This window comes from Micromonospora sp. NPDC050417, assembly GCF_044458865.1.
In the GTDB taxonomy this organism is placed as follows: Bacteria; Actinomycetota; Actinomycetes; order Mycobacteriales; family Micromonosporaceae; genus Micromonospora_G.
The window spans coordinates 1-114062 of the sequence record NZ_JBITIH010000024.1 but is presented as its reverse complement, the minus strand read 5'-3'; the positions used below and the strand labels follow the sequence as shown (position 1 = coordinate 114062).

The 114062-nt window shown below is 69.7% G+C and carries 103 protein-coding genes, 1 pseudogene and 1 riboswitch (1 of these 105 running past the window's edge); of the genes and pseudogenes, 42 read left to right on the top strand and 62 right to left on the bottom strand.

The genetic code is table 11. The annotated features are described in order from the left end of the window. A protein-coding gene (locus ACIBF5_RS27105; RefSeq protein ID WP_396815704.1) for a hypothetical protein crosses the window boundary here: on the bottom strand, positions 1-359 show its 5' portion. Its footprint begins 151 nt before the window's first position; 359 of the gene's 510 nt are visible here — the first part of the coding sequence; its start codon is at positions 357-359; its stop codon lies off the left edge, out of view. Continuing rightward, entirely contained in the window at positions 356-1105 is a 750-nt protein-coding gene (locus ACIBF5_RS27100) for a hypothetical protein (protein ID WP_396815703.1), read from the bottom strand. Before ACIBF5_RS27100 ends, ACIBF5_RS27105 begins: the two co-directional genes overlap by 4 nt. A gap of 1631 nt (positions 1106-2736) precedes the next feature. On the opposite strand from ACIBF5_RS27100, the gene ACIBF5_RS27095 reads away from it, so the two are divergent. The 5 genes from ACIBF5_RS27095 to ACIBF5_RS27075 all read left to right on the top strand — a co-directional run bounded on the left by ACIBF5_RS27095 (position 2737) and on the right by ACIBF5_RS27075 (position 8306). Next, positions 2737-4080, top strand: coding sequence for a hypothetical protein (locus ACIBF5_RS27095; RefSeq protein WP_396815702.1), 1344 nt, complete (start codon positions 2737-2739; stop codon positions 4078-4080). Continuing rightward, the gene (locus tag ACIBF5_RS27090; RefSeq protein WP_396815701.1) at positions 4067-6673 is read left to right on the top strand and encodes a nitrate- and nitrite sensing domain-containing protein; all 2607 of its coding nucleotides are present in this window, start codon (positions 4067-4069) and stop codon (positions 6671-6673) included. Before ACIBF5_RS27095 ends, ACIBF5_RS27090 begins: the two co-directional genes overlap by 14 nt. Then, positions 6670-7140, top strand: a complete 471-nt coding sequence (locus ACIBF5_RS27085; protein WP_396815700.1) for a roadblock/LC7 domain-containing protein — start codon at positions 6670-6672, stop codon at positions 7138-7140. The genes ACIBF5_RS27090 and ACIBF5_RS27085 overlap by 4 nt, the downstream gene beginning before the upstream one ends. Positions 7141-7165: 25 nt before the next feature. Further along, positions 7166-7651 carry a DUF742 domain-containing protein gene (locus ACIBF5_RS27080; RefSeq protein WP_396815699.1) on the top strand — a complete coding sequence of 162 codons (486 nt, stop codon included), beginning with the start codon at positions 7166-7168 and terminating at the stop codon, positions 7649-7651. Positions 7652-7718: 67 nt separating this feature from the next. Next, positions 7719-8306 (top strand): GTP-binding protein, encoded by a 588-nt coding sequence (locus tag ACIBF5_RS27075; RefSeq protein WP_396815698.1) that lies wholly within the window; start codon positions 7719-7721, stop codon positions 8304-8306. A gap of 147 nt (positions 8307-8453) precedes the next feature. Here the strand turns inward: ACIBF5_RS27075 and ACIBF5_RS27070 are convergent, their stop codons facing one another. Beyond that, a complete protein-coding gene (locus ACIBF5_RS27070) occupies positions 8454-9236 on the bottom strand; it encodes a GNAT family N-acetyltransferase (RefSeq protein WP_396815697.1) in 783 nt (260 codons plus the stop codon). A 560-nt stretch (positions 9237-9796) separates the two neighbouring features. Continuing rightward, the gene (locus ACIBF5_RS27065; RefSeq protein WP_396815696.1) at positions 9797-11617 is read right to left on the bottom strand and encodes an adenylyl cyclase; all 1821 of its coding nucleotides are present in this window, start codon (positions 11615-11617) and stop codon (positions 9797-9799) included. Between the two features lie 798 nt (positions 11618-12415). Here ACIBF5_RS27065 and ACIBF5_RS27060 point away from each other — a divergent pair. The 4 genes from ACIBF5_RS27060 to ACIBF5_RS27045 are packed head-to-tail and all read left to right on the top strand — an operon-like array spanning position 12416 to position 17666. Continuing rightward, on the top strand, positions 12416-13417 hold the full coding sequence (locus tag ACIBF5_RS27060; RefSeq protein WP_396815695.1) for a glycosyltransferase family 2 protein: 1002 nt from the start codon (positions 12416-12418) through the stop codon (positions 13415-13417). A 60-nt stretch (positions 13418-13477) separates the two neighbouring features. Next, positions 13478-14614 (top strand): glycosyltransferase, encoded by a 1137-nt coding sequence (locus ACIBF5_RS27055; RefSeq protein WP_396815694.1) that lies wholly within the window; start codon positions 13478-13480, stop codon positions 14612-14614. A gap of 26 nt (positions 14615-14640) precedes the next feature. Continuing rightward, positions 14641-16020 (top strand): hypothetical protein, encoded by a 1380-nt coding sequence (locus ACIBF5_RS27050; RefSeq protein ID WP_396815693.1) that lies wholly within the window; start codon positions 14641-14643, stop codon positions 16018-16020. 23 nt (positions 16021-16043) lie between these two features. After that, complete coding sequence (locus ACIBF5_RS27045; protein ID WP_396815692.1) at positions 16044-17666, top strand: oligosaccharide flippase family protein; 1623 nt, start codon at positions 16044-16046, stop codon at positions 17664-17666. A gap of 271 nt (positions 17667-17937) precedes the next feature. Here the strand turns inward: ACIBF5_RS27045 and ACIBF5_RS27040 are convergent, their stop codons facing one another. Beyond that, positions 17938-19017: an LCP family protein gene (locus ACIBF5_RS27040; protein WP_396815691.1), complete on the bottom strand. Its 1080-nt coding sequence runs from the start codon at positions 19015-19017 to the stop codon at positions 17938-17940. 501 nt (positions 19018-19518) lie between these two features. On the opposite strand from ACIBF5_RS27040, the gene ACIBF5_RS27035 reads away from it, so the two are divergent. After that, positions 19519-20658, top strand: coding sequence for a glycosyltransferase (locus ACIBF5_RS27035; RefSeq protein WP_396815690.1), 1140 nt, complete (start codon positions 19519-19521; stop codon positions 20656-20658). A 186-nt stretch (positions 20659-20844) separates the two neighbouring features. Here ACIBF5_RS27035 and ACIBF5_RS27030 read toward each other — a convergent pair whose 3' ends face one another. Then, positions 20845-21504 (bottom strand): hypothetical protein, encoded by a 660-nt coding sequence (locus ACIBF5_RS27030; protein WP_396815689.1) that lies wholly within the window; start codon positions 21502-21504, stop codon positions 20845-20847. Positions 21505-21516: 12 nt separating this feature from the next. Next, positions 21517-22662 (bottom strand): DUF371 domain-containing protein, encoded by a 1146-nt coding sequence (locus ACIBF5_RS27025; protein WP_396815688.1) that lies wholly within the window; start codon positions 22660-22662, stop codon positions 21517-21519. A gap of 197 nt (positions 22663-22859) precedes the next feature. Between ACIBF5_RS27025 and ACIBF5_RS27020 the strand changes: the two genes are divergently transcribed. Both ACIBF5_RS27020 and ACIBF5_RS27015 read left to right on the top strand, forming a co-directional pair. Further along, the gene (locus ACIBF5_RS27020; RefSeq protein ID WP_396815687.1) at positions 22860-24554 is read left to right on the top strand and encodes an ATP-binding cassette domain-containing protein; all 1695 of its coding nucleotides are present in this window, start codon (positions 22860-22862) and stop codon (positions 24552-24554) included. Further along, positions 24538-25986 carry an aminotransferase class V-fold PLP-dependent enzyme gene (locus ACIBF5_RS27015; RefSeq protein ID WP_396815686.1) on the top strand — a complete coding sequence of 483 codons (1449 nt, stop codon included), beginning with the start codon at positions 24538-24540 and terminating at the stop codon, positions 25984-25986. The genes ACIBF5_RS27020 and ACIBF5_RS27015 overlap by 17 nt, the downstream gene beginning before the upstream one ends. A 256-nt stretch (positions 25987-26242) precedes the next feature. Here the strand turns inward: ACIBF5_RS27015 and ACIBF5_RS27010 are convergent, their stop codons facing one another. After that, positions 26243-26647 (bottom strand): nucleotide pyrophosphohydrolase, encoded by a 405-nt coding sequence (locus tag ACIBF5_RS27010; protein WP_396815685.1) that lies wholly within the window; start codon positions 26645-26647, stop codon positions 26243-26245. 187 nt (positions 26648-26834) lie between these two features. Between ACIBF5_RS27010 and ACIBF5_RS27005 the strand changes: the two genes are divergently transcribed. Then, the gene (locus ACIBF5_RS27005) at positions 26835-28001 is read left to right on the top strand and encodes an AI-2E family transporter (RefSeq protein WP_396815684.1); all 1167 of its coding nucleotides are present in this window, start codon (positions 26835-26837) and stop codon (positions 27999-28001) included. Positions 28002-28003: 2 nt separating this feature from the next. Here ACIBF5_RS27005 and ACIBF5_RS27000 read toward each other — a convergent pair whose 3' ends face one another. Both ACIBF5_RS27000 and ACIBF5_RS26995 read right to left on the bottom strand, forming a co-directional pair. Then, complete coding sequence (locus ACIBF5_RS27000) at positions 28004-28636, bottom strand: NADPH-dependent F420 reductase (RefSeq protein WP_396815683.1); 633 nt, start codon at positions 28634-28636, stop codon at positions 28004-28006. Between the two features lie 64 nt (positions 28637-28700). Continuing rightward, positions 28701-29360: a dienelactone hydrolase family protein gene (locus ACIBF5_RS26995; protein WP_396815706.1), complete on the bottom strand. Its 660-nt coding sequence runs from the start codon at positions 29358-29360 to the stop codon at positions 28701-28703. 293 nt (positions 29361-29653) lie between these two features. Here ACIBF5_RS26995 and ACIBF5_RS26990 point away from each other — a divergent pair, with 293 nt between their 5' ends. Continuing rightward, complete coding sequence (locus tag ACIBF5_RS26990) at positions 29654-29845, top strand: hypothetical protein (RefSeq protein ID WP_396815682.1); 192 nt, start codon at positions 29654-29656, stop codon at positions 29843-29845. Between the two features lie 199 nt (positions 29846-30044). Continuing rightward, positions 30045-30175: riboswitch (cyclic di-AMP (ydaO/yuaA leader) on the top strand. Positions 30176-30178: 3 nt separating this feature from the next. Continuing rightward, complete coding sequence (locus ACIBF5_RS26985) at positions 30179-31213, top strand: coiled-coil domain-containing protein (protein WP_396815681.1); 1035 nt, start codon at positions 30179-30181, stop codon at positions 31211-31213. Between the two features lie 44 nt (positions 31214-31257). Here ACIBF5_RS26985 and ACIBF5_RS26980 read toward each other — a convergent pair whose 3' ends face one another. The 6 genes from ACIBF5_RS26980 to ACIBF5_RS26955 all read right to left on the bottom strand — a co-directional run bounded on the left by ACIBF5_RS26980 (position 31258) and on the right by ACIBF5_RS26955 (position 39485). Continuing rightward, positions 31258-33684 carry a glycoside hydrolase family 65 protein gene (locus tag ACIBF5_RS26980; RefSeq protein ID WP_396815680.1) on the bottom strand — a complete coding sequence of 809 codons (2427 nt, stop codon included), beginning with the start codon at positions 33682-33684 and terminating at the stop codon, positions 31258-31260. Beyond that, positions 33681-34433 carry an HAD family hydrolase gene (locus tag ACIBF5_RS26975; RefSeq protein WP_396815679.1) on the bottom strand — a complete coding sequence of 251 codons (753 nt, stop codon included), beginning with the start codon at positions 34431-34433 and terminating at the stop codon, positions 33681-33683. The genes ACIBF5_RS26980 and ACIBF5_RS26975 overlap by 4 nt, the downstream gene beginning before the upstream one ends. Before the next feature lie 72 nt (positions 34434-34505). Then, a complete protein-coding gene (locus ACIBF5_RS26970; protein WP_396815678.1) occupies positions 34506-34970 on the bottom strand; it encodes a DUF4442 domain-containing protein in 465 nt (154 codons plus the stop codon). A gap of 41 nt (positions 34971-35011) precedes the next feature. Continuing rightward, the gene (locus ACIBF5_RS26965; RefSeq protein ID WP_396815677.1) at positions 35012-35971 is read right to left on the bottom strand and encodes a hypothetical protein; all 960 of its coding nucleotides are present in this window, start codon (positions 35969-35971) and stop codon (positions 35012-35014) included. 79 nt (positions 35972-36050) lie between these two features. Further along, positions 36051-37367, bottom strand: a complete 1317-nt coding sequence (locus ACIBF5_RS26960) for an ABC transporter ATP-binding protein (RefSeq protein WP_396815676.1) — start codon at positions 37365-37367, stop codon at positions 36051-36053. A gap of 210 nt (positions 37368-37577) precedes the next feature. After that, the gene (locus ACIBF5_RS26955; RefSeq protein WP_396815675.1) at positions 37578-39485 is read right to left on the bottom strand and encodes a glycosyltransferase; all 1908 of its coding nucleotides are present in this window, start codon (positions 39483-39485) and stop codon (positions 37578-37580) included. A 512-nt stretch (positions 39486-39997) separates the two neighbouring features. Here ACIBF5_RS26955 and ACIBF5_RS26950 point away from each other — a divergent pair. After that, positions 39998-41608 (top strand): glycosyltransferase, encoded by a 1611-nt coding sequence (locus ACIBF5_RS26950; RefSeq protein WP_396815674.1) that lies wholly within the window; start codon positions 39998-40000, stop codon positions 41606-41608. A 132-nt stretch (positions 41609-41740) separates the two neighbouring features. Here ACIBF5_RS26950 and ACIBF5_RS26945 read toward each other — a convergent pair whose 3' ends face one another. From ACIBF5_RS26945 to ACIBF5_RS26920, 6 genes are all read right to left on the bottom strand, one after another. Then, positions 41741-44146, bottom strand: a complete 2406-nt coding sequence (locus tag ACIBF5_RS26945; RefSeq protein ID WP_396815673.1) for a glycosyltransferase — start codon at positions 44144-44146, stop codon at positions 41741-41743. A 24-nt stretch (positions 44147-44170) separates the two neighbouring features. Beyond that, positions 44171-46360: a CDP-glycerol glycerophosphotransferase family protein gene (locus ACIBF5_RS26940; RefSeq protein WP_396815672.1), complete on the bottom strand. Its 2190-nt coding sequence runs from the start codon at positions 46358-46360 to the stop codon at positions 44171-44173. Then, on the bottom strand, positions 46351-48369 hold the full coding sequence (locus tag ACIBF5_RS26935) for a DUF5941 domain-containing protein (protein WP_396815671.1): 2019 nt from the start codon (positions 48367-48369) through the stop codon (positions 46351-46353). The genes ACIBF5_RS26940 and ACIBF5_RS26935 overlap by 10 nt, the downstream gene beginning before the upstream one ends. After that, positions 48366-49112 (bottom strand): ABC transporter ATP-binding protein, encoded by a 747-nt coding sequence (locus ACIBF5_RS26930; protein WP_396815670.1) that lies wholly within the window; start codon positions 49110-49112, stop codon positions 48366-48368. Before ACIBF5_RS26930 ends, ACIBF5_RS26935 begins: the two co-directional genes overlap by 4 nt. Then, a complete protein-coding gene (locus ACIBF5_RS26925; protein ID WP_396815669.1) occupies positions 49112-49924 on the bottom strand; it encodes an ABC transporter permease in 813 nt (270 codons plus the stop codon). The genes ACIBF5_RS26930 and ACIBF5_RS26925 overlap by 1 nt, the downstream gene beginning before the upstream one ends. Positions 49925-50212: 288 nt before the next feature. Then, entirely contained in the window at positions 50213-51607 is a 1395-nt protein-coding gene (locus tag ACIBF5_RS26920; RefSeq protein WP_396815668.1) for an L-serine ammonia-lyase, read from the bottom strand. 234 nt (positions 51608-51841) lie between these two features. Between ACIBF5_RS26920 and ACIBF5_RS26915 the strand changes: the two genes are divergently transcribed. Next, positions 51842-52051, top strand: coding sequence for a PspC domain-containing protein (locus ACIBF5_RS26915; protein WP_396815667.1), 210 nt, complete (start codon positions 51842-51844; stop codon positions 52049-52051). 144 nt (positions 52052-52195) lie between these two features. Here the strand turns inward: ACIBF5_RS26915 and ACIBF5_RS26910 are convergent, their stop codons facing one another. The 9 genes from ACIBF5_RS26910 to pdxH all read right to left on the bottom strand — a co-directional run bounded on the left by ACIBF5_RS26910 (position 52196) and on the right by pdxH (position 61940). Further along, complete coding sequence (locus tag ACIBF5_RS26910; RefSeq protein WP_396815666.1) at positions 52196-54190, bottom strand: arabinofuranosyltransferase; 1995 nt, start codon at positions 54188-54190, stop codon at positions 52196-52198. 7 nt (positions 54191-54197) lie between these two features. Beyond that, positions 54198-55442, bottom strand: coding sequence for a glycosyltransferase family 2 protein (locus ACIBF5_RS26905; protein ID WP_396815665.1), 1245 nt, complete (start codon positions 55440-55442; stop codon positions 54198-54200). 213 nt (positions 55443-55655) lie between these two features. After that, entirely contained in the window at positions 55656-56489 is an 834-nt protein-coding gene (locus ACIBF5_RS26900; protein WP_396815664.1) for a DUF4230 domain-containing protein, read from the bottom strand. Between the two features lie 98 nt (positions 56490-56587). After that, positions 56588-57760, bottom strand: coding sequence for an acyl-CoA dehydrogenase family protein (locus ACIBF5_RS26895; RefSeq protein ID WP_396815663.1), 1173 nt, complete (start codon positions 57758-57760; stop codon positions 56588-56590). Continuing rightward, entirely contained in the window at positions 57757-58059 is a 303-nt protein-coding gene (locus ACIBF5_RS26890; protein ID WP_396815662.1) for a type II toxin-antitoxin system VapB family antitoxin, read from the bottom strand. Before ACIBF5_RS26890 ends, ACIBF5_RS26895 begins: the two co-directional genes overlap by 4 nt. A 182-nt stretch (positions 58060-58241) precedes the next feature. Beyond that, the gene (locus ACIBF5_RS26885) at positions 58242-58844 is read right to left on the bottom strand and encodes a nitroreductase family protein (protein WP_396815661.1); all 603 of its coding nucleotides are present in this window, start codon (positions 58842-58844) and stop codon (positions 58242-58244) included. Between the two features lie 17 nt (positions 58845-58861). Further along, entirely contained in the window at positions 58862-59803 is a 942-nt protein-coding gene (locus ACIBF5_RS26880) for an aldose 1-epimerase family protein (RefSeq protein WP_396815660.1), read from the bottom strand. Between the two features lie 89 nt (positions 59804-59892). After that, the gene (locus tag ACIBF5_RS26875; RefSeq protein WP_396815659.1) at positions 59893-61287 is read right to left on the bottom strand and encodes an MFS transporter; all 1395 of its coding nucleotides are present in this window, start codon (positions 61285-61287) and stop codon (positions 59893-59895) included. Then, complete coding sequence (gene pdxH / locus ACIBF5_RS26870; protein ID WP_396815658.1) at positions 61284-61940, bottom strand: pyridoxamine 5'-phosphate oxidase; 657 nt, start codon at positions 61938-61940, stop codon at positions 61284-61286. The genes ACIBF5_RS26875 and pdxH overlap by 4 nt, the downstream gene beginning before the upstream one ends. Positions 61941-62195: 255 nt before the next feature. Here pdxH and ACIBF5_RS26865 point away from each other — a divergent pair, with 255 nt between their 5' ends. From ACIBF5_RS26865 to sepH, 3 genes are all read left to right on the top strand, one after another. Further along, positions 62196-63302, top strand: coding sequence for a citrate synthase 2 (locus ACIBF5_RS26865; protein ID WP_396815657.1), 1107 nt, complete (start codon positions 62196-62198; stop codon positions 63300-63302). Between the two features lie 240 nt (positions 63303-63542). Continuing rightward, positions 63543-64670, top strand: a complete 1128-nt coding sequence (gene serC, locus ACIBF5_RS26860) for a phosphoserine transaminase (protein WP_396815656.1) — start codon at positions 63543-63545, stop codon at positions 64668-64670. 272 nt (positions 64671-64942) lie between these two features. Beyond that, positions 64943-66031 (top strand): septation protein SepH, encoded by a 1089-nt coding sequence (gene sepH / locus ACIBF5_RS26855; protein ID WP_396815655.1) that lies wholly within the window; start codon positions 64943-64945, stop codon positions 66029-66031. A 28-nt stretch (positions 66032-66059) separates the two neighbouring features. Here sepH and thpR read toward each other — a convergent pair whose 3' ends face one another. The 6 genes from thpR to ACIBF5_RS26825 all read right to left on the bottom strand — a co-directional run bounded on the left by thpR (position 66060) and on the right by ACIBF5_RS26825 (position 71603). After that, a complete protein-coding gene (gene thpR / locus ACIBF5_RS26850) occupies positions 66060-66665 on the bottom strand; it encodes an RNA 2',3'-cyclic phosphodiesterase (RefSeq protein ID WP_396815654.1) in 606 nt (201 codons plus the stop codon). A gap of 42 nt (positions 66666-66707) precedes the next feature. Next, positions 66708-67247, bottom strand: coding sequence for a hypothetical protein (locus ACIBF5_RS26845; RefSeq protein WP_396815653.1), 540 nt, complete (start codon positions 67245-67247; stop codon positions 66708-66710). Between the two features lie 45 nt (positions 67248-67292). Next, positions 67293-68042: a maleylpyruvate isomerase family mycothiol-dependent enzyme gene (locus ACIBF5_RS26840; protein WP_396815652.1), complete on the bottom strand. Its 750-nt coding sequence runs from the start codon at positions 68040-68042 to the stop codon at positions 67293-67295. Between the two features lie 122 nt (positions 68043-68164). Further along, positions 68165-69454, bottom strand: coding sequence for an MFS transporter (locus ACIBF5_RS26835; protein ID WP_396815651.1), 1290 nt, complete (start codon positions 69452-69454; stop codon positions 68165-68167). A gap of 72 nt (positions 69455-69526) precedes the next feature. Further along, positions 69527-69976, bottom strand: a complete 450-nt coding sequence (locus tag ACIBF5_RS26830; RefSeq protein ID WP_211349317.1) for a MarR family winged helix-turn-helix transcriptional regulator — start codon at positions 69974-69976, stop codon at positions 69527-69529. Between the two features lie 148 nt (positions 69977-70124). Next, positions 70125-71603 carry an NCS2 family permease gene (locus ACIBF5_RS26825; RefSeq protein WP_396815650.1) on the bottom strand — a complete coding sequence of 493 codons (1479 nt, stop codon included), beginning with the start codon at positions 71601-71603 and terminating at the stop codon, positions 70125-70127. A 118-nt stretch (positions 71604-71721) separates the two neighbouring features. Here ACIBF5_RS26825 and ACIBF5_RS26820 point away from each other — a divergent pair, with 118 nt between their 5' ends. After that, positions 71722-71976 carry a DUF2530 domain-containing protein gene (locus ACIBF5_RS26820; RefSeq protein WP_396815649.1) on the top strand — a complete coding sequence of 85 codons (255 nt, stop codon included), beginning with the start codon at positions 71722-71724 and terminating at the stop codon, positions 71974-71976. A gap of 58 nt (positions 71977-72034) precedes the next feature. Here the strand turns inward: ACIBF5_RS26820 and ACIBF5_RS26815 are convergent, their stop codons facing one another. Beyond that, complete coding sequence (locus ACIBF5_RS26815; RefSeq protein ID WP_396815705.1) at positions 72035-72874, bottom strand: DUF3027 domain-containing protein; 840 nt, start codon at positions 72872-72874, stop codon at positions 72035-72037. A gap of 86 nt (positions 72875-72960) precedes the next feature. Between ACIBF5_RS26815 and ACIBF5_RS26810 the strand changes: the two genes are divergently transcribed. Genes ACIBF5_RS26810 through ACIBF5_RS26800 form a run of 3 tightly spaced genes read left to right on the top strand, consistent with a single transcriptional unit; the run spans position 72961 to position 76193 of the window. Then, entirely contained in the window at positions 72961-74670 is a 1710-nt protein-coding gene (locus ACIBF5_RS26810) for an MFS transporter (RefSeq protein WP_396815648.1), read from the top strand. Continuing rightward, the gene (locus tag ACIBF5_RS26805; RefSeq protein WP_396815647.1) at positions 74667-75302 is read left to right on the top strand and encodes a futalosine hydrolase; all 636 of its coding nucleotides are present in this window, start codon (positions 74667-74669) and stop codon (positions 75300-75302) included. Before ACIBF5_RS26810 ends, ACIBF5_RS26805 begins: the two co-directional genes overlap by 4 nt. Before the next feature lie 51 nt (positions 75303-75353). Then, entirely contained in the window at positions 75354-76193 is an 840-nt protein-coding gene (locus tag ACIBF5_RS26800; RefSeq protein ID WP_396815646.1) for a 1,4-dihydroxy-6-naphthoate synthase, read from the top strand. On the opposite strand, the gene ACIBF5_RS26795 is transcribed toward ACIBF5_RS26800, so the two are convergent. Both ACIBF5_RS26795 and ACIBF5_RS26790 read right to left on the bottom strand, forming a co-directional pair. Then, complete coding sequence (locus ACIBF5_RS26795; RefSeq protein ID WP_396815645.1) at positions 76154-76540, bottom strand: cold-shock protein; 387 nt, start codon at positions 76538-76540, stop codon at positions 76154-76156. The two genes, ACIBF5_RS26800 and ACIBF5_RS26795, sit on opposite strands and share 40 nt — an antisense overlap. A 36-nt stretch (positions 76541-76576) precedes the next feature. Continuing rightward, complete coding sequence (locus tag ACIBF5_RS26790) at positions 76577-77197, bottom strand: HAD family hydrolase (protein WP_396815644.1); 621 nt, start codon at positions 77195-77197, stop codon at positions 76577-76579. A gap of 91 nt (positions 77198-77288) precedes the next feature. Here ACIBF5_RS26790 and ACIBF5_RS26785 point away from each other — a divergent pair, with 91 nt between their 5' ends. Beyond that, positions 77289-79778: a helicase-associated domain-containing protein gene (locus tag ACIBF5_RS26785; protein WP_396815643.1), complete on the top strand. Its 2490-nt coding sequence runs from the start codon at positions 77289-77291 to the stop codon at positions 79776-79778. 29 nt (positions 79779-79807) lie between these two features. Here the strand turns inward: ACIBF5_RS26785 and ACIBF5_RS26780 are convergent, their stop codons facing one another. After that, positions 79808-80011 carry a hypothetical protein gene (locus ACIBF5_RS26780; protein ID WP_396815642.1) on the bottom strand — a complete coding sequence of 68 codons (204 nt, stop codon included), beginning with the start codon at positions 80009-80011 and terminating at the stop codon, positions 79808-79810. A gap of 427 nt (positions 80012-80438) precedes the next feature. On the opposite strand from ACIBF5_RS26780, the gene ACIBF5_RS26775 reads away from it, so the two are divergent. After that, entirely contained in the window at positions 80439-82148 is a 1710-nt protein-coding gene (locus ACIBF5_RS26775) for a DNA repair helicase XPB (protein ID WP_396815641.1), read from the top strand. A gap of 13 nt (positions 82149-82161) precedes the next feature. Here ACIBF5_RS26775 and ACIBF5_RS26770 read toward each other — a convergent pair whose 3' ends face one another. From ACIBF5_RS26770 to ligD (ACIBF5_RS26760), 3 genes are all read right to left on the bottom strand, one after another. After that, positions 82162-82896, bottom strand: coding sequence for a helix-turn-helix domain-containing protein (locus ACIBF5_RS26770; RefSeq protein WP_396815640.1), 735 nt, complete (start codon positions 82894-82896; stop codon positions 82162-82164). Between the two features lie 242 nt (positions 82897-83138). Continuing rightward, on the bottom strand, positions 83139-84068 hold the full coding sequence (gene ligD, locus ACIBF5_RS26765) for a non-homologous end-joining DNA ligase (RefSeq protein WP_396815639.1): 930 nt from the start codon (positions 84066-84068) through the stop codon (positions 83139-83141). After that, positions 84058-84999: a non-homologous end-joining DNA ligase gene (gene ligD / locus ACIBF5_RS26760; RefSeq protein ID WP_396815638.1), complete on the bottom strand. Its 942-nt coding sequence runs from the start codon at positions 84997-84999 to the stop codon at positions 84058-84060. Before ligD (ACIBF5_RS26760) ends, ligD (ACIBF5_RS26765) begins: the two co-directional genes overlap by 11 nt. 86 nt (positions 85000-85085) lie before the next feature. Here ligD (ACIBF5_RS26760) and ACIBF5_RS26755 point away from each other — a divergent pair, with 86 nt between their 5' ends. From ACIBF5_RS26755 to ACIBF5_RS26740, 4 genes are all read left to right on the top strand, one after another. Next, on the top strand, positions 85086-86147 hold the full coding sequence (locus ACIBF5_RS26755; RefSeq protein ID WP_396815637.1) for a Ku protein: 1062 nt from the start codon (positions 85086-85088) through the stop codon (positions 86145-86147). Between the two features lie 240 nt (positions 86148-86387). Next, the gene (locus ACIBF5_RS26750; protein WP_396815636.1) at positions 86388-87089 is read left to right on the top strand and encodes an FKBP-type peptidyl-prolyl cis-trans isomerase; all 702 of its coding nucleotides are present in this window, start codon (positions 86388-86390) and stop codon (positions 87087-87089) included. 221 nt (positions 87090-87310) lie between these two features. After that, the gene (locus ACIBF5_RS26745) at positions 87311-88447 is read left to right on the top strand and encodes a glutathione-independent formaldehyde dehydrogenase (protein WP_396815635.1); all 1137 of its coding nucleotides are present in this window, start codon (positions 87311-87313) and stop codon (positions 88445-88447) included. Between the two features lie 37 nt (positions 88448-88484). Continuing rightward, positions 88485-88886: a heme-binding protein gene (locus ACIBF5_RS26740; protein WP_396815634.1), complete on the top strand. Its 402-nt coding sequence runs from the start codon at positions 88485-88487 to the stop codon at positions 88884-88886. 27 nt (positions 88887-88913) lie between these two features. Here ACIBF5_RS26740 and ACIBF5_RS26735 read toward each other — a convergent pair whose 3' ends face one another. The 3 genes from ACIBF5_RS26735 to ACIBF5_RS26725 all read right to left on the bottom strand — a co-directional run bounded on the left by ACIBF5_RS26735 (position 88914) and on the right by ACIBF5_RS26725 (position 92752). Further along, positions 88914-89828 carry an NADP-dependent oxidoreductase gene (locus tag ACIBF5_RS26735; RefSeq protein WP_396815633.1) on the bottom strand — a complete coding sequence of 305 codons (915 nt, stop codon included), beginning with the start codon at positions 89826-89828 and terminating at the stop codon, positions 88914-88916. Between the two features lie 321 nt (positions 89829-90149). Continuing rightward, positions 90150-90929, bottom strand: coding sequence for an SDR family oxidoreductase (locus tag ACIBF5_RS26730; RefSeq protein ID WP_396815632.1), 780 nt, complete (start codon positions 90927-90929; stop codon positions 90150-90152). Further along, complete coding sequence (locus ACIBF5_RS26725; RefSeq protein ID WP_396815631.1) at positions 90926-92752, bottom strand: glycoside hydrolase family 15 protein; 1827 nt, start codon at positions 92750-92752, stop codon at positions 90926-90928. Before ACIBF5_RS26725 ends, ACIBF5_RS26730 begins: the two co-directional genes overlap by 4 nt. Before the next feature lie 244 nt (positions 92753-92996). Between ACIBF5_RS26725 and ACIBF5_RS26720 the strand changes: the two genes are divergently transcribed. Beyond that, the gene (locus ACIBF5_RS26720) at positions 92997-94022 is read left to right on the top strand and encodes an NADPH:quinone reductase (protein WP_396815630.1); all 1026 of its coding nucleotides are present in this window, start codon (positions 92997-92999) and stop codon (positions 94020-94022) included. 57 nt (positions 94023-94079) lie between these two features. On the opposite strand, the gene ACIBF5_RS26715 is transcribed toward ACIBF5_RS26720, so the two are convergent. Next, positions 94080-94328 carry a hypothetical protein gene (locus ACIBF5_RS26715; RefSeq protein WP_396815629.1) on the bottom strand — a complete coding sequence of 83 codons (249 nt, stop codon included), beginning with the start codon at positions 94326-94328 and terminating at the stop codon, positions 94080-94082. Between the two features lie 275 nt (positions 94329-94603). Here ACIBF5_RS26715 and ACIBF5_RS26710 point away from each other — a divergent pair, with 275 nt between their 5' ends. After that, complete coding sequence (locus ACIBF5_RS26710) at positions 94604-95056, top strand: ribonuclease domain-containing protein (protein WP_396815628.1); 453 nt, start codon at positions 94604-94606, stop codon at positions 95054-95056. Positions 95057-95126: 70 nt separating this feature from the next. Further along, the gene (locus ACIBF5_RS26705) at positions 95127-95528 is read left to right on the top strand and encodes a barstar family protein (protein WP_396815627.1); all 402 of its coding nucleotides are present in this window, start codon (positions 95127-95129) and stop codon (positions 95526-95528) included. Positions 95529-95547: 19 nt separating this feature from the next. Here the strand turns inward: ACIBF5_RS26705 and ACIBF5_RS26700 are convergent, their stop codons facing one another. The 3 genes from ACIBF5_RS26700 to ACIBF5_RS26690 form a co-directional block, all read right to left on the bottom strand. Further along, positions 95548-96015: a hypothetical protein gene (locus tag ACIBF5_RS26700; protein WP_396815626.1), complete on the bottom strand. Its 468-nt coding sequence runs from the start codon at positions 96013-96015 to the stop codon at positions 95548-95550. A 68-nt stretch (positions 96016-96083) separates the two neighbouring features. Then, positions 96084-97037 carry a DUF559 domain-containing protein gene (locus ACIBF5_RS26695; protein WP_396815625.1) on the bottom strand — a complete coding sequence of 318 codons (954 nt, stop codon included), beginning with the start codon at positions 97035-97037 and terminating at the stop codon, positions 96084-96086. A 128-nt stretch (positions 97038-97165) separates the two neighbouring features. Continuing rightward, complete coding sequence (locus ACIBF5_RS26690) at positions 97166-98836, bottom strand: fatty acid--CoA ligase (RefSeq protein WP_396815624.1); 1671 nt, start codon at positions 98834-98836, stop codon at positions 97166-97168. 156 nt (positions 98837-98992) lie between these two features. Between ACIBF5_RS26690 and ACIBF5_RS26685 the strand changes: the two genes are divergently transcribed. Then, positions 98993-99487 (top strand): NUDIX domain-containing protein, encoded by a 495-nt coding sequence (locus ACIBF5_RS26685; protein ID WP_396815623.1) that lies wholly within the window; start codon positions 98993-98995, stop codon positions 99485-99487. A gap of 38 nt (positions 99488-99525) precedes the next feature. Here the strand turns inward: ACIBF5_RS26685 and ACIBF5_RS26680 are convergent, their stop codons facing one another. Next, on the bottom strand, positions 99526-101151 hold the full coding sequence (locus tag ACIBF5_RS26680; protein WP_396815622.1) for an MDR family MFS transporter: 1626 nt from the start codon (positions 101149-101151) through the stop codon (positions 99526-99528). A 92-nt stretch (positions 101152-101243) separates the two neighbouring features. Here ACIBF5_RS26680 and ACIBF5_RS26675 point away from each other — a divergent pair, with 92 nt between their 5' ends. From ACIBF5_RS26675 to ACIBF5_RS26665, 3 genes and pseudogenes are all read left to right on the top strand, one after another. Beyond that, on the top strand, positions 101244-102548 hold the full coding sequence (locus tag ACIBF5_RS26675) for an MFS transporter (RefSeq protein WP_396815621.1): 1305 nt from the start codon (positions 101244-101246) through the stop codon (positions 102546-102548). A gap of 86 nt (positions 102549-102634) precedes the next feature. Continuing rightward, positions 102635-104389 (top strand): D-glycero-beta-D-manno-heptose 1-phosphate adenylyltransferase, encoded by a 1755-nt coding sequence (rfaE2, locus tag ACIBF5_RS26670; protein WP_396815620.1) that lies wholly within the window; start codon positions 102635-102637, stop codon positions 104387-104389. Positions 104390-104403: 14 nt separating this feature from the next. Continuing rightward, positions 104404-105252: pseudogene (locus ACIBF5_RS26665) on the top strand (glycosyltransferase family 2 protein); the annotation flags it as partial. Between the two features lie 211 nt (positions 105253-105463). Here the strand turns inward: ACIBF5_RS26665 and ACIBF5_RS26660 are convergent. From ACIBF5_RS26660 to ACIBF5_RS26640, 5 genes are all read right to left on the bottom strand, one after another. Further along, positions 105464-106564: a glycosyltransferase family 9 protein gene (locus ACIBF5_RS26660; RefSeq protein WP_396815619.1), complete on the bottom strand. Its 1101-nt coding sequence runs from the start codon at positions 106562-106564 to the stop codon at positions 105464-105466. A gap of 15 nt (positions 106565-106579) precedes the next feature. Further along, the gene (locus ACIBF5_RS26655; protein WP_396815618.1) at positions 106580-107323 is read right to left on the bottom strand and encodes an Hsp20/alpha crystallin family protein; all 744 of its coding nucleotides are present in this window, start codon (positions 107321-107323) and stop codon (positions 106580-106582) included. Continuing rightward, complete coding sequence (locus tag ACIBF5_RS26650; protein ID WP_396815617.1) at positions 107320-107832, bottom strand: DUF2231 domain-containing protein; 513 nt, start codon at positions 107830-107832, stop codon at positions 107320-107322. Before ACIBF5_RS26650 ends, ACIBF5_RS26655 begins: the two co-directional genes overlap by 4 nt. 112 nt (positions 107833-107944) lie before the next feature. Continuing rightward, positions 107945-108415, bottom strand: a complete 471-nt coding sequence (locus ACIBF5_RS26645; RefSeq protein WP_396815616.1) for a DUF6924 domain-containing protein — start codon at positions 108413-108415, stop codon at positions 107945-107947. A gap of 967 nt (positions 108416-109382) precedes the next feature. Further along, positions 109383-109607, bottom strand: a complete 225-nt coding sequence (locus ACIBF5_RS26640) for a winged helix-turn-helix domain-containing protein (RefSeq protein ID WP_396815615.1) — start codon at positions 109605-109607, stop codon at positions 109383-109385. A 386-nt stretch (positions 109608-109993) separates the two neighbouring features. Here ACIBF5_RS26640 and ACIBF5_RS26635 point away from each other — a divergent pair, with 386 nt between their 5' ends. The 5 genes from ACIBF5_RS26635 to ACIBF5_RS26615 are packed head-to-tail and all read left to right on the top strand — an operon-like array spanning position 109994 to position 111956. Further along, positions 109994-111223, top strand: a complete 1230-nt coding sequence (locus tag ACIBF5_RS26635; RefSeq protein WP_396815614.1) for a helix-turn-helix domain-containing protein — start codon at positions 109994-109996, stop codon at positions 111221-111223. Beyond that, complete coding sequence (locus ACIBF5_RS26630; protein ID WP_396815613.1) at positions 111220-111435, top strand: hypothetical protein; 216 nt, start codon at positions 111220-111222, stop codon at positions 111433-111435. The genes ACIBF5_RS26635 and ACIBF5_RS26630 overlap by 4 nt, the downstream gene beginning before the upstream one ends. Beyond that, positions 111432-111626 (top strand): hypothetical protein, encoded by a 195-nt coding sequence (locus ACIBF5_RS26625; protein WP_396815612.1) that lies wholly within the window; start codon positions 111432-111434, stop codon positions 111624-111626. Before ACIBF5_RS26630 ends, ACIBF5_RS26625 begins: the two co-directional genes overlap by 4 nt. Next, on the top strand, positions 111623-111757 hold the full coding sequence (locus ACIBF5_RS26620) for a hypothetical protein (RefSeq protein WP_396815611.1): 135 nt from the start codon (positions 111623-111625) through the stop codon (positions 111755-111757). Before ACIBF5_RS26625 ends, ACIBF5_RS26620 begins: the two co-directional genes overlap by 4 nt. Continuing rightward, on the top strand, positions 111750-111956 hold the full coding sequence (locus tag ACIBF5_RS26615) for a hypothetical protein (RefSeq protein ID WP_396815610.1): 207 nt from the start codon (positions 111750-111752) through the stop codon (positions 111954-111956). Before ACIBF5_RS26620 ends, ACIBF5_RS26615 begins: the two co-directional genes overlap by 8 nt. Positions 111957-112059: 103 nt before the next feature. Here the strand turns inward: ACIBF5_RS26615 and ACIBF5_RS26610 are convergent, their stop codons facing one another. The 5 genes from ACIBF5_RS26610 to ACIBF5_RS26590 all read right to left on the bottom strand — a co-directional run. Beyond that, a complete protein-coding gene (locus tag ACIBF5_RS26610) occupies positions 112060-112305 on the bottom strand; it encodes a hypothetical protein (protein ID WP_396815609.1) in 246 nt (81 codons plus the stop codon). A 27-nt stretch (positions 112306-112332) separates the two neighbouring features. Continuing rightward, positions 112333-112716, bottom strand: a complete 384-nt coding sequence (locus ACIBF5_RS26605) for a hypothetical protein (protein WP_396815608.1) — start codon at positions 112714-112716, stop codon at positions 112333-112335. 2 nt (positions 112717-112718) lie between these two features. After that, complete coding sequence (locus tag ACIBF5_RS26600; RefSeq protein ID WP_396815607.1) at positions 112719-112928, bottom strand: hypothetical protein; 210 nt, start codon at positions 112926-112928, stop codon at positions 112719-112721. An 11-nt stretch (positions 112929-112939) separates the two neighbouring features. Then, entirely contained in the window at positions 112940-113554 is a 615-nt protein-coding gene (locus ACIBF5_RS26595) for an N-acetylmuramoyl-L-alanine amidase (RefSeq protein WP_396815606.1), read from the bottom strand. A 19-nt stretch (positions 113555-113573) separates the two neighbouring features. Then, a partial coding sequence (locus ACIBF5_RS26590) for a hypothetical protein (RefSeq protein WP_396815605.1) occupies positions 113574-114062 on the bottom strand: 489 nt, incomplete at its 5' end.

The window sequence follows — 114062 nt, the reverse complement described above, 5'->3', positions numbered from 1 at the left end:
GGCAGGATCAGCACACCGGTCACGCTGAACGCCTCGAACAGCACCAGCGCGTAGAAGGCGACGTCGGGGTGGGCGCGCACGACGTGCTCGTTCACCCACCTGCCGTCAGGATTGGCTAGGTACTTGATCTGGACCCTGGCATGGTCGGGCAGGGTGAGGTCCCAGTGCGCCTGCACGCGGCTGGGGGCGAGTTCGCCGCCGAGCAGGGCTTGGACCAGATGCTCACTGAGCTCGGCGAGCGGGTCGCGGTTCGACGCCGGCAGGCGTAGGGCCGTCAGCAGCGCCCGGCGAGCCTGCCGGTAGTCGTCGAGCGCGCCGAGCAGGGTGGCAAGTCGCTGCGGGTCCGCCGGGAGGGTCATCCGAGGTTTACGATCTGCGCGTCGCCGGCCATCCTGGCCGCAACGAGGGCGGCACTCTCGGCCAGCAACCGGCCCGCCTTGAACATCAGATCCAGGGGCCGCTCCTGCTCGTCGACCACCACGGTGGCGGCCGTCGCCACGGCCAGCGAGACGGTCCCGCCTGCGGTGAGGTGTTCGCGCAGCAGGGCGTTGATCCGCAGGCTCGTCTGCTGGCTGGGCCCGGGGTTGCGATAGTTGTTAGACAGCCGGCGATGCAGGTTCTCGCTCTCGCCGATGTAGATCCGGGTTCCGGGACGGCTGAAGATGAGCCGGTAGAGGCCGTGCGAGGCGGCCGCACGAGGGAAGGCCGGTTTCCCGGTACCGTCGAGCACCACGCTGCCCGCGTCGGTCCATCGCAGTCGGACCCGGACGTCGACCGGTGACCCGACCACGGCCGGCGGCCCCGCCACAGCGGCCGAGCGGGCCTGAGGCGGCGTGATGTCGTGCCGGCTGGCGGCCGACGCTGGTAGCCGGCTGAAGCGGACCCGGCGCCGGTCGAGGTGGACCTGCTGCACCCGGTAGCCCGCGGCACGCCAGGCGCGGGCCTGCGGGTGGTCGGTGTTCGCCCACCACTGCCGCAGGCCGGCCGAGGGTGGCAGGCCTGCGATCAGGTCCGCGATCGCGTCGAAGTCGAGCTCGACGTCCTGCTGGCCCCGTGCGGACGCCGCGCTCAAAGCCGCAGTCAGCGGATGGTACTTCCCTGACATCGTGACCTCCCGGCTCATCAGTGTGAGCGGCGATGGCGGCATCCGGAACCACCGGACGGATGGCCTGCGACTGCTGCCAGCTCAGGCGGCGCGTTGGCATGCGACGCGGATGCGTTCGGCGGCTTCATGGTGCAAGATCTTGGCGACGCGCTCTGGGAGGTTCCGCGGGTCAGAGTAGTGGTGGAATGGCCGCGTTGTTCGGACGACCTTGATGTCGACGCAGGCTTCGAGGGCGTTGATGACGGCACCGTGGCCCAGGCCAGCGCTTCGACGGTGGTGCCGTCGAGGAAGTCGGCGAGCTGGTCGTCGGTTGAGACTATGACCGGGCCGGGGATATCGCCGGGTGGCCTGCCACCGCGCACGCGTTTCATTTCCCAGACGATCAGCCGAGACCTGGTGTCGCCGTCTCGACCATAGCGGCCGGGTTTGGGGTGCCGGAGTCTTTTTCAAAAGGCCCCGGTGGACCATCGATAAATCTCTAGCTTCGTGACGGTGCGCAGCACTCCCTGGGCGTGCCCCAACACCACCGCGTCCGCCGGCAACCCCGCCCGGGCGCGGGCCTGCTCGGCGAACTCGTCGAGGACCGCCTCGATTTCAATGGACGTGGCCCTACGACGCCGACGACGAGTCGGCAATGTGATCCACTAGCACCATCAGGCAGGCTTGATCGACTTCCGAAATTCCAGACCATGGCGTCGAGCGAGTTGGGCACAGCACAGGACATCGTCGACCGGTTGCAATAGAGCACGCAACGACCATCGTTGCCCACGAATATGCGACATGGGCTTCGAAGATGCAGGTTATTCGGCAACAACGATTTATCGGATCGTTGTTAGGAAACCGATGCTCTATCCCCTGAGCTACGAGGGCGCGAGCCATCAGGTACCCGCCTGCGGTCGGTAACCGTCGACAGGGAGCGGTAGGCGTCGTTAGCCCTCGCGGGCCCCGAGCACGAACCCCCCGCGCTCCCCCACAACCCGCCCGACAACCTTGACGCACAGGGTCCGCCAACCAGAGTCGCCACGAATGTACGACATGCCGAGCTTCACCCGATTGGTTGTTGTCGCGTACAAGGCAATGTGAGTAGTACGAACACCGGATGGCTCGCGGCCCCGTTGTCGAACAGTCGTTGGGGCTCGGCCGGGCAGCGAGCACGTTCCGGACGCTCTGTGGCCACCCCCCTCGCCCGCCCGGGTCATCTGAGATAACGGGAACAAAGGGCACACGCGAAGCGATTTCTCCGACAACACCGAAGCCTTATGTCATAACGGCCGAAACCCGAACGGGCCGCTCCAAAATCCTTTGGAGTCAATAACCCCGGCGTATCTCAACTCCGCCCCTTCGGGGGCGGCTCTGACATGGCGGACGCAGCCGGTCAATTGACCTACATCGGGGCCTAACCTGCGGGTCGCAACATGTGAGCCACGCAGGGTTCACCTGTTGGTCATCTAAGAAACATACATACGCCATTATCGGAACGTCTGCCTGGGCGGGAAGCTGCCATGATCGCTAACCGGCCGGGGGGTTGGCCGTTGTAGTGGAGTGCACCGCGGCACCGATTTTGTTGCGACCCAGTACACAGATCCCTTTCAGGATCATCCAGTACGAAGCGGCACGTCACCCTGATGGAGATGATCATGGCGCTCCCCGCGCAGCGCGCCCTTCGCGAACCGAAATCGCACGCGCCCGTCCTGCCCCTACTACTCGCAACGGCGCTGCTCGTACCAGTCGTCGTTCTCTTCATGCAGGTCCACCGGTCTACCGACGCGGACCGTGCCTTCGCGAAGCGCGAACAGCACGGCGTCGAGTACCTCCGGTCGCTCGGGCACGTCACCGTCGCACTGCTGGACGCCGAGGCCGCCGCCGTCGCCGGTCGTCCCACCTCCGCCGAGCCGCTGGACAGGGCGGTGACGGACATGACCGTGGTAGACGTCCGGCTCGGCGACGAGTTGCTGGCGCGGGAACGCTGGGTCGGCCTACGGGCGAAGATCGACGCCCTGCCCAACCCCGGCGACGGCAAGGTGGACAACACCCTGACCACCGCCTACAGCGAGGCAACCGACCTGCTCCTGGCGCTGTACAACAAGGTACGAGACTTCTCCGGACTCGCCCGCGACCCGGATGCCGACTCGTACTACCTGCAGGACAGCGCGGCCGAGGAATTGCCGGAGGCGTTGGTGTACAACAGCCGCCTCGCCAACCTCGCTCTGCTCGCCTCTAGCCGGGGCGCCGCCGAACGGGACCGCGCCATGGTCGAGCTCGGCGCCGCACGCTCTGCGGCGCTCTCGCCGGCCGGCGACCTGATCGACGGCCTGATCGCGGCCGCGGAGCAGGCAGAAAGTCGCAACCTCAGCAGCGAGTTGCTCAGCGCCATCGACGCCTTCCAGGGGGCGACGGAGACATTGACAACCGCTACCGCCGTCAGCAACGTCCCGACGACCAGCAAGCCCGCCCCGAGTGGCGCCGGCGCGAAGCCGGGTAACTCCACCGGTCCCAAGCCGGCGGAATCCGCCGGGACCAACGAAAGACCCGCCGGGACCAACGAAAGACCCGCTGGGGCCAACGGTAGACCCGCTGGGACCAGCGGAAATGCTCAGGATGTCGGCCCTGTCCTGGACGTCGCCGGCATCGGTTCGGCCCGCGATGCCGCACAGACGGCCGCGACCTCGCTCTCCACGATCATCTATGGCGAGTTGGACATGCAACTCGCCGCTCGGGTCGACGATCTGGACCGGCGGCTTCGGCTCTCTTTCGGCATGGCCATCGCCGCGATGCTGCTCACGCTCGGTGCGGTAGTGGCGGTCGGTGTCACCCATACCCGACGCCGTAGGCGAGGCCTGACCGAGCAGGGGGAAGGCTCGCCCGTACCATCGCTCGCCGAGTCGGCGGGCCTGACCATGCGTCCCGGAAAGGCCACGAGCCTTGGCCGGGAGAGGCAGTCCGCGCCCCTGGAAAGATCAAATGTTGCTCAGTAGGCTCCGCATCCGCGGCAAGCTCGCCGTTCTCATCATCATCCCGCTGTTCAGCATGGGGGCGCTCGCCGTACCCGTGGTCGTCGACCGGGTCGACACCGCGAGCCGCGCCGGCCAGACAGCCACTGCGGTACGCACCGCCGGACTGGTCGACACGGTCGCGCAGGACCTCCAGGAGGAGCGTCTGCTGTCGGTCGGCTACCTGCTCGGTGTCGCGGATCGCGTGGCCCTGACCCGGCAGTCGACGACGGTGACCGATCGGATCGGGGACCTGCGCGCGAAACTCGGCGACGATCTTCCCGGTCCGGTCGCCAATGCGCTCGACGGCGTCCGCAAACTCGCCGACACCCGTGCGGCGGTACTCGCCCACCGCGCCACCACCGACGAGATCATGACCGCGTTCGAGGGGGCCATCGAAGGGCTCATCGACTCGTCCGCGCTGTTGTACAACGCGGACACCGCCACCCGTGCCGGCCGGCAGCTGGTCGCGCTCGACGCGGCGCTGCGTACCGACGAGCAGATCAGCACCAGTGGAACGCTGATCGTGGTGGTGGTCGCCTCACAGAGCCCATCGGCGAGCATGCGCTACATCGCCAGCATGTCCGAGCTACAGGTGATGCTCACCCGGTTCCACGCCTTTGCCACACCGGAGCAGAGTCAACTCCACCGGATGATCAACACGGCGGCCATTGCCCGGACAGGGAAGGACTTCCTGACCCTCGGAGCGGTCAACCCGACCACCGCGGTCAACGGGCTCTCGGTCGCCACGGTCTTTCCTGCCGTCACCTCGCTCGGCACGCTGGGCCACCTGGTGAAGAAGAAGATCGTCGCGGACATCCTCACCGACGTCACGGACCAGCAGCAACGGGCACTTACCACGGCGTACGTGGTCGGTTCACTCGTACTGCTCGTCCTGATCGTCGTGGTCGCCCTCAGCATCGTCGTGGCCCGTACCGTGGCCCGCCCGCTGACCCGGCTGACCGGCTCCGCCGAGCGGGTGGCCCGGCTCACCGAGGCGGAACTGGTCCGCATCGTGGACGACGAGACCGAGTCGTCGCGCCCGATCCGGCTCGACCCGGTGGAGGTGGGGGCCCACGATGAGATCGGGGACCTGGCCCGCGCCTTCGACCGGGTGCAACGTATGGCGGCGGAGCTGGTGGAGCGGCAGGCGGCGAGCCGGCGCAACGTAGCGCAGATGTTCGGGCACGTCGGTCGCCGTACCCAGAATCTGGTCGGCCGCCAGATCGCGCTGATCGACCAGCTGGAGCAGCGGGAAACCGACCCGACTCGGCTACAGCACCTGTACCGGCTCGACCACGTCTCCAGCCGGCTGCGCCGCAACGCCAGCAGCCTGGTGGTGCTTTCCGGCTCGGCCGGCTCCGACGGACACGTGGCTCCGCTGCCGCTCAGTGACGTGGCCCGACTCGCACTCGGCGAGATTGAGGACTACACCCGGGTCGACGTCCAGGTCCAGAGCGACCTGTTGCTGGCACCGGCCGCCATCGGCGACCTGGCCCTCACCCTCGCCGAGCTGATGGAGAACGCGACGACCTTCTCACCGCCGCACACCCGCGTCATGATCTCGTCCCAGACAACCCCGGACGGGGTACGGATCACGCTGAGCGACCACGGCATCGGCATGCCGCCCGAGCGGCTGGCCGAGGAGAACGCACGGCTGACCAGACGCGAACGGCTCGACCTCGCCCCAACCGAACTGCTGGGACTCTTCGTCGTCGGCCGGCTTGCCCGGCGGCACGGCTGGCGGGTCGTCCTCTCCGGCACGCCCGGTGGGGGCGTCACCGCCAACCTTGATCTCGACTCGCACCTACTCGTCACCACACCGACCGGCCCACACCCCGCCGCCCCGCGAAGCCTCGGAAGCGGCCCGACGCCGCTGGCCCTCGCGGCCGGCCCCGCCATCTCGTCCCGCTCCATGACGGAGCCGGCTAGTTCCGGCCATGCGGACCGCAGCGGCGCCGACCCGCACAGGCTGCTCCCGGGCAGCCTGGCACTGGACCCGACAGTGCTCAACCGGGCCCGGCACACCATCACCGCCGGGACATCATGGAACGCATTCGCCCCGCCTCTCCGGCCGGTCAGCACAACGGCAGAACCGGTTTCCGACGGACGCCCAACTGAGACGGTGCCGGAAACCGTCCCGGCCGCGCCTGCCCGCTCGATCCGTCAGCGGGTGCCCGGAGCGCAACTGCCGATGACCAGCCCAACCCCTCCCGGCCCGATCGATGGAGACTCGATCGATCCAGGTCGACACGTGGGCGACCCGGCCGCGGCACGCGCGCTGATGGAGGAATTCGAGTTCGGCGTACGGCAGGCCCAAGCCGCGCCGCCGATCGCACCCATCGCCGCCGGACCGGTCACGACACCGCCCGGACCAGCCGTGTCTCAGCTCACCCGACGGGTACCAGGCGCCAACCTGGACATTCCCGACCCAGCTCCACGGTACGACCACATCGGGCGGCCACCCGAGGACCCGGACGAGGTCCGCCGCCAGATGATGCAGTTCGAGGCGGGCGTCGACCGCGCCCTGCGTCAGGTAAGTCCGATTCACCGTCACGAAGAGGGATCATCACGATGAGCAGCCCGTTCCTCCACGACAACATCGCGCAGACCTCGAACGGTGCCGACGTCGACGGCCTCAGCCCCGAGGCCAGAACCTTCAACTGGCTGCTCGATACGTTCACCACCAACACCGCCGGCGTGCTCGAGGCGATCGCCGTCTCCTCGGACGGCCTGCTGATGGCCATGTCCGCGACGAAGGACCGTTCGAACGCGGAACGGCTGGCCGCGGTGGTCGCCGGCATGAGCAGCCTGGCCGGTGGCGCTGCCAACTGGTACTCGTTGGGGGCGATCAACCGGGTCGTCGTCGATCTGACGTACGGGTACCTGCTGATGACCTCGATCAGCAGCGGCTCGATACTCGGCGCCGTGGCCGACCGTTCGGCCAACCTCGGCACGGTCGCGTACGAGATGACACTCTTCGCCACCAGGGCCGGCAGTGCCCTCACGCCCCGCCTCATCGCCGAACTCAAGAACTCGGTTTAGCTGATCGAGCCCACGAGGAGGCAGCATGGCCTGGGAGGCGATGGACGAGGCGGAGTCAGAACCGACCTTCCGAATCCGTCCGTACCTGGGAACGTCAACACCGGTCGAGCAGCTCACCGGCCCAAAGGATCATGCGACCGATGGGACTGCGGCCGGCCCCGCCACCCCGGCACCGCGTCCATTCGTACTGACCTCAGGACGGGTGGCCGGGGTCGACCCGGCGCTCACACTGGAGACGCAGGTGACCGCCCGCGTGCCCGCCCTGGCCTGGGGCGCTCCGGAGTTGTCGCGCCTCGCACCGGAGTTGCGGAACATCGTCCTGCTCTGCCGCGAGCCGATCTCCGTGGCGGAGATCTCCGCCTGGCTCCGGCTACACCTAGACGTGACAAAGATCCTGGTCGGCGACCTGCGGGCCGCCGGTTACCTGGACGTACACACCCGCGACATTCACGACTCCCCAGACCCCGACCTCATCCTGCGAGTGATCAATGGACTTCGTGCAATCTCCTGAGCGGCTGGCTCGCCCGCTGACTGGCCCAACCCCCAACAACGTGCCCGACGGCGAAAGCCCAACCGGCATGCCCGACGGCACCGGCACCGCGGCGGCAGGTCGGCGGCCTGCCCCGATCCCGGCGAAGATCCTCATCGCGGGCGGCTTCGGTGTCGGGAAGACCACCACCGTCGGCGCCATCTCCGAGATCGCACCGCTGACCACCGAGGCCGCGATGACCGACGCCGCGATCGGCATCGACGACCCCGGCCTCGGGTCGGACAAGACCACCACGACCGTGGCGATGGACTTCGGCTGCGTCACCATCGACCAGAGCCTGAAGCTGTATCTGTTCGGTACGCCGGGACAGTCCCGGTTCGGTTTCATGTGGGACGACCTCGCCCGAGGCGCCCTCGGTGCGCTGGTCGTCGTCGACAGCGCCCGACTCGACGACTGCTACCCGGCGATCGACTACTTCGAGCGGGCGAAGTTGCCCTTCGTCGTCGGTGTCAACGCCTTCCACGGACACCTGGCACACGAACTGCCGGAGATCCGGTGGGCACTGGCAATCGGCGAAGACGTACCCCTGGTCCGGTTCGATGCCCGGGATCGGCTCTCCGTACGCGACGCGCTGCTGCTCCTGCTGGAGAACGCCCTGAACCGTGCCACCCGGTAACCGTCTCATCGAACCGTTGCCCGCCGGGAGGCCGGGCCGTCGGTGACGGCGCCGGCTCCCCGGTGGTTCGATCGGGTACGGGCCGAGCCGGAAGGACCGTGCAGGGTCCTCCCGGCTCGTTCTGGCCCGCTGGCGGCACACGGACCTTCAGAAGGCGCTGAGCATCGTCCAGTACTCCTTCGTGCTGAACCCGATGCTCTCGAAGAAGGGCAGAGACGGTTCACTCGCGTGGAGGTATGCGGTACGGGCGCCCGCCGCGTGTCCATCGCGGAGGATCGCCTCGGTGAGGGCACGGCCGTGGCCCTGACGCTGGAATTCGGGGACCGTCGAGATGTTGGCCAACCCGAGGTACTGATCATTGAGGAACGCGACTCCGGCCGACACCGCGTCACCCCGGTCGTTCTCGGCGACGTAGGCGGAGACGATGGGATTATCCAACACGTCAGGCGTGTAGATGGCGGAGATCATCTCGGGCGGCGCCCCGAACCCCGCGCTGAGTACGGCGGCGAAGACGTCGGACTCGTTCCCCGACAAGCGGCGTACCCGCACCTCGCTGGCGAGTTCGGGCCGCGCCGGACCAGACCCCTCGATCGACACGACCATGAACGGTTGCCGCGACGTGGTCGTCAGGCCGTACCGCGTGGCCGTCCGCACGATCTCCGCATCCGGTTCACCGCGGAGCCGGATGCTCCAGGGCGCCTGACCGGATTCCCGATCGGCAACCTCCGCGAGGGCGGCAATCTCCGCGGCATCAGGCTTGGCCGCGGCACTGAGGATGGGATTCAGGGCTGGAACCATGGCGTGCGTCACGGCAAGCAGCGTGCCATGTGCCCCTCTCTCACGGTACGAGCCGGGAATTGCCGCCGCCAACTCGTCAATGCCCGCCTGAAAGGCGAGCGCGGCCTTCGCGGTCGAATCATTCTCCGTCATGGAAACCTCTCACTGTTGGTTACCGGAGGCACGGCCCACTGACCCTGGGCAGGCCCGCCCGGATGCTCACGGGAACCCGTCAAGTGCAACGACGGCACTGTGAACGCGTCCGTGTACAGCAAGGGGCGGGACGCCAGGTGACGATTCGACCCGGTGCCCGGATGGATCATGCTGGCGACTGGGGCGTCGGGCGCGAACCCCGAGGGAAAACCCCGGAACCGACACACAGGCGACGCTGACTCCCAGCCGTCAGGTTCCACTGTCAACGCGTTCACGTCGGCACGATGCACGGGCACATGGGAAGTTCGGAGGTCCGGATGTGGCCACGGTCACCCGTCCGCCAGGCCCTGCGCGGTGACTTCCCTGGCCTCCTGGCGCGGTGACCGCCCTCCTGGCGCGGTGACTGCCGCAAAGGCGTCACCGGCTCGTCGAGAGCTGCGGTGCAATGCGCGGTGGCGGTCGACGGCCCTGGTAACAGCGGGGCGGGACCAGAAAACACGACGACGGCCGACCCTGATGTCAGGTCGAGCCGCCGTCGTGTCCCTGTGGGGCTGCGCTGATCAGCCTTCGGGGTAGTCGACGATCGTGCTGGTGCCGTACGAGCCGACGACCGGGGTGCCGGCGTCGTTGATGGTCCGTTCGATTCCGCCACTGCCGTCGAGGAAGACGGTGACCATGTTGTGGAACTTCACCTTCGGCGTCCGCAGGACCTCGATGCCCCGGTCAGCGCGGATGTCGACCTCCTGGTTGAAGTAGGAGTAGACACCGAGGCCCCAGGCTTCGTGCTCGCGTACGTGCCGATCCACCTTGTACGAGGCGTAGCCCTTGCCGGTGGGGCTGCTCCAGGCGGCCTGGCTCGGCGGGTCGTACGGCAACTCGCTCTGGTAGAAGATCGTCCGGCCGTCCTCGCCGTTCCAGATGGTCTGGTACTTCTGATAGTGCTCGACGAAGAGGCCGTACGCGGTCACGTCGTCGCCGTTGACCACGACGCCGGTGTCGGCGGTGTTCTGCGACCAGCCGATGCCGTGGCCATGGTCACCGCGCCAGGCCCAGATGTTGTCGATGATCGTGTCGTCGCTGTTCACCACCAGGCTGGTCTTCGCCTTGCCGACCCATGGGCCGCCGATCCGGAAGAAGACGTCCTGGAGCGAGATCGGGTTGGCCGAGTGGTTTCGGCGGCTGTGCCGGTCACCGACCTCGACCAGCACGTCGGACTCCCGAGGGCCGGCGTCGACCAGCACGCCGGCGATCCGGACTCCGTCGACGTCGGCAATCCGCAGTGCCGCGTCTCCCCGGTCGGGGGCGAGACTCGGCATTCCCAGCCCGAGTACGACGGTGTTCGGACGCTTGACCTGAAGCGCCCGGTCGAGGTGGTAGACGCCGGGGGTGAGCAGGAGGTGCTTACCCCGAGCCAACGCCTGGTTGATCTTGTGTTCGCTGTCCGACGGCTTCGCCACGAAGAAGTCGCTGATCGGCAACGAGTAGCCCTGCTGACGCTTGCCCTCGCCCCAGCTCGTGCCGGAGGTGTCGTGCCGCAGTGTCGGGACGAAGACCCGGTAGTCGCCCCTGCCGTCGATGTACAGGTACGGCTTCTCCCGCGTGACGGGAGAGGTCGGCAGCGTGGTGTACGGCGGGTTCGGGAAACCCTGCTCCGGAGCCCCGACCACCCCGGAGAAGACCTGGTTCCAGACACCGTTGGTCCAGACATCCCCGAGTTCACTGTCCCGGGTCAGCCACTGCTGCTGGGAACCGTTGATGGTGATCCCGTCGACCTTCGAGTCGGCGATGTAGCCGCCACTGGAGAAGCCCGCGTTGCCCGGCTCAAGCCAGAGGATCCCCTTGATGTGCACCCGACGCATCGGCGACGCCTGCGACACCGCCCACTGGTTGGACCAGTCGGTCGGCGTGACGGAGAGGTTCTCCGCCGAGCGCCAGAAGTTGGTCAGGGCGGAGATCCCGGCGGCCGAGCCGGGGTCGGCCTGCCCGATGACCCTGATCGCGCCGTTGATGTCCACGTCGTCCGGGGACTGACCGAGTCCGGCGACCATGGTGTAGTAGCCGAGCTTGCCGTTGACGTCGTAGCGGCCGGGCTTGAAGAGGATGGCGTACCGGTTCGTACCCATCTCGTTCTCTTCCTGGAGTGCGAAGAGTTCGTCGAACTTGGCCTGGATCTGGGCGACCGGGGTCGAGGGGTCGTAGACGAAGACGTTGGGCCCGAAATCGGGGCGTCCACCGGAGTGCGCGGCGGCAGCGCTGGTTGGCACAACCGTCGCACCGACGGTGAGCAGGGCCGCCGGGACGGCGGCGAGGATTCGGCGGAGCGAGACCCTGGTACGGCGGTGAGCCTGTTCTCTCCTGCCGCGCTCGTAGTTGGTGTTCATCGACCTGCCTATCGGGGACGGGCGGCGAGCAACATCGAACAGCGCACAGAGAGCGCTCTCTCATGCCGGCTGCCCGTTCGCCGCTACAGGAAGGGATCGGTGTTGTTCTACCCCGTTCAGCGCTCCCAGCGCTACGGCAACGCGGGAATTTGCTGGCACCACGCAGGTCGAACCAGCGCCGCCCGCCGCTTGAGCAGTCATTAATGGCGCTATATCCGGCACCTGGCTGTCCGCGGCGACTACACCAAGGACCCGTGCGACTGCACGCCGAGACGGCCTCGCTCGATGGTGACACAGGACACATGGGGCACCTACACTCAACCCCGGAGCGCTAGGGCGAGAGCAGGCCGTCCGCACCCCTTCCGGCCCCTCCCTTTACGGACAAATCATCACTACGGCGGCCAGCAATAAATCACCCAGAAGCGGCTTGCCTGACAAATCCTCTTGGCACCTCACAGTACGGTCCTGCACCAAGCGTCCACCGGACTCCCCACGAGACAACCCCACCGCTAGAGTGGCCCGCGTGGTGCAACTGAGGTCGCCCGGGAGACGACAGGACGGAACGCCGCCCAGGGCCTACGGACACCCAGCCGATGCCCCTCCGCAGCCGGCCGGCTCCCTCGGTCATAGCTTGTACCCGCCTCCGGATCAGACTGCTGGCAACGGCAAGTCGGGGCCGGGCGATCCGACAAACCCGGCGCGTCTACCGGGTTCCTTCGTTGCAGCGTGCTGCTCCCACCCCCCATTCGTCGCACGCAGGTGAGCGACCCAGTCTCGGCACTCGAGGAGCAACAAGAAATGGGCGACTCGCCCCCCGGTATCGGACCGGGCTACGACGTGGTCATCGTCCACTACCGGAACGTTACGCAAGTAACTCAACTGGTCGGCCAAATCCGCGAATGGTCACGACCCCCGCGCCACGTGGTCGTCGTGGACAACAGCGGGGAGTTCGTCGCTCAGCCTGCCGCCATGAATGCAGCCGGAGTACATGTCGTGGACTCTCCGGGTAATCCGGGTTACGCGGCCGCGGTCAACGCCGGTCTACGCTATCTCGCCGGAACGGGTTCGGAATTTGTCCTGCTGGCGACGCAGGATGCCTCGGCTGCTCCCACAGCGGTGGAGAACCTGCTGCGGTGCCTGATGGCCCATCCCGAAGCCGCCGTGGCCGCACCGTTGTTGCTCGTCCGCTCGAATCCCAAGGTCGTATTCTCGGCTGGCGGCATGATCGATGCCAAGGGGCGAACGTATCATGCCGGCTTCCGTGCACCCGCCGAACAGTGGGTCGGCCGTCCGGATACCGACGTGGCCTGGGCGGACGGCGCATTCCTGCTGGTCCGCAAGCGCGCGCTGGACTCGGGTGGCACCTTCCGCGAGGAGTTCTTCCTCTATTTCGAAGAGGTCGAAATTCAGCTCCGTCTCCGGCTACAGGGGTGGTCGGTGCGACTCGTCCCCAATGCCGTTTGTTCGCAGGAACCCGGAAACTTCACCGCATATCTGCGAGTCCGGAATCGAATTCTGTTGCTTGCGATGTTCCCCCACTACTTCGACCTACGGCTCCGCTTCAGCCTGCTCGATTTCGCCCGGACCTGTGCGATGGCGCTTCGCGACCGACGCCCGAGCGGCATCTTGTGGGCCTGGCGAGGGCTGCAGGACGGACGTCGGGGAATCGGTGGCAAGCCGCCCCGGTCTCCGCTCGGCGGGCAGCCGACGCGTTTGGGCACCCAGCACCCCGAGGCGGGCCTAATCGCGTCGGCGAATCGACCGGCAGCGCCCGCGCACGACGAACGCGGGGAGGCTTAGTCCGTGAAGGTCCTACATATCTGCGACGACCTTCCACTGCCCGCCGTACACGGTGGGCGAGTGGCCATGCGCAATGAGGTCACCGCCATGCGCGCCGCCGGCCACGAGGTCTTCGTCCTCGGGTTCCATCTCGGAGAACTCAGCGCCGACGCCCGGGCTGTCAACCAGGACTTCGCCGGCACCTTCGTCGCGACGCAACGAAAGTCGCTGGTACGCGCCACGATGAGCAACCCGCTCCTGCCGTACCAGGTTTCGAGCCGGACCGCAGACGCGATCGGTCTCGCCCAGGCGAAGGCGTGGCGCCCCGATCTGGTCGTCTGCCACCACGAGTGGACCCTGCCGGTCGCGCTTCAGTTACGGGAGGAGTTGGGCGGGGTTCCAGTGATCCTCCGTGCCCACAACGACGAACTGCGCTACTACCGGCACCTGCTCAAGGCCGCGAAGGGTCTGCGCGCTCCCTACCTCCTGGCGGAATACCTGCGCATCCGACGGTTCCTCGGTGCCGTCGCCGACTATCCGATCGCCAACATCTGGTTCATGTCGCCAGACGACGTCACCCCACGGTTCGCACAGGTCCCGCACACGATCATTCCCCCGATCATGTACAACGAGCCCGTATCCGAGGTCGCGAGTAGTTCCGTCGGGCGCTCCCGGACAGTCACCTTCGTCGGCTCCCTCGACATTCCCCACGCCGTCACTGGGATCGAGTGGTTCCTGACCCAGACCTGGCCCAAGGTGCTCCGGCGGGTTCCCGACGCCCACTTCACGCTCGCCGGCCGCCGCCCCGGACCCGAACTCGTCCAGCTCGCCGCCAGCACCCCGAACGTCACGCTCATTCCCAGCCCGGAGGACATCAACGAGGTCCTCGCCGGTAGCCGCGTGTTCGTCAACCCGATCTTCGCTGGGAGTGGGGTGAACCTCAAACTAGGCGATCCAATGCGCTGGGGCATCCCGGTCGTCACAACGACCATCGGCGCACGCGGTCTGAGCGGGCTGTACGGCGCTCTCCAGGTTGGTGACACACCCGAGACGTTCGCCGAGCGCTGTGCCGTACTGCTCGGCGACGACCGGACGTGGCAAGAGTCGAGGAACAGACTGTTGGCACAGCGGGACGCGTACTCGGCGACCTCGGTCGGCGCGCTTCTCAACGCCTCACTCCTCGATCACGCGGTGCGGCCGGGCGGACGGAGATGGTAAGCCGGGCAACCGAGCATTGGGCCCGGATGGTAGTCCGACTGCGCGAATCGTGGCTGATAACGGCCCTGGTTTGCGCGGCCGGCGTACTCGTCGCCTTCGACGATATCGCCCCGCTGCAACAACTCGCCGGCACCTTCGGCGCCAGCCTGGCCTGGGCGCCGCTGCTGCTCTGTGGTCTGCTCCTGCCCCGCGATCGGCTCAGCATCTGGCCGCGGGCCCTGATCGTGCTGGCCGGGCTGGGTTTCGCCACCACCGCCGTGACGCTGGTGCTTCTCCCCCCCGAGGCCCGCGGCACCAACCTCTACGGCAAGGCATTCGCCGTCGGGATCCCCGTCATGGTGTTCTTCTGCATCATGGTGGTCGCCGCCCGGCTGGCCGCGTACCGACCATCGCTGGTCACCATGTTCGGCCTCGTCAGCCTCGGAGTCCTGCTGCTGTTCGGGATGCTGGACATGGTCGGGGCACTTCCCAGGACCGGAGTGTGGTTCCTGCACGGCCTGGACAATCTCAACCAACGTGCCCGAGGCGGACGGTTCGAGGCATCCGCTCTGGGAGGTGGTGTTCTTGTCGCCCTCGGAACGGCCACCCTCCGAGTCCGAAAGAAGGCTTGGGCGCTCGGCATCTGCGCCGCTGCTGGTGTGCTGGCCTTCCTGATGCCGAGCCGGGGCACGCTGGCGGCCGGGGCGGTCTTCTGTGCCGCGATCCTGTGCGCGGTCGTCCTACACCGGTTCATCCCACGCGTAGGTCGGTGGGCCAACCACACGATCGGCTCGATCCTCGTCATCATCACCCTGGTCGGTGGCTTCGCATTGGGCTGGTTGGTCACCGCGCCCCAGTGGGGGGGCATGTCGTACTCCACCTCCGATGCGGTCCGTTCGGTATGGGGCGATGTGGGGTTGGACGTCGCAATCCACAACCCGGCCGGTATGGGGTACTCCGCCCCGATCGCCTGGCTGCCGGCCTACGTGCAGGACGCCATGGATCGGTACGACGGCCGGTTTTCCGCTTCGGACTTCACTGAACTGACCGACCAGATCAACTCTGGCCACGACTACGGCTTCTCTCCCAAGACCATGCCGAGCCTCGTTGGCGTGTACCTCGGTGCGGTGGGTGTGCTGGCCCTCATTGCGATGTGGCTCGCCATTGGTCGGAAGGCGGCAGAGGCATGGCGGTCGGGCTATTTCATGGTCGCCCCGGCGGCGATCGCCGTCGCGATCGTCTCGTCGGCCTACTTCTCCAGCATCTACGCCTGGGAACAGGCGTTCCTCCTCGGCGCCCTGCTCGGCACCCGACAGCTGTACTGGAACGAAGCACCGACACAGTTGCTGACCCCCATTGCCGCACGCTGGTCCCCGGGTCCGGCACCGGCACGACCGAGCGGGATGCTGGGAAGTGAGAGGTCTTGACCGAGACGAGTAGCACCTCCGGCATGAAAGGAACTGTGGCCTGGACCAGTGTCGGACTGGCCAGCTCGCAGCTGTCACGAATCGTGGTCGCCCTCGTACTCGCCCGCATCCTCGGTCCGACCGAATTCGCCCCGGTAGCGGCCGGGGCGGTCTTCATGACCTTCGTGGCGCTCAGTGTCGATCTGGGCCTGGTCTCCGCCATCATTCAGCGCCCGGTGCTGACTCCTCGTCACCTTCGAGTGGCTGCGTTGATGAGTTGGACCTGCGGATCGGTCTTCGGGGTGGGCACGTTGATCGTGTGCCTCGCCGGCGGGGCAGGACCAGTCGGCTCGACCAACATGCTCTTCTTCAGCTCGTTGGCCGCCGCGCCGCTGATCCGGTCGATCGGTCTGGTTTCACAGTCGAGGCTCTACCGCGACCAGCGTCAACACCTGATCGGCAAGGCCGAGACCGGCGTCGCAGTGTTGGTGCTTGTCTGCTGTGGGGGCGCGATCCTCGCAGGGTTGGAGGCTTTCGCCTACGTCGTGCCCGTCCTGGCCGCGGAGCTCGCTCTCGCCGCCCTCTGGATCGGGATGTCCCGCCCCTTCCCGTGGCCCGGATGGGACCGGGAGGGTTTCCGGGAACTCTGGTCCTTCAGCTCCAAGAGCTTCGGCTCGGACGCCGTGTCGGTGACGTCCCGCAACATTGACTCAATCATCGTCGGCTGGATCGCCGGTGCGGGTCAGCTCTCCATCTACTCGGTCGGAGTGCGGTTCCTGGTCACACCGGTCCAGTTCCTGGGCGAAGTCATTGTCCGAATAGCGTTGCCGGAGTTCTCCGAGAAACACCGCATTGGCGAGAGTATCGGGCCTGTGTTGCTGGCCCGGACAAAGTCGCTGAGCATCGCCATCTGGCCGACGATGACCGCGGTCTTCTTCGTCGCACCGTGGATAGTGCCGGTGGTACTCGGGCCTGAATGGACCTCGGCGGTCGCGGTCACCCAGGTCCTCTGCCTCGTCGGCGCCGCGCAGGTCTCTCTCGGCTTCATCCGTCCGGCCATGTGGTCCGTGGGGGCGGTCAAACCGTACCTCCTGCTCACCCTGGTCGTCTTCGTGGTGAGCGTGGGGATCTATCTGGGCTTCGCGTCCTACGGGGCGGTCGGTGTGGCTGCCGGGTACGCGTTTTCGACAGTCGCCCTGGCACCGGCCCTGGCGGTGGTCGGGTCGAAGGCCCTCGGACTACCGCCGCTACGTACGCTCCGAGCCGTCTTCTCGGGGGCCCCGGCCGCGATACTCGTCGCCGCGCCGGTCCTGCTGTTGGGATTCGTCATTCAGGGCTCCGCCCACGCCGAGTTGGTCGAGGCGATCGTCGCGGTGGTGCTCCTGGCGCTCTTCCTTGCGGTCGGATACAAAGCGGGTCTCCTGGTTCCCAAGGTGACCTCGACTGCGTCCACTCCGGAACCTGACGGACACGGGGCAGTGCCGGAACAGTCGTCCATGGGGCAATCCGCCTCGGGAGGTGGGCTGTTGGATGTCACCGCCGAGTTGCCGAGGGTGGCCGGAATCGCCTCCGCCCCCACAGCCCAATACCCGATCTACGGGGCCCCAGCCCAGTCGAAACGTCCTGGGGGGTCGTCCCGTACCGACGGTCGGGGCGGGGTTTTCTAGGTTTACCCGTAACGGCACGCTCCCGCCGTGGACCGCCCCTGGCTGTTACCGAGAAGGGGTGGTTCGCGCGTTCCGGGAGCCGGATTCGCCGCATGCCTCACACGGAACCGGCCTACCCCTGCTGGTGTGACCGGCCCCACGGCACGGGCGTCCCGAGGCAGTCCGAAGCTCCCCCGCTGTACGGCCACAACGACAATCGGCCAGCAGCTCCGCTTGTGCGGGCTGCCGGCCGAGTCGGACACGCGGTGCGACCAGTCGGGGGGCTAGCAGGTCATTTCTTGTCAGCCGCGGCGAGGATTTCGTCGACCGAGTCGCGGCGAATCGCGTCGTAGAGCGTCGACGCTCTCGCAGGGTCCGGTAGCACGACACTCTGGTCGCCGATCATGCCGGTGCCCTTGGTGGGGCTGGTGTAGAAACCGAGCTTGTCGCTGCGCAGGTGACGCAGTTCCATCGCCATGTCGAGGACGTTGAGCGTCTTGTCCACCGATACGGTGCTCGTCGTCGCCCGCACGAAGGAGTTGAGCTTCCCTGGGTTACTCAGTGTCCCGCCGGTGGCCGCCTTGTCGAGGATGGCCTTGATCACTTGCTGCTGATGCCGGATACGGGCGAAGTCGCCATCGGAGAACGCGTACCGCTCGCGCGCGTAGTCCAGCGCCGTCGCACCGTCCATCTTCATCGGACCCTTGGTGTAGGTGCGCGCCTTGTCAAGCGAGTGGGTCGAGGTGAAAGCGACGTCGACATCGACAGTGATTCCGCCCAACGCGTCCACGATCTCCTTGAAGCCGGCAAAGTCGACTATCGCGACGTGGTCGATACGGACCTTGGTGTACTCCTCGATCGTCTGAACCATGAACGGGACGCCGCCCCAGGCGAAGGCTGAGTTGATTTTTGATTCAACACCGCCGTGCCGACCGTCCTTCGACTTGGGCACGGAGACCCACGTGTCCCGGGGGATGGAGATGAGCTGTGCGCTCGACCGATCCTTCGTCAGGTGAGCGAGGATGATCGTGTCCGTACGTGACCCGGAACTGCTGTCCGGGTCGCGGGAGTCGCTGCCGAGCATCAGGATGTTCAGGGCGTCTTTCGCCTCTTCGACCCGCTCGGGACGCACCTCCTCCGGGACGCCCTCGAACACGTCGAACCGCTGAATGCCCGATTCCACGGAACGCAAGTACAGGCCCGAGCCGATGAAGCCGATGCCGGCGAGCAACGCCACGACCAATAGGGCAATAAGGGCATTACGTCGCCCACGACGGCGCCGCTGCGGCTTCTCTTTGTTAGGGGAAAGCTCTGAATCCATGTTGACAACCGCCGTGGCGTCGGTTGTCGCAGATTGAGGGTGGCGCGCCATGGGACCGATGGTACTGACCCAACACGAAGCTCGCGCACCCTCGTCCGCGACGACCCACACAATAGGGTTGGAACCAGCCAATTCGTGACTCAGTGCAAAATATCAATAACGCATTGTTGTCAGCCCGCCCCCGGGCACTCGGGCGTCACCCTCACCCGCCACCAACAGCACCACGCACACTATGCCGCACCGGATCGAGCGAAAAGCCTGATGTGTCCTATATATCAGGGCTCGTCACATCGACACCGACAAGCCGGCGGAGCCACAACGGACGACAACACTTACCGATGCCATCACGCTACCAATTCCGGCTAGCTGCATGAAATGCCAGTAATCGGACTTGACATCACGATGGAGAGACTGTTTATTACTGCTAGTGGACATCGGTGCGATCGCGCGTGCGATCCCACACCTTCTGGGAATTCGCAAAAGATCACGGGGGGCGCTGGTGCACTCGTCGACTATTACAGGTCACCGCAAGGTCGCTGATGGTGACGTCGAATGAGCGCGCCGTACGCAGCCAATCCCCACGGATCGACCGGGGCGCTGCCCAAACTGCTCTCCGATAAGTCCGTCGCCCTGGTTCACGAGTGGTACGGCTCCACCGGCGGCTCTGAGAAGGTGTTTCTCAGCATCGCGGACCTCATTCCTCATGGCGAACGATTCGTGTTGTGGAAGGACGACGACGCGAAGGAGGAGTTGACTCTCCGGCAGTCGTGGATGGCGCGTACACCACTTCGGGGTTCCAAGGCACTCGCCCTACCTCTCATGCCGGTGGCCTGGCGCACCCTCTCCCGGAACAACTACGACGTCGTCATCTCGTCGAGTCACGCCTTCGCCCACACCGTGAAGCTGGGCTCCTCCGAGCAGACGCGCTACCTCAGCTACGTCCACTCCCCCGCCCGCTACGTGTGGAGCCCCGACTTCGACGGCCGGGGGTCGAATCCCATGCTGACCGGGCCCCGGAAGGTGCTCCAGGCAGCCGACCTGCGGCTCAGCCGGCACGTTCACAGCTATGCGGCCAACTCGCGTGAGGTCCAGGCCCGCATCCGCCAGTACTGGCACCGGGACGCGCACGTCATCAACCCCCCGGTCGACGTGCGGTTCTACACCGCTGCACCCCTGGCCGACCAGCAGCAAAACCGCGACTACCTGCTCGGCGTCGGACGCTGGATCAAGTACAAAAACTTCGACCTTATGATCGAGATCGCGGCAAGCGCCGGACTACCACTCATCATCGCCGGTAAGGGCCCGGAGGAAGAAGCCCTCCGCCGCGCCGCGGAGAAGGTCAACGTGCCGGTCAGCTTCGAGGTGCGCCCGAGCGACGAGCGGCTACGCCAGCTCTACTGGGGAGCCCGCGCACTGCTCTTCCCCACCCACGAAGACTTCGGCATCATTCCGGTCGAGGCCCAGGCATGTGGCACCCCGGTCATCGGCTTCAGCCACGGCGGCCTACTGGAGACGGTCATCGACGGCGAGACCGGATTCCTTATCAACTCCACCGACCCGCGCAGCTTCGCCCCGCTCGTGGCACGCCTGGGCCAACTGAACCCCGCGCGGGTGCAGGCCAACGCGGCCAACTTCTCGCCTGCGGTATTCGCCGAACGGCTCTCCGCCTGGGTGATGGAAGCCACCCGCTGACGACCCTTCAGCCAGCTGCGATAACCCGGTTCGGGCACGAACCCGGACCAACCGCCAGGTGGGCAACAACCGCGGGCCGGCTGCTGTCGCCCACCTGGTCGGCGTAGAACCAAGCATCCACTCTTGGGGATGTAACACGACGTACCTGCTGTGCGACTGTCCGCTGACCATCGGTCTCCGGATTGTTCAGTCGGGTTCGACGGCGGTGCCCCGTACGTGAATCACCACCTCCGGGTTCGCCGAGCCGAGCCGACGCGCCCACGAGGAGCTGATCCGGTCCATCTCTGCGCCGCTGACCACCTCCGCCCCGGTGACCCGCCAGCCGTACGCGGCCAGCCGGGCGGCGAGGACGGTGTCGACGTACTCGGGGGTGAGTTCGGGAAGCTCGCGGATCTCCAGCGGCACCGGATCCCGCCAGATGCTGGTGCCGACGGTGATCTCAAGCGTGGCTCCGGCACGAGCGACCCGGCGAAGCCCCGCGCAGACGTCCGCCTCACCGTGGACGACACCCCGCAGCAACTTGCCCCACGGCATCAGCACCAGCACCTCGTCGGCGATCCCGTACAACTCGGCCGGCACGGTCTCGATGGCGGCATTGACCAGGACCAGGTTGGGCGTACCGCCCTTGGCCGGCTTTCGGGCGGCACGCACGCTGGTGGGCGTCATCCGCTGCCACGCCGGATCGACCCCGACCACCAGCCAGTCCGGCTGTGCCCTGGCCAAACGGTACGCGGTACGTGCGTCGCCGGTGCCGACGTCGACGATCACCCGATCGGCCCCGGCCCGGAGCGTGTCGAGCGCGTCGCCGTCCGGCGTGACCAGGCGCTTGCCCTGTACGACCTGCATCTGGCGATTCTGTCAGGGGCCGCCGGAGGAGCGGCCCGGCCCCAGGGCGTCGTAGACCCTCCGTCGGTTCAGCCCGAACGGCGCCAGCGCCTCGCTCAACGTACGCGGAGACACCCCGGCACCGGCAAGGGCGCGCACCAGGGCATCGAGGTCGACGGGCTGGTCCACCGCGACCGCGGCGGCGAGCACGATCGTGACCTCCACTGACCCGACCCGGCGTACGGCGGACCCGGCCCGGTCCGCGGTGGTCCAGCTCATCGCCGTGCCAACGTCCGGCTGCCCGTCCGGCACGGCGACCCGTCGACCGGGCGTCGCCGCCACCACGTGTTCGAGGACCGCGTCGACCTCGTCCGCCGGCACCGTCAGTACGGTCGGTGCCAGGGCCGAACGGAGCGCCACCTCGACCTCGGGACGGCGTACCGAGCGTCGGTCCACCCGGCCGAGCGACAGCACCGGGGTCGGCGGCAGCCCGGCCGCGTAGAGCGTCTCGGTCGGTCCGGCCGCCGGCATGGCGAACCGGGCACCGGCCTGGGCCGCCGCAGCGAGCCACCCGAGCGCGGCGGACGACACCTCGGCGAGCGTTCCCGGCAGCGTGACAGCGACGACACCGGCCCGCTCGACGGTCGCCCGGGCGGCTGCGGACTCCCGCACCACGGCCAGGTCGACCGCCTCGTCGGCGTGCCGCCAGAGCAGCCCGAGTCGCCCGTCGGGAAGCGACTGCCCGGTCGGACGGAGCAGGATCAGTGGCGCCGGCAGGGCGACCTCGGCCAAGCTGAGGGTCACCGTCGTCGCCGGGTCGGTGAGTGCGGCGGCCAGGTCGCGGTCGAGATCCTCCGCGGTCAGGGTCGCCTCGAACGCCAGCGTCCCCGGGTCGGTGTGGTGGCTGCGGCGCAGCACCAGGCCGTCGCGTACGGCGTGTTCGGGGTTGATCGTCGCCTCACCGGTCGCCTCGTGGCCGTTCGCCTCGACCGTGAACCGGACCCGGCCGCGTAACAGCCCGAGTTCCGCCGGATCCAACTCCGTACCGACCCCGACGACGCAGGTCGCCCGCTGGGTCACGTCGGTGTCGTGCGTGAACTCCAGGGTCTTGGCGTGGGTCGCCCGGATCTGCGGATGACCGTGGCCCCGCACCACCGCACGGCGCCTCGTCCTCGCCACCAGCCAACTCTCCCGTCCGTCGCCGCTCGCCCAGGGACCCGGCGAGCCAACGAAACGATATCCCCTGGCGCGGCCGAGGTTCGCGCCGTCGTCCGGGTGCGGATATCCGACTTCGATGAGCGCTGACGGAATGTGAACGGCGTGTCATATTCGCCAGAACGGCAGAATCGTCCTCAGACCGCAGGGATCGGCCAGCCATGACCCCATCCGGTACGACCACCGCACCACCGACCGGCGTACGCGTCGTCGCCTCCCACCTCCACCAGACCGTACGTGGTGGCCGGCAGATCCTGCGTGACGTCTCGCTCACCGTCGAGCCCGGCGAACTGGTGGCGATCATCGGTGCCAGCGGCGCCGGCAAGACCACGCTGCTGGAGACCCTCGCCGGGATACGCCCACCCCGTACGGGCACAGTGGACCACCAGGGCGGCGCCGAGCGGGTCACCGGCACGGCCGACGTCGGGTACGTGCCGCAGGACGACATCATCCACCGCGAACTGCCGCTGGAGCGGACCCTGCGACACGCGGCCCGACTCCGCCTCCCGCCGCAGACCGATCCGACCGCCCTCACCAAGCGGGTACGCGAGGTGATGGGCGAGCTGGGGCTGACCGATCAGGCCGGGGTGCCGGTCGGGCGGCTCAGCGGCGGTGAACGCAAACGGGCCAGCATCGCGGTCGAACTACTCACCCGCCCCGGGGTGTTCTTCCTCGACGAGCCGACGTCGGGGCTGGACCCGGCGATCGCCGTCGACCTGCTGCGCGTACTGCGCGGGCTCGCCGACGCGGCCGCCACGGTCGTACTCACCACGCACCAGGTCACCGACGTCGAGTTCTGCGACCGGGTCGTCGTCCTGACCCGGCAGGGGGAACTGGCCTTCGCCGGCAGTCCGGCGGCGGCCCGCGAGTTCTTCGGCGTGACCACACTGGCCGAGGTCTATCTGCGACTCGACGAGGAAGCCGGGCCGGGTGGCTGGCCGGTCCGGTTCGACCTCGGTCACGAAGCGGAAACCGACACCGACGGTCCTTCCGGGACGCCGGGTCGTCGGGGGCCCGGAGTGGGTCGGCTACGCCAGTGGGCCGTACTGAGCAGCCGCAACGTGGAGATCGTCGCGCGTAACCGGCTCACCCTCGCCATCCTGCTCGGCTCACCGCTGATGGTGCTGGGCATGTTCGCGCTGCTCTTCCGGCCCGGTGCGTTCGACCTCGCCGATCCGAGCCCGAACGTGACGGTGATGACCCTGTTCTGGATTGCTTTCGGCGGGTTCTTCTACGGGCTCACCTACGGGCTACTCCAGATCTGCACCGAGGTGCCGATCCTGCGGCGGGAACGGCTGGCCGGCGTACGCGTCGGGCCGTACCTGTTGGCCAAGGTCGCGGTGCTGCTGCCGCTGCTGGCCCTGGTCGACCTGGCCCTGCTCGGGGTCCTGGCCGGCATCGACCGGCTGCCGGAGGTCGACGTCAGCGCCTTCGCCGCCCTCTACACCACCCTGCTGCTCTCCTCGGCCGCCGCACTCGCCCTCGGACTGCTCTGCTCCGCTTCGGTGGCGGACGCCGCCCAGGCCACCCTGATGCTGCCGATGCTCTGCTTCCCGCAGGTCCTCTTCGTCGGCGCGATCCTGCCGGTGCCGGTGATGGCGGTCGGCGGCCAATGGCTCAGTTACGCGATGTCGAACCGCTGGGCGTTCGAGGGCCTCGGCCACACCGCCGACCTGGAACGGATCTGGCGTGACGGCGGTTCACCGCTCGGCCCGCCCCTGCTTGCCAGTTACGGCGACAGCTTCTCCCGGCCGGTCTGGGTGAACTGGGTGATCCTCGCCGGTTTCCTGGTCGCCTTCCTCGGCGCCGCCTGGACCGTGCTGGCCCGGAAGGACCGCCGTGGCACGCCCGCCTGAGGTGCCCGCCTCGGCGAGCCCGGGGTACGCCGGCACCGGCCGGATCGACGAGCTGCGTGCGGCCGAATATCCGCACCTGGACCGGGACGGGCAGGTCTACCTCGACTACGCGGGTGCGGGAGTGGCCGCGCACGCCCAGATCGAGGCGCACCACCAGCGGCTCACCTCGGGCCTCTACAGCAACCCGCACTCGGAGAACCCCACCTCGGTCGCGGCCGGGAACCTGGTGGAGTCGGCGCGACAGGCGGTGCTCGACTTCTTCCACGCCGACCCGGAACGGTACGCGGTCATCTTCACCGCGAACGCGACCGGCGCCTGCCGGCTGGTCGGTGAGGCGTACCGGTTCGGGAGATCCCGGCCGCTGGTGCTCACCTCGGACAACCACAACTCGGTCAACGGCATCCGGGAATACGCCCGCACCGCCGGGGCACCGACCCGCTACGTCCCCGTACGCGGGGCGGAGCTGCGGGTCGAGCGTTCCGATGTGGAATCGGCGTTGGTCGGGCGCCGCGGCGGCCCTTGGCGACGGCAGGCGGGGGGACTGTTCGCCTTCCCCGCACAGAGCAACTTCAGCGGGGTGCAGCATCCACTGGAGTGGATCGAGCTGGCCCAGCGGCACGGCTACGACGTACTGCTCGACGCCGCCGCATACACCCCGACGAACCGGCTGGACCTCAGCTCGGTCGAACCGGAATTCGTCTGCCTGAGCTGGTACAAGCTCTTCGGCTACCCCACCGGGATCGGGGCGCTGATCGCCCGCCGAGACGCCCTCGCCCGACTACGCCGGCCCTGGTTCGCCGGTGGCACGATTCGTGCGGTCAGCGTGCAGGGCGACTGGTACGAGCCGATGGACGACGAGTCTGCCTTCGAGGACGGCACACTCAACTTCCTCAGCATCCCCGACGTCGAGTTCGGGCTACGGTGGGTCGACTCGATCGGAGTCGACCTCATCCACAGCAGGGTCGACGCCCTCACCGGATGGCTGCTGCAACGGCTGACCGCGCTGCGGCACCATACCGGCGAACCACTGGTCCGGGTGTACGGCCCGGCGACGAACGACCGCCGGGGCGGCACCATCTCGTTCAACTTCCTCCACCCGGACGGCACCGTGGTCGACGAGCGCCTGGTCGCCGCCGAGTCCACGGCGGCCGGCCTCTCCCTGCGTACCGGATGCTTCTGCAACCCTGGTGCGGGCGAGGGTGCGTTCGGGATCACGAAGTGGCGGCTGGCCCGGACCCTGATGCGCAACATCAGGACCGTCGACGAGTACCTCGACGTGATGCGGGTGCCGACCGGTGGCGCGATTCGGGTGTCGTTCGGGCTCGCGTCGAACGCGACGGACGCGGAACGTTTCCTCTCCTTCGCCGAGGCGACCTACCTGGACCGGGACCGGCCCGAAGAGCTGGCACTGCCACCGCGACTCCGCTGCTGAACCACGCTGGGTCACGAAGGGTCGGAGGTTGTCCTGCTCACGTACGTAGCTCATGATCGAAAAGATCGTCGGGGGTCCACCACGGCCAACCTGACTGGCGCCGAGTGGCGCAAGATCACCGCTCCGACGTCGGGCTGTGGTCTTCCACTGCCCCTACAGGGGTAGTAGCCCGCCGCAGCCTGACGTGCAAGCCTGCCAGTGCCAGCACCCAGGGCCAAGACCGAGACGTCACCTACGTACCCGGATCAACCGAGGGCTACAACCCGGACGGTTGATGGGGCGGGACCTTCGCGACCGAGCCTCGGGCGCGTTCGACCGTGTACCGCAGGGCCGAATCGTCGAGCTTGTCGTGCGCCGCCTCGACCAGGTCGATGTCGAGTACGTCGGCGAGCCGGGTCAGGTACGTCATCACGTCGCCGATCTCGGCACGTACGCGCGCCCCGGCTGCCGGATTGTCCATGACCCGGGCGGCCTGTTCCGGGGTGAGCCACTGCAGTTCCGCGAGCAGTTCGCCCACCTCCCCGGCGAGCGCCATGGCGAGGTTCTTCGCGGTGTGGAACTGCTCCCAGTCCCGCTCGGCCACGAAGACCCGCAGGCGCTCGGTCAGTTCGGGAACGGTGTTGGCGCGGGCGGTGTTCCCGCTGCTCGGATCGGCGCTCATGCCACGGACGATATCTGGGCGGTCACGGACGCGACATCTCCGCGAAGGAGAACCCGACCTAGGCCCCATACCGTAGGATTTTGGGCGCCCTGCCCAGACGTGTCGACACCGCCCCGATCGGGTACTGCCTCTCCGCCGACATCGAGAGGGGTCACCGTGACCATGGCGAGCGAGCGGGAGGCCGACCATGTCTGACGGGACGGCAGCACCCGACCCCCAGTCCGCGAGCGCGCCCGACGGGGAACAAGAGGAGCAACGTACGACCTCCCGGAACCGGATGCAGGACGGCCAGGAGCGGATCCACCACACCTGGGAGAGCCTGCCCTGGTTCCTCCGCTGGGCGGTGGTGTGGAGCGCCTGCCTGCTGGTGGTCGCCGCCGGGATCTACCTGCTCGCCACCGTCGCTGCCCGGCTCGCGCCACTCACCATCGCGCTCGCCGCCACCCTTTTCCTCGCCGCAATGTTGGACCCGCTGGCCGTACGCCTGCGTCGGCTCCGCCTGCCCCCGGCGGTGGCGGCGCTGCTGAGCCTCTTCCTGTTGCTGGCCGTCATCGGCGGCGCCGCGTACCTGGTCTGGACCCTGACCGCAGACCAGTTCTCCAGTCTGAGCAAGCAACTGGACGAGGGACTCGACCGGACCCGGGACTTCGTCACCAGTTCGCTGCCGGTCAGTCCGGAGCAGTTGGACAGGTGGACCAAGCAGGCCACCGAGGGGCTACGCAGGTCGACCCCCGATCCGGTGGCCGGTGCGCGTACGGCGGCCGAGGTCGCCGGCGGCGTACTGCTGATTTTCGTACTGCTGTTCTTCCTGCTCAAGGATGGTCGCCCGATGTGGGGCTGGGTGCTGGGGCGGATCTCCGACCGGTCCCGGCCGGCGTTCGTCCAGGCGGGCCGGAACGGCTGGCACACGCTGAGCGCGTACACCCGGGGCACGGTGGCGATCGCGGCGATCGACGCCATCGGCATCGGACTCGGACTGGTCCTGCTCGGGGTGCCGCTGGCCCTGCCACTCGCCGTGATCACCTTCCTCGGCGGCTTCGTTCCGATCATCGGCGCCACCGTCGCCGGCAGCGTCGCGGTGCTGGTCGCCCTCGCCGCCAAGGGTCCGGCGACCGCCCTGTTCACCCTGCTCGTGGTGATCGCGGTGCAGCAGCTCGAAGGCAACCTACTCGAACCATTGATCATGAAACGGCAGGTACGGCTGCATCCGGTGGTCATCCTGGTGGCGGTCACCGCGGGCACGCTCTTCGGCGGAATCCCCGGGGCCTTCGTCGCGGTGCCGGTGACCGCCGTGGTCTACCGGGTCGTCGACACCGTCACCGCGCTGCGGCAGGGCCGAGACGCGCCGGGCTGACGTCAGGAGTCCAGCTTGAGCGCCTCGACCAGTTCGTCGGCGGTGAAGTCCGCCTCGTACGTGATGCTGCCCGGCTGCTGCTTGCGCCCACCGGTCGCCAGGTCGCCGGCGTCCACCGGCTGGAAGCCGAGTTCCTCGACCAGGTCCGCGACCGCCCGCTTGGCCTGCGGGTCGTTGCCTGACATGGGGATGCCGTACCGCTCCTGGGCGGAGGACTGGCGGGCGTGGTCACGCATGTCCTGCGCGTGCAGCGTGTTGAACGCCTTCACCACGTGCGCGCCCTTGAGGTGCTCCTGCACCATCTCGCTGGAGGTGATCTCGTCCTCGTCCAGGGCGGGATAGTGGCCATCCCGCTCCGGGTAGTAGTTCCCGGTGTCCATGACCGGCTTGCCCTTCAGTTCCTTGGTGGGCAGTTCCTCGTACCGTCCGAACGGCACCGAGACGATCACCAGGTCGCCGAAACGGGCCGCCTCCGACGCACTGACCGCGTGCGAACGGTGTCCCAGTTCGCCCACCAGGTCCTGGAGTGTCTCCGGTCCCCTGGAGTTGGCGATCGCGATCTCGTGGCCCGACTCCGCCAGTCGCTTGGCGAGCGTTCCTCCGACATTTCCCGCGCCAATGATCCCGATGTGCATGTCCGTGGTTACCCGCCGAGAGCCACCCCGAACAGGCCGAGTCAAGATCGGTCAGTGGGACCGGCTACGGCGCCGCGCCGAAGCTCGGTAGCCGCTCGGCGAACCACGTGGCGGCGTGGTCGGCAACCTGCTCCAGCGCACCGGGCTCGGGGAACAGATGGGTCGCGTCGGGGATGATCCGTAGTTCCACCGGCCCGCCGAGCGCGTCGCGGGCCTGCTGGTTGAACTGGATCACCTCCTCGTCCCGACCGCCGACCAGCAGCAGCGTCGCCGCCCGTACGCGGGAAAGGGCCGGACCGGCCAGGTCGGCGCGACCGCCACGGGAGACCACGGCCGGTACGTGTTCCGGCCGTTCCGCCGCGGCCACCAGTGCGGCCGCCGCACCTGTGCTCGCCCCGAAGAGCCCAACCGGCAGGGCGGCCGTGTCCGGGTCCCGCCGTAACCAGTCGATCGCACCCACCAGCCGGCCGGCGAGCAGTCCGATGTCGAACCGGAGTTCGGCGGTCTGCTCGTCGACCCGTTCCTCCTCCGGGGTGAGCAGATCCATCAGTACGGTCGCCAGCGAGTGCTGGTGGAGCACCCGGGCGACCGCGGTGTTACGTGGACTCCGCCGCGAGCTGCCGCTGCCGTGCGCGAACAGGACCACGCCGACGGCTCCGTCGGTGGGCATCACCAGGTCGGCGGTGAGCTCCACATCCCCGGCCGGGATCGCGGTCTCGGTCACGGTCGTCTCGACCTGTCCGGTCGTGGTCGTCTCGACCCGTCCGGTCGTGGTCGTCCCTACCTGCTCTCCGGTATCCCGGTTCTCTGTCTCCACCCGCTGTCCGGTACCCGGGTTCTGGACGAACAACCCAGGTACCGGACAGCGGGTGGAGACGAGCAGTGAGGTGGCGGGGCCGTTTGCCGTCTGCCCGCTCGGGAAGGCGACAGGTGCGGCCCGCTCGGGAAGGCGCCGAGTGCGGCAGGAGACCACGGAGGCCGCGACAGCGGCCCGCGTCGAGTGATCGCGAGGATGCCATGACCCGCCAGAAATCCGCCAAGTCCGAGTCCACCCCGACCAGCGCCCGCCCGCCGCAGGACAAGCGCGACAAACGTAACGCGGGGCGGGACTGGGCGGACGACGCCGCCCAGGCACGGGCCTCGGACGACCCGCGCCGGGTGGCTCCGCACGACCAGAACGGCGTCCCCTCGACCGGGGACCGCTTCTGACCGTCGTACGGACCCAGGGGACGGGACCACCCGGCCCAGACGGACGCCTCGGCGGGTCCCCTTCGAGGGGCCCGCCGAGGCGTCCACGCGTACCAGAAGATTTCGTTCGTGGCGACGTAGATTCAGCCCCTATAAGTCCGACTGATCCGGTAATGTCTCCCTCGGTTCCGACCCGGTGGTTACCCCCTCGAGCTGTCGGCGACGACCGCCGCCCAATCGCCATCGCGCGAGCCGGGGAACCAGGTAGGTGGGGTGAATCCGCACTCGCGGTAGGGCTAGTTCCGTCCCGAACCCGTCAGCTAACCCGGTCGGCGGCCGACGGGAGGAACGTGCATGACGACACCTATGCGTCAGCGGTTCTCGCTGGCCCTGACCCTGCTCGCCGCGGTGAGCACGCTCGCTGGCGCGGCAGTCGTGGCCGGACCCGCCGCAGCCGCGCCCGCCGGCCCGGTCACCCCGGGCGAGGAGGGCGGCAATCCCCTCTTACGCGACGTCCTCGAATCGACCGGGCGAGGTTACGCGGCGGCCAGGAACGCGGTGGAGAACTCGCGCAAGCGTCAGGCCGTGCTCGCCGACGAACTGCGCCAGATCGAGGAACAGCTCTCCACGATCGGCCCCGAGGTCGGTGAGGTGGCGGTCAACGCCTACCGGCTCGGGCGGATCGGACCGATCAGCGCACTGCTCGGCAGCGCCGGCCCGGAGGAGTTCATGAAACGGGCCGAGGGCCTCGACCTGATCGCGCAACGCGACAACAGCAAGCTGCGCCAGCTTCGGGAAGCGCGCAACCAGGCCAGCCGGGCCAAGAGCGCGGCCGACGCGGCACTCGTCGAGGAGCAACGACATCTCGCCACAATGGCCAAACAGAAGGAGGCGGCGGAACGTGCCCTCGCGCTGGTCGGCGGCACCGCCACCGAGGGATTCGTCAACGCCTCCTCACCGGAGGCGGACCCGGCCCCGCGCGGCCGGGACGGATCCTGGCCAGCCCAGTCCTGCACCCGCTCCGACCCGACGACCAAGGGCTGCCTCACCCCGCGCACCCTGCACGCACTCCAGGAAACCCGGCGCCTCGGTTTCACCAGGCACGTCTCCTGCTACCGGACCGGCGGACCCTTCGAACACCCGAAGGGTCGGGCCTGTGACTTCTCGGCGCAGCCGAACGGCTTCGGCGGCGATGCCACCGGCGGCGACAAGACGTACGGCAACAACCTCGCCGCGTTCCTGGTCCGTAACGCCGACAAACTCGGCATCCTCTACGTGATCTGGTACCGGCAGATCTGGTTCCCGGCGACCGGGTGGAAGAAATACTCCTCGGCGCACGGCGACCCGTCCAGCGACCACACCAACCACGTACACCTCTCGCTGCTCTGACAACCCGGGCGCCCCAGATGGCACGACGGCACGACGGCGGCGTGTTACCCCTGGGACTTGTCCGGCGCGGTCCGCTGCTCGGTCGGCGGGTTCGAACCGGCGCTGTCGATGACCGAGGCCCGGCGGGCCGGGGCGCGGCCGGGCGGCTGCTGTGGTGCAGGACCCGTCGGAGATGGCGGCGGGTTCGGCCGGGTGACCGGCTCCTCGCAGGTGACCCGGACCCGCTCGCCGTGGTGGAGCAGGTCCATCGTGCCGCTCCGGTCGCCGTTACGCAGGGCGTACGTCGTCTCCTGTTCCCGTACGTCCACCCGCAACCGGTGCCCGTGCCAGACCAGTGAGAACTCCAACCGGTCGATCCGGTTCGGCAACCGGGGTGCGAAGGAGAGGATCTCCGTGTGGTCGCGCATGCCTCCGAACCCGGCGACCAGTGCGATCCACGCCCCGGCCAGAGACGCGACGTGGACCCCGTCACGGGTGTTCTGGTTCAGGTCGTGCAGGTCCATCAGGGCGGCCTCGCCCAGGTAGTCGTGGGCGAGTTCGAGATGTCCCACCTCGGCGGCGAGGACCGCTTGGGTGCAGGCGGACAATGACGAGTCGCGGACCGTACGACGCTCGTAGTAGGCGAAGTTGCGGGCCTTCTCCTCCGCGGTGAACGCGTCCCCGCGCCAGTGCATCGCCAACACCAGGTCCGACTGCTTCACCACCTGCTTGCGGTAGAGGTCGAAGTACGGATAGTTCAGCAGCAGCGGGTACTTCTCCGGTGGCGTGCCCGCGAAGTCCCACTCCTGGAGTTGGGTGAAACCCTCCACCTGCTGGTGCACCCGGAGTTCCGCGTCGTACGGAATGTGCATCGCGTTCGCCGCGTCCCGCCAGGCCGCGGTTTCCTCGTCGTCCACCCCGAGCCGCCAGGCATGGTCGCCGTGCCGGCCCACCGCCTCCGCCGCCGCGAGCAGGTTCCGCTGCGCCATCAGGTTGGTGTACAGGTTGTCGCTCTTCACCGCGGTGTACTCGTCCGGGCCGGTCATCCCGTCCAGGTGGAACCTGCCGGCCCGGTCGTGGTGGCCGAGCGAACGCCACAGCCGGGCGGTCTCGACCAGCAACTCCAACCCGACCTCACGTTCGAAGTCCAGGTCGCCGGTGGCCTGTACGTAGCGCCGCACCGCGTCGGCGATGTCCGCGGCGATGTGGAACGCCGCCGTTCCCGCCGGCCAGTACGCGGAGCACTCCTGGCCCCGGATCGTCCGCCACGGGAAGGCGGCCCCGTTCAGCCCGAGGGTCCGCGCCCGTTCCTGCGCCATGCCGAGGGTCGAGTGCCGCCACCGGAGTCCGGACACGACAGCCGACGGCAACGTGTACGTCAGCACCGGCAACACGAAGGTCTCGGTGTCCCAGAAGACGTGTCCGTCGTATCCGGGACCGGTGAGCCCCTTGGCCGCGATCGGCCGCAACTCCGCCCGCGCACCCGCCTGCAGCACGTGGAACAGGCCGAAGCGGACCGCCTGCTGCACCTCCGGATCGCCCTCGACCTGTACGTCCGAGGTGTCCCAGAAGGTGTCCAGGTACTCGCGCTGTTCTGCCAGGAGCCCGCTCCAACCGGAGAAGCGGGCACCGGCGAGCGCCGCACCGACCTGGTCCCGCAACGCCGGGCGGGACCGTTCACTGGACCAGCCGTACGCGACGTACTTGTCCAGCCGGATCCGCTCCCCCGGCTGGGTGACGCAGGTGACGGTGGTCCGGGCCCAGTCGTCGAAGGTCTCGGTGCTGAGCGTGGTCCGGGTCGGCCCGTCCAGTTCGTGTCCCATCGCCGCGGCGAGCCGCAGCCCGCTCGCCCGGGTGTGGTGGACCAGCAGGCCACCGTCCTCCAGTGCCAGGTGTTCCTCGGACTCCAGCGGCGACTCCAGCACGGCCGCGACCCGGGGGTCCCGGCTCTGTGCGGGCAGCACCTCGTTGGCGACCAGTTCCGACTGCACGATCAGGCGCAGCGGCTCGTCGACCGGTTCCACCTCGTAGCGGATCGCCGCGACCGACCGCTGGGTGAAGGAGACCAGCCGGGTGCTGCAGATCCGGACCCGCTTGCCGGCCGGCGAGCGCCAGAGCACCGACCGGTGCAGGGTTCCGGCGCGCAGGTCGAGCACCCGTTCGTGGTCGAACAGTTCGCCGTAGCGCACGTCGAACGGTTCGTCGTCGACGAGGAGTCGGATCAGTTTGCCGTTGGTGACGTTGACGATGGTCTGACCGGACTCCGGGAAGCCGTAGCCGGCTTCGGCGTACGGCAGCGGCCGTAGTTCGAAGAACGAGTTCAGGTAGGTGCCGGGCAGACCGTGCGGCTCTCCCTCGTCCAGGTTGCCGCGGAGTCCGATGTGCCCGTTGGCGAGTGCGAAGACCGACTCCGACTGGGCCAGTACGTCCACGTCGAGCCGGGTCTCGCGGACGTGCCAGGGCTCCACCGGGTACGCCCGCTCGCGGATCATCGGGTTTCCTCTCCGCTGAGCAGTTCGGCCAGGTCGGTGACGACGGCGTCGGCCCCGCGTGCGCGCAGCGCGTCCGCCTGCCCGACCCGGTCGACGCCGACGACGTGGCCGAACCTGCCGGAGCGGCCGGCCTCGACCCCGGCCAGCGCGTCCTCGAAGACGGCGGCCTGGTCGGGTGCGACCCCGAGCAGTTCGGCGGCGGCCAGGAAGGTGTCCGGGTGTGGCTTGCCGCGTAGTCCCCGCTGGGCGGCGACGACCCCGTCGACCCGGGCTTCGAGCAGGTCTTCGAGACCGGCGGAGGCGACCACGTCACGGCAGTTGGCGCTCGCCGACACGACCGCCCGGCGGAGCCCGTGTCGGGCGGCGGCGCGCAGGTACGCGACCGAGCCGTCGTACACCTCGACGCCGTCGGTGTGGATCCGCCGGAGCAGGATCTCGTTCTTGCGGTTGCCGATCCCGTTGACCGTGTCGGCCCTCGGCGGATCGTCGGAGTTCCCTTCCGGCAGCACGATGTTCCGGGAGGCGAGGAAGGTACGGACACCGTCGGCGCGTGGGCGGCCGTCGACGTACTGGTTGTAGTCCGCCCCCGGGTCGTACGGCTGGAAGGGCTCGCCTCGGTCTGCGGCCCGGCGGCGCAGGAAGTCGTCGAAGGTCTCGGCCCAGGCGGCGTTGTGGACCCGGGCGGTCTGCGTCAACACGCCGTCCAGGTCGAAGAGGCAGGCGGTCACATGACCGGGTAGGCCCAGCACATCATCAACTTATCCGGATGGGCGGGCCGGATAAACGTCTTTGCGGCACCCGGTTCGCTGGTCGCGCCCGGGTCACTGCCGCCGTAGCGTCCAGACCACGGTCATCTCGGCGGTCAGCTCACCGTCCTCGGTGCCGACCTCGACCAGGACCGGGAACTCCGGCCGGGTTCCGGTGTCGAACTCGGCGATCACCTCGGAAACGGGGCGGCCGAGCCGGGCGGTCGCCCGGACCGCGCCGAGGGCGAGCTTCCGGTAGCGGATGTCGGCGGTGACGGTGAGCGGTACGGCGCGGTCGAGCAGCCCGCCGAAGGCGGCCAGGACGACCGCGCCGGATGCGGTCTCGCCGAGCGTGAAGAGCGCACCGGCGTGCGGTCCGCCGACGTGGTTGTGGGCGGCGGGCGAGTCCGGCAGTCGGACCGTGGCCCGGACACCTTCGGCGCCGTCCGGTGCGATCTCCACGAATTCGAATCCGAGGGTGCGGACGAACGGCACCCCTTCGAGCATGCCGGCGGCGATCTGACGTGAGTCGATGGTCATGGCCGGAGGCTACTCGTCAGTAATTTGTTCCGGCAAGAGTCTCAGAGATTGGCGATGGTCCGCAGGATCTCGGCGTAGAAGTTCCCCTCGATGCTGCGGAAGAGCGCGAAGTCCTGACCCGGGCTGCCGAAGAACGGGCGCAGGGTCCAGGCGAGCTGGGTGCCGACGAACCCGAAGAGCAGGATCCAGATGTAGAGCAGGGTCATGCTCGCCGGCCGCTGACCGGAGGTCGCGACCCGGGCCCCGGGTTGCGGCCGGTAGAACCCGGTCGGCGCCGGCTGGAACGGCGGGTGCGGCTGGGTCGCCACCGCCACCGGCACGGGCTGCGGGACGGGTGTCGCGGCGGCAACCGGTACGGCGGCGGGCGCCGTACCGTCACCGTTGGCCGCGCCGACCGTGACCGGTACCGGCCGCGCCGGAACACTGCCTTCGGCGAGCGGCGCGCCGGCGGTCATCGGGGTCGCCACCGTAGCCGGCACCTGTGCGGGTGTCGCCGGAGCCAGCAGACCGTGGTCGTTGAGCACCTGCATGCCGCCGGTCAGGAACTTCAGCCCGACAAACGCGGAGAGGGTAAGGATCGCCACGTTCAGCAGCTTGAAGAAGCCGTAGTCGGGTGCGGTGATCAGGAAGAAGAGGCTGATCGGCGCGAACGCCACCGCCAGCATCGAGGTGACGGTGATCGCCACCATCACCATCGACACCGCCTGACGTACCGACAGCCGCGCCCCGAAGACGAGGTTGAACAGGTACAGCGTCGGCAGACAGATCGCGAGGGTGACCAGGAACAACAGCGGCAGCTTGACCGCCGACGTGAGCGCCATCAGGAAACTGTGGAACGCACCGAGCACCGCGCCGTAGCAGGCCAGCGCGACTGCCGAAGCGGCGAGCATCTTGCCGGTCAACGCGTGGAGATCCCGATCCTCGACCACCTGCTGCCAGATGCCGTGCCGATCACGAAGAATACGCTCGATCACGAGCGGGCCGGAGCCGTCAGTTGCCACGGATGGTTCCCTTCAATGGGACATCGAGCCGATGGGACATCGAGAACGGAGCGTGTCGACGCTAAGCGGTTGCACCGCGTCAGCGCCACCCCACATCGATGCGGTCGCCTCGCTCGTCGAAGAAATGCAGCGCGTCCATGCGTACGGAGATCGCCAGTGGATGTCCGGCCGCGACCGCCGGGTACGGCGCCAGGCGTACGGCCAGTTCCGCCGGGCGGCGGTGGTGGCGCCCCGGGTCGTTGAGCACACTGGTCCGCGCTCCCGGGCCGACCATCTCCCGCTCGGCCTCCGGAGGGGCCGGGACCGTGGCCCGCCCAGTGAGCCGCTGCACAGCGTGACCGAACCGCCGGAGCCGTCCCCCGCCCTGGCTCTGCCCACGGACCGGCCCGCCCAGTTCGTCCACCACGATCGCGGTGGCGCCGATGTCGAGAAAGGCCAGCGACTCGTGCCCGTGGTGTTCGAGGTAGCGAATCCGCCCCCGGAGCACGTCACCGGGAGAGTCGGGTGCCACCGGGCTGAGCGCCTCGGCCCGCATTCCGACCACGATCCGCTCACCGTGGTAGTGCGCCACCGCCCGGGACCTGATGTCGTCCCAGGGCAGGTAGAGCGACTGCTCACCGAAGTTGAGGGTGACGTACCGGTCGAGGTGGACGTAGACCGACGCCTCCAGCAGGTTCATCCTGGGACTGCCGAGGAACGCCGCGACGTAGAGCGTCGCCGGGCGCCCGTAGACCTGGGTCGGGGTGCCGACGTCCTGGAGCACGCCCTTGCGCATGATCGCTACCCGGTCGGCCATGGTCAGCGCCTCGGCCTGGTCGTGTGTGACGTAGATGGTGCTCACGCCCAGTTCCCGGACCAGCCCGGAGATCTCCGCGCGCAGCTCCGCCCGAAGACCACTGTCAAGGTTGGAGAGCGGCTCGTCCATCAGGAAAAGACCAGGACGACGTACGATCGCCCGCCCCATCGCCACCCGTTGCCGCTGCCCGCCGGAGAGTTGGCTCGGCTTGCGGGCGAGTACGTCGCCGATGCCGAGGGCGCTCGCCACGTCGTTGACCCGCTCGCCCCGGGGCGCCGGTTCGACCCCGGAGAGCCGGAGCGGGAAGGCGATGTTGTCGCCGACGGTCATGTGGGGGTAGAGCGCGAAGTCCTGGAACACCATGGCGATCCGACGGTCCCGCGGTGGCAGGTCGTTCGCCAGCTCACCGTCGAGCAGGATCGCGCCGCTGCTCGGCTCCTCCAGTCCGGCGACCATCCGGAGCACAGTGGATTTGCCGCAGCCCGAGGGGCCGAGCAGCACCATGAACTCGCCGTCGTTGACGTCGAGGTTGACGCTGTCGACCGCGATCGTTCCGTCGGCGAATACCTTTGTCACGTCTTTGAGTGCGACGGTGGTCACCGTCACCTCCCCGCAGCATCGAGCCGGCCCCCGAGATGACTGTGACGAGGATCATCGCCCCCGCCCATCGGGTAAAAGTCCCATGCTCATAACGTGACGGTTCGGTAACTCGTACGCAACGGGTTTCTGCTAGTCCGCGCCGGCCGACACCTCCACAGTCGACGGACGACGTCCGGGACCGGAAGCCCGGCCTCCGCAACGAATTCGCCGTCAGCGGCGGGGAGTCACCCACGGCTCGGACTCGGCGGCAACACCCATCGTGGTCAGTCCGGTCAGGCCGGACTCGGTGCCGAACTCACGATGCCGGGGCAGTCCGGACCACTGCATCCCGCCGCCGCGCAGGAAGTACTCCAGGCCGGGATCCCAGGTGTGGCCGTCGGAACGGCGCTGGTAGACGTAGCCGAGAGGGTGGGTCCGATAGATCAGGCCGCCGGCCCGGCGTACCCGGTCGAGCAGTCCCCGGTCGATCGAGCGCGGCACCGGACGCCAACCGCCCACCTGTTCCAGGTCACCCCGGCTGATCAGCATCGTGCCGCCGGCCACCACCGAGACGTACTGCTCGGCGACACCGGCGTCGCGCCGTACCGTCGTGTCCAGAGTCTGCAGGTAGACGAACTCGGCGCCCTTGCCAACCATCATCGCGCCGGAGTACTGCCGCGCGAGCACCAGGTCCCAGACGTGCTCCGGGCCGTACGTGTCGTCGTCGTCGAACTTCGTCACGAGACTGCCCCGGGCACGGGCGGTGGCGGCACCGATCGCCTCACCGAAGCCGTGCTCGGCCGGCAGGGTCATGATCTCGATCGGCCGGGCGCTGCGAGCCACCCGCGCACGCAGCTCCGCCGGCAGTTCCACCCCGTGCAGACAGAGCACGATCTCCAGGTTGGGGTACGTCTGCCGCTCGATCGCGTTGACCGCCTCGATGACGTGTTGCAGCCGCTTCGTGACCAGCAGCGCGCTCACCGCCGGCACCTCGGCCAGGGTCGGGAACGCGGCGGCGGCGAGCCGGGGCAGCGCGAAGCCGCTGGCGTGCAGGCGCATCGCCGAACGCCGCTGGGCTACCGCCCGCACCTCCCACTCCAGGTCCTGGCCGGCACGTGCGGGCAACTCGGCCCGGAGACTCTCCCGAACCTCCTCGGCCAGGTGCGCCCCGACCGCCTCCGGCAGCTCGGGTACGTGCACGAGCAGACCCGCGAGCATCAGGTGCACCAGGAACCCGGCCTCGGCGAGCGGGTGCCGCGCCGGGACCGTGGCGCAGTGCAGCACACCGACCTCGGCCAGCGCCGCGAGCACCTCCTCGCTGCGCCAGGGCCGGTCGATCCGCCCCTCGCAGAGCAACCCGTCCGGGCCGGTGATCCGGTAGCCCCACCCGTCCTCGGCGTCGGTGAAGGCCAGCTCGGCCCGGCCCGCGGACCCTCCGAACGGGCCGTACCGACCGGTGACCACCGCCCGGTCGAGATCGATCAGCGCGGTCGCTGGTCGCTGCGGCAGCCCGGCGCCGTACGGCCCAGCGGCCACCGTCGCCGCGTACAGGTCCGCCGGGGCGGGCGCCGCCACCGCGGCGGAGTCGGCGGTGGTGACGACGCTGGTCTCGGTCGGTGCGGGCTGTGCCAGCGGCATCGGGTCACCGGTGGCGGTCAGCACCACGTCGTGCGCCCGGATGTCGTTGTTGCCCGGGAGCGGGCCACGGACCATGGTGATGTTCTGCCCCAGGCCGAGCCATCCCGGCTCGACGTCCTGGGCGACGACGTCCGCACTGGCCGGGCGGGGCATCGGACGCGCCGGGGTGAGCAGCGGAATGATCGCGGTGAGCAGCGCCCGCAGCGGGGTCGACCACTTGACCTCAAGTTCGACGACCGCCCGGCCCTGTATCCCCCGGGGGAGCCGGATCTGGTGCGCGAGTACGTGCCGCAGTGGCCCGAGCCGACCGCACCAACCGCCCTCGGGAATCCGCCAGTTGTCGACCACCACGGTCAGCCGGCGCACCTGGACCAGCGCGAAGGGGTCGTCCATCAGGTGCCAGAGCCAGTCCACCGACTCCGCGGCGACAGCCAGGCGGACCACCCGGTCGCCGGGTTGTGGAGCGGTCCGCCCCCGGGGACGGCCAGGAATCTCGGTCATACCGGCCGCCACCATCGCGGTGGGCCAACGCCGACGGCGCGTTCCCCGCCCGGCACCGACAACCACCCGCCAGCGATTGAACTTCTCCGGCGTGTCCTCGCTCGACAAAACCCGGTCCCTCTCTCCGTCGGCGGTGTCTGAGGGCGGGCTCGCCGCCCACAGTCAGTGACGCCGAAGTGACGTCACCGCAGCCGTACTGACAACCCCGAAGATCTCACGATAGTCCCTCAAAAGTGTACGTGCCGGTCGGGCTGGCATTACTGAAGCGGAATCACACCACCTGCTCACCGCCTCTTCATTACTTGTTCGACAACAACGTCCCGTCTCGCAAAATAGCGACCCCGTCATCACTTTCCGTATTGAACGGGACCTTTTCCTGCGCTACCACGAGGTCGGGCGGATGTCATCAAACCGGAGAGCACCGACCGGTCCGGCTGCCGCCCGTCGCTAGACTGTGCCTCGTGTCAGCCCGGAACAGCGTCCCTTCTGGCGCGCACCCAAACCAGGTCAGGTTGGTCCGCAACGATTGGAGCCCGCTCAAGCCCGGCAAGCTTGGCGAATGGCAACCCACCATGTCGGTGTCGGTGGTTATCCCGGCCTACAACTGCCAGGAAACGCTGAACCTCACCCTGGCCTCATTGAGTCACCAGACGTACCCGGACCACCTGCTTGAGGTGGTCGTGGCCGATGACGGCAGCGAGCCGCCGATCGAGCTGCCGAAAATCCGCCCGACCAACTGCCGGATCGTCCGGGTTCCGGAACACTCGACCGGCTGGGGTCGGTCCAACGCACTGCACGTCGGCGCGAGCAACAGCGACGGCGAGATCCTGCACTGGCTCGACGCGGACATGGTCGTCTTCCCCGAACACATCGAGGCCCAGGTCCGGTGGCAGCACGTCTCCGAAGAGGCCGTGACACTCGGCTACAAGCGCTTCGTCGCCGACAACTTCCCCACCCCGGAGGAGGTCTCGCAGCGGTGCGCCGCCGGGACCATCGACAAGCTGTACCGAATCCAGGACACCGAACCGCACGACTACGTCGAGAAGCTGATCAACGAGAGCGACCAGCTACGTGGCGGTGACCACCTCAACTTCCGGGCCCACGTCGGCGCGACCGCCGCGCTGACCCGCTCCCTCTACCTCGCCGCCGGCGGGCTCGACACCGAACTCCGCCTCGGTGAGGACACCGAGTTCGGCTACCGGCTCACCCAACAGGGTGCCGTCTTCGTCCCCGAACCGAAGGCCGGCAGCTGGCACATGGGCGCCACCCACATGCAGACCAAGGGTGACGCGCTGCGCCGGTACAACCACCCGTACCTGGCCGAGCGGATGCCCCACCCCCGCTACCTGCGGCCGGGCGCGAACCGCTCCTGGGCGGTCCCGTTGATCACCGCCGTGGTGCCGGCCGAGGGTTCGTTCGAACTGGTTCGGACCTGCGTCGACCGGCTGCTCGCCGGGGACCAGACCGACCTGCGGGTGATGCTGGTGGCGGACTGGGACGCGGTCGACGACAACCGCCGCTCGATCCTCGCCGACCCGCTGCTCGACCGCCGGCTGCTCCTGGTCACCTACCGCTCGGACCCCCGGGTGGAACTGGTACGAGAAGCGCCGACGACCGCGTTCCCGTCCCCGTTCCTGCTGAACGTCCCGTCGCACCTGGGCGTCGACGTCAACACCGTACGCCGACTGGTGCAGGTGGCCGACGAATGGCAGGCCGGCCTGGTCCGGCTGCTTCCCAGTGGCGCGAAGTCACCGGCGGAGGCGCTCGCCCTGTGGCGTACCTCGGCGCTGAGCCGGGCGCGTCGGGTGGGACGGCCGGACGAGCCCCTCGACAAGGTGGTGGCCGAGGTCGCAGGCGAACGGTGGGTCAGCGGCGAGGAGTTCGGCGTGGTCGACCTCAGCCTGCTCACCCCGGCCAGCCTGGTCTCGCCCCGCCCACGGCTCGTCCACCCGGCCGGCAAGCGCGCCCGCCGGGCGTCCCTCGGCGACGTCGAAACCATCCCGGTCGGGGGCGTACGGTCACTCGCCAACGCCACCCGGTTCGTCGCCCGTCAGGCGGCGATCGGGGTGGCCCGTAAGGTCCGGCGCCGGGTCAGCCGCCCGACCCCGCCACCGTCGGCCTGATCCTGAACGACACGCGCCTCGTCCCGTGCGGGACGACCAGGACAGCGTGACCGTCGGCTCTCCGCCGGCCCGGCCCGACGGGCAACAGCGGCGGAGAGCCGACCGGCACCGTGTTTCCACCTGCTGAGCCGGCTACGGCGTGCTGAGCCGGAGCGTCTCCCGGTCCCGCTCCGGCAGGAGTTCCAGTCGCCGACCTCCCGACGACGCGTCCCGGGGCAGCGAACGCCGGGCGGCGATGTCGAAGGGCAGGTCGAACGGTTCCTGGTCCGGACCCCAGCGGTAGAGCAGCAGCCAGTCGCCGTCCGGTACCGCGGTCGCACCCGACAGCGGGATCCGTACCCGCCAGCCGGCGGAAACCTCACCCGGCAGTTCGATGTCCGGCGGCAGCACCTCCAGCGGATCGGCACCGACCGGCCGGCGGAGCACGATCCGCAGGTCGCCCCGACCAGGCAGACCGCTGGGCAGTTCACCGGAGAGCGAGAGCATCCCGTCGGCCAACTCAACCGCGCTGACCACCGGCCCGGGCGGAAGCACCCGCAGCGACAACACCTCGTCGTCGGCCGGCTGGGCGACCACCTCCACCTCGCCGACAACCTGCCGGGAGGTGGCGAAGCCGGCGCGTACCGGCAACTCCCACGCCTTGCCGGCGGCCTCCTCCAAGGCCACCCGCCAGTTGGCCCCGACCTCGCCCACCAGGGCCGACCAGCCTGCCAGTCCGGCGCCCGCCACCAGGTCGGCCACGGGTACACGGGCCGTCCAGGCCACTCCGACCGCCGAGCCGTCCTCCGGCGCGATCGCCGCACCGAGCGACGAATCAGCCGCTGCCTGGTCGTCGGCCGCCCTGCCATCCGATGCCGCGTCCGTCGCCGGCACCTCCACCGGGTACGCCCGCCAGAGCACCCCGGCACTACGGGCAAGCTGGAGCGTCGCCCCGACCGGGCTGGTCAACGCCCGCCCGGCGACCAGCAGGGTGCCGCCCTCGATCCTGGTCCCGGTGACCCAGGCCCGGGGGCGTTCCACCCGCAGCCTCAGCCCGCTCCGGTCGGGGAACGGCACGATGCGTACCCCGTCGTCAACCCAGCGGGCCGGCAGCGCCGGGCGGAAATCGCCCAGGCCGAGTGTCCGCCGGTGTGGGCCGCCCGAGTTGACCAACGCGATGTTGAAGACCCACTCGCCGTCCCGCCAGCCGTCCCTGCCACGCAGCCGGCGCGGGTCGAGCGCGGCCGAGAAACCCGACCAGCCGTACGGCACGGAGCTCGGTGCCTGCGCGACCCGGCGGGGTCGACTCGGCAGACGCAGCACACGCCGCCTCCCGGTGATCTCCCGGAGCCAGAACACCCGGGCAGCCGTCCACGGCTGGGCGGCTCCGCGGGCCGCGTCGTAGGCGAGGCCACGCAGGTGCAGGCGGCCGTCGACCCAGCGCAGCTCGTGCACCTCGGTCCGGATGCCCGACTCGGCCTGGAACGCCTCACGGGGCACCGCCGGGTGCCCCGCGTCGAGGAGCGGAAGCTGCACGTAACGGCCGCCGCCCCGGCGTACCACCGGCGGGGTGGCACCGAGCCTGCTCGCGGCCACCACCGCCACCAGTTCCGGCAGGGCCCGTACGCGGGCCAGCCGCCAGGCCACCCGCAGCCGCGCGACCAGCCGGTCGATCACCCTCTCGTCGACCCGGCTGAGGAAATCCGCCGCCAGGTCGACGAAGGTCTCCCGGTACCGCTGGTCGACGTCCGGCAGCAGGTCCAGGAATATCCGCAGGTCGTTGACGAGGGTGGTCTCGTCGTACCAGTCCTTGAGCTTCCGGTCGAGCACGGCCAACGACCGACTGGCGCTGTCGACGGCGGCGAACCGGTCGACCAGGTTACGCACCTCGTGCTGGCGCTGCGTGATCGACAGTTCGGCGCCGGGCTCCCGCTGCCGCCAGTAGTAGACCGGCAGGTCGAGCACGTCGACAGTGTCGGCCAGGGCGTACGCCGGCACGGTCAGCGGGATGTCCTCGTAGCGGACGCCCTCCGGGAAGCGCAGCCCGTGCTTCTCCCAGAAGGACCGGCGGAAGACCTTGTTGCAGGCGAGGCGGTCGTAGACCAGGTTGCGGCGGGACCGCAGATTCGTCCGCAGGACGGTGAACCGGTGGGTTCCCCGGTGCAGGGGCGACTGCCGCAGACCCCGCGAGGTGAGCAGTGCGACGTTGCCGGAGGCGAAGTCGGAACCGGTCTGTTCCAGGGCCCCCACCAGCAGTTCCAGCGCGTACGGGGGCAGCAGGTCGTCGCTGTCGACGAAGGTCAGGTACTCGCCGGCCGCCGCGTCGATGCCGGTGTTGCGGGCCGCGCCGAGGCCCCGGTTCTCCTGCCGGATCAGCCGGAACCGGCTGTTGGCGGCCACGTACCGCTCGGCGAGCTCACCACTGTCGTCGGTGGAACCGTCGTCGACCAGCACCACGTCCAGGTCCGGGTACGTCTGTCCGGCGATCGAGTCGAGACAGTCGACCAGGTAGCCGCTCACGTTGTAGATCGGCACCACGACAGTCAGTAACGCGCCCAACCTCATGCCTCCCAGGCACCCGTGTCAGCCGGGCTCACCGAGCAACGTCCGGCGCACCACCCGCTCGGCCGCCCGGCCGTCGTCCAGGACACAGAACCGTGCCCGGAAGTGGGCGCGGGCCTTGGCCGCCGTGTCGTTGTCGACCGCACCACCACGGAACAGGTCGAGCAGGTCCGGGAAGGACCTGGCTACCGCTCCCGGTGGCTCGGCTGTGACGTCGAAGTACACCCCACGGGCGAGCCGGTACGCGTCCCAGTCGGGAGCGTAGATGACGATCGGCCGGTCCAATGTCCCGTAGTCGAACATGGCCGACGAGTAGTCGGTGATCAGCACGTCGGCGGCGAGGTAGAGATCCTCGACCGACGGGTGGGCGCTCATGTCCCGTACCCGGCCGGCGACGCTGACCGTGCCGGCGACGTCCCGGTCGTGGAAGTAGTGGCTGCGCATCATCAGCCGGGTCTGCGGCCCGAGCGCCTCGACGAACTCGGCCGCGTCGAACGGCGGCCGGTAGCCGGGCAGGTGCTCCCGATGGGTCGGCGCGTAGAGCACCACCCGGTCCTCGGGGTCGAAGCCGAGTCCGGCCCGGATCGCCGCGACCTCCTCGGCGGTGGCGTTGGCAAGCCGGTCGTTACGCGGGTAGCCGGTGTTCAGCGGCGTGTAGTTGGCCGGGTAGGCGCGGTCCCACATCTGGGTGGAGAAGGTGTTGGAGCTGACGCTGAAGTCCCACCGGTCGATCCGGCGCAGCAGCTTCGGGAACTCCATCCCGACCGCGCCGGTCGGGTACCGCTGCTGGTCCAACCCCATCACCTTGACCGGGGTGCCGTGGTGCGTCTGGATGTGCACCGAGCCAGGCCGCTTCACCACGAAGTCCGGGAAGTTGACGTTGTTGACCAGCCACTTCGCCCGCGCCAGCGCCCGGTAGTAGGCGGCCGACCCGGCCACCACGTACGCCACCCCGGGCGGCAGGCTCGACACCCGGTCCCGGCGCACCACGAAGACGCCCCGGATGTGCGGGGCGAGTTCGGCGGCCTTGGCGTGGATCGCCGCCGGGTTGCAGGCGTAACCGCGGTACCAGTACGCCGCGTACAGGGCCAACGACCGATCGATCGGCAGGCGCAACTGGACCTGGTAGTAGGCGCGCAGGATCCCGTCGCGTCCGGCCCGGGCGGCACGGCGAAGCCGGGGCACCACCGCCCGCTTGACGGCGCCGGCTCCGTCGCGCAGCCGGCCCCGGAATTGGTACGCGGTGCGTAGCGCGCTGAACGTACGCCATTTGCCCTGCGCCACCAGCCGGTGCTTGACCCCTTCGGGGCCGGTCGGCACCGGGTAGCCGCCAGCCGGCAGCCAACGCCGGTAGTCGTCGACCATCCGGGCGAAGAACGCCGGCCGCAGCTTCGTGCCGATCCGGTTCCCGTTGCCGAGCACGGTCAGGTAGTGCCAGATCATCCGCCGGAAGAGCAACGGGCGCAGGTCGTCCATCTGCGGCGCCCACTCGTCCATGAACTCGAACACCCGCTGCCAGTGCGGGAAGACCTCGAAGTGCCGGTCCCCCTGGGTACGGGTGATCGCACCCGAGCGACGCTGGCGGTAGTTGACGCAGACCAGGTCCAGTACGGTGATCCGCTCCGCCGCCAGCAGCAGCGGGTACGTGAACGACACGTCCTCGTACCAGCCCGGTCCGAAGCGCAGCCCCAGTTCCACCAGGAAGTCCCGGCGGACGACCTTGTTCCAGGCGGTGTGCAGCAGGCCGATCAACTCCGGCCGCTCCCGGAGGCTGAACGTGGTCGCACCCGGCGGGGTCGGGAAGACCTCCGGCATCGCGCTACCCAGCACCGAGTTGTCCCAGTAGGACCGGACGTGGTCGACGACCAGGAGCTCCGGGTTGGTCTCACGCAGCCGCCGCGCCACCGTCGGAAGGGTGTCGGGGGCGAGCCAGTCGTCGCTGTCGACGAACCAGACGTACTCGCCCCGTGCCCGATCCAGTCCGATGTTGCGCGCCTCGCCCAGTCCCACGTTCTCGGGCAGCGCGACCACGGTCACCCGGGAGTCGCGGGCGGCGTACTCGGCGAAGATCTCGCCGCTGCTGTCCGGGGAGCAGTCGTCGACGCCGATCACCTCAAGGTCGGTGAACGGCTGTCCGAGGATCGAGTCGAGGCACTCCCGCAGGTACCCCTCGACCTTGTAGGCCGGCACGACAAAGCTGATCAGGGCCATTGCTTTCGCTCCTCCGCCGTGCCCACCACGGCCCGGCCGTCGACACCGAGAGCACCACCGGTGCTCGGGCGCGCCGGCGCCGCCGGCAACATCCACCCACTGACCGCGCCCAGGGTCAGGATCACGAAGAGGTACCCGGCGAGCGTCGTCTCCCCCGCCGCGGCCACCCCGGCGAGCACCACCGCGACCAGCAGGAGCAGCCGCCCGTCCCAGCCCAGTCCGTACGGTCGCAGTTCGGGCGCCGCGCTCCGCTTCTCCAGCCGGGCGGTCAGGTCGTAGTGGTGCAGGGCCAACACGAACAGTAACGCGAAGGTGACCGGCCCCGGTATTCCGGCGGCCACGTCCACGGCGATCACGAAGAGGTACTCGGCCGCCCGCAGCGCCGCCGGGACCAACCAGTCCAGCGCCCCGGCGTGCGACCGCCCGGACGGCAGACCGGCCGCGAGCACGGCCACCAGCCCGGTCACGAGCACCGCGACCCGCAGCCCGGTGTCATCCACCCCGACCAGACCGCACGTCAGCAGCGTCGTGCTGGCCCCGACCGCGACAACGGCGAGCGGCAGCGGACCGGCCCACCGGGGCAGCAGCCGGCTGCCGGCGGCGCCGAGCCAGCGGGCGACCGGACCATCGTCGCGGTAGAGCGTGGTGTCCACCCGGGCCAGCACCGAAACCCGCATCGACCGGGCCCGCAGGGTCCGCAACGCCAGCGTGTACGCCGCCGCGAGCCCGCCCCAGACCAGCACCGCGACCAGGCTCACCAGCGGATTGAACAGGGCCACGGTGATCGCGATCAGTGCCCACCGTTCCCCGATCGGAAAGACGATCGTCCGCTTGAGCCAGTACGAGACCGAGCCGGTGTCCGCCTGCACCCGGTTGGACGCCTGGCTCAGCCGGTTGCCGAGACCACCACCGGTCGACGGGGCCGACGGGGGGCGCCGAGCGGCCTCGTCGTGCAGCGCCCCGTACCAGGTGTCCGTCATGTGCCGGGCGGTCTGCAGGGTCAGCGCGGCGATCGCCAGCGTCCACCCGTTGCCGAGCCCGGCCCGGTCGACGCCGACCGCCAGACCGGCGTAGACGACGTACTCCTTCGCCCGGTCGGCCATCGTGTCGAGCCAGCCGCCCCAGGGGCTGAAGTGCCGGGTGTAGCGGGCCAGTTGCCCGTCCACGCAGTCGAGCACGAAGCCGAGGTAGAGCAGGACCGCGCCGAGCACCGCGGCGGACCGGCCGCCGAGGCCGAAGAGCCCGGCGGCGGCGACGGCGAAGAGCACGGAGAACGCGGTGACCCCGGTCGGGCCGAGCCCGATCCGGGCGCAGAGCTTCGTGACGTACGGAGACCAGGTGCTGACGAAGTACGTGGTGAAGAAGTCGTCCTTCTCCTTGACGGAGAGCCGCAGCTCGGCCTTGTCCTCGTTGACCGAGGCGACAGCCGAGGTGGCGGCGGCGACCCCGGCGGCGTCGGTGGCCCGGTGCGCGACGAGGAGCCGTACCCGGTGGCTGAAGACTGTGGCGTCGGTGCCGACCAGGGCCGTGAAGATCCGATCGGGGACCGGGCCCGACCCGCTCGACGCGGCGGCGGAACGGGCGGCGGCGGCGAGGATCGGCAGGTCGTCGACTCCGACCCGGATCGCCCCACCGAACGTACCGGTGGCGGCGTCGACCTGGTCGTCGTCGCGGACAGCCTCGACCACCTGGCCGCGTTCCTCCCGGAGCACCGCCTGCCCGGCCGCGGGCGGGTCGGTCAGCACGAGCGCGACGGTCGGGCCGACCGGACTGGTGGCCAGGTGACGCAGGACCGCGGCGTGCGCGACCAGGTCGTCGGCGCAGAGCAGGATCGGCTCGTCGGAGCGCTCGGCCAGCTCGGCCAGTGCCGCCGGTGTGCTGGTGGCCAGCACCTGCCGGGCACCGGCGTCGGTCAAATGGGCGCGGAGCCGGTCCACCGGCGGTACGCCGCCGACCGGTGGGACCGGCCCGGTGTGGTCGGGACGGGTGAACAGGACCGCCAGCGTCACGTCCGGACCACGTTGTTGTACGCGTCAAGCGCCTCACGGACCGTGCCGTCGATCAGCAACTCGCCGGCGCTGAAGTAGAGCCCACGGTTGCAGAACCGGGTCAGGTCGTTCTCGTTGTGCGAGACCAGCACCAGCGAACGCCCCTCGCCGAGCATCCGCTCGATGGTGGCGTAGCACTTCTTGCGGAAATCGGTGTCGCCCACCGCCATCACCTCGTCCATCAGCAGGATCGGGTGCTGGAGGTGCGAGATGACCGAGAAGCCCAGCCGGACCTTCATACCGGACGAGTAGTGCCGTACGGGGGTGTCGATCGCCCTCTCGACCTGCTCCCCGGCGAACGACACGATCTCGTCGAACTGGTTCTTGAGGTACTGCGAACTCAACCCGTGCAGGGAGCCGACCAGGTGGACGTTCTCCCGGCCGGTGAGGTCGTTGGAGAAACCGGCGGAGAGCTCCAGCAGCGGGGCCACCTCACCACGTACGGTGATCGTCCCCTCGTCCTGGATCAGCACTCCGGCGATCAATCGCAGCAGGGTGCTCTTGCCGGTGCCGTTCTTGCCGATGACGCCGACCGCGTCGCCGGCCTGGACCTCGAACGACACGTTGCGCAACGGCCAGAACTCGTTTGCCGTAGGCTGCCGCCCACCGCGATGGATGAACATCTCACGCAGGCGCAGTTGACGGCGCCGGCCACGGACGAACTGGATGCCGAGGTTGTGCGCCTCGATGATCGGCTTGCTCACTACAGCTCCTTGAGCACGGCGGGCTCGAGCCGGCGGAAGACCCACCAGCCGCCGAAGAACAGCACCAGACTGCCGACCACCGAAACGGAGAGCAGCCAGGCGTTGGGGAATTCCGACGGGTACCAGATAGCGCGGAACAGCTCGAAGATGCCGACCAGCGGATTGAGTTCATACAGCGTTCGCACCCAGGACGGCAGACCGGAATCCTGGACGAGCTGAAGCGGGTAGATGATCGGGGTGCCGTAGAAGAGCAGCCGGGTGAAGAGCCGCATCAGCCGGTCCACGTCCCGCAGCAGCACGTTCAACGACGACAGAAGCAGCGCGACGCCGGTGAGCAGGATGGTCTGCAACAGCACCGCGAGCGGCAACGCCAGCAGCTCCCAGCCGAAGTGCAGCTCACCGAAGTAGGCGGCGAGCACCACCAGGACCGGGAGGCCGGCGAGATACTCGGCGAACCGGCCGATCACCCGCCCGATCGGGAAGACCTCGCGGGGCACCTTCATCGTCGTGATCAGCCGGGCCTGCCCGGTGAGGGCGCTGGTCGCCTCGCTGATCGCGGAGTTCGTCCACATCCAGGCGAAGATCCCGGTGATGAGGAAGAGCGGGTACGAATCCTTCGCCGGTCCGGTGTGGGTGCCTGTGCCGTAGAGCACACCGAAGACGAACCAGTAGATGGCGCCCATTGCGAGCGGTTCGAGCAGGGACCAGAAATAGCCGAGGAACGACTGCTGGTACTTGACCGCCAGATCCCGCCGGACCAGCAGCCGCAGTGCGTTGCGATGGCTCCACACACTCGCGACGCTCGTTGTCATGGCCGCCTTCCCGAACTGAGGAATGATCGAGGGCGGCTGCGCCGGAAAGATCCACCGACGCGTCCGGTACGGATCACGTGTTGACCTCTCCCGGTCACCGTCCGCGACCGCCCTAACAGCTATTGTGCTCCCGCGTCTCGTGCCGAAACTCGGACACGGCACCCAGACCGCCGCTGCGGGCCTGCCTGAAACGGGCCGCTGACGCGCCATAGGTTAGCAGTCGGTCAGCACGCTCGGTAGGCGGTGCCGGAGCCACCGGAGGCGTCAGGGACGCCAATCCACGCGTGGTCAGCATTCGATGACATTGACCGCGAGCCCACCTCGTGCGGTCTCCTTGTACTTCACCTTCATATCCGCGCCGGTCTCTCGCATGGTCTTGATCACTTTGTCCAGCGAGACGGTGTGTACGCCGTCCCCGCGCAGCGCCAACCGGGCGGCGGTGATCGCCTTGATGCTCGCCACCGCGTTCCGCTCGATGCAGGGAATCTGGACCAGGCCGCCGACGGGGTCGCAGGTCAGCCCGAGGTTGTGTTCCATGCCGATCTCCGCCGCGTTCTCGACCTGGGCGGGGGTGCCGCCGAGCGCCTCGGCCAACCCGGCCGCCGCCATCGAGCAGGCCGAACCGACCTCGCCCTGGCAGCCGACCTCGGCTCCGGAGATCGACGCGTTCTCCTTGAACAACACGCCGATCGCGGCTGCGGCGAGCAGGAAGCGGATCACCCCGTCCGGTGACGCGGTGGCGACGAAGCGGGTGTAGTAGTGCAGCACCGCCGGGATGATGCCGGCGGCACCGTTGGTCGGCGCGGTCACCACCCGGCCGCCGGCGGCGTTCTCCTCGTTGACCGCGAGCGCGAACAGGGTCACCCAGTCCATCACCCGCAGCGGGTCCTCCGCCCCACCGGTGCCGGTCGACCCGGGCCCGCGCTCCGCCGACAGGGCCCGCCGCAGTTCCGCCGCCCGGCGCCGTACCTTCAGGCCGCCCGGGAGCACACCGTCACGGTGGCTGCCCCGTTCCACGCACTCCTGCATCACCCGCCAGATCTCCAGCAGGCCGGTACGGATCTCGTCGGCACCGCGCCGGGCCCGCTCGTTCGCGAACATCACGCCGCTGATCGACAGACCGGTCTCATCGGTCACCCGCAGTAGTTCCGCGCCGGTGGTGAACGGGTACGGCACCCGGGTCGGGTCGGCGATGATCCGGTCAGCCCCGGCCGCCGCCTCGTCCACCACGAAACCACCGCCGACCGAGTAGTACGTCCGGCCGCGTACCACCTCGCCGGTCTCGTCGTACGAGGTGAAGGTCATCCCGTTCGGGTGGTACGGCAACGCGCGGCGACGGTGCAACACCAGATCACGGTTCGAGTCGAAGTCGATGGTGTGCGCGCCGAGCACGGCCAGTCGCCCGGTTTCCCGGATCTCCGCCACCACCGCGTCGACCTGGTCCGGGTTGACCGACTCGGGGGCCTCGCCGGCGAGCCCGAGCAGGACTGCCCGGTCACTGCCGTGGCCGTGGCCGGTGGCGCCGAGGGAGCCGAACAACTCGGCGTGGATGCGGGTGGTGTCGGCCAGCAGGCCGTCGGCCTTGAGCCCGGCGGCGAAGGTACGTGCCGCCCGCATCGGTCCCACCGTGTGCGAACTGGATGGCCCGATTCCCACCGTGAACAGATCGAAGACGCTGATCATCGATCATCCTCCCACCGCCAGCGCTGCCGCATCGGCTCCGTTGCCGTCGGTCAGGCCAGCACCGACCGGCGAGCCTACCCGTCCCTTCCAGCATGCGTCCGGAGCGGCCAACCCGGGTAAGCACCTACGGGTACGGGTGCACCGAATCGGCCTCAGGACGGACGGCGTCCTCGATGTCCGTTCCTACGGTGGATAGAGACGCGGCGGATCGCCGCAGAGTGGGAGACGACGACCATGAGTCGCAAGCTGGTACGCCCCCGGGACCACCGCATCATCGCTGGCGTCTGCGCCGGTCTGGCCCGCCGCTTCGGCCTCTCCGCCGGGATGGTCCGGCTCATCTTCGTGCTGTCGGTGATTCTGCCCGGTACGCAGGTGCTGATCTACCTGGCGCTCTGGATCATCATGCCGAACGAGGATCAGCGGCAGGCGTACGTCGCCGGCTGAGGCGGATCACCGGGCGGGGCGGTTGGCGGTGGCGGCTCCGGGACGGGCTGCCGGGTGTAGCCGGACGAACCGGGGCCGCGCCCTCGCGGGTGCGGCCCCGGTCGACACAACGGTCCTTCGGAGGATCGGCGGAATCGCCCCGGCTCACCGCCGGACGGCCACCACCACGTTCCCCAGGTCGATCACACTCCAGTACTGCGACGAGAACTGGTCCGGGGTGAAGCGCTGGCTGCGCCAGGCCCAGCCGTCGGGTTGCTCGCTCAGCACGAACACCTGGATCCCCCCGAACTCGCCGAGGTTCGCCGCCTTCGCCGCGAACGCCGCCGGGTCCCTGGTCGCGGCCAATTCCTTCACCTCGGCGAGCCGGTCGTCCCAGCGGGAGAGCGTGCTGCCGGCGGTGCGGTCGTTGTCCATGAAACCCGGCCAGGGCAGGAACGAGAAGACCCGGTCGTCGGTGGAGAGCGTCACCGGCTGCGCGTCCGGCCCGAGCACCTCCTCGACCGCCTGCTCGACCTGGGTGATCGGGAACCCGGAACGACGCCCCTCCTTCGGGGCGTACGTCGGGTACCCGCCGCCGGGCAGCGGTTCGGTGTGCGCGCTGATCGCGTACTTGCTGCCGGTCTCCGGCATCCAGGCGTTGGTGAAGCCGGTCGCCGTCCAGGCGAGGACGACCGCGAGCAGGGCCGCGCCGGCGAGCCGGGGCGGGGTCAACCGCAGCCGCCGCAGCACCATCGGGGCCAGGTGCGCCAGTACCAGCACCCCGGCGATGGTGAGCAGCACCCCGTAGAGCCGGGCGGTGTAGTGCATGAACCCGGTGTGCTGGGTGAGCACGTACCGGACCATCGAGATCAACCGATAGCCGTACGCGGAGATGACCAGCAACATCAGCGGGCGGGCCCACCAGACCGAGCGCCACAACCACACCAGCCCGACCAGGCCGACCAGTTGCAGCAGTCCGAGCGGGTTGACGTCGAGGAACGGGAAGAGTCCCGAGTTCAGCGAACTCGAAACGTACAGGTCGGAGATCGACTGTCCGCCCTTGGTCAGGCTGGCCCAACCGAAGGGCACGATGTACCAGGACGCCACGACGAACGAGACCAGCACGATCAGGCCCAGTCGGCGCAGGTAGGCCCAGCGGTCCGGCTCGGTCCGCCAGGCGATCACGATCAGGGCGATCAGGCCGATGGCCGCGTAGACCATCCACGCCTGGTAGGTGATCACGATGAACCCGCCGAGCAGCCCGGCCGGCAGCCAGTGCATCCGCCGCCGGGTCGGACGGGCGAACACCTCCAGTGCCCAGGGGACGAAGATCGCCAGCGTCAGCACCTCGAACGCCTTGCGTGGGTCCGACCAGGTGGCGAGGGTCAGCGCCGAGATCGCCAGGGCCACCCAGGGACCGACCAGCCGGCGCCAGAGGAGGAACGCGGCGAGCACCGCGGCGGAACTGAAGATCACTTCGGCGTCGGCGAGCAGCCGCCAGGCCGGTTCGTCCAACAGCACCGACGCCCGGCCGATCAGCCATGCGTAGAACGGGGGGTACTCCGACGGCAGCCCGTGCACCAGGGTGTCGCTGCTGGCGACGGTGGTGGTGTAGCGGGTCGCCGCCGCGGACATCCGACCCATGTCGCCGACGAGGCCGGCGAAGCCGAACGGGGTGCCGTTCAGAGCGGAACGCAGCATCAGCACGGTCCAGGCGGCGCCCAGGCCGGCGGCGAGCCCTGCCGCCACCTCACCGGACCAACGCCGGGCCAGCAGGAAGACCCCGATGATCAACAGGAATGCCGCCGCGAGCGGAATCGTCGAGGCACCGGCCGAGAACGGGTTCCGGTCGATCACCTTCGGGATGACGATCGCGACCGGGGTCGCCACCAGCCAGGTCAGCAGCGCTATCGTGCCGCTGTTGCCCAGCCAGCCCGGCACCCGACGCCCCGTCGTCGCGTCGACGGTGACGGGGCCGGAACCGTCCGGGTCGGCCGGGCCGGCCACCAGCCCGGTGGACTCGGCCGGCTCGGCCGGCTCCGCCACGGGCTTGGTGACCGGCTCACGGTCTTCGGTCGACACATCCGCCTCGTCGGGTTTGTCGATCAGGTCGGCCTCGATCGGCCGACCGGACTCGCCGGGCGTCGTCTGGAGCGTCACTGCTTGCTCAGCTCCGCGCCGACGCGAGGTCGCTGTCACTGCGGGCGTCGTCGGCCGGCGTCGCGACGACCGGAGCGCTCGGGCTGACCCGACGGAGGTTGAGCAGACTGGCGAAGAGACCGGAGAAGAGCACGGTCATGCCCAGGCCGATCACGGTCGATGAGGGGAGCACGACCCGAAGGGTCTCGGCGAGGTTCTGCTCACCGAAGCCGGTGGTCCCCCACGCGGTGACCGCGAGGATCGAACCGGCCAGGCCGAGCAGGACCAGGAACAGACCGGCGGCGGTGCAGGTCTCGAACCGTACCCACCTGCCCCAGAAGGCCGCCTGTTGCTGGGTGGTGATGCCTTCGGTGTGCCCGTAGAGGAGCGCGAAGACGCCGAAGAGCAGGAGTTGCGCGCCGACCAGGATGGCCAGGCAGGTGTAGACCATGGTGCTGATGTCGAAGCCGACCCCGGCCACCTGTAGCGGGCCGAAGGAGAGCGTCGCGGTGCCGAGCAGGCCCAGCAGGGTAAGGACGAAGCCGGGCCAGATCAGCGTCTTGCGCGGGGCGAAGACGAGTAGGAAGCGCAGGTGGCGCCAGCCGTCGCGCCAGGTACGCAGGTGTGGCGGGCGGCTGCGGCCGTCCTTCTTCAGGGTGGTCGGAACCTCGACGATGTCGTAGTTGTTCAGCGCTGCCCGCACCACCAGTTCGGAGGCGAACTCCATGCCGGGCATGCAGAGCTGGAGGTCCCGGATGCGGTCCCGGTTGAAGCCCCGGATGCCGCAGTGGAAGTCGCCGACGTTGCGCAGCCCGAACAGGCGCCGTCCCAGCCAGGAGAGCACCGGGTTGCCGAGGTAGCGGTGCAGCGGGGGCATCGCACCCTTGTCGATGCCGCCACGGAACCGGTTGCCCATGACCACGTCGTGCCCGGCCCGCAGCTCCCGGATGAACGGCTCAAGGTTGGACAGGTCGTACGAGTCGTCCGCGTCGCCCATGATCACGTACTTGCCTCGGGCCTGCGCGATGCCGTTCAGCAACGCGCCACCGTAGCCACGGATGGGCGCGTGCGACACCCGCGCGCCCGCCCTGGTCGCGATCTCCTGCGAGCCATCGGTCGATCCGTTGTCGCTGACCAGGACCTCGCCGACGACACCCAGTTCGGCGAGGGCCCGGACGGCCTTGGTGACGCAGATCTCCAACGTCTCGGCCTCGTTGAGGCACGGAAGCAGGACGGTAACCTCGATCTCGTCTCCGGCAACAGAAGGTGCCACAGGCGTTTCTCCCGATTCGATTTCTCGGTGTATCGATTGGCGAGGGGCCGGCGGACCAAGGGCAACACGGTGCACCATCGGCCGCCTTCTCAAGACGTCGCTGGATACTACCGCCATATCCCGTTTGTGTTCTGTCGCCACCGGTGGACGCTAGGAGAATACCCGGCGTACCGCCCTGACCTGCGATGACACCGAGTCATCGAAGTCCTACGCTCAGGGAGCGGTATAGGTGACAGTCACCTTCTCGTAGCCGAGTGAACGGAGCAGACCCTCAAGCATCTTTCGGGTGTTCTCCTGGGCCCGGTCGCCGAGACCGCTGTCCCGAGCGGCGGCGGCAATGCTCTCCTCGGCCTTCTGGTAGACCTCGCGCTGCCGGTTCGGATCTCCACCGAACACCTCGCCGAGCCGGTTCAACAGACCGCGTTCCTCGGCGAAGACATAGCTCCGTTCAAGGTCGAGATTCGGCTCGCCGAGTTGCGGCGCGGGCAGCCGGATCTCCACCGACTTCCGATCGGCCGACTCGATCACCGCACCCTCGGAAATACGGGCAAAATCGACATACGACTCAACCGACCCGGCACCGACAAAAAGCGTACGTTCGTTGAGCAGGAAGTCCGGTACGTACTTCCGGTCGTTCTGAAGGTCGATCACGACCTGGAAGTTTCCCTCCGCCGCGACATAGCGGCTCAGGTCCTGGATCGACTTGAGCAACGGAGGCTGGCTCCGGTCGGTCGTCTCCTGCGCGAACGGATTGCGCCAGGTCGGCCAGAGCCCGGTCACCCGGACCCCGAGGACCAGGACCAGCACCACGGCGAGCACACCTGCCAGCCAGAACAGGCCGCGCCCCCGGGTGCGTTCCGAGGTGAGCACCGGATCGGGCCGGGTCGGCTCAGGGTCGCTCTCCCCCGCCGTCGGCTCACCAACAGCCTCGGCACCGCCGTCCGCCGCCCAGCGTCGGTCCTGCGCTGGCACGGCCGGCGCGGCCTGCCCCTTCGCGTACTCCGGGAACTCCCGGGTGGGCTCGTTGACATCTCCGCTTCGGGACATCTGCCCTCACCGTCCTCATCAGACCGTCTTCCTGGCGCAAACGGTACGGGTCGGGTGCGACAACACGACCACTGCCGTAGCTGTACCCCATCGGACGGTCAGCCGAACGCGGCGATCCCCGTCAACCGCTGGCCGATCACGAGCTGGTGGATCTCCGAGGTGCCCTCGTAGGTCAACACCGTCTCCAGGTTGCTGGCATGCCGCAGCACCGGGTACTCGCCGCTGATGCCGTTGGCGCCGAGAATCGTCCGGCATTCCCGGGCGATCGCCAGCGCCTCGCGTACGTTGTTCAGCTTGCCGACGCTGACCTGGTCCGGGCGGAGCGCACCGGTGTCGGCCAACCGACCCAGGTGGAGCGCCAACAGGTAGCCCTTCTGCAACTCGACCGCCATGTCCGCGAGCTTCGCCTGGGTGAGCTGGAAACCGGCGATCGGCCGACCGAACTGGGTCCGGTGCACGGCGTAGTCGAGCGCCACCCGCAGGCAGTCACGGGCGGCGCCGAGGGCACCCCAGACGATGCCGAACCGCGCCTCGGTCAGACAGGAGAGCGGCGCCTTGAGACCACTCGCCGCCGGCAGTTGGGCGGTCGCCGGCAGGCGTACGCCATCGAGCACGATCTCCCCGGTCGAGGAGGCCCGCAGCGACATCTTCTGCCGAATCTCCCGGGTCGTCACACCGGGGGTGTCGAGCGGCACGACAAAGCCCCGGACGCCCTCCTCGGTGCGGGCCCAGACCACCGCCAGGTCGGCCAGGGGCGCGTTGGTGATCCACATCTTGGTGCCGGTGAGCACCCAGTCGGTGCCGTCCCGCCGGGCCCGGGTCGCCATCGACGCCGGATCGGAACCGTGGTCGGGCTCGGTCAGGCCGAAACAGCCGATCGTCTCCCCGGTCGCCATCGTCGGCAGCCAGCGCTGCTTCTGCTCCTCGTCGCCGTAGCGCCAGATCGCGTACATCGCCAGCGAGCCCTGCACCGAGACCAACGACCGCAGACCGGAGTCGCCCGCCTCCAACTCCAGGCAGGCCAGCCCGTACGCGACCGCCGAGGCACCGGCGCAGCCGTACCCGGTCAGGTGCATGCCGAGCAGGCCCACCTTGCCGAACTCGACGGCCAGTTCCCGGACCGGCGCCTGACCGGACTCGTACCACCCGGCGACGTGCGGGCGGACCCGGTCGTCGACGAGTTGACGCACCACCGCCCTGATCTGCCGCTCCTCCTCGGAGAGGAGCGCGTCGAGGTCGAGCAGGTCCAGCGAGGACGCCGGGGCGCTCACGGTGCCGCCGGCAGGACGAGCACCCGGGCGTGGATCTGGTTGCGCTGCTGGAGCGCGGCCCGGAGCGCGCGGTGCAGCCCGTCCTCCAGGTACAGACCGTTGTTCCACTGCACGACGTGGGGAAAGAGGTCGCCGTAGAAGGTGGAGTCCTCGGCGAGCAGCTTGTCGAGCGCGAGTTCTCGCTTGGTCGTGATCAGCTGGTCGAGCCGGAGCGGGCGCGGCGGGATCTCCGCCCACTGCTTGAGGGTGAACCCGTGGTCCGGGTAGGGACGTCCGTCCCGAACCGCTTTGAAGATCACGACAGTACTCTCCCCTCCCCGTGGCCGGGCCGGCCTCGCGGTCGTGCCCGTGCCCCGCCACGTCCGATGACGCCGGTGCCAATCCGATGGCCCGTGTCAGCCTAGCGACCGCCCACGAGATCGCGGTTTGTTCCCGGATGTCGATTTCGTTACTGCCCGTCCGACCCGTGTTGGCCGAACGGTCAACCCCATTGACCGCGGTGGACGACCTGATCGAGCGGACGACGTCCCCGCTTGAGCGAGGCCGGCCGATGATCCGGCGCCCGATAACCGATTGTCAGGGCACCAATGGGGCTGAATTCATCGGGTACGCCGAACTCGTCACGATACGCGGAGACGCGCTCCGGTGGGATCCCGAAAAAGCACGCACCAAGCCCCTCGTCCACTGCGGTAAGCAATATCAACAGTGCGGCGAACCCGGTGTCGACATGCCAGTACGGCACCGGCCAGCGGCTCTGGTCGCGATCGGTCCAGCCCTTGTCCGGTTCGGCGTACCGGTCCAGGTAGGCGGACCGGTTCGCGTGCGGCACCACGATCAGCGGTGCACGGCGCATCCCGGTCAGCCAACGCCCCGACGCGGCGGGGTCCGGACTGGTCGCCGACCAGAACCGCGCCCGGTCCCCGGCGGTCTCCAGCACCAGGAAGCCCCACCCCTGGGAGAACCCCGCCGACGGCGCCCGCACCGCGTGGTCCAGCAGCCGCTCGACCAGGTCCGGCGGGACCGGCCGGTCCGGGTCGTAGTTGCGCACCATCCGCCGGGCGCGTACGACCTGTGCGAACTCCATCCGGCCGGCCCGCCCGCTCAGGCGACGGCCGAGCCGGGGCGGATCCCCCAGCTCGCGCGCCAGGTCACGCCGGGCGCCAGCACGATCACGTCCCGACCCGAACGGAATGCGTCCGGCGGGCACGTCATCGGTTCCACCGCGACCGACCTGCGGTTCCGGTCCCCGGTGAGGGTGTCGCCGGTGAACACCTGCCACCAGCCGAACGCCCGGTCGGCCCAGATGCTGACCGCCGGCTGGGCGCCCGGCCCGGTGAGGGTGACGCTGGAGCCGTCCGGCCCCTGCTCGACCTCGCCGAAGGTGACGTCGAGCACGGCGTCGCCGATCTGCCGGGGCTCGGTGAAGTCGAACTCACTGCCGGTGACCTTGACGGCACCGATCGGCAGCAACCGACCGTCGGCCAACAGCCGGCTGCGCCCCGGCACCCGGAGCCACACCTGATCCACGGGCACCCCGGGCAAGCGGAAGTACGGGTGTACGGAAAGCCCGAACGGCGCCTCCTGCGCCCCCAGGTTCGTCACCTCGTAGTCGGCCCGGAGACCGTCCGGGCCGATCTGCCACCGGGTGGTCAGCCGCAACGGCCACGGGTAGCCCATCTGGGCGGGCAGGTCACAGGCGACCGTGATCGCGTCGGGCGCCTGTTCCACCAGGCGCCAGGGGAGCCAGTTGACCAGGCCGTGGATCGCGGTGTGCTTGTCCGGCTCGGTCAGCGCCAACTGGTGCGACCGGCCACCGAAGCTGTACTGGCCGTCCCTGATCCGGTTCGGCCAGGGGGCGAGCACCTGCCCGGCGGCGCCCGGCGAGACCTCGTCGTCGGCGTACCCGTCGAGGTAGTCCACCCCGCCAATCCGGTAGGCGCGCAGTCCCCCGCCCACCTCCACCACGACGGCCTCCTGGCCGCCACCCGCGATCGTCCACTGTGTTCCGGACAGCGGGCGGGGCTCGGTCTCCACGTTCTCCATGCCGGGACGATATCGGTTGGCCCGGCGCGCCGCCCGATCACCCGGCAACCCCGGCCACCAGCGAAGCAGCTAACGGGCCGGGTTCGCGCTCACTCGACGGGCGCGGCCGGTGCCCGGTAGCGCATCAGCGTCGGGAAGGCGAGCGCCAGCAGCGGGGCCAGCACCACGACCGCCAGTCCGCCGCCCACCCAGGAGACGCCGACCCCGAGCGAGGAGGCCATCAGGCCAGCCCGGAGATCACCGAGCCGGGGACCGCCGGCCACCACGGTGATGTTGACCCCCTGGAGTCGCCCGCGCATCCGGTCCGGGACGTAGACCTGCAACATCGACTGCCGGAACACCGACGAGACCAGGTCGGCGGCGCCGGCCAGGGCGAGCAGCCCGACCACCAGCCAGAGCTGGTGCGCAAGTCCCGCCAACGCGATGCTCACCCCCCAGCCGACCACCGCGACCACCAGGGCCAGGCCCTGACGCTCGATCCGGCCGATCCAACCCGAGGTGAGACCGCCGAGCACCGATCCGATCGCGATCGCGCTGTAGAGCAGACCGATCGCCGCTCCCCCGCCGAACCGCTCCTGCGCCACCTCCGGGAAGAGGCTGCGGGGCATGGCGAGCACCATCGCGATCAGGTCGATGCCGAAGGAGAGCAGCAGCACCGGAGTGGTGGCCAGATAGTGGAAACCGTCGGCGATGATGCGCAGCCCGGCGCGGCGGGCCGCCGGTGGGGCGCCAGCCTCCGCCTCCCCGCCCTCGCTCTCGGCCAGCGGCGCCAGCGACGGCAGCCGGTAGGTGGCCCAGAGCGAGACGGTGAAGAGCAGGGCGTCCACCCCGTACGCCAGCGGCAGGCCGGTCTCCGGCGCCCAGGCGGAGAAGATCAGACCCGCGGTGAGCGGGCCGGCCACCCCGGCCGCCTGCGCGGTGGTGAAGCCGAGGGTCAGCGCGGCCGGCACCAGCGGGGTCGGCACCAGCCGGGTGATGATGGCCTGGCGGGCCGGTGAGCTGATGCCGAACGCGGCCGACTGGACCGCGACCAGGCCGAGCAGCAGCACCGGGCTGCCCACCCGGAACACCGCCTGGGCCAGCAGACCGAGCGTGGTCAGCCAGAGCAGGGTGGTGCTCACCATGAGCAGCTTGCGCCGGTCCATCACGTCGGCGACGGCACCGCCCCAGATGCCGAAGATCACCAACGGGACCAGGGTGGCGAGGCCGAGCAGTCCGACCCAGAACGAGTCGTGGGTCAGGGTGTACATCTCCACCGGTACGGCAACGGCGGTGAACTGCATGCCGTACATCGACACGCCGTTGCCGATCCAGAGCCGCCGGTACGCCGGCACCCGCAGCGGGCGTACGTCGATCGCCCACCGCGACGGCTTCTTCTCTTGCTTGTTGTCTTCGAGTTTCCGGTCTTCGAGGCTCTGCTGACCGTTTTGCCGGTCTTCGAGAAGCTGCCCGGAGTCCTGCACGGAGCCCGGCTCGGAACTCATGGTGCCAGTCGTTCGATGATCCACCCCTGTTCGTCGCCTCGACGGTAGCGCAGCCGATCGTGCAGCCTGCTGGTCCTCCCCTGCCAGAACTCCACCGTCTCGGGCACCACCCGCAGACCACCCCAGTGCGGCGGCGGCGGAATCGGACCCTGGTCACCGAACCGGTCCACGACCGCCCGGTAACTGGTGTCGAGAGTCTCCCGGTCGGGCAGCACCCGCGACTGTGGGCTGGCCCACGCCCCGAGCCGGGAGCCGCGCGGGCGACTGGCGAAGTACTCCTCGGTCTCGGCCCGGTCGACCGGCTCCACCGCGCCGCAGACCACCACCTGCCGGGACATCGGAAACCACGGAAAGACCAGGCTGGCGTACGGGTTCGCGAGCGCCTCGGCGCCCTTGCGTGAGCCGTAGTTGGTGAAGAACACGAGCCCCCGCTCGTCGTAACCCTTGAGTAGGACGGTCCGTCCGCTGGGCCGGCCGCCGGCGTCGGCGGTGGCGAGCATCATGGCGTTCGGCTCGGGCAGGCCGGCGCCGACCGCGTCGGCGAACCAGCGATCGAACTGGGTGTACCAGTCCGGGGCCAGGTCGGTCCGGGAGAGCCCCCGTTCGACCGCGTAGTCGCTCCGAATACCCGCTGGTCGCACTGTGTCTGGCATCACGTGGCCATCCTGACGTACCGGCCCCCGCCCGCGTACGGCGGCACTGGTCAGGCAATGTGCCGGCGGTCGATGGATCCGTGGCGGGACCGGCATCGGAGAAGTGTCGCGCGCAGCACATCGTGACCGGGTCGCGAGTTAGTTACTCACCAGGCAAGATGGCACGAATACATCCCTGAGGGTCGCCTAAGGAGCTCCCGGGTCACACCGATGAGCCCCGGGAGTTCTCGGCCGAACCAGATCCAGGAGAGCGAAATGTCCGACTTCAAACCGGGGCTTGAAGGCGTGATCGCCTTCGAGACCGAGATCGCGGAGCCCGACAAAGAGGGCGGTTCGCTGCGCTACCGAGGCGTTGACATCGAGGATCTGATCGGGCAGGTCTCATTCGGCAACGTGTGGGCCCTACTCGTGGACGGCCGGTTCGGCCCCGGCCTGCCGCCGGCCGAGCCGTTCCCCGTTCCGGTGCACTCCGGCGACATCCGGGTGGACGTCCAGTCTGCGGTCGCCATGCTCGCCCCGTACTGGGGTCTCGACCAGCTCCTCGACATCAACGACGAGCAGGTCCGCGAGGACCTGGCCCGGGTCTCGGTCACCGCGCTCTCCTTCGTCGCCCAGTCGGCCCGTGGTCTCGGTCTGCCAGCAGTGCCGCAGAAGGAGATCGACAAGGCGCAGACGATCGTCGAGCGCTTCATGAAGCGCTGGCGCGGCGAGCCGGACCCCCGGCACGTCAAGGCCGTCGACGCGTACTTCATCTCCGCCGCCGAACACGGCCTGAACGCCTCCACGTTCACCGCCCGGATCGTCGCCTCCACCGGAGCCGACGCCGCAGCCTGCATCTCCTCGGGCATCGGCGCGCTCTCCGGCCCGCTGCACGGCGGGGCGCCCTCCCGGGTGCTGCACATGATCGAGGCGGTGGAGCGCAGCGGTGACGCCGAGGGGTACGTCAAGGGCGTACTCGACCGGGGCGAACGGCTGATGGGCTTCGGCCACCGGATCTACCGGGCCGAGGACCCGCGCGCCCGGGTGCTGCGCCGCACCGCGAAGGAACTCGGTGCGCCGCGCTTCGAGATCGCCGAGGCGCTGGAGAAGGCCGCTCTCGCCGAGTTGCAGGCACGCAAGCCCGACCGGGTGCTCGCCACCAACGTCGAGTTCTGGTCGGCCGTCGTACTCGACTTCGCCGAGGTGCCGGCACACATGTTCACCTCGATGTTCACCTGCGCGCGGATGGGCGGCTGGAGCGCGCACATCCTGGAGCAGAAGAAGCTCGGACGGCTGGTCCGCCCCGCCGCCCGCTACACCGGTCCGGGCACCCGCAAGCCGGCCGACGTCGAGGGCTGGGACGCGGTCGTCCACAACGTGTGACACCGCCCACCACGGGGGCCCGTCCGATCAGATCGGACGGCCCCCCGTCGTTCCGCCCCCGGCTGACCCGCCGAGGTGGGACGGTGGCGTGTCCATCGCGCCGGCAGTGCGAGGATGGGAGCTCGGCAGCGTCGCCGGACATCCATGGACTCCGGTTCGCGGCGCCTCGGCGCCCGCGGTACGGAGCCCTCGTCCGCCAGTTCCCGGGCCGCCGGCCCATCGGAAGGATCGTCGATAACCGTGGCTGACCCATCGACCATTCGGATCCCTGACGAGTTGAAACCCGCCGACGGCCGCTTCGGCGCCGGACCGTCGAAGGTCCGCCCGGCGGCGGTCTCCGCGCTCGCCGAGGTGGCGACCACGTACCTCGGCACCTCGCACCGGCAGCCGACCGTACGCGACCAGGTGGCCCGGCTCCGGCGCGGCATCGCCGAGTTCTTCTCCCTGCCCGACGGTTACGAGGTGATCCTCGGCAACGGCGGTGCCAGCGCGTTCTGGGACGTCGCCACCTTCGGGCTGGTCCGCGACCGGGCCCAGTTCGCCACCTTCGGCGAGTTCGGCGCCAAGTTCGCCAAGGCGGTCAAGGACGCCCCGTTCCTCGGCGAGCCGACCGTACGCAAAGCCGAGCCCGGCTCCGCCCCGGCGCTGGTCGCCGAGGCCGGCGTCGACGTCTACGGCACCCCGCAGAACGAGACCTCGACCGGCGTGGCGGTGCCGATCCGCCGGGTGGCGGGCGCCGACCCGGACTCGCTGCTGCTGGTCGACGCGACCTCCGGCGCGGGCGGGCTCGACGTCGACGTCCGCGAGACCGACGTCTACTACTTCGCCCCGCAGAAGTGCTTCGCCTCCGACGGCGGGATCTGGCTCGCGCTGATGTCGCCGGCCGCGATCGCCCGCGCGACCGAGATCAAGCAGTCCGGGCGCTACATCCCGGCCTTCCTCGACCTGGTCACCGCGATCGACAACTCGCGGCTGGAGCAGACGTACAACACACCGGCGCTGGCCACCATCTTCCTCGCCGCGGAGCAGACCGACTGGATGAACGCGCAGGGCGGGCTGGCCTGGGCGGCCAAACGCACCGCAGAGAGCGCCGCCATCGTGTACGGGTGGGCCGAGCGCTCCGAGGTGGCCACGCCGTACGTGATCGACCCGGGGCTGCGCTCGAACGTGGTCGCCACCATCGACTTCGTCGACGAGGTGGACGCCACCGCGATCGCCAGGGCGCTGCGTGCGAACGGCATCGTGGACACCGAGCCGTACCGCAAGCTCGGCCGCAACCAGCTCCGGATCGCGCTCTACCCGGCGGTCGAGCCGGCCGACGTCGAGGCGCTCACCGCCTGCGTCGACCACGTGGTCGCCTCGCTCTAGCACCGCTCGCCGCGCCGGCACCGCCTCACCGGGTGCCCAGCGACCGCGGATATCGTGATGGTCCGGGCGCGTACGGCATGGACGCGTCCGGGCCCGTCCGGCGGGACCGGGCGGGTCCGTCGAAACCCCGACGGATCATTGATCATTCGCGCAGCTCACCCGCGACATGCGGGCGTGGCATCCCCCACGGGCGGGCCGACCGGCGTACCGTGTGGCGAGGACGCCCGGGTGGCTGGCTCGTGGCGTGTGCCGAGCGGGACGGAGGCAACGCGATGCGACCGGTACGCTTCGTCGCCCTCTCCGAGGACGGCCAGGCCCTGGTTCTCGCCGATGAGGTGGGTCGCCTGCTCGCGCTCCCCATCGACGAGCGGGTGGCCACGGTCCTCCACACCGAACCGGGTGGTGCCCCACTGTCGGTGGTGGCCCCGGTCCACGACCAGGTCGCCTCCCTCTCTCCACGGGACATCCAGGCCCGGATCCGGGCCGGTGAGTCCGCCGAGGACGTGGCCCGGATCGCCGGTGTCCCGGTCGACCGGGTGCTGCGTTACGCCGGGCCGGTGCTACAGGAGCGGGCGATGGTCGCCCAGCACGCGCGGCGTACCCGGCTGAAGAACTCGGAGAAGAGCGTTCCGCTCGCCGAGGTGGTCGACGGCCGGCTGGCACAGCACAGCATCGACACCGAGAAGATCTCCTGGGACGCCTACCGGCGCGACGACGGCACCTGGCGGATCATTGCGAGCTGGCCGTCCGGCAAGGCCACCGCGCAGGCAGTCTGGGATCTCGACAAGACGCGGCAGATGGTCTCGCCGCACGACGACATGGCGCAGTACCTCTGCGCCGAACGCCCCACACCGATCCTCGGTCAGGAGCCGTCGCCGGAGCGTGGCGGTCACGGGTTGCCCGGCCCGTCGCGGGTCGAGCCGTCCCGGGGTGGGCACGGCCTGCCGGCGCCCGCCAGTGAGCAGACGGCGCCGCCGCGTCCGACCCGCGATCCGATCCGGGCCGGCCGGGACGCACTGCTCGCGTCCCTCGACCGTCCACTCGGGTCGAGTGCCGGACGGGGCCTGGAACCGGTCTCCCCGGCCGCCCACTCCGGCTACGACACACCCCGGCCGCGGCCGGTCGCCGGTGGTGCGGCGGCGCTACTCGGCGGGGGCCAGGGGTCGGCGTTCGACGACGACGCGGACCTGCCCAAGGAGGTTCCGGCGGTGCCGTCGCTGGCGGTGCTGCGTCCACGCCGGACCACCGCCCCGGCGGCAGCGGCCGAGAACACCGACCAGAGCGGCAAGCCCCGTAAGCGGCTGCCGAGCTGGGACGACGTGCTGTTCGGCAGCGGACCCGCGGCGCGCGAGACCTCCTGACCCGGCACTCCCCCGTTTCCCTGGACGGTTACAGCGGCCAGGCGGCCAGGCGGTCGTACCGGGGCCGGTGCCCGGGAGGGTTGCTGCGTACCAGCGCCAGCTCGGTCACCGGCCAGGACGGACCGAGATAGCCGTCCAGAGCGCCCCGGTCCGCTTCGACGTCCTCCGGTGACAGCCGACGCCCCGGCCGGGCCAGGGTGACATGCGGCGCGTACGGCCTCGGATCCTGCGCCACCTCGCAGTCGGAGAGTTCGCGTCGGGCGGCCAGACTCACCGCGTGCAACGCGTCCACGTCGCCGCGCAGACCCACCCAGAGCACGCCGTCCGTTGCCGACCCGAAGAGTCCACCTCCGCCGAGCCGCAGCCGGGGCACGCCCACGACCTCGACCGAGCCGCCCGTTCCCGACGGCGGGCGCCAGCTTCCGGCCGCCCGGTCGAGGGCGCGACGGACCCCGGGCAGCTGGTCGTCGCGCACCTCACCGATGAAGACGACGGTCAGGTGCAGGTCCTCCGGTGCGGTCAGCCGCACGTTGGCCCCGGATGCCGCTGCGGCACCGACCCTCAGCCGCTCCACCATCCACACAAGATCGTTCAACGCCTCCGGTGGCGGATGGATCGCTACGAACAGTCGCACCGGCTCACCCGCCCGTCCGTCGTGCGCGACCCACCACCGGCCTCACCATTCCGGGTACGGATGGCGACCGGCCTGGTGCAGCATCAGACCGGCCGCCTCCAGTTCGCCTTCGACCCGGACCCGTTCGATCTCCCGATCCACCCCGTCGAGATCCGCCAGGTGCTCGGCCACCCCCAGATACCGACTGGCGAGCCGGAGTCGCTCGTCGTACGCCCGCAGCAGGTCGCCGTGCCCGGACCGGGAGCTTTGCCACGGCCCCAGCCGCTCACCGCCGAGGCGGCGCAGGTCGGCCGCGATCTGCTCGATGGCGGGACCGCCCGGGCGATCCAGCTCGGCGGGGTCGAAGCCACCGAAGCCCGTTTCGGCGTGTAGCGCACGCTCCAGGTGATCCAGGGCACGCTGCTCCCGCCGCCGCACCCGACGGGCGTCCCATTCGGCGGCGAGCCAGTGGACCAGTTCGTCGGCACAGATCATCGCGGCCACCAACGCCGGTATACAGACCAGTGCCAGGAGCGCCAGTGCCAGCACGAGCGCGTGCATGACCGCCATCTCCTCCGACGTCAGGCCCCGCGTACGGGGCACGCCACCGATGAAACCCTAGCCCGCCGTTCGCCCTTGGGCCGCCGCTTACTGGGTGGCGAGGCCGAGGGAGCGGCGGAAGTGTTCGACCACGCCCCGGTCGCCGGTACGCCGTATCGCTTCCTCGGGCGAGCGACGCCAGAGCCAGAGCAGCAGTTCCTGCGGGGAGCCGCTGACCGTCGCGTGCACCGGCTGGTCGGTGGCACCGGGTCCGATCTGCGCGCCGGCCGGGCCCAGATCGACCAGCCAGCTCCGCTCACCGGCGTGGACCAACAACCGGACCGGGGAGTCCGGCAGTGATCCGGCAAACGCTTCCGGCCAGCTACGGGTGCCGTATTCCAGCATCACCCGGAGCACCTCGTCGATCCCGTCGTGGGCGAGGTCGTCCGGAATGTCGGTGATGGACGCGCCGACCGCCTGCTCCGCGTCGACCCGGTGCACCACCGTTTCGTGCGCCATCCGGCGGATCCAGAACGCCACTGTCTGATCCGGTTCGTACCAGGTGTAGGCGGCCGATCCAGGTGTGCGTTCGTCGAACTCCGACAGCAGTTCCGCGTACGCCCGTTCGAGTAGCGTCGCCGGCTCCTCCCCGGAGAGGTCCGGTGGCCAGTCCTGGGGCATCGCCCCGGTGCGCATGCAGGCGACCTTGTGCAGGTAGACCTCGGCCACGTGACGGGTCAGGTCCCGCACACTCCAGTCCGGACAACTCGGAACGGCCTCGGCCAGGCCCTTCGCCGCGACTAGACCCAGCCGGGCGTGGTCGGCGGCAAGACACTCCAGATATCGCGTCTGCTCCATCCCCACAACCAATCAGACCGGTACGACACTCGCCCACCCCCGGACGGGTGAGGAAGGGTCCCTTCCTCTTTGGAATCCGATGACAAGGGGCCCCTCCTCCTGATCGGATGGCTTTTCGACGGTCAGCTCACGTCGGCCGCGGGGACGACGTACAGGCGGGGTCGGGGGGCGATCCGGAGACGGAGCCGGGCGCCCTCGTGACGCAACTGCCAGAGCAGTGCCAGCAGGGCAGCAACCAACGAGATGAGCCCGCCGACACAGATCGCGGCGTTCGCCCCGGCGTGCTCGGCGACCCAGCCCATCGCCGGTGCGCCGACCGGGTTGGTGCCGAGGAAGACCAGCACCCAGAGAGCCATCACCCGGCCCCGGAAGGCCGCGTCGACCCCGAGCTGCACCCGCTGGTTCGACGCCTGGGCGAAGTAGACCATCAGGAATCCGGCCGGCACCAGCAGCAGCATCACCAGCCAGTAGCTGGTGGCGAGCCCGACCAGGGTGCCGGCGACCGCGCAGCCGACCGCCGCCCCGAGGACCACCCAGACCGAGGGGCGGCTGCGCCGCCCGCTGCCGGCAAGGGCACCACCGAGCGCGCCGAGGGCGAGCGCGGTGGTGAAGAGTCCGAACGAGGCCGCGCCGGTGTGGAAGACGGTCTTCGCGAGCGCGGCGAGGGTGATCTGGAAGTTGAACAGGGTCATCCCCATCACCGACATGAGCACCATCGGCAGCACCAGGTCGGGGCGGGCCCGGACGTACCGGAGTCCGTCGATGACCCGGGCGGGGGCGCGTTCCTCCAGCGGCGGCAGGGCCTCCCGGTGCAGTTCGTCGGCGCGCATCCGGAGCAGGCCGATCAGCGGCGCGAGCGCGCCGAAGACGCTGATCAGGAAGACCGGTCCGACATCGAAGACGGCGATCGCCACGCCGGCCACGGCGGGGCCGATGATCCGGGCGGAGTTGAACGTCGCCGCCGAGAGCGACAGCGCGTTCGGCAGCAGCGAGGTGCCGACGAGTTCGGAGACGAACGACTGGCGTACCGGGGTCTCGACCGCGTTCGCGGTGCCGAGCAGGGCGGCGAAGACGAAGACGTGCCAGAGTTCGATCCTGCCGGTGACCACCAGCAGGCTCATGGTGAGCGCCAGCAGGCACCAGCTCGCGTTCGCGATGAAGAGCAGCAGGCGCTTGTCGTACCGGTCGGCGAGCCGGCCGGAGAAGAGGGTGAGCAGCAGTACGGGGGTGAACTGCAACGCGGTGACCCAGCCGAGGGCGGTCGCCGAGTTGTGGGAGAGATCGAGTACGAGCCAGTCCTGTGCGGTGAACATCATCCACACGCCGATCAGCTTGGTGAGCTGACCGATCGCGAACAGCCGGTAGTTTCGGACCTGCAAGGACTGGAACGTGGTGCCTAGTTTTGCCCGCACTCGGGGTGCGCCTCCTCCGGGTCGTACGCGTCATCCACAGCGGACGAAGCGGACCCGGTACGCGGGCGCCGATCAGGCGCGAGCGACCTTCTGCAGGATCGCCGCGGCCTGCCGCAGCGTTTCCCGTTCCTCCGGGGTCAACTCGGCGAGCCGGTGCCCCAGCCATTCGTTGCGCGCCCGTTCGAACTGGGCGAACACCTCACGGCCGGAGTCGGTCGTCGAGAGAATGACCTGACGTCGGTCGGTCGGATGGGGAGTGCGGCGCACCAGGCCACGCTCCTCCAACTTCGCAACGATCTTGGTCATAGTCGGTGGCTGCACCCGTTCGGTGTCGGCCAACTCACGAGGCGTCAGCGCGCCCGCCAGCTCCAGACTGGTCAGGGCCGACAACTGGGTCAGCGTGAGTTCGCCGACAGGCCGGGACTGCCGGACCCGTCGATTGAGCCGGGTGATCGCATCGCGCAGCAGGCTTGCCAGCTGCGCAGGCGGCACACGTTGCGCCATCACCGTCCGCTCCGTCACGTTAGTTAGCCTAGCTAATAAGCCTGGCTAACGACTACTGTTATGACCACAGTCACCCGAGGTCAGGGCCAGGCGGGGTGCCTGCGGATGCTAGTTTCCCCCGCCCGACCACCGGCCGCCCACGCGGGGCGGAGCCGACCCGAACGGGTCAGCCGATCAACGACTCGATCGGGCCCCGCAGGAAGTAGAGGGTGAAGAGACCGGCCACCCCGTACAGCAGCGGGTGCACCTGCCCGGCCCTGCCCCGGGCCAACTTGAGGACGACGAAAGTGATCACGCCGGCGCCGATCCCGTTCGAGATCGAGTAGGTGAACGGCATCAGCACAATCGTCAGGAAGGCCGGTACGGCAATCTCGTAGTCCGTCCAGTCGATGTTCCGTACGCCGGTCATCATCAGGAACCCGACCACCACCAGCGCGGTCGACGCGGCCTCGAACGGCACCACCACAACCAGCGGGGCCAGGAACATGGCCAGCAGGAACAGCCCACCGGTGACCAGGTTCGCCACCCCGGTACGGGCCCCCTCCGCGACACCGGCCGCGCTCTCGATGTACGAGGTGTTGCTCGACGTGCTCGCCGCCCCGCCGGCCGCCGCGGCGATCGAGTCGACGAGCAGGATCTCTCGGGTACGCGGCGGCGTCTGGCTCTCGTCCAGCAGGTCGCCCTCCTGCCCGACCGCCACCATCGTGCCCATGGTGTCGAAGAAGTCGGTGACCAGGAGCGTGAAGACGAACATCAACGCGATCAGCCAACCGGCCCGCGACCAGGAACCGAGCACGTCGAAGTTGCCCAGCAGGGAGAGGTCGGGGGTGGCGAGCACGGTGGCCGGCAACTCCGGCACGTTCAGTGACCAGCCCTGCGGGTTCGGCTTCCCGTTCACGAACGACGGGCCGACGTTGGCGATCGCCTCCACGATGATCGCCAACACGGTCGAGGCCACGATGCCGATCAGGATCGCGCCCCGGACCTTGCGGACCACCAGCACGAGGGTGACGAGCAGACCGAGCACGAAGACCAGCGCCGGCCAGGTGACCAGTTTGCCGTTGATGCCCAGACCGACCGGCACGGTGGTGCCGGCGGCGTCCGGGATCCGGCGGACGAAACCGGCGTCAACCAGCCCGATGATGGTCAGGAAGAGGCCGATTCCCACCCCGATCGCGGTCTTGAGCTGGGTCGGCACCGAACGGAAGACGGCCGTACGAAGGCCGGTGAGCACCAGGATCGCAATGATCACGCCCTCGATCACCACCAGTCCCATCGCGTCGGCCCAGGTCATCTGCGGGGCGATCTCGTACGCGACCAGGGCGTTCACCCCGAGTCCCGCCGCGAGCGCGAGCGGAAACCGGCCGACCACCCCCATCAGGATGGTCATCACCCCGGCGACCAGGGCGGTGGCCGCGGCGAGCGCGGGGATGGCCAACCGCTGACCGTCGCCGTCGACGGCGTTGCCGAGGATCAACGGGTTGAGCACCACGATGTAGGCCATCGTGAAGAAGGTGGCGAGCCCGCCCCGGATCTCCCGGTTGACGGTGGAGCCACGGTGGGAGATCTCGAAGTAGCGGTCGAAGCCGCTGCGTGGGGGTGTGGTCGCCGGCGGGGTACCGGCCTTTGCCGAGGTGGTCGTCATCAGGGACCTCACATCGCGATCATGGGGTTCGATGGGCGCATCGTCCCAGACGACCGTTTACCGGGAAAGTTCGTTCCGGTTACGAAGTTCGATCCCTGCCCACGGGTACGCTGATCACGTGCCGGAGCAGCAGCAACCGCGGCCGGAGCCGCTCGACCCGCCGATGGTCCCGTTCGCCGTCGGCGGCATCGTGATCTGGGCCGTGGTCGGGCTGGTCCTGCTGATCTTCTTTCGCGACTGGCTGACCGAGCACGGTCATCAGGACTGGCTCTGGACCTGCCTCGCCGGCTTCCTGGTGGGCTTCCCCGGACTGGCCGTGATGCTCCGCCACGACGCCAACCGGCGCCGCCGCCGGGCCGGCCAGCGGCACTGACCGGTAGCCACGCAGGACTGACGGCTCCGCGGTGTCGGCGGCCTCAGCGGGCGGTCGGTCAGCCGTGCCCGTACGGCTCGGCGGGCTCGCCGTTCTCCACGGAACCCGGGGCCCGGCTCACCGAGACCGCCTCGACCTCGTTGTCGTCATAGATCGTCGGCAACTCGTCCACCGGCGTCTCCGGGGTGTCGAGCAGGGTCTCCGAGTGTGCCCCGCAGCCATGGTCGGCGCTGACCGCCCGGCCGTCGTCGGGGGCGTAGAAGTTGCCGCAGACCCCGAACGCCTGGCGCATGGCACCGGCGAGGGGCAGGTAGAAACCACAGGTTCCACAGCGGGCGGTCCGGGGCGCGGCGGCGGCGATCGGCGCGGTCGGGCCGTGGTCGCCGTCGTACCAGCGCTGGGCGGTCTCCATCCGGCCTTCCAGGGACATCACCCGGGACCGGCCGAGTCCGAGTTCCCAGTTCGTCTCCTCGACCGCGGGGTCGTCGGAGAGGACGTAACCGGGCACGAGGCGGTCGTCGTCGGCCGGGGTCGGCAGGAGGTCTCCCACGCCGAGGTCACCCGGCTGCAGCCGTTCCTGCCAGGGCAGCCAGCCGGGCGCCAGCAGCGCGTCCGGGCCGGGCAGCAGGACCGCCTCGCAGATGGTCACCTGCTTGCTGCGCGACACCCGGGTGACGGTGACCGCCCAGCGCCATCCCCGGTAGCCGGCGAGCAGACATTCAAAGAAATGGGTCACCAGGCGTTCGCCCTCTGCGACAACCTCCAGGTGGGCGCCAACATCAGCCGGCTCCACCTCGGTGATGCCGGCCCGAGCCACCTCCACGGCGGCGGCACAAACCTGGTCAAGACGGGCTGCGCGAGCGCCGGCGGTCCTGGTCACACGCTCATTCTTCCCTATCCGGGCGGCGGGCCGGCAGGGACTCCCCGCAGACGTTCTCGCGGCACATCCTCCGGGGTTGCGCCGGATGGGCGAGGATGGTGCACATGCCGCTGTTCAACCGCCCCAGGGGGTCGTTCCTCGGGCGTGCCCTCGGTACGACGATCCGTGGCACCCGCGCGCTCCTGCGCGGCACGTTCCGTGGCGGGGCCTGGATCACCCGGGGCGCCGGGCGGGTACGGACCCGGGGGGCCGGAGGCGAAACCGGGATGGTGCGCCTCTTCGACCTGCACGCCGTCTCGTGCGCCGGTGACGTCCTGATCACGATCGGCCTGGCCGGAACGATCTTCTTCAACGCCCCGCTCGGCGAGGCGCGCGGCAAGGTCGCCCTCTACCTGTTGGTGACCATGGTCCCGTTCGCGCTGCTCGCCCCGGTGGTCGGCCCGCTGCTCGACCACTTCCGGCACGGCCGCCGGTACGCCCTCGCCGCCACCATGCTCGGCCGTGCCTTCCTGGCCTGGTTGATCTCCGACTACATCCACGGATTCGGGCTCTACCCGGCCGCGTTCGGCGTACTCGCCCTCTCCCGGGCGTACGGCGTGGCCCGGTCAGCCGCCGTTCCCCGGCTGCTTCCCGAGGGCATCGGCCTGTCCCAGGCCGGTGCCCGCGCCAGCGTGTACGGCACCATCGCCGGCACCGTGGTCGCGCCCCTGGGGCTGGCCGCGTTCTGGGTGGGTCCACAGTGGCCACTCCGGGTCGCCTCGGTCATCTTCCTGGTGGGCATGGTGATCGCGCTGCGGCTGCCGCCCCGGGCCGACTCCGAGCCCCCGGAGGCGGTGCCCCGGCCGATCCGCGCCATCTGGCGGGGCCGCCAGGAACGGGCACTCGGGCGGGGCGCACCGGGCGGGCGGCTGGTGCTCGCCTCCCTGGCCGGCGGTGCCACCCTGCGCGGCCTGTACGGCTTCCTCCTGCTCTTCCTCGCCTTCGCGATCAAGGCCGGCGACGTGACCACGGAACTGCTCGGCCGGAAGCTCTCCGACCAGGCCGCGCTGGGACTGGTCGGTGGGGCACTGGCGGTCGGCACCTTCCTCGCCACCGCGCTCGGCACCCGGCTTCGCATCCACCGCCCGATCGCGCTGCAATCGAGCGGTCTGGTTATCGTCGCCGCGCTGGCAGTGCTCGCCACGGTCCGGTTCTCCCTGCTCACGGTCGCCCTGCTCTGCCTGGTCACCGCCCTGGTCAGCGGCGTCGCGAAGCTCGCCGTGGACGCCTCGATCCAGGAACGGATCCGGGAACGGTCCCGGGCCAGCGCCTTCGCCCACTCGGAGACCGCCCTCATGCTGGCCTTCGTGGCCGGCGGCGCGCTGGGCCTGATCCCGTTCGACGGCCGGGTCGGCATCGCGGTGCTCAGCGGCCTGGCCACGCTCGCCGCCGTACGCGCGGTCGTGGTCGCGGGGCGGCTGCGGGGCGAGAAGCTGCACGGCCGGGCCATCCCGGACGCCGAGCAGGAGGCCGCCGACCAACAGGCCGCCGCCGAGCAACAGGCCGCCGCCGACCAACAGGCCGCCGCCGACCAACAGGCCGCCGCCGAACGGGCCGCCCAGGAGCGGGCGACGGAGCCGGCGGCGGCCGAGACGCGTACCGTCACCGAGCCCGCCACCGCATCGGCATCGGCATCGGCATCGGCCCAGAACGGCAACCTGGCAGGCAGTGCGCCGCCCGGCTACCACATCTACCGGCCGTCGTCGGCCGTACCGGGGCCGGGCGCCGGCGACGACACCCGCCAACCGCACGAACCCCGGGAGCCGAGAACATGAGTGCTGGACTGCTGATCGTCACCGCCGTGCCGGCCGAGGCGGAGGCGGTACGCGCCGGGCTGACCAGCACCACGGTCACGGTCGCGCCGGTCGGAGTGGGTCCGGCCGCCGCCGCCGCCGGCACCGCCAGATTGCTCGCCCTCGCCGAGGCGGGCGGGCACCCGTACCAGGCGGTGATCAGTGCCGGGATCGGCGGCGGCTTCCCGGACCGGGCCGCGCTCGGCACGATCGTGCTGGCCACCCGGAGTATCGCCGCCGACCTCGGCGCCGAGTCACCGGACGGCTTCCTCCCCCTGGACGAACTGGGCTTCGGCCCCTCGACCGTCAGCGCCGACCCGGCGTTGCTGGATCGGCTGCGGCAGGCGCTGCCCCGAGCCACCGTCGGGGCGGTGACCACCTGCAGCACCGTCACCGGAACCGCGGAAAGTGCCCGCGCGCTCGCCGCCCGGTACCCGGACGCGGTAGCCGAGGCGATGGAGGGGTACGGGGTGGCGACCGCCGCCGCGCAGGCCGGCGTCCCCTTCGCCGAACTGCGTACCATCTCCAACCCGGTCGGTCCCCGGGACCGGGGCGCGTGGCGGATCACCGAGGCGTTCGACGCCCTCCGCAGCGCCGCCGCCGCACTGCACTGACCTGGTACGGCCCCCGCGTCGCAGCGATCCACCGGGGTTTACGGTGGGGACGTGGCACTTTCACTGGCTTTCTCGCCCTGCCCGAACGACACCTTCGTCTTCCACGCCCTGGTGCATGGTCTGGTGCCCGGGGCACCGCCGGTCGAGGTGACCTACGCGGACGTGGACGTCACGAACACCGCCGCGCAACAGGGCGCGTACGACATCGTGAAGGTGAGCTACGCCGCCCTGCCCTGGCTACTCGACGACTACCAGTTGCTGCCGTGCGGTGGTGCGCTGGGGCGCGGTTGCGGGCCACTGGTGCTGACCCGGGGCGACCGGACCGACCTGACCGGGGCGACCGTCGCGGTGCCCGGCGACCGGACCACCGCGTATTTGCTGTTCCGGCTCTGGGCCCAGGGGCAACAGCCGGCACGGATCGAGGTGGTGCCGTTCCACGAGATCATGCCCGGGGTCGCGGCCGGTCGCTACGACGCCGGTCTGGTGATCCACGAGGCCCGGTTCACCTACCACCGGCACGGGCTGACCGCACTGGTGGACCTCGGTGAGTGGTGGGAGTCGGACACCGGGCTGCCGATCCCGCTCGGTGCGATCCTGGCCCGCCGCGGCACCGTGGATCCGGTGGCCGCGGCGGACTGGATCCGCGCGTCCGTACGGCAGGCGTGGGCCGACCCCGCCGGCACCCGCGAGTACGTGCTGGCGCACGCGCAGGAGATGGAGCCGGACGTGGTCAACCAGCACATCGCGCTCTATGTGAACGAGTTCACCGCAGACCTCGGCGAGGACGGTTACCGGGCGGTGGACGCCCTGCTCCGCCGGGCCGCGGTCGCCGGGTTGACCCCGGCGGCGCCTCAGATCTCCAGCTCGCTGGCGACCGCGTGGACCAACTGAGCAACGGTCTGCGCGGTCTTCTTGTCCGGGAACCGGCCGCGCCGCAGATCGGGCTGGATCTTCGCCTCCAGCACCTTGATCATGTCCTCGACCAGCCCGTGCAGTTCCTCGGCGGGGCGGCGGCGGAGTTCCGCCATGGACGGCGGCGCGTCGAGCAGCTTGGCGGCGTGCGCCTGGGCGCCCTTGCGACTGTCCACCACGCCGAATTCGATCCGCTGACCCCCCTTGAGATCGGTGACGCCAGCGGGCAACGCACTCTTGGGTAGGAACACGTCGCCGCCCTCGTCACTGGTGACGAATCCATAACCCTTGGCCGCGTCATACCACTTCACTCGACCCGTCGGCACCTGATTGACCTCAACTTCGTATGTGGCTGATGACCCTCACAAGGCTAGCCGCAACAGGCCCGACAACGCCGCTGGGAATCCGGTGAGGTCATCGAGGACCAGCTCCGCCCCGGCCGCCCGCAGCTCATCCACATCGCACGGCCCGCTGGCGACACCGACGCCGGGCACTCCGGCGATCCGGGCGGCGGTCATGTCGGCGACGTGGTCGCCGACATAGAGCCGGGCGTCGTGCTCACGCAGCGCGGTCGCCTTCTGCTCGGCGAAGAGGTCGCCTGCGACCTCGTCCACCGGCAGGCCGAGGTGCTCCACGTGCAGCCGGGCCAGGCGGCCGAGCTTGGAGGTGACCACCAGCACCCGCAGTCCGGCCGCCTGTACCGCGGCGAGCGTCTCGGCGGCCCCGGGCAGCAGCACCGTCGGGGTGACCGCGTACGCCGGGTAGAGCGACCGGAACGTGTGCACCGCCGATTCCACCTCTTCGGGCGGGAACCAGTACGACAGCTCCTGCCGCAGCGGCGGACCGAGCCGGCTGACCGCGAGGTCCGCGTCGACCCGTACGCCGGTCCGGGCGGTCAGCTCGCGGTAGGTGGCGGCGATGCCGGGCCGAGAGTCGATCAAGGTCATGTCGAGGTCGAACCCGACCGAGGGGGTGGTCGCCATCCGATCATCGTCGCATGCCGGGCGGCCCGCGGAGTCCACCCGGCCGACCGAGGGGCGCCACCGGCACTCGGCCGGCTAGCGTGGAATGACGATGACCACCTCACTCGCCGACCACCTGCGGTCGCTGCCGGACGAAGCTCTGGCAGCGCTGCTACAACTCCGTCCCGACCTGGTCCTTCCGGTGCCGGCCGACCTCTCCGCGCTCGCCGCACGGGCCCAGGCGCGGGTCTCGGTCGCCCGCGCCCTGGACGGGCTGGACCAGTTCACCCTGCAGATCCTCGACGGCGCCCGGCTGACCCGTGATCCGTCCGACGGCACCACCTCGGTCGACGCGATCCTGGCCGTCGCGGCGGTGCCGGCGCAGGGCGCCGACCCGGCCGCGGTCCGGGGCGCGCTCAACCGGCTCCGCGCGCTCTTCCTGCTGTACGGGCCGGAGCACGCCCTCCAGGTGGTCGCCGGGGTGGACGAGGTCAGCTCGCCGTACCCGGCGGGACTGGGCCGGCCCGCGTTGGACCTGGACCCCTCCGCCGCGGCGCTCTGCGCCGACCCGGCCCGGCTGCGCCGTACGGTGCTCGCGGCGCCCCCGGCGGCGCGGGCGATCCTGGACCGGCTCGCCGCCGGCCCTCCGGTCGGCACGCTTCCGCCAAGGGCGCTGGAGGCCCCGGCCGAGGAGGCCAGCGGCCCTGACGCCGCCGGTGCCGGTTCTCCGGTGCGCTGGCTGGTCGAGAACGCCCTTTTGGTGCCAATTTCGGACACTGATGGCGGAACCGGCGGCACCGCGGTCGAGCTTCCCCGTGAGATCGGGCTGCTGTTGCGCCGTGACTCCGGCCCGCTCGGTCCGATGCAGCCGTTGCCGCCCGCGCTCGGCACCGCCGCGTTGCGGGAGCCGAAGGCGGTCGACTCGGCCGGCGCCGGACAGGCGATGGAACTGGTCCGGCAGACCGAGTCGGTACTGGAGGCGGTCGCCGCCGAACCGCCCCCGGTGTTGCGCTCCGGTGGCGTGGGCGTACGTGATCTGCGGAGGATCGCCCGGATTGTCGGTTTGGACGAGTCGACCAGCGCGCTGCTGCTGGAGGTCGCCTACGCCGCCGGACTCCTCGGCGAGGTCGACCTGACCGGCGCCACCACCACCCGGGCCGGCGCCGACCAGCAGGTGCTGCCCACCGCGGGCTACGAGGTGTGGCGCGCCGGCTCGCTGGCCCGGCGCTGGGAACAACTCACCACGGCCTGGCTGGCGATGACCCGCCAGCCGGGGCTCATCGGGCAGCGCGACGATCGGGACCGCTTGATCACCGTGCTCTCCCCGGAGGTCGAGCGGGCCGGCACGCCGACCGCCCGCCGGGCTCTGCTCGGCGTACTGGCCGGGCTGGATCCGGGGACCGCACCCGGAGTGGACGAGGTGCTGGCACTGCTCGCCTGGCGTTCCCCACGACGCAGCCGTGGGCGGGAGGCGGCCCAACGGGAGGTGCTCACCGAGGCGGCCCGGTTGGGCCTGACCGGGCTCGGCGCGATCACCTCGTACGGCCGACTGCTGCTCGCCGACTCGACCGCCGCCGAGGGCCGGGTCGCCGCCGGCACCGACGACCCGCTGGGCGTACGGCTGGGGGCCGACGAATCCACCGGCGAGGCGTCGATGGCGGTCCGGGCACTGGACGAACTGCTCCCCGCCCCGGTCGACCACTTCCTCCTCCAAGCCGACCTGAGCATCGTGGTGCCGGGCCCGCCCGATCCCACCCTGGCTGCCGAACTGGAGGTGCTGGCCGATCCAGAGTCGGCCGGCGGGGCGAGCGTGCACCGGGTCACCGCGACCAGCCTGCGCCGGGCACTGGACGCCGGGTACGCCGCCGACGACCTGCACGCGCTCTTCCAGCGACGGTCGCGTACCCCGATCCCGCAGGGGCTGACGTACCTGGTCGACGACGTGGCGCGCAAGCACGGCGGGCTGCGGGTCGGCTCGGCCGGCGCGTACGTCCGCAGCGACGACGAGGCGCTGCTGACCGAGGTGGTCGCCGACCGGCGGTTGAGCACCATGTCGCTGCGGCGGTTGGCCCCGACGGTGCTGGCCAGCCCGTTCCAGGTGGGCCGGCTGCTCACCATGCTGCGGGAGGCCGGGTACGCACCGGTGCCGGAGGATGCCAGCGGGGCGGTGGTGCTCGCCCGGACGAAGGTCCGCCGGGCGCCGGCCCGGGTCGCGGTGGCCAATCGGGCCGCCGATCCGCTCGCCGCGCCACGACTGAGCACCCCCCGGGTGCTCGGCATCGTCGAGCAGATGCGGCGCGGTGACGCCGCCGCGCGGGCGGCCCGGCGGGCCCCCGATCCGGTACGCGGCGGGGCCGGGCGTACCGGCGGCGCCGCGACCACGGCACACGCGCACACCCAGGCACTCGCCACGCTTCAGCAGGCGATCCGGGACAAGGTGCTGGTCTGGGTCGGATACGTCGACGCGCACGGCGCGACCACCTCGCGTCTGGTCCGGCCGGTGTCGATCGGCGCCGGTTACCTGCGGGCGGAGGACGAGCGGACCGAGATGTTGCACACGTTCGCGTTGCACCGGATCACCGCGGCGGTGCTGGACGAGTAACCGTTCCCGGCCGGTACGGGCGCGGCGGGTCAGAGCCGGCTGCGCCGTACCGTGCCGACGATCGAGATCACGAGCAGCAGGGCGAAGGCCGTGCCGGCCGACTCACCCACCGAGTTGACGAAGCCCTGCCGTTCGACCAGCCAACCGAAGAGGAACCACCCGAAGAGGCCGATCGCGACCACCGTGTAGCCGACGACCGTGGCACGGGAGACCGGATCACGATCCACGGACATCGCTGCCTCCCCACGCGGACCAGCCCCGCCCCTACCAGACTGGCACCTCGGGGGCCGTGGTGACAGGGCGAAGCTGGCCGGGCGCCGGTGAGCCGTTCGCCCCCGTTGCCCTCCGTCACCCGGACCGGTTGGGTGTCCCCCGGGCATCCAACCGGCTCCGCTGACGGATCGAACGCACCTACACCGGCGCCGACCAGCACAACCGCCGCTCGGCGAGGGATCGTCGACGGTTGACCGACGTCCCACCCCGAGCGGCTGTCCATTGCTAGACGCTCAAGGGGTCCAGGATGTTGCGCGAGGTGAAGACTTTTCTTGCTTCGTTATCTGTCCGGCGGAATTCGTTACCGACCGTGCAACACTTGAGGGTCTTGTTCCGCGCCGGCTCCCGGGAGCAACCCGGACCGGCGCTGTCGAGAGGAACCTGAACGTGAGCAGTGGCCCATTGATCGTGCAATCAGACAAAACGCTGCTGCTGGAGGTCGATCACCCGGACGCGCTCGGCTGCCGGATGGCGATCGCCCCCTTCGCCGAGCTGGAACGTTCCCCCGAACACGTACACACCTACCGGCTGACGCCGCTGGGGCTCTGGAACGCGCGGGCGGCCGGGCACGACGCCGAGGGCGTGGTGGACGCCCTGTTGAAATACTCCCGCTACCCGGTCCCGCACGCGCTGTTGGTCGACATCGCCGAGACGATGGACCGGTACGGGCGGCTGCAACTGGTCAACCACCCGAGCCACGGACTGGTGCTGCGAGCACTGGACCGGATGGTCCTGATCGAGGTGGCCAAGAGCAAGAAGCTGGCCGGCATGCTCGGCGCCAAGGTCGACGAGGACACCATGATCGTCCATCCGTCCGAGCGTGGCCGACTCAAGCAGGGCCTGCTCAAGCTGGGCTGGCCGGCGGAGGACCTGGCCGGTTATGTCGACGGTGAGGCGCACCCGATCGAGCTGGCCGAGGAGGGCAAGGACGTTCCCGCCGACAAGCAGCACCCGGCCCGGCACCAGTCGGCCTGGACACTGCGGTCGTACCAGCGGGAGGCGGTGCAGACCTTCTGGGCCGGCGGGTCGGGCGTGGTGGTGCTTCCCTGCGGGGCGGGCAAGACCCTGGTCGGGGCGGCGGCGATGGCCGAGGCGAAGGCGACCACGCTGATCCTGGTGACGAACACCGTCGCCGGCCGGCAGTGGAAGCGCGAGTTGATCGCCCGTACCTCGCTGACCGAGGAGGAGATCGGCGAGTACTCCGGCGAACGCAAGGAGATCCGCCCGGTCACCATCGCGACGTACCAGGTGCTCACCGCGCGCCGGAACGGCGCCTTCACCCACCTGGACCTGTTCGGCGCCCGCGACTGGGGCCTGGTCATCTACGACGAGGTGCACCTGCTGCCGGCGCCGATATTCCGGTTCACCGCCGATCTCCAGGCCCGTCGCCGGCTGGGGTTGACCGCGACCCTGGTCCGGGAGGACGGCCGCGAGGGCGACGTCTTCTCGCTGATCGGTCCGAAGCGGTACGACGCGCCGTGGAAGGACATCGAGGCGCAGGGCTGGATCGCCCCGGCCGACTGCACCGAGGTACGGGTGACGCTGACCGACGCCGAACGGATGGCATACGCGGTCGCCGAGCCGGAGGAGCGTTACCGGATGGCGGCCACCGCCCGAACCAAGCTGCCGGTGGTGAAGGCGCTGATCGACCGGCACCGCGACGACCAGGTGTTGGTGATCGGCGGCTACATCGACCAGTTGCACCAGTTGGGCGAGTTCCTGGACGCGCCGATCGTGCAGGGGTCGACCACCAACAAGGAGCGCGAGCGGCTCTTTGACGCGTTCCGCGCGGGGGAGATCCCCACGCTCGTCATCTCGAAGGTGGGTAACTTCTCGATCGACCTGCCCGAAGCGGGGATCGCGATCCAGGTCTCCGGCACCTTCGGCTCCCGTCAGGAGGAGGCGCAGCGGCTCGGCCGGGTGCTGCGTCCGAAGGCGGACCGCCGGCAGGCGCACTTCTACACGGTGGTCTCCCGGGACACGATCGACACCGAGTACGCCGCTCACCGGCAGCGGTTCCTCGCCGAGCAGGGGTACGCCTACACGATCGTCGACGCCGACGACGTACTCGGCCCGCCGCTGCCCAGCATCGACTGACGAGTTCACCGGTTCACCGGTTCGCCGTCCGGGCTCGGGCTCGGGCGGCGATCCGGGCGATCTGTGGCTCGTCCCGCTCGACCTCGGCCAACGGCCGCACCCGCACCTCCCCGCCGCCTGTCCGGACCAGCACGGGCGACGGGAGCCGGGGCAGCAGACGTACCCGTAGCTCGCCACCGGTGGTCAACCAGCGCAGGGGGCCGGGGCGGAGCGGACTGATGTCGTAGCCGCTGAAGTCCCGCCAGCGGGGGACCCAGCGCAGACAGTTCGGTATCGCGCAGATCCAGTCGTCCAGCCTCGGCAGGTCGTCCTCGGACACCACCAGTTCGAGCCGGGTCGGCTTGATCGGCACTCCTTGCAGTGCCGCGGCGAGTTCGCCGTCGATCAGGTAATCCAGCTTCGGCGGCGCCCGCCGCCACAGCACGCCCAACTCGTAGAGAAGCGCCCCGACGACGTCGAGTTCCTCGTCGTCGTCATCGGTCTCGGCGACCGTGCCGGTGGCGCCGTCGATCGCGGCGTCCAGCTCGGCGTCGCGTTCCTCGACCTCCAACCGCAACTGCTTGCCGAGTGCGTCGAAGAGCCGCTCGACCAGGGCCGCCGTTGGCGCCGAGGTGCCGCGCTCGAAGTGCGAGACGCACTGCTGGGACACACCGGCTCGGACGGCGAGCTTCGCCTGGGTCAGCCCGGCCCCTTCCCGCTCCAACCGCAGCAGCGAGCCCAACTGCCGGGCAAGGGTCTCGTTCGGCATCGGCCGATGGTGACCGGTCCGGCGGTCCGCCCGCCACCCATTCACACCCAACTGTGGACAAGCCTGTGGACAACCCAGAATCGCGGACGTGAAGCGACTTCTTCGTACACGTTCTTTCATGTGGCTACACGGAAGAACGTGTAGAAGACTTCCGAGTGTTTTTCGCTGGCGGCCAACGGCCAACGGCCAACGGGCAACGGGCAACGGGCAACGGGCAACGGGCGCTGGGCGCTGGGCAGCCGTCAGCGGGGCAGCTTGGGGCCGGGGACGAGCAGGTCTGCCATCAGGTCGCCGTACTCCTGTGCTCTGTCCAGCACCTCGGCGGCGGTGAACTGGCGCACGGCGCCCACCTCCCCCGACGTTGCCGCTTCCACCTCGTCCCAGGTCAGCGGCGTCGACACGGCGGGCACCGCCCCGGCGCGCAGCGAGTACGGCGCCACCGTCGTCTTCGCCGCGTTGTTCTGGCTCCAGTCAATGAAGATCTTGCCGGGGCGCAGCCGCTTCGCCATCTTCGCGGTGACCAGCATCGGATCGTCCCGTTCCAACTCCTCGGCCACCCGCCGCGCATAGCCGGAGACCTCGTCCGCCGACTGCTTTCCGGCGATCGGGCAACAGAGCTGCATGCCCTTCTTGCCCGAGGTCTTCGGATAGCTGGCGACCCCGTCCTCGGCCAACCGGTCGCGCATCCGTACCGCCACCACACAGCACTCCGTCAGGGCCGCCGGCGCACCCGGGTCGAGGTCGACGACCATCAGGTCCGGGCGGGGGTCGCCCTGGCGCCTGGTGCCCACCCGCCACTGCGGGGTGTGTAACTCCAGCGCGGCGAGGTTCGCCAGCCAGACCAGGGTGGGCAGGTCCTCGGCAACCACATAGTCCAGTTCGTCCCGGCCCTTCGACGAGCCGGGCGCGGGCAGCCGCACCTGGCGTACCCAGTCGGGGGTGCTGGCGGGCGCGTTCTTCTCGAAGAAGAACGACTCCTGGACGCCGTTCGGGTAACGGATCCTGGTCAACGGCCGGTCACGCAGGTGCGGCAGCAGCACCGGAGCGATCCGGGTGTAGTAGTCGATCACCTCGCCCTTGGTGAAGCCGACCCCGGGATAGAGCACCTTGTCCAGGTTGGAGACCTCCAGCGTCCGGCTCTCCACCTCGACCCTGATCTTCTCAGCCGGCATCGTCGACATCCTCCGCCGCCTTGTCCGGGCGCAACCGGCGCAGCCTCGGAAACCGCAGCCGCCCGTCCGGGGTGCGCTGGCCGTACTTCACCTCGACCACGATCTCGGGACGTACCCAGATCGCGCCCCGGGCATCCTCGCGCGGCACCCTTTCCGCGAAGGGCGACGTCTGGACCCGGCGCGGTTCCAGCACGTCGAGCAGTTCCCGTTCGGCCGCCGCCCCGATCCCGCCGCCGACCCGCCCCCGGAAGATCAACCCACCGTCCGGCGCCGGCACGCCCACCAGCAGTCCGCCGATCCGGCGGGCGCCGGGACGCCAACCTCCGACCACAAAGTCGCCGGTCACCTCCAGTTTGACCTTCACCCAGTCCGGTGACCGCACGCCCGGGCGGTAGACCGAGTCGAGCCGCTTGGCGACCACTCCCTCCAGGCCGTGCTCACCCGCCGCCTCGTAGGTCGCGGGGCCGTCCGGGAAGACCGGCGGAGCCGCCCAGCGCGCCCCGGCCAACCCCAGGCCGTCGAGGGTCACCCGGCGCTGCCGGTACGGCTGGCCGGTCAGGTCCGCGTCGGCCAACCGCAACACGTCGAAGATCAGGTACGTCACCGGCATGCTCGCCGCCAGCCGCGCCGCCCGCCCCGGGTCGCGTACGTGCATCCGCTCGGCGAGCGCGGTGAAGGAGGGCTGCCCCCGCTCGGTCAACACCACCACCTCGCCGTCGAGCAGCGCGTCCGGCACCTGCTCGCCGAGCGGCACCAGCTCCGGGTAGGCCGCGGTGATCTCCGTACCGGAGCGGGCGTAGAGCCGGATCAGGCCGCCGGTGATCTGGGCGAGCGCGCGTACGCCGTCCCATTTGAACTCGTACCCCCAGCCGGCGCCGTTGGGCAGCTCCCCGGTGGTGGCGAGCATCGGTCTGAGCGGCGCGCCCGGCACGACATCACTCTAGGTCCGCAGGGAAACACTCGCCCCATCTTCCACCAGATGCAATCCTGGTCAATACCGGGGAAGGGAGCGGGGGAATGCGGGCTATCTGGCGGGGTGCGGTCTCATTCGGCCTGGTATCCATCGGGGTAAGGCTCTATTCGGCCACCGAGGAAAAAGACATTCGCTTCCATCAGGTGCACCGAACCGACGGCGGGCGGATCAAGTACAAACGTACCTGCTCGATCGACGGCGAGGAGGTCACGTACGACGACATCGCCAAGGGGTACGACCTGGGCGGCGGCGAGATGGTGATCCTCACCGACGACGACTTCGCCGAACTGCCGTTGACCACCTCGCACGCGATCGACGTGCTGGAGTTCGTACCGGCCGAGCAGGTGGACCCGATCCTCTACAACAAGGCGTACTTCCTGGAGCCGGACGGCGCCGCGACCAAGCCGTACGTCCTGCTCCGGGACGCGCTGATCGACTCCGACCGGGTGGCGATCGTCAAGGTGGCGCTGCGCCAGCGCGAACAGCTCGCCACCCTGCGGGTCCGGGACGGGGTGCTGCTGCTCAACACGATGCTCTGGCCCGACGAGGTACGCGTCCCCGACTTCGGCTTCCTCGACGAGGACATCTCCGTGCGCCCGCCGGAACTGGCGATGGCCAGCTCGTTGATCGACTCGATGGCCGGGGAGTTCCAGCCGGACGCCTTCACCGACGACTACCGGGCGGCGTTGCAGGAGGTCATCAACGCGAAGGTGGAGGGGCGTGAGGTGGTGCAGCCGGAGGAGGCGGAGGAGGCCCCGGCGGCGGCCGTCGACCTGATGGCCGCGCTGCGCGCCTCGGTGGACCGGGCTCGGGCCGCACGAGGCGAGGAACCCTCCGGCGGTGGGGTGGCCAAGGCCACGCCGATCTCGGCCGCGAAATCCGCCCAGCAGGCGGCCAAGGCGGCCAAGGCGGCGAAAGCTCCGGCAAAGGCACCGGCGAAGAAGACCGCCCAGAAGAAGACGACCGGAACACAATCGACCGGCGCCACTTCCGCGACCGCGAAATCCACCGGCGCGAAATCGGGCGGGGCGAAGTCCACGGGCGCCAAGTCGACCGGCGCGAAGAAGGCCACCCCGGCGAAGAAGAGCACTCGAAAATCCGCCTGAGAATGTGAGCCACGTACGAGCCGACGGGCCGACGTGCTCCGTACGGCGAGCCGGACCTCACCCGGCGGGACGCGTACGTCCGGTGCCTGGTGCACTCCGACGCCAGCCCCGGCCCAGGAAATGATCACCCGCTCCAGCGTCAAATCGCAGCCGGCCGAGTACCGTATGCAGAGCCTTTCGATCAGAACACCCCCGGGCGAGGCCGCCCGCCCCGACCTCTTCTGCAGGAGCCGACAACCCATGAGTGATCAGGTCCAGAGCCGCCCCGCGAACGTGACCGGGGACGAGGCTCCGCTGACCAAGTCCGAGAAGCGCGCCCTGGCCAAGGCCGCCAAGGCGAAGGCCGCCGCCGCGAAGCGCCGCCGGCAGGCGCTCGCTGGCGCGTTCGCCGGCCTGGCCGTGATCGCCGTGATCGTCATCGCGTTCATCGCCCTGGACAACACCGGCAAGGACGACCCGGCGGACAACGGTGTCGCCTCGGACCCCGGCGTCAGCGCCCCGGCCGACCCCGGCGCCCCCGGCGCGCAGCCGCCGGCGAACGCGGAGTTCCCGCCGCTGCCCGAGGGTGCCGACCCGGCACTGGGCCAGAAGCCGGTGGCCGCCAAGGGCACCGGCGAGGTGACCAAGCTGACCCCGACCATCCTGATCGACGGGACGGGTCCGGCGGCGCAGGCGGGCCAGCAGATCAGCGTGAACTACGTCGGTGTGACCTACGCCGACGGCAAGGAGTTCGACTCCTCCTGGAGCCGGTCCGAGCCGTTCGCGTTCCAGCTCGGTGTCGGCCAGGTCATCCCAGGCTGGGACCAGGGCCTGGTGGGCGCGAAGGTAGGCAGCCGGATCCAGCTCGACATCCCGGCGGCGCTCGCGTACGGCGAGAACCCGGCCAACGGCGCCCCGGGCGGCACGCTGCGCTTCGTGGTCGACGTACTCGGCGTGCAGTAGACGACGTAGTTGGCGTGTGGTAGACGACGTAGTTGGCGTGTGGTGGACGCCACACCCGGCGCCAGGTAGGCCCGGCGCCACGCGGAACCCCCGGAACCCTCGGAACGGCGAATGTCGCAGCTCAGCGCGGCGTTCGCCGTTCCGCATATCCAGCCTCTGTGCCCCCCTGCGGACCTAGGGTCGGTAGCAGGATCCCGGGTGTGAACAGGAGCTGAGCCGAGATGAGAGCTGTGGTCTACCACGGGGCCAACAACGTCACCGTGGAGAACGTCGAGGACCCGCGCATCGAGGACCCGAACGACGTCATCCTGAAGATCACGACTACCGCCATCTGTGGCTCCGACCTGCACATGTACGAGGGCAGAACCAAGGCACGACCGGGCATGGTCTTCGGCCACGAGAACATGGGCATCGTGGCCGAGGTGGGCCCCGGAGTGGCCCGGGTCCGCACCGGCGACCGGGTTTCGATCCCGTTCAACGTGGCCTGCGGGTTCTGCAAGAACTGCTTCGCCGGCAACACCGCGTTCTGCCTGACGGTCAACCCGAACTTCGCCGGTGGCGCGTACGGCTACGCCGCCATGGGGCCGTACCGGGGCGGGCAGGCGGAGTACCTGCGCGTCCCGTTCGCCGACTTCAACTGCCTCGCGCTGCCCCCGGGTGACGAGCATGAGGACGACTTCGCCATGCTCGCTGACATCTTTCCCACCGGCTACCACGGCATCGCCCTCGCCGACGTCCGGCCGGGCGAGTCCGTGGCGGTGATGGGCGGCGGGCCGGTCGGCCTGATGGCCGCCTACTCGGCGATGCTCATCGGCGCGGCCAGGGTCTTCGTGGTCGACCGGGTCCCGGAACGGCTGCGGCTGGCGGAGTCGATCGGGGCGATCCCGATCGACTTCAGCAAGGGCGATCCGGTGATGCAGATCCTGGACCAGACCAACGGCGACGGCACCGACAAGGGCGTCGACGCGGTCGGCTACCAGGCCCACGGGACCGGCGGGGAGGAACAGCCCGCCCTGGTGCTGAACAGCCTGGTGGAGATCGTCCGGGCGACCGGCCGGATCGGGGTGGTCGGGCTCTACCTGCCGTCGGATCCGGGTGCGCCCGACGAACACTCACGCCACGGCGAACTGCTCTTCAAGGCTGGGAAGTTCTTCGAGAAGGGCCAGCGGATGGGGACCGGGCAGGCCAACGTCAAGGCGTACAACCAGCAGTTGCGGGACCTGATCACCGCCGGTCGGGCGAAGCCGGGCTTCGTGGTGAGCAAGCGGCTGCCACTGGAGCAGGCACCGGACGCGTACGCCCGGTTCGACCGTCGCGAGGAGGGCTATTCCAAGGTCGTACTGAATCCGGCCGCCTGAACCGGCGGCGGACGCCATCACCATCGAAGGGGTGCACATGTCCGCTCTGACACTCGCCGACGCGCGGCGGTTGATCGCCGCTGCCGAGGCACGCGCCAACGAGATCGGCCAGCCGGAGAACATCGCGGTGGTGGACCAGGGCGGCAACCTGGTCGCCCATGTCCGGATGGACGGGGCCTGGATCGGCAGTGTCGACATCAGCATCAACAAGGCGTGGACCGCACGGGCGTTCGACATCGCGACCAAGGACCTGGCCGGCAACGCCCAACCCGGGCAACCGTTCTTCGGCATCCACACCACGAACGGCGGCCGGGTCATCATCTTCGCGGGCGGCATCCCGCTGCTGCGCGACGGCAAGGTGATCGGCGGGATCGGCGTCAGCGGCGGTGACGACAACCAGGACCAGACCGTCGCCGAGGCCGGCGCCGCCGCCCTCTGAGGTCTGCCGTCCCGCCCCCGGAGCCCGCTAGGGGGTCAACACGACCTTGCCGCGCACCCCGCCGGCCTCGACGATTCGGTGCGCCTCGGCCGCCCGCGCCAGCGGCAGTGTTGTCGCGACCCGGGTCCGGAGCTGTCCACTGGCGACGTCGAGGACCAGTTCCCGCAGTGCCTCCTGGTCGAACTCGATCAGGACGACCTGCTGTCGGATGCGCCGGGCCGGGTCGACCGGTGGGGTGGGCCGCGTGGTGAGCAGGACGCCTCCGTCGGCGACCACCGCCGCGGCCGGCGCGGCCACCGGGACCGCGTCCAACACCGCCGGCACCGGCCCGACCCCGGCCAGGTCGAGATCCTTCGGTACGACCCGAGCCACCCCGAGGTCGCGTACCCAGTCCTCGTCGTCGCGGCCGGCGACGGCGAGCACCCGGTGCCCGGCACGAACCGCGAGTTGCGCGGCGAAACCACCAACCCCGCCGCTCGCACCGGTGACCAGCACGGTGGAGGCGGGCGGCAACGCCATCATCCGCAGCGCCTGCCGCGCGGTCAGCGCGTTCAGTGGGACCGTGGCGGCAGCCGCCGGGGTCAGCCCGTCCGGCAGCGGTACGACCCAGCCGGTGTCGGCGGCGATCAGTTCCGCGTACGCGCCGACCGCGCCTCGGGTCCGGTACCAGGGCACCATGCCGACCACCCGGTCACCGGGTTGGTACTCGCCCTCGTCGTCCCCGACCTGGACCACCTCACCGGCGAAGTCCCAGCCGGGCAGGAACGGCGGTTCGACGGGACCGCCGGGGATGAGCCCGAGCCGGGCCGCGACATCAGCCGGGTGTACGACCGCCGCGAGCACCCGGATCAGCACCTGCCCGGGGCCGGGGACCGGGTCCGGCTGCTCAATAAGCTGCAACACCTCTGGACCGCCCTGCGCGGTCACCGCTACCGCCTGCATCGATCGGCCTCCTCAAAGAGTCAGAGGTATCGTCGGCAATCGACGTGGTGATCGCAATATCCGTGTGCTTGTCGGCGGACCGGGTGTGCGTACCGGCGACCCACCTCACCCGATCGTTATGTGGGCCCTCGACCCGGCTCGGTCGAGGCCACGGCCTCTCAGGACGGACAGGGTGAGACCCCCACCCGGTCAGCACACAGAGGTCTGCCGGTCAGGTGGGGGTCTTGCCTTCATCGGCGTACCAGGTGGTTGCCCTGGTCAAGAGCGAACCCGGATGCGGTCGGTGACGCCTCGGGCGAGAGTTCAGCGCGGTCGGACCGGTCAGGCTCCCTGGCCCTGGTTCTGCATCAGTCCACCGTCGATGAAGTAGGTCGAGCCGGTGACGTAGTCGGAGTCCGGGCTGGCCAGGAAGACGGCCACCCGGGCGACCTCGGAGGGTTCGGCGGCCCGCCGGAACGGGATGCTCTGCACCTGTTCATCGAGCACCTTGGGGTTGTCGATCGCCTCCTGGTTGAAGGGCGTGAGAACCATTCCAGGGCCGATGTTGTTCACGTTGATCCTGAGTGGGGCGACCTCCAGCGCGAGGCTGTTGGTCAGGTTGCGCAGCGCGCCCTTGCTCACGTCGTAGTCGGTGCCGCCGACCCGGGGCGTCTCCTGGTGCACCGAGGTGATGTTGATGATCTTGCCGTTTCCACCCATCTCCTTGCGGTGCCGCACGAACCGCCGGCAGCAGAAGAACGCGCCGTAGACGTTGGTCCGGATCTCGGTGTCCCAGGTGTCGGTGTCCAGATCGGAGACCGGAATGCCGGAGGAGTCGACACCCGCGTCGTTCATCAACACGTCCAAGTCGGGGAACTCGATCAGCGCCTGGTCGAACATCGCCTCGACCTGATCCTCCTGGGTGATGTCCGCCCGCACGATGGTCGCGCGCTGGCCGGCCTGCTCGACCATGTCCCGGGTGTGCATCGCGCCCTCGTGGTCGTGCAGATAGTGGACCACCACGTCGGCGCCCTCCCGGGCGAACTCGATCGCGGTGGCCTGACCGATGCCCGAGTCCGAACCGGTGATGAGGGCCTGCCGGCCGTCGAGTCGTCCGCTCATCTTCTCTCCCCCTCGGTTGATGTGTAGGCGCCGGCAGGCACACCGCCGGGCGCGTTCTCCGTGAGATGCCAGGCCCCGTTGATCACGGCCATGTGTGAGAGAGCCTGCGGAAGGTTGCCCAACGGGCCGGCGCCACGCGGATCGAACTGCTCGGCGAACAGGCCCAGGTCGTTCGCGCGGCCGGCGACGGACTCGAAAAGCCGCGTGGCGCGGTCATGCTCGCCGGCCAGGGCGAGGCAGCTCGCCAGCCAGAACGAGCAGGGGAAGAAGGTCGCCGGGTCGCCGTCCCAGCGCCGGACCAGCCCGTCCTCGCTCAAATCCCGCTCGATCCGCTCGATGGTCGCCCACATCCGTGGATCGTTCGCGGGCAGGAAACCCGCGATCGGCAGGACCAGCACCGAGGCGTCCAGCCGGTCCGACCCGAAGGCCCCCGTGTACGCGCCGACCTCGGCGTTCCAGCCCCGTTCCAGGACCTCACGACGAATCTCGTCCCGGGCCTCCGCCCACCGTCGGAGATCACCAGCACCGCCGATCCGGTCACCGAACCGGACCGCCCGGTCCAGCGCCAGCCAGCAACCGACCTTCGACGAGAGGTAGTGCCGCTCCGCGTCCCGCGCCTCCCACATACCGGCGTCCGGCAGGCGCCAGGTGGCCGCCGCCTGGTCCGCCAACGAGTGCAGCAGCCGGCAGATCGACTCCTCCATCGGGTCGAGGTAGTCCCGCAACAGCCAGGCCGCGTCGAGCACCTCACCGAGTACGTCCGACTGGCGTTGCCGCCACGCTTCGTTACCGACCAGCACCGGCTGGCTGTCGGCGTACCCGCCGAGGGTCTCAAGCGCGTGTTCGCTGAGGTCCCGCTCCCCCTCCGGCCCGTACATGATCGGCACTGGTTCCATGGTGACCCGACCAACCGACTTGGCCACCCAGTCGAAGAGCCGGCTCGCCTCGTCGGGGCAGGCCGCCACCCAGAGCGCCCGCATGGTCAGGGAGAAGTCGCGCAGCCACGCGTACCGGTAGTCGTAGTTGCGGTCCCCGCCGATCTGTTCGGGTAGCGAGGTGGTCAGCGCGGCGATGACGGCACCGCTGGGAGCGTAGGTCAGTCCCTGCAACACCAGCGAGTTGTGCCGCACCAGGTCCCGGTAGCGGCCCTGGTAGTCGTGGTGGGCCAGCCACGAGCGCCAGCCCTCCGCCGTGTCGGCGAGTGCCGTCGGTACGTCCGGCTCGGCCCCCTGCGCGTCACCGGCGTCGTAGGTCGGCGAGTGCGCGACCGCGAAACACTCCCGCTGCCCGGCGACGACGGTGAAGCGGGCCGAGGCGTCGATGTGGCTACGGTGGACCGGCACGGTCGCGGTCAGGGTGAGCGCGCTGGCACCGGCCGTCGCGATGACCCGCTGGCCTTCCACCGTCAGGTACGCCGTCACCCGGCCGTACTCGAAGCGGGGTACGAAGGACATCGTCAACGGGACGCTTCCGGAGAGACCCTCGACCGTACGCAGCAGCAGTCCCGGGGAACGTCGTCCGATCTGGTGGCCCCGCGCACCGGGCTCGAACGCGAGCGCGTCGGTGACGGCGACGCTGCCCTCGTCGGTGTGGAAGACCGTACGCAGCACCAGAGTGTCGTCGAGGTAGGCCCGTTCGACCGAGAAGTCCCGGTCTGGACGGATCGACCAGTGTCCACCACGGTCGTCCAGCAACCGCGCGAAGACCGACGGCCCGTCGAACCGCGTCGGGCACCACCAGTCCACCGACCCGTCCCGCCCGACGAGCGCACCGGTACGGCCGTCGGCCAGGAACCCGTAGTCCCCGATCCGGTTGCCCGTCACCGGACCGCCCGCCGGTCCGTCGCGTTCCCGGTGCCCGTTTCGCCGTACGTTCCGAGCAGTGTCACAACCCCTCCCCGAAGCCCCGAAGGAACTCGGGTACCCGGAGGCCGCACCGCTAACCGGCGGGTGTCCCACCGCAGTCCGTGTCCCGGCAATCAAGAACAGCCCTGGCAAATCGCGAACGGCAACGAAAGAGGCCATAAGCCGGAAAAATGGGGGCAACCGCGCCAGCCAGGGAGGCCCCATGAAGGCAGCCGTCTACACCCGTACCGGCGATCCGGCGGTGTTGGAACTGGTCGACCAGCCGGTCCCCGAACCCGACTCCGGTGAGGTACTGGTCCGGATGGCGCTTTCCGGGGTCAACCCCACCGATGTCCAGTTCCGGGCCGGCAAGGCGGGCCCACCGTCGTACGGCTGGCAGATCCCGGGCCAGGACGGCGCGGGCGTGATCGAGGCGACCGGTCAGGGTGTCGACTCGACCCTGGTCGGCGAGCGGGTCTGGGTCTGGGAGGCCGCCTCCGGACGCCCCTGGGGTACGGCCGCCGAGTACACCCTGGTGCCGTCCCGCCAGATCGTGCTGCTCGGTTCGGTGCCCTTCGAGACGGGAGCGGCCCTCGGCATCCCGTTCCTGACCGCGCACCGGTGCCTGACGGTCGGGGAACTGATGCCACGCCACCTCGACCTGGGCAGCCTGGCCGACCGTGTGGTGCTGGTCCAGGGCGGCGCGGGTGCGGTCGGCAACGCGGCGATCCAGCTCGCCCGCTGGGCTGACGCGACCGTCATCGCGACGGTCAGCACCTCGGAGAAGGCTCAACTCGCCGCCGCAGCCGGCGCCTCACACGTGATCAACTACCGGCAGCAGGACGTGGTCGCCGAGGTGAAGAAGATCGCGCCGTACGGGGTGGACACCATCGTCGAGGTGGCCGGCGACCAGAACGCCCCGATCGACGCCCAGGTGATCGGGCACGCCGGTGTCGTCGCCGCCTACTCGTTCCGGGGCGAGGAACTGACCCTGCCGGCGACGCGACTGATGCCGTCGAACGCCCGCTGGCAGTTCGTCGCGGTCTACCAGGTGCCGGCGGTCGCGAAGGCCCAAGCCGTACAGGACGTGGCCACGGCAGTGACACAGGGCGGCATCCGGGTCGGCCCGGACGCCGGCCTGCCCCTGCACTACTACCCCCTCGCCGAAGCCGCCGACGCCCACGCGGCGGTGGAGAACTCGGCGGTCGGCAAGGTTCTGATCAGCACTTCCCAGGAACAACCGGCGTAGCGACCGCCGGCACGTGTCCGGGCACCGCCGTCGATCGCCGGGTCACCGGGGTGTGGATCAGCCGCTGCGGCGGTTGCCCCACTGGCGCGGCCCCTGGACCGAACCACGGCCTCCGGACGCCTTCCCCTTGCCCTGCGGCTGCTGCTGTCGGGTAGCGCCCTTGCCCTGGGCCCGCCGGGCGGCCCGGTTCAGGAAGGTGGGCTCGGCGTCCTCGGCCGGCTCCTCGCCCTCGGCCAGGTCGGCGCCCTCGGTCAGCTCAGCCTCGATCGGGTCGTCGGTCTTGTCGTGCCCAGCCTTTTCCGGCATGGCTCACTCCCTGAAGCTGGTGGGTACGGGTCACACGACAACGCCGGACCCCGCACTGGAAAACCAGTGCAGCTTACGGCCCGACGCCGGCATGGACGCAGCGGACCGCCGTTTCGACCCGACGGGACTCCCGGCCGCGTCGCCGGAAGAGAACGGGAACATATGGTAGATCATCGATTAATTTCACCTTGGCCCCCTTTCGGGCGCAGGCATTCACTGTCGAGGATGGATCGCGACCCGCACACCCCCGCGGGACCCCGGCACTGGAGGTAACCATGACCATCTCCGTTCCGCTCCCCTCGGCTGCCCGGTTGCGACCGCAGCGACTCCTCGCCAGCTTCGCCCTGCTCACCGCCATGATCGCCGCGCTGCTGGTCGGACCGGCCGTGGTCGCCCCGTCGCACACCAGTTCCGCGTCGGCCGCCGTCTACAGCTCCTGCACCATCTCCCGGTGCGCCGACGCGCGTACCGCGCGCAGCGGCTGGGCGAGCCGCAACTTCCCCACCACCCGAGGCTGGGTGTCGTGGAGCGGCGGGCTCTCCAACTACGCCGGCGGTCGGCACATGAACTACGAGGGCCAACTGCCGACGAACGCCACCTACTACGAGTACGACGTCTACCCCCGTCAGCAGGGCGCCGCCCGGGACGCGTACCGGATCGTGGTCAACAAGGCCACCGGCGCGACCTGGTTCACCCCGAACCACTACGCCGACTTCTACCGGCTCTGACCGAGTCCGTCGTACCGTCGGGTCGGGACCAGCCCGGCCCGACGGACCACCGGTTGACCAGAGGATCGTGATGTCAGAAACGGGCGAGCGTCACCTGCCGTCGTGGCTGACCGTGTCCACCGACGCGGCACCACCCACGGGTGCGCTGGTGGTCAGCGGGACCGAGGGCCGCAGCCGGGCCGGGTTGTTCACCGGCTGGGCGGCGGCGCTGTCATTCCCGGACTACTTCGGCCACAACTGGGACGCGCTGCTGGACTGCCTACGCGACCTCGTGGCGCGGGGGCCACGGACACTGGTGGTCACCGACGCCACCGACCTGCTCGCCGACGAGCCACCCGCGCAGTTCGCCACCCTGCTGGCCGTACTCGCCTCGGCCGTCGAGGAGACGGATCAGGGGCTGCGGGTGGTCCTGCACACCCCGGCGGCGACCGCGCCCGTACTGCACCGGAGGCTCACCGCCGCGCTGCGGTGAACCGGTCGGGGCACCACGGTCACGGCAGTTCCATCGTCTGCACGATGAAGATCTCGGCCAGCGCGGCGTCCAGGTAGTCGGCGAGCGGACGACCGGTGACCGCGAGCAGGTCGGCGACGAGCAGCGGCGCGTGCCGGGCCATCGCCGCCGGCTCGACCGCCGGCGCCTCCTCCTCCGAGGGGTGTACGCCGAGCGCGGCGGTGAGGAGCAGCACCAGCACGGTCGGGTCCAGTTCCGGGAACCAGCCGAGGGCGTTGCCGGCGCACCGCTTCAGCACCGCCTGCAGGTCGTCGCTGTCCAGCCCGTCGGGGTGCCCCTCTTCGAGCAGCATCCGGACCACCCCGCCGAGCATCAGCCCGACCTGCTCCGGGTTCCGTGCGGCCAACTCCGTCACGGCCCGCTCGTACGCCGTCGCGTCGCCGGCAGCAGCCGCCGCCACCGCCTCCCCCGCGGTACGCCGGATCCGCCCCACCACCCCTGAGTCCATGCCACTCATTCAACTCGCTGTGTCCGTCTACTACCCCCGGAGGGGTAACAGGCGACCACGACCCGCTGTCACGGATGCCACCCGGCGGCTTGCAGGGCGGCACGGAGTTGCGCGACCACCTCGTCGGGGCGGTCGCGGACCACCCAGGCGGGAAAGCGGAGTATGCGCACCCCGGCCACCCACAGATCGTTCTGTCGTCGCATGTCGGCCCACCAGTGGCGGACCTCCAGGTGCTGACCGCCATCGATCTCGACCTGCACCCGCCAGTCGTCGAAGTAGACGTCGAGATAGCGGCGCCGACCTCGCGCGTCCGTACGCCGCACCTGCCGACTCGGTTCGGGCAGGCCCGCTCGCCGGCACAGTCGGAGGAAGTCCGACTCGGCGATCGAGGCGGCACCGTCACGGGCATCCGCGGTGGTGGCGAGGATCAGCCGTCTTCGGCGTGCGTTCGGCATCCGTGTCAGCACCTTGTCCACCTCGGTTCCGCTGACCAGCCGTTGCTGGAAACCGGCGGCGACGATCGCCCGCGCCCGGTCGTCGTTCGGCGCCCACTGGGCCGCGTCGACCAGTGACCGGGCCGGCATGGTGCAGGGCGGCAGCCCCATTCGGTGCACGTCGGCCGGGAGCAGGCGCCGGGTTCGGTGGACAACGACGCCGTACGGCGGGTCAAGATCCTTTCGGCTCGCGGAGATCAGGACATGCAGGGCCTCGCTGTGGTAGCCCCGGAAGCCGAGCAGTTCCAGGGCGGAGAGGCCGGCAAGGACCGCGCTCCCTACCCCGAGCACCGCTACCCAACGGCGCTGCTCGCGGGAGACGGGTCCGGTGTGGGCGAGATAGACGCCACGGCCGGCGAACTGCCACCGGCCGGACTCGATCCGGTGCTGCACCGCCTTGGGCGACAGGTGACGCAACGCCTGCCTGCGGCTGAGCACGTCCGACTGTCGGACGAGCAGGTGAGCCAGCGGTTCGGCATCGGGTGGGAGTGGTCGACGCAGGCCGGGTACGGGGTCGCGGTGCGGCACCCGCCCACCATCCCGGCCCGCTCCTCCCCTCGCCACCCTCGTCCGCCAACCTGTGGACAACTCGCAGGCTGTGGTCGTCTACTACCCCTGGAGGGGTAGTGAACGACCACAGCCTGGTCCGTGAGGGGTCAGGAGTCGAGGTATTGGACGGCCAGGGTGTTGGCGGCATGGGTGGAGCGGATCCGCTTCTTGTCGAACTTGCCGACGCTGGTCTTGGGGACCTCGGCGATGAAGGTCCACCGTTCCGGGAGCTGCCACTTCGCTACCCGCTCGGCGAGGAAGTCGCGCAGCTCGGTCGCGGACGCGGTGGCACCCTCGCGCAGCACCACGGCGGCGAGCGGGCGCTCGTCCCAGCGGTCGTCCGGCACCCCGACCACGCAGGCTTCGCGCACCGCCGGGTGGGCCATCAGGTGGTTCTCCAACTCGACGGAGGAGATCCACTCACCACCGGACTTGATCACGTCCTTGGCCCGGTCGGTGAGGACCAGGTAGCCGTCCGCCGAGAGAGTGCCGACGTCACCCGTACGCAGCCAACCGTCCCGGAACTTCTCCGGGTCGGGCTCGTCCTCTCCGACGTACCGGGAGGTGATCCAGGGTCCCCGGACCTCCAACTCCCCGACAGACTCACCGTCGGCGGGCATCGGCTCGCCGGCCGGGCCAACGATCCGGGCCTGGACCGATGCCGGGATGCGTCCCTGGGTGTAGCGGTAACGCCACTGCTCGTCCCCGGTGACGCCGGCCGGCGGGCGGGCGACCGAACCGAGTGGCGACATCTCGGTCATGCCCCAGGCGTGGATCACGTCGATGCCGTGCCGTTCGGCGAACGCGTGCATCAGCGCGGGTGGGCAGGCCGATCCGCCGATGATCACCTCTTTCAGCGAGGAGGTGTCGACCGGGTTGGCGTCCAGGTGCCCGAGCAGGTCGTTCCAGATGGTCGGCACCGCGCCGGCCAGGGTCGGGCGCTCCGCAGCGATCATCTGGGCGATCGGCGCACCCTGGAGGAAACGGTCCGGCATGATCAGCGACGCGCCGGACATCATCGCCGCGTACGGGATGCCCCAGCTCATCGCGTGGAACATCGGCACGATGGCGAGTTCGCGGGTGGTCGGGCCGAGCCCGAAGCCCTCCGCCATGCAGATCTGCATCGAGTGCAGGTAGATCGACCGGTGCGAGTAGGCGACGCCCTTCGGATGTCCGGTCGTGCCGGAGGTGTAGCAGAGCGCGGCGGCGTCCCGCTCGTCCACCTCCGGCCAGTCGTACCGCTCGGGCTTGCCCCGCAGCAGGTCGTCCCAGTGGTGTACGGCGACCGTCCGGCCGCCGGCCGCCGCCGCCTCGACCAGCGGTGCCGGGTCGCCGCCACCGACGACCACCAGGTGCTCGACCGTGGTGAGTTCCGGCAGCACCCGGGCGAGCAGCGGGATCAGCGTGCTGTCGACCAGGATCACCCGGTCGGCCGCGTGGTTGGCGATGTAGGCGACCTGGTCGGGGAAGAGCCTCAGGTTGAGGGTGTGCAGCACGGCGCCCATGCTCGGTACGGCGAGGTAGGCGACCAGGTGCTCGTTGTTGTTCCACATGAAGGTGGCGACCCGCTGGTCCCCGGTCACCCCGAGGTCGTCGCGGAGCGCGTACGCGAGCTGGGCGGCGGCGACTCCGACCTCGGCGTACGTCATCCGGCGGCTCGGCCCACCGGGCGCGTCGGCGCCGGTCCAGGTGACCACCTCGGAGTTGCCGTGCACCGTGCTGCCGTGTTCGAGGATCCGGGAGACCAGGAGGGGCAAATCCATCATGGTGCTACGCATGCGAAACAAAGTAGTGGCCCAATTCACAATTTGGAAACCCTCGCGTGACCCAAACCGATCACCCGCTAGGACCGGTCGAGTCAGGCGATGGTCCAGTCCTACCGGCCCCCGGCGCAGCCACCGCCACCGGGCGGCCCGCTGTCCTAGAGTGATCGGATGAGCAGCATTTCGTGGGCCGAATCGTACCTTGGCCAGCTCCGGACCCTGGCCGGCGACCGGACCCTGATGTTCGTCGGCGCCCGGGGAGTGGTTCGGGACGCGGCCGGTCAGGTCCTGCTGATCGAACGTTCGGACAACGGCGACTGGGCGATGCCGGCCGGTGCGATGGAGCTGGGCGAGTCGATCAGCGACTGCGTGGCCCGCGAGGTGTGGGAGGAGACCGGCCTACGGGCGGAGGCGGTCACCCCGTTCGCGTTCTACACCGGCCCGGAGCGCACCTTCACCAACATGTACGGCGACACGTACCAGCTCTTCGTGGTCGCGTTCCGGATCGACACCTGGTCCGGCGAGCTGTTGACGGCAACCGACGAGACCACCAACGCCGGCTTCTTCCCACCCCGGGCCCTGCCCACCCCGACCTCCGCCACGGTGCTGGAGACCCTCGACGACCTGGCCGTCTTCGAGAGCACCGGCCAGCTCATCCTCAAGTAGCGGGACCGGGAGCGCCGGCCGGGCGCGCCGGCCGGGCGTCAGATCAGCGTCTGCGTGTTCGACTCCATGTCGATCGCCGCCTCGTCGTGGGTCTCGTCCTCCAGCGACTTGCCGGACCGGTTGGCCGGCGCCGGTCCGCGCAGTTCCTCGTTCGGCACCAGCAGGCTGACCACGAGTCCGACGATGGCGATCAGCCCGGCGACGAGGAAGACCAGGTGCAGCGCGCTCACGAAGCTCTCCTGCACCGCCATCCGGAGCGGACCGGGCAACGCCATGATCTTCGCCGGTTCGTTGATCGAGAAGGTGCTCGGGTCGATCGGCGCCTGCTGCTGCGGCGGAAGTTCGCGGAGCGCCGCCGGGAGCCGGTCGGTCAGCCCGCCGGTCAGCCGGGTGGAGAGCAGGGTGCCGAGGATCGCCACCCCGAACGATCCGCCCAGTGACCGGAAGAACGTGATCGCCGACGTACCGGCGCCGAGGTCGCGCACCTCGACCGAGTTCTGTACGGCGAGGATCAGCGCCTGCATGCTGAGGCCGAGCCCGACACCGATGATCACCATGTAGAGGAACGCGAGCCAGAGCGTGGTGTCGACCTGCAACTGGGTGAAGAGCAGCAGGCCGAGCACGAGCATCGCCGCGCCCGCCACCGGGAACCACTTGTACCGGCCGATCTGGCTGATCGCCCGCCCGGAGAGGACCGAGGTGACGATGATGCCGGCCATCATCGGCAGCATCAGCAGACCGCTGTTCGTCGGCGACGCACCCTTGACCAGTTGCAGGTAGAGCGGAACGAAGATGATCGACCCGAACATCACCAGGCCGAGGACGAAGCCGGCGCTGTTGGCGAGTGCGAACGTACGCCGCCGGAAGAGCCCGATCGGCAGGATCGGTTCATCGACCCGGGCCTCCTGCACGAGGAAGAGGGCGGTCAGCAGCGCACCGACGGCGAAGAGCCCCAGGATGAGCGGCGAGGCCCAGGCGTACTCGTTTCCGCCCCAGCTCAACGCGAGCAGGATCGCACTCACCCCGGCGACCAGGAGCAACGCGCCGAGCCAGTCGATCGCGTGCCGGCGCCGCTTGAACGGGATGAGCCGCATGACGTAGAAGCAGACGATGATCGCGACGATCGCCAGCGGCACGTTGACGTAGAAGATCCAACGCCAGTTGTGCTCGGCGAAGTAGCCGCCGAGCAGCGGGCCGGCGACCGAGGCGATGCCGAAGACCGCGCCGAAGAGCCCCTGGTAGCGGCCACGTTCCCGGGGCGTCACCACGTCCGAGATGATGGTGAAGGCGAGCGTCAGCAGACCGCCCGCGCCGAGCCCCTGGATCGCCCGGGTGACGATCAACTGGGTCATGTCCTGGGAGATCCCGGCCAGCACCGAACCGACCAGGAACGTCCCGATCGAGAAGAGGAAGACCGGGCGGCGTCCGAACAGGTCGGCCGTCTTGCCGTAGAGCGGGGTCGAGGCGGTCGACGCCAGTAGGTACGCCGTCACCACCCACGAATAGTGGTTGATCCCACCCAACTCGCCGACGATGGTCGGCAGGGCCGTACCCACGATCGTCTGGTCGAGCGCGGCCAGCAGCATGCCCATCATCAGGCCGGTCATCAGCAGCCGGATCTGCTGGCGACTCAGCGCCGGTTGAGCGTTCTCGGCGGTGGTCATCGTCCTTTCTCCCCCTACCGGCACCGAACATGCCTGGTTACGGACGAGGAAACCCGCTCGACGCGACCTTCCCGATCCGGCACCATCCGCGAGTGACCACCACCCTGCTCCGGCGCATGGCGTTGGACCTCACGCCCCTGCGTACCTCCCGGGACTTCCGGTTGGTCTTCTCTGCCGCCGGGGTCTCCGGATTCGGGTCGTTCATCACGTACGTCACCGTCCCGTACCAGGTGTACGAGATGACGCACGATCCCCTGCTGGTCGGCCTGCTCGGGGTGGTCGAACTCGTACCCCTGCTGGTGATGGGCTTCGTCGGCGGCGCCCTCGCCGACTACCTCGACCGGCGCCGGCTGGTCCTCGGCGGTGAGGTCGGGCTGACCGCTCTCTGCGCGGTGCTGCTGCTCAACGCCCTCTCCGACCAGCCGCACCTGTGGCTGCTCTACCTGGTCGCCGGGCTGACGGCGGCCGTCGACGGGCTGCAAAGACCAGCCATGGAGGGTCTCACGCCGCGTCTGGTCACGCCGGCGGAGATCCCGGCCGCGAGCGCGCTCAACTCGCTGCGCATGCAGATCGCGCAGCTCGCCGGCCCCGCCCTGGCCGGGGTGCTGATCGCCTCGGTCGACCTGGTCTGGGTGTACGCGATCGACCTGGTCACCTTCGCCGCCTCACTCGCCTGCCTGGCGGTGGTCCGCGCGGTCCCGCCGCCACCCGCCGCCGACCGCCCCTCGGTACGTTCGGTGCTGACCGGCCTGCGTTACGCCCGCAGCCGCCCCGAACTGCTCGGCACCTACCTGGTCGACATCAACGCGATGTTCTTCGGCATGCCGCAGGCGCTCTACCCGTTCATGGCCGCCAAACTCGGCGGCCCGGCCGTACTCGGGCTGCTCTACGCCGCCCCGGCGGTCGGTTCGCTGCTCGCCACCCTCGGCTCCGGCTGGACCCGCCAGGTGCACCGGCACGGGCTGATGGTGGTGCTGGCGGCCGGGGCGTGGGGGCTGGCGATCCTGGCCTTCGGGTTGGTCGACTCGCTCTGGCTGGCGCTGGTCCTGCTCGCCCTGGCCGGCGCCGCCGACATGGTCTCCGGACTGTTCCGGATGATCATCTGGAACCAGACCATCCCCGACCACCTACGCGGACGGCTGGCCGGCATCGAAATGCTGTCCTACTCGACCGGGCCGCTGCTCGGCCAGCTCCGCTCCGGGCTGGCCGCCCGCTGGCTCGGCGTGAACGGTTCGATCGTCTCCGGCGGCCTGCTCTGCGTGGTCGGCACCATCGCCCTCGCCGCCGCGCTGCCGCAGTTCCTCCGCTACGACGGCCGCCACGGCCTGGCCCGCAAGGAGGCCGAGGACGCCGCCTGGGCCGCCGCCGCGGCCACCCCCGCCACCGCACCGGGATAACCCCGAACGGGCACGGAAGCACCCGGAACACCAGGCGGGGCGTGGCCGTCCCGGTTTGGCCCCGGCGACAGTGGGGACCCGCCGGTATGGCGATCGGAGCAGAGGAAGATCGGCGACTCGCCGACGTGGTGGAGAGCTGGGTCGGGCGTGGCGTGCTGGTGGTCGGCGACGCGATGCTCGACGAGTGGCGGTTCGCCGACTCCGACCGGCTCTGCCGCGAGGCGCCCGCCCCCGTACTCACCCTGCGACGGCGGATCACCGCCGCCGGTGGCGCGGCGAACACCGCGGTCAACCTGAGCGCGCTCGGCGGCCGGGCCGCACTGGTGGCACCGGTCGGCGCCGACGTGGCCGGCGACGAACTACACGACTGCCTCGACCGGGCCGGGGTCTGGGACCGTACGGTCTCCCAGACCGGCCGCAGCACCCCGGTCAAACGGCGGCTGCTCGCCGCCGACCAGATCCTCGTACGCGAGGACGAGGGTGACCGGGACGACCGGCTCTGCGTCGACGGGGTGCAACGGCTGCTCGCCGCGCTCGCCAGCGCCACCGAGGAACTCCGCGAAGCCGCCGGCCACCCACCCACGCTGGTGATCTGCGACTACGGCCTCGGCGCACTACCCGAGCCGATCCGAGGCTGGCTGGTCGAACACCGTGACCTCTTCGGCACGGTCGCGCTGGACGCGCACGACCTGGCCTACTGGCGCGGGCTCGCCCCGACCGTGGTGACGCCGAGCTTCGCCGAAGCCACCCGACTGCTCAACGCGCCCGCCACCGGGCCGCAGCCACAGCCGGACCCGACGGACGTGTCCGGGCTGTCCGGTCCGCATCCAACGGACGTGTCCGGACTGGACACACCCACGGTGGTGACCACGACGGCGGTACCGCCGCTGCCGGAACGACCGCGGGGCTTCACCGAGGACCGGGTCGACAGTGGCACCGACCGGGCGGGCATGGCCCGCGCCCACCTCGCCGAGATCCGGGAACGTACCGGCGCGGACGTGGTCGCGGTGACCCTGGACACCGACGGCGCGGTGGTCGGCGGCGCCGACGGCGAACCCCGGCGCAGCCACGCCACCCCGGTCCCGGCCAGTTACGCCGTCGGCGCCGGAGACGCGTACCTGGCCGCGATGACCCTGGCACTGGCGGCGGGAGCACCCCTGCCGACCGCCGCACAGCTCGCCCAACTCGCCGCCACGACCACTGTCGCGGGGACCGGCACCTGTGTCTGCGTACGCGAAGATCTGCTCTCCGCTCTCGGCTCGACGGGCTCGACGGGCTCGACCGGTGATGCCCGCCGCGCGCCGGCGGTCGTCGACCACGGCGGGCTGGACGCGCTGATCACCGGGCACCGCCGCGAGGGGCGTTCGGTGGTCTTCACCAACGGCTGCTTCGACGTGCTGCATCGGGGGCACGTCCGCTACCTCGACCAGGCCCGCACGCTCGGCGACGTGCTGGTGGTGGCGGTCAACTCGGACGACAGCGTACGGCGGCTCAAGGGCGCCGACCGGCCGGTCAACCCGGTCGAGGACCGGGTGGCGGTGCTCGCCGCGCTCGCCTGCGTCGACCATGTGGTGGTCTTCGAGGAGGACTCACCGGCCGCCCTGATCGAGACCGTTCGACCGGACGTGTACGTCAAGGGCGGCGACTACCCGCCCGAGATGGTCCCCGAGGCCCCGCTGGTACGTCGCCTCGGCGGCCAGGTCCGCACCCTCGGCTACGTCCCCGACCGCTCCACCTCCGCCATCATCGAAAAAATCCGCTCCCAGTCGGTGGAAGGAAGGGTTCCTAGTACAACGCATAGCGATAACAAGGGCCCCTTCCTCACCGGTAGCCCGTCGTGAGTCCGCCGCCCGTCGTGAACCGGCCGCTGGCCTCGGACGACGCGGCGGAGTTCCGCACCGACCGGCTCCTGGACGTCCTCATCCCGACCCGGAACCGGCCAGCCGAACTCGCCGTCACCCTCGCCGGGCTGGCCGCCCAGAGCGGGCCGGCGGGCTTCGGGGTGGTGGTCAGCGACCAGTCCGGGGGCAGCCCACCGTGGAGCCAACCGGCGGTGGCGACGACCGTACGCGTACTGCGCCACCGGGGACACCCGGTGCTGCTGACCCGGCGACTGCCCCGGCGCGGGCTGGCCGAACACCGGGCGTACCTGCTCGACCAGTCACGCGCCCGGTACGTCCTCTTCCTCGACGACGATGTGTGGCTCGAACCCGACGCGGTCGACCGGCTGGTCACCGCGATCCAGGAACTCGGCTGCGGTTTCGTCGGCAACGCGGTGCACGGCCTGTCCTACCTCGACGACGTACGACCGGAAACGCACCGGCACTACGAGGAGTGGGACGGTCTGCCGACCCCGGAGGAGATCCGACCCGGTACGCCGGAATGGGACCGGGCCCGGATCCACCCCGCTGCGAACCTGCTGCACGTCACCGAGACGGTCGGGCTGACGCCCGGGCAGTGGCGGGCGTACAAGGTCTCCTGGATCGGCGGTTGTGTGCTCTACGACCGGGCCCGGCTGCACGACTCGGGCGGCTTCGACTTCTGGCACCGGCTGCCGGAGAAACACCAGGGCGAGGATGTGGCCGCGCAGCTCGCGGTGATGGCCCGGTACGGCGGCGCCGGCATCCTGCCCAGCGGCGCCTACCACCTGGAGGCACCGACCACGGTTCCCGACCGGCCGGTGGAGGCGTGGGAGATCGTCCTCGCCGACCAGGCCGACGGCGAGACCACGGTGACCCTGGAGCCGGCGCCCCACTCGTTGGAACCCCAGGCCGCGTCGCTGGAAACCCAAGCCGCCCTCGAACCCACCTGATGTTAAGGAGGGGGCCCTTGTTATCGCTATTCGTTGTACTAGGGGCCCTTCCTAACCGCAGGGCTGACAACCGCAGGGCTGGCAACCGCAGGGCTGGCAAGAGTCACGCCGGCTGGGACAGGTCGGTGACTGCCTCCAGGACCTCTACCACGGGTACGTCGGTGACGAACGAAACCCGGTGCGGGCAGTCCTCGCCGGAACGGGCCGGATAGATCCCCCGGCTACAGTCGATTCCACACTCTGGACAGTTGAGGGTCCACGACCCGATCGGGCGGTGCCGAGCCCGTAACGGCGTGGCGCAGTTGATCAGGTTGCCGACCCAGAAGATGCCGACTGTCGGCGTACCGACGGCCGCGGCCACGTGCACCGGGCCGGTGTCGTTCGCGACCACCACCGCGCACCCGGTGTAGAAACCGAGCAGCCCCCCGAGGGACAGCTCTCCAGCGAGGGAACGTACCGGCGCGCGGGCGGCGGTCACCACCTGGTCGGCGAGTTCCCGCTCCTGGGCGGTGCCGGTGACGAAGACCTCGTACCCGTCGGCGACCAGGTGTTCGGCCACCTCGGCGAAGCGCTCCGCCGGCCAGCGGCGGCGCGGGTCGCTGGCGCCCGGGTGCAGCGCGATCCGGGGCCGGTCGGGGGCCGGGTCACCGACCACCGACCGGGCCTGCGCCAGGTCGGCCGGGGTGACGTGCAGCCGAGGGCTCACCGTGGTCGGGCTCGCCCCGACGAGTCCGGCGACCTCCAGATAACGGAAGACCTCCGGTTGGTAGAAGACGTACCGCATCCACCGGTCCAGCTCCGGTGCGCCCTCTGCCCGCAGGCCGGCGGTGATCCGGGCGCCCAGGGCGGTGACGACCGGGTTCGAGTTCGCACCGCCCCCGTGCATCTGCAGGGCCAGGTCGAACCGCTCCCGGCGGGCGGCGTCGATGAACTCGGCCATGGTCGGCGTTTCCGGCTCGTTCGGACCGGCGACCCGGATCCCGTCGGCCGGCGGCACGACCAGCACCCGGTCCACCGGTCCGGGCCGCTGGGCGAGCAGGTCCGCGTGCCACGGCGCCCCGATCAGGACGAGTTCGGCGTCCGGGTAACCGGCCCGCAGTGCCTCCAGGGCGGGCAGCGCGAAAATAAAATCACCAAGGGCATTGGCCCGGAGTACGGCGATCCGCTCGACGTCCGGCACGAGGTCGCGTACCCGGCCGACCATCTCCCCGTACGCCGCTCAGCCGAACTGGCGGCGGGTGGGCTGCCCCGTCCCCGCCTCCGGCTGGTGCAGTTCCCGGTCGGCGGCGGGATCGCCGCGCAGCGGGGTGGGAGTGCCGCCGCTACCGGAGCGGGCCGAGTTGCCGGCGGTCAACGCCGCCTCACCGACCCGACGCGCGGCGGCACCGGCCGAGATGGCGGGACCGCCGTCGACCCGCCCGTCGTCCGGGTTGCCGACGACCGGAGCGGTGGTGGCACGGCCCGTCGCCGGCCGGGCCGTCGTGTAACGGCGACCGATCGTGATCGTACGGCGGCCCGAGCGCCCCGCCTTCGGCAACGCCACCGTGAGCAGCCCGTGGTCCATCACCGCGTCGATCCGGTCCAGATCCGCCTCGCCGGGCAGGCGTACCCGGTGTTCGAAGGCGCGCTCCCGGGAACCGGTGCCCGGCATCCCGCCCCGGTCGGCGTTGACCTCCTCCTCGGAGCGGGCCCGTACGCAGAGGTCCCGGCCGTCGATTTCGAGCGCGACCTCCTCGGGGGCGACCCCGGGGAGTCGGGCGACGACGTACCAGCCGTCCTCGCTCTCGACGAGTTCCACCGCTGGTGGCGGTCCACCGACCCCGGCCAGTGCCGAGTTGACCCTCCGGCTCAGTTCTTCGCGGAAGGCCCGGAACCCGGAGACCGCGCGCAGTCCGGTCGACATCCCGATCTCGGTGACCGCTTCCCGGCTCCGGTCGAGCCCCGCCTGCACGGTTTCGCTCATCGGGCGTCTCCCATCCGACCCATCCGGTCCGCCGGGGCCGGGCTCAGCGAGCTGGGGGCGTTCAGGTTGGCGTCGGTGTCGACTCCGACACCGAGGCGGTCGACCAGTTCGCCGCCGAACCAGGCGCCGAGACCGACACAGCCGAGGGCCACCACCTCGATGGCGAAGAGGGCACCACCGGCCCCGCGTTCGTCGGCTGCCATCCGTACGGCCCAGATCGCGGCGAAGAGCAGGATGACCGCGATGTTGACCGCCGCGTGACTGATCCCGATCCGTTTGGCCCGGGTGCCGCCCGGGATGGCGAGCAGGTCGACCGCGCCGACCGCAGCCGCGAGTACACCACCGATCAGCCCGATCAGGATGTTCCAGTACGCGACCTCGCCCAGGAACTCGGGGCCACCGACCATGTCGGCGAAGTCGAAGATCACCGCGGTCACGAAGAGCGCGACCGGGAACATGACCAGCATCGGGTGCACCGGATGACCCAGTGACTTGATCCGGCTTTCCATGGCCGCCTCCCAGGCTCCAGCGGGCGTTCCCGCGCTGGGCCCGTACCCTGCCGGCGCCACTGGCAAACCTGGGCGCCCCCGCCAACCCACCGGTCTGGCCGCCGGCCTGGTTTTACATGAAGGCGCGGTGCACCCCCTCGGGGTCCTCGGCGGCGTTGTCGGCGAACTCGAAGAAGTCCATGTTCGCGAGCTGAAGGTTCACGTGGATGTTCGCGACGCCCACCGGTACGGTCCGGAACTCCCGGACGAACTCGATCGTGTCGTCGTCCAGCCCGTCACGGAACTCTTCTTCGGTCTCGGTGGTCACGGCCAGCAACGCGTGATGCGCGGCCCGCATCGTCGTCGCGTCCGCCAGGAAGACGACCGCCGGGCCGTCGTCCATGCCGTCGACCGCCGCCAGCACCTCGTCGGCGGTCGCGCCGGCCCACGCCGGGTCGTCGACGAACTGATGGTTGGGCTCGTACTCGTCGTCCCAGAGCTGCGCCAGCTCGACCTTCACGGTCTGCCAGGCGGGCTCGTCTGAGTAGTCCGTCCTGATGATCAACGAGTCGAACTCTTCGGTCCTGGCCGGCAACGCTCTCATGATCCGCTCTTTCCCAGGCATCGCGCCACACCGGCGCACTCACCGAAAGAGGCCCCGTGACCTGGCTTTTGCCTGGCCACGGGACCTCTTCACTACCGAGCCGCCTGACGGAATCGAACCGTCGACCTACGCATTACGAGTTGGTCGGAAGGTTCCGCATAGTTCTGCGATCTTTCCTCGATCCCCAGGTCAGCGCGGGTATCGTAGCATGATTCACAACAGTGCCGACCCATTCAGCCGGCGTCCCGTGTCACTGCCCGTGTCACCGCGTCCAGGTAGCCGGAAGGGCACCACGCGAGAGGCCGTTCGACGCTGACCACCCGCCTCGGACGTGTCCTCCAGACAGGTCGCGTACCCGTCCCACCACATGTTGGTGCCGAGTCGCTCTACTCTCCGCAGTACCCGCTCCTCCGAGCGACGCACCTGCCAGCCCGTGATGCTGGCGACCGCGACGCCCACAAGCATCCCGGTGACGATCGCGTATCGATAACCAATTATCCATAGCAGGCAATTGGCGGCCGTAGCTACAAGCGCAATTACCAGGTAGAGCAGGTGTCGTCGAGTTGGTGGGGTGGGTGGTTGGTGGTACATGGGGTGGCGTCCTCCCGTGGTCGGGTGTCCGGCGACCGCTACCCCGGTCGTCTGCGACAAGCAAGTGCATCTCCCACACGCGCAAGATCGACTTACGGTAGCGACGTCACTACGTGCCCGGAAGGGCTGATTGGACTACCGCAAGATCGGCCGATCGGTTATTGTTTAGAACAGGTGTTCTAACGCCGGACTAGCGTCGACCACACTCCCCAGCACGCACCCAGGGGGCAGTCAGGGGGCAGTCATGAAGCAAACTAAGGATCGTCAATAATGCAAGAACCGCCGCCGGCCATCGGGTGGGGTAGCACCCTTCGGCCGGCGGCGGCCCCATCCCCCGACCCGGGTCGGGGAGTCATTCACTAACTCAGTTACGCGGCTAACCCGCATCTCCAACTACGAACACACCCACACCGGGCAGGGTTTCGGTTAACCCCTCTCGGCGCAGGATCCACATCGCCTTTTCTACCACCGATTCCGAAACGTCGTAGATCTCGCATAGCTGGGCCCTCGACGGCAGTTTCGCCCCAGGCGGGTACTCGCCGCCTCTGATTTTTGTTGTGAGGTCGTCGGCGACCTCTTCGTAGCGCTGTTGACGTGGCATACGGACACTCCCCGGTTGGCGGTCCGAGTCAATCACGTACACCTCCCACCTTCAAGGTCCACCGACGTCTACCGCGTGGCAGGCTTGACCTCCCATTGGTACCCATCATACCTTGGAGCAGACGGAACCCCGGTTGGCGCTGTGGGTTCCCGACACCGGCGCGGGTCATCAGTGGCCCGCGCCGGCCCGCATCTCCCCGCCCTCCCACTCGACCGGAGGTAAGCGATGACTCATCAGCCCAACGAGACCGATCCGCCGCGGCCGGCTCCCTCTCCCAACCAGCAGCCGACATCGTTGGCCGTGCCAACGGGTCTGCTGCGGATCATGCGTAACGCGGGCGTTACCCGGTGGACCCGGCGGCGACCGCTGAGCGGGCGGGCTGACTGATGGCGGTAGATGACGCAGAGCTGCCGATCGGCCGCCGGGTGGCGTACTGGCGGGGGCGGCGGAAGATGTCACAGCAGGTGTTCGCCGACCGGCTCGGTAAGTCGAAGAGCTGGGTCGACAAGATCGAACGGGGCGCGCGGCGGCTGGACAAGTTCAGCGTGCTGCACGACATGGCGGCCGTCCTCCAACTCAGCGTGGACATGTTGATCGGGCAGCCAGCGACCACGAGCGCCGTCCAGGCAGACGCGGTCGAGCTCGACGACCTCCGCCTGGCGCTGACGCACTACGCACCGGCCGCGTACCTGGGCGACCGCCGGCAACCTGCTGGCCTCCTGTCCGACCTGACCAAATCGGTCAGTCACGCGTGGTTGACGTATCAACATGGGCGGTACGACATCCTCACCCGCGCGTTGCCGGGCCTGCTGCGTGACGCCCACGCGGCCGACGCCTACTACTCGGGCGACAGCGGTGAGCGCGCCGCGAGCCTGCTCGGGCAGGTCTACCAGATCACCTCCTCGGCGCTGCGGAAGCTCGGGGCGTACGACCTCGCGCGGCTGTCGGCCGAGCGGTCCATCACCATCGCCGTACGCCAGGGAGACGCCCTGCTGGCCGGCACCGGCACCACCCGGTTCGCCAACGCGCTGCTAGCGGAGGGGCAGGTCCGGTCGGCCCTCGAAGCCAACGTCGCGACCGCACACCGGCTCGCCCCGGACGGTACGACCTGGGCGGACGCGGACCGGGTATCGGTCTACGGGTCGCTGCTGCTCCAAGGCGCCATGGCCGCGGCCCACCTGGGTGACAGCACGAGCGTCCGCGAGCTACTCGGGGAGGCCAAGTCGGCGGCTGACACGCTCGGCTCGGACCAGAACCGCTACTGGACCAGCTTCGGGCCGACCAACGTGGAGCTGCACCGTGCGGCGGCGGCCGTCGAGCTGGGCGATGGTAGTCGGGCACGGGCGATCCATGCCAGCCTCACCTGGCGGCAGCTCGGTGCGCTGATGCCCGAACGCCGGGCACAGCACCTGCTCGACCAGGCCCGCGCACACATCCTCTCCGGCGACATGGCCGGTGCCGGCGAGGCCCTGATCGAAGCCGACCGGCTCGCCCCGTCCGACATCCGCAACCGGCCAGCAGCCCAGGACGTCATGGTGACGATCCTGCGACGTACCCCCGGCTCACCGCCCACGCTCGTCGCCGAGCTGGCCGACCGGATGGGAGCGCGGGTGTGACCGACGATCAGCACCCACTGACGACCATGCCCCGGTCGGCGTGGCCCGCGATCCTCCGCAACGCCCGCGCCATCGTCGAGGCACACGAGGGCGGCGACGAGTGCCAGATGTGTCCCGCGTACGCGCCCGGCCAGTGCGCTCGACTGATGGCCGCTCTCCGGGCCGTGGTCGACCCGGAGATGCTGGCTGCCGAGAGGGAGGTGCAACGATGATGGACGAGGGCTGGAGCCCGCAGGCGATGTGGTGGTCGGTCGGCATGACGCTCACCGGGCACGCCGGCGGCCGGAGCTGCCCGCAGTGCGGCCCGGACGGGTGTGCCCAACTCGCGTGGGCCGTGCGTGTCCGCGAGGCTGGTCCGCCGATCTCGCCGGTGCCGGTCCTGCTCGCGGGCGCGCGACCGTGAGTGAGGCGTCCTCTGTGCTGACCAGGGACACGATCAACCGGGCGCTGGTGCTGGACCTGATGGGGCGCGGCGGCGGCAGCCTCACCCTGCAGAATGACGACCACGACCACCCGAGGGGCGGGAATGACTGAGCCACGAGCCTACGATCACGAGCGCGACCAGGCTGAATACGATGAGCAGATCGCCAAGGTGTTGAGCGCGATCCGCTACACGGGCGACGACCTGGATGCGATCCTGGCCGTCCTGCCCCCCGAGCAGGCAGCCGAGGCCCGGGCGGCAAACCTCCGACACGCCCTACGCACGTACGACCGGAGCCGAGACAAGCCCTGATCAACCCGCCTACAGCAAGGAGCGCCCCCACCCGCGATGGGTGGGGGCGCTTCGACGTTGGTCGGCACTGTCCGGTGGCCACCGGGAGCGCCGCGCGTCGATACTACCGGCGCAGCAGTCGGGCCACCGTTGCCGGGGCGTACACCCGCAGCCGGATCAGCCACGCCACGGCGACCGGGCCGCCGATGAGGACCAGGCCCAAGATGGCCTTGATTTGCACCTCAGTCAGGTCGACGCCGAACGCGACGAGCAGGGTCAGCAGGGCACCGACTGCGGCCGATCCGGCGCCGACCGACAGGGCCGGTTCCTCGCTGGTCGCGTTGGGGATGATGGGGGTGGAATCGGTCATGCTCTCTCTCCTTGCGAAACGTGATGGTCACCGATTACCGATGACCGCTTTCAGGTCACCGATTTCCCGCTCCCGGGCGGCCAACTCGGCACGCGCAACGGCGAGCTGAGTCCGGAGCGAATCCCGCTCTGCCTGTGCGGCAGCCAGTGCCTCGGACGTCTGCCGCAACGCCAGATCGAGGCTGGAGAGCCGGGTCTCCAGAGTCGTGATCCGCCCCTGGAGACGGATAATCTCGGACCGAAGCGTGTCGTTGAGTTGGCTCCAGACCTGGCCCCGGATCTGCTCCGCCTGCGCCTCGGTCAGCTCGATCTGGGCGGTGTCGACGCGGCGGCGAGTGACTGCCCAGGTGATGAGTGGGCCGATGACCGCCGCCGCCCCGGCGACGGCCGCGGCGGCGACGGTCGGATCCACGGTCAGCCCTGTAGGTAGCCCTGGGAGACACGGGCCTCCGCGAGCAGCCGGCTGTAGGCGTCCTTGTTCTTCTCGACTAGGACCGGTACCGGCTCACCGGCCGTGCCGGTGCGCAGGTAGTTGAACTCGATCTCGCCGATGTGTCGAACCTTGCCACTGTCGTGTACGAGGAAAACCGGGGCCGGCGTGCCGGTCGTCTGGATCAGGTACATGGTGCGCCTCTCTACTCATCAATGATCCAGCGGCGGCCCCCGGCCAGCGCTGGGGTGGATTCGGTGGGCTGGTCGAGCAGGGCGTCGACGGCGGTCCTGAACGCGTCCATGTCGAACGTGGGGTCGCTCTTCGAGCTGGTCTCGCCCTTGGGACGGCCCTCGTACGGCTGGTGCTCCTTGTGACCCGCGACCCGGGCTGCGGTCCAGCCCATGTGCCGGCAGATCGCGGCGACACCACGCTGGTAGGAGTCGAGCTGCGCGACCGGCCACGCCTGGCCCTTGTTGTCGTTCTGCGCCTCGATCCCGATCAGGCTGGGATTCCCGAGGCCCTTCAATGGGCCGGCCCAGCCGATCTTGGCGTGGTTGCACCGGCCGCTGGCGATGACGGTCCAGGCGCCGGACCGGGACAGGTAGAGCTGCGCGATCGGCGGCGTGGCGGTAGTCGACCCCTCCAGCAGCACCCGGATCTCACCCGCGTCCGTCGACGTGGCCGAGCCGGCGGTGGCGTGGCAGATCAGCCCACGCGGGTCGATGCTGTCGGAACCCCGGGTACGCCACCCGGCCTGCTCGTACACGGTCAGACCGGCTGCCCTCAGTACCTCGGGCAGCCACAGTAGACGGGCCATTCTGTCCTCCTTTGCAATGTCATCCGATGCGCATCAGGCGCAGCCATGACCCCGCCGCGACGGCCGTTTGACTGGCTGTCGAGACGTTTTGTGCCCAGCGGAATTGGAAGTTTCCGCCGCTGCCGGCGGGGACGACTAAGGTTCCTCGGGGCGCCATTGTCCCGAATGGTGGGCCTCCTACCACCGCCGTGTCGCTAATGGAGCCGATCCAAGCAAGCACAATCGGATCAGGCGACGTGGTGGACGTATTTCCATGCGCGACTGGCGTCCAGTTGAAAGTCGCTCCAGATGGCCCGGACCAGCCAATTTTCAGGTCAGCAGCGGCGGCGGTTTGAAAGAACAGCATGGAGTCGACAGCCCACGTCGAAGCCCCTGGCAAGCCGGTGAATCGCAGTTGCGTGTCGTCCTGGAGGACGGTTTGTGACTGGATCGGCTGGAAATCTGTTTTAACCGCGATCACTGTCGAGTTGAGTTGGGCCGGGTACATGAGCATGCCCGTCTTCCAGGT

Bases quoted from the DNA above. Each gene is read 5' to 3' on its own strand.
- ACIBF5_RS27100 (WP_396815703.1), bottom strand. From the start codon at position 1,105: ATGTCAGGGAAGTACCATCCGCTGACTGCGGCTTTGAGCGCGGCGTCC.
- ACIBF5_RS27095 (WP_396815702.1), top strand. From the start codon at position 2,737: ATGATCATGGCGCTCCCCGCGCAGCGCGCCCTTCGCGAACCGAAATCG.
- ACIBF5_RS27090 (WP_396815701.1), top strand. From the start codon at position 4,067: ATGTTGCTCAGTAGGCTCCGCATCCGCGGCAAGCTCGCCGTTCTCATC.
- ACIBF5_RS27085 (WP_396815700.1), top strand. From the start codon at position 6,670: ATGAGCAGCCCGTTCCTCCACGACAACATCGCGCAGACCTCGAACGGT.
- ACIBF5_RS27080 (WP_396815699.1), top strand. From the start codon at position 7,166: ATGGCCTGGGAGGCGATGGACGAGGCGGAGTCAGAACCGACCTTCCGA.
- ACIBF5_RS27075 (WP_396815698.1), top strand. From the start codon at position 7,719: ATGCCCGACGGCACCGGCACCGCGGCGGCAGGTCGGCGGCCTGCCCCG.
- ACIBF5_RS27070 (WP_396815697.1), bottom strand. From the start codon at position 9,236: ATGACGGAGAATGATTCGACCGCGAAGGCCGCGCTCGCCTTTCAGGCG.
- ACIBF5_RS27065 (WP_396815696.1), bottom strand. From the start codon at position 11,617: ATGAACACCAACTACGAGCGCGGCAGGAGAGAACAGGCTCACCGCCGT.
- ACIBF5_RS27060 (WP_396815695.1), top strand. From the start codon at position 12,416: ATGGGCGACTCGCCCCCCGGTATCGGACCGGGCTACGACGTGGTCATC.
- ACIBF5_RS27050 (WP_396815693.1), top strand. From the start codon at position 14,641: ATGGTAGTCCGACTGCGCGAATCGTGGCTGATAACGGCCCTGGTTTGC.
- ACIBF5_RS27045 (WP_396815692.1), top strand. From the start codon at position 16,044: ATGAAAGGAACTGTGGCCTGGACCAGTGTCGGACTGGCCAGCTCGCAG.
- ACIBF5_RS27040 (WP_396815691.1), bottom strand. From the start codon at position 19,017: ATGGCGCGCCACCCTCAATCTGCGACAACCGACGCCACGGCGGTTGTC.
- ACIBF5_RS27035 (WP_396815690.1), top strand. From the start codon at position 19,519: ATGAGCGCGCCGTACGCAGCCAATCCCCACGGATCGACCGGGGCGCTG.
- ACIBF5_RS27030 (WP_396815689.1), bottom strand. From the start codon at position 21,504: ATGCAGGTCGTACAGGGCAAGCGCCTGGTCACGCCGGACGGCGACGCG.
- ACIBF5_RS27020 (WP_396815687.1), top strand. From the start codon at position 22,860: ATGACCCCATCCGGTACGACCACCGCACCACCGACCGGCGTACGCGTC.
- ACIBF5_RS27010 (WP_396815685.1), bottom strand. From the start codon at position 26,647: ATGAGCGCCGATCCGAGCAGCGGGAACACCGCCCGCGCCAACACCGTT.
- ACIBF5_RS27005 (WP_396815684.1), top strand. From the start codon at position 26,835: ATGTCTGACGGGACGGCAGCACCCGACCCCCAGTCCGCGAGCGCGCCC.
- ACIBF5_RS27000 (WP_396815683.1), bottom strand. From the start codon at position 28,636: ATGCACATCGGGATCATTGGCGCGGGAAATGTCGGAGGAACGCTCGCC.
- ACIBF5_RS26990 (WP_396815682.1), top strand. From the start codon at position 29,654: ATGACCCGCCAGAAATCCGCCAAGTCCGAGTCCACCCCGACCAGCGCC.
- ACIBF5_RS26985 (WP_396815681.1), top strand. From the start codon at position 30,179: ATGACGACACCTATGCGTCAGCGGTTCTCGCTGGCCCTGACCCTGCTC.
- ACIBF5_RS26980 (WP_396815680.1), bottom strand. From the start codon at position 33,684: ATGATCCGCGAGCGGGCGTACCCGGTGGAGCCCTGGCACGTCCGCGAG.
- ACIBF5_RS26970 (WP_396815678.1), bottom strand. From the start codon at position 34,970: ATGACCATCGACTCACGTCAGATCGCCGCCGGCATGCTCGAAGGGGTG.
- ACIBF5_RS26955 (WP_396815675.1), bottom strand. From the start codon at position 39,485: ATGACCGAGATTCCTGGCCGTCCCCGGGGGCGGACCGCTCCACAACCC.
- ACIBF5_RS26940 (WP_396815672.1), bottom strand. From the start codon at position 46,360: ATGGCCCTGATCAGCTTTGTCGTGCCGGCCTACAAGGTCGAGGGGTAC.
- ACIBF5_RS26925 (WP_396815669.1), bottom strand. From the start codon at position 49,924: ATGACAACGAGCGTCGCGAGTGTGTGGAGCCATCGCAACGCACTGCGG.
- ACIBF5_RS26920 (WP_396815668.1), bottom strand. From the start codon at position 51,607: ATGATCAGCGTCTTCGATCTGTTCACGGTGGGAATCGGGCCATCCAGT.
- ACIBF5_RS26915 (WP_396815667.1), top strand. From the start codon at position 51,842: ATGAGTCGCAAGCTGGTACGCCCCCGGGACCACCGCATCATCGCTGGC.
- ACIBF5_RS26900 (WP_396815664.1), bottom strand. From the start codon at position 56,489: ATGTCCCGAAGCGGAGATGTCAACGAGCCCACCCGGGAGTTCCCGGAG.
- ACIBF5_RS26885 (WP_396815661.1), bottom strand. From the start codon at position 58,844: ATGGAGTTCGCACAGGTCGTACGCGCCCGGCGGATGGTGCGCAACTAC.
- ACIBF5_RS26880 (WP_396815660.1), bottom strand. From the start codon at position 59,803: ATGGAGAACGTGGAGACCGAGCCCCGCCCGCTGTCCGGAACACAGTGG.
- ACIBF5_RS26875 (WP_396815659.1), bottom strand. From the start codon at position 61,287: ATGAGTTCCGAGCCGGGCTCCGTGCAGGACTCCGGGCAGCTTCTCGAA.
- pdxH (WP_396815658.1), bottom strand. From the start codon at position 61,940: ATGCCAGACACAGTGCGACCAGCGGGTATTCGGAGCGACTACGCGGTC.
- ACIBF5_RS26865 (WP_396815657.1), top strand. From the start codon at position 62,196: ATGTCCGACTTCAAACCGGGGCTTGAAGGCGTGATCGCCTTCGAGACC.
- sepH (WP_396815655.1), top strand. From the start codon at position 64,943: ATGCGACCGGTACGCTTCGTCGCCCTCTCCGAGGACGGCCAGGCCCTG.
- ACIBF5_RS26840 (WP_396815652.1), bottom strand. From the start codon at position 68,042: ATGGAGCAGACGCGATATCTGGAGTGTCTTGCCGCCGACCACGCCCGG.
- ACIBF5_RS26825 (WP_396815650.1), bottom strand. From the start codon at position 71,603: ATGACGACCACCTCGGCAAAGGCCGGTACCCCGCCGGCGACCACACCC.
- ACIBF5_RS26810 (WP_396815648.1), top strand. From the start codon at position 72,961: ATGCCGCTGTTCAACCGCCCCAGGGGGTCGTTCCTCGGGCGTGCCCTC.
- ACIBF5_RS26805 (WP_396815647.1), top strand. From the start codon at position 74,667: ATGAGTGCTGGACTGCTGATCGTCACCGCCGTGCCGGCCGAGGCGGAG.
- ACIBF5_RS26790 (WP_396815644.1), bottom strand. From the start codon at position 77,197: ATGGCGACCACCCCCTCGGTCGGGTTCGACCTCGACATGACCTTGATC.
- ACIBF5_RS26785 (WP_396815643.1), top strand. From the start codon at position 77,289: ATGACCACCTCACTCGCCGACCACCTGCGGTCGCTGCCGGACGAAGCT.
- ACIBF5_RS26780 (WP_396815642.1), bottom strand. From the start codon at position 80,011: ATGTCCGTGGATCGTGATCCGGTCTCCCGTGCCACGGTCGTCGGCTAC.
- ACIBF5_RS26770 (WP_396815640.1), bottom strand. From the start codon at position 82,896: ATGCCGAACGAGACCCTTGCCCGGCAGTTGGGCTCGCTGCTGCGGTTG.
- ligD (WP_396815639.1), bottom strand. From the start codon at position 84,068: ATGCCGGCTGAGAAGATCAGGGTCGAGGTGGAGAGCCGGACGCTGGAG.
- ACIBF5_RS26755 (WP_396815637.1), top strand. From the start codon at position 85,086: ATGCGGGCTATCTGGCGGGGTGCGGTCTCATTCGGCCTGGTATCCATC.
- ACIBF5_RS26750 (WP_396815636.1), top strand. From the start codon at position 86,388: ATGAGTGATCAGGTCCAGAGCCGCCCCGCGAACGTGACCGGGGACGAG.
- ACIBF5_RS26745 (WP_396815635.1), top strand. From the start codon at position 87,311: ATGAGAGCTGTGGTCTACCACGGGGCCAACAACGTCACCGTGGAGAAC.
- ACIBF5_RS26740 (WP_396815634.1), top strand. From the start codon at position 88,485: ATGTCCGCTCTGACACTCGCCGACGCGCGGCGGTTGATCGCCGCTGCC.
- ACIBF5_RS26735 (WP_396815633.1), bottom strand. From the start codon at position 89,828: ATGCAGGCGGTAGCGGTGACCGCGCAGGGCGGTCCAGAGGTGTTGCAG.
- ACIBF5_RS26730 (WP_396815632.1), bottom strand. From the start codon at position 90,929: ATGAGCGGACGACTCGACGGCCGGCAGGCCCTCATCACCGGTTCGGAC.
- ACIBF5_RS26720 (WP_396815630.1), top strand. From the start codon at position 92,997: ATGAAGGCAGCCGTCTACACCCGTACCGGCGATCCGGCGGTGTTGGAA.
- ACIBF5_RS26715 (WP_396815629.1), bottom strand. From the start codon at position 94,328: ATGCCGGAAAAGGCTGGGCACGACAAGACCGACGACCCGATCGAGGCT.
- ACIBF5_RS26710 (WP_396815628.1), top strand. From the start codon at position 94,604: ATGACCATCTCCGTTCCGCTCCCCTCGGCTGCCCGGTTGCGACCGCAG.
- ACIBF5_RS26705 (WP_396815627.1), top strand. From the start codon at position 95,127: ATGTCAGAAACGGGCGAGCGTCACCTGCCGTCGTGGCTGACCGTGTCC.
- ACIBF5_RS26700 (WP_396815626.1), bottom strand. From the start codon at position 96,015: ATGGACTCAGGGGTGGTGGGGCGGATCCGGCGTACCGCGGGGGAGGCG.
- ACIBF5_RS26690 (WP_396815624.1), bottom strand. From the start codon at position 98,836: ATGCGTAGCACCATGATGGATTTGCCCCTCCTGGTCTCCCGGATCCTC.
- ACIBF5_RS26685 (WP_396815623.1), top strand. From the start codon at position 98,993: ATGAGCAGCATTTCGTGGGCCGAATCGTACCTTGGCCAGCTCCGGACC.
- ACIBF5_RS26680 (WP_396815622.1), bottom strand. From the start codon at position 101,151: ATGACCACCGCCGAGAACGCTCAACCGGCGCTGAGTCGCCAGCAGATC.
- rfaE2 (WP_396815620.1), top strand. From the start codon at position 102,635: ATGGCGATCGGAGCAGAGGAAGATCGGCGACTCGCCGACGTGGTGGAG.
- ACIBF5_RS26660 (WP_396815619.1), bottom strand. From the start codon at position 106,564: ATGGTCGGCCGGGTACGCGACCTCGTGCCGGACGTCGAGCGGATCGCC.
- ACIBF5_RS26655 (WP_396815618.1), bottom strand. From the start codon at position 107,323: ATGAGCGAAACCGTGCAGGCGGGGCTCGACCGGAGCCGGGAAGCGGTC.
- ACIBF5_RS26650 (WP_396815617.1), bottom strand. From the start codon at position 107,832: ATGGAAAGCCGGATCAAGTCACTGGGTCATCCGGTGCACCCGATGCTG.
- ACIBF5_RS26645 (WP_396815616.1), bottom strand. From the start codon at position 108,415: ATGAGAGCGTTGCCGGCCAGGACCGAAGAGTTCGACTCGTTGATCATC.
- ACIBF5_RS26640 (WP_396815615.1), bottom strand. From the start codon at position 109,607: ATGCCACGTCAACAGCGCTACGAAGAGGTCGCCGACGACCTCACAACA.
- ACIBF5_RS26635 (WP_396815614.1), top strand. From the start codon at position 109,994: ATGGCGGTAGATGACGCAGAGCTGCCGATCGGCCGCCGGGTGGCGTAC.
- ACIBF5_RS26625 (WP_396815612.1), top strand. From the start codon at position 111,432: ATGATGGACGAGGGCTGGAGCCCGCAGGCGATGTGGTGGTCGGTCGGC.
- ACIBF5_RS26615 (WP_396815610.1), top strand. From the start codon at position 111,750: ATGACTGAGCCACGAGCCTACGATCACGAGCGCGACCAGGCTGAATAC.
- ACIBF5_RS26610 (WP_396815609.1), bottom strand. From the start codon at position 112,305: ATGACCGATTCCACCCCCATCATCCCCAACGCGACCAGCGAGGAACCG.
- ACIBF5_RS26600 (WP_396815607.1), bottom strand. From the start codon at position 112,928: ATGTACCTGATCCAGACGACCGGCACGCCGGCCCCGGTTTTCCTCGTA.
- ACIBF5_RS26595 (WP_396815606.1), bottom strand. From the start codon at position 113,554: ATGGCCCGTCTACTGTGGCTGCCCGAGGTACTGAGGGCAGCCGGTCTG.